This window comes from Pandoraea sp. SD6-2 (assembly GCF_000389825.1).
GTDB classification, from domain to species: Bacteria; Pseudomonadota; Gammaproteobacteria; order Burkholderiales; family Burkholderiaceae; genus Pandoraea; species Pandoraea communis.
Genome location: NZ_KB944457.1, coordinates 213,613 through 328,955, shown reverse-complemented (window position 1 = coordinate 328,955; position 115,343 = coordinate 213,613). Strand labels below are relative to the sequence as shown.

Sequence of the window (115,343 nt, the reverse complement as noted above, 5' to 3'; positions counted from 1 at the left end):
ACTCGTTGACCGCAGCCAACTGTTCCTGCGTGGTGTCGAGCGTATTCATACGCTGGCGGAACGTGGCAGCCCCAGGCAGGCCACGCGAATACCACGCGATATGCTTGCGCGCGGTCCGCACACCGGTGTACTCCCCATAAAACTCGTAATGGTCTTCGAGGTGTTCGTTCATGATCTGCTGGATCTCGTCGACGCGCGGCGGCAAAGCAATCTCGCCCGTCGTGAGAAACAACTCAATATCGCGGAACAACCACGGGCGTCCCTGCGCGGCGCGGCCGATCATGATGGCGTCCGCGCCGGTGACTTCGAGCACATGCTTCGCTTTCTGCGCCGTAGCGATATCGCCGTTGGCCACCACCGGAATACGTGCGGCGGCCTTTACGGCGGCGATGGTCTCGTACTCCGCGTCGCCGTGATACAGATCGGCGCGGGTGCGGCCGTGAACCGTCAGCATGCTGATGCCGCACGCTTCGGCAATACGGGCGACCGTGAGGGCATTCTTGTGTTCGCGGTCCCAGCCCGTGCGAATCTTGAGCGTGACCGGCACCACGTCGCCCACGGCGCCAACGACGGCGGACACGATTCGGGCGACGAGCGGTTCGTTTTGCAGGAGGGCCGATCCGGCGGCAACGTTGCAGACTTTCTTGGCCGGACAGCCCATGTTGATGTCGATGATCTGTGCGCCGCGTTCCACGTTATAGCGGGCGGCCTCGGCCATCATGGCCGGGTCGGCGCCGGCAATTTGCACCGAGATCGGGGCGACTTCGCCAGCGTGATTCGCCCGGCGCATCGTCTTCTCGCTCTTCCAGAGCTGTGCGTTCGACGCCACCATCTCCGAGACGGCATAACCCGCGCCGAGTCGTTTGCACAACTGGCGGAACGGCCGGTCCGTCACACCCGCCATGGGAGCGACAAACAGGTTATTGCGGAGTTCGTGGGGGCCAATACGCACGATGAAGGGAAAAGGCGGGAAAAAGTTTGTATTTTACTGCGAAAACCCGTTCCCGTCGCCTAAAAAATGTGCAAATCGTTCGGGAGGGTTTGCCGGGAAAGCCCGGTTCAGCCGCGCTGGCCGAACAGCATCTGGCGAGCGAAGGCGGTTTTGACCGGCGGGACGAGGTCGAGACCGGCCAGCGCCATGCCGCGCAGAACGGCGACAGGCGCGGCGTCGATGCCGAAGACGCGAGGCAGCAGATCGGTAATGCGGATCGTGAGGCCGCGGTCGGCGCGACGCCGGCGGGCGAAGGCGGTGAGCGCGGCGGGGCCCGGCACGCCATGGTGGTGGGGGGCACTGTGCGCGTTGCGCACCAGCGTGTCGGCCAGATCGAAGGCGTCGCGCAGGCCAAGGTTCAGGCCTTGTCCGGCGACCGGGTGGAGCGTTTGCGCGGCGTTGCCGATGGCGGCGATGCGGCCGTCGACGACGTGCCCGAGGGCGTTCAGGCCCAATGGGAAACCGGCGCGGGCGGTCACCGATGTGAACCGGCCCATGCGGTCGCCGAACGCCGTGTGCAGTTCCGTGAGGAACGACGCGTCGTCCATCTCCCGACGGCGTTTCGCCTCGGCGTGCGAGCAACACCACACCAGCGCGTAGCCGTTTTCCTGCGGTAGCAGTGCCAGCGGGCCGTCCGGGGTAAAGCGTTCCCATGCCCAGCCGATACGCGGCCGCTCGCAGGTGACGAAGCTGACGAGCGCCGTCTGACCGTAGTCGCGCGCGCGTGGGCGAGCCGTCTGGCTCTCGAACAGGCCACCCTCTGCGTTCACGGCAAGCGTGGCGTGCAACGTGTGCGCCTCGTCGTCGACCGAGGTGCCGAGGGTGATCGTGACCTGTTGGGAATCCTGACGCAGGGCGATTGCCCGATAGGGGCGGAAGTGATGCAGGCCCGGTGCGTCTTGCGAAGCGGGCGACGATGGGGCGGCGGGGGCGTGCTCGAAGCGGGCAGGAACGCGTGACATGGCAGCGTCCAGCGCGCGCATCAGCGCGCCGTATCGCACCACGTAACCCAGCGCGGGAACGCCGTGATCGAGATAGTCGATTTCCGTGCTGCCGAAGCGTTGTGCCTGCGAGACGTGGATATGCTGAATCGGTGTGCTGTCGAGCCCCAACCCGCTGTGCGGCCATGCGCCGGCGCGCGTGAGAATCTCGCGGCTACCGTGCGAGAGGGCGAGTGTGCGCGGGTCGTCGTAACCGGCCTGTGCGCTGCGCCCATCCACCAGCGCGATGCGCAATTGCGGCGCGCGTTGCGCAAGCATCAGCGCGAGCGCCGTGCCGACAGGGCCGGCACCAACGATCGCCACGTCGAACCGCCGGACCGGATGTTCGTCCGCCGTGGGCGAGGCGGGTGTCGGCGAGGCGGGGGGCTGGGCGTGCGTCATCAGCCGCGCATCAGGGCTTCGATCTCGTCGGCATCGACCGGCACGCCGCGCGTGAGCAGCGTGCAGCCGTCTGCGGTCACGACCGCATCGTCTTCGATACGAATGCCGATATTCCAGTAGCGCTCGTCGATGTCCGGCGCGGGCCGCACATAGATGCCGGGCTCGATGGTCGTCACCATGTTCGCGGCCAGCGTCCGCCACGGACGTTCGCCGTTCGCACCGTCCTCGCGGTACTCGCCGCAATCGTGCACGTCCATGCCGATCCAGTGCCCCGTGCGGTGCATGTAGAAGCGGCTGAACGACTTGTTGGCGATGACGTCGTCGAGGCTGCCGGCGATGTCGCGCTTGAGAAGGCCAGTGTCGAGCATGCCCTGTGCGAGCACGCGCACGGCAGCGTCGTGGGGCGCATCGAAGCGCACGCCGGCGCGTGTGGCGTCAATGGCGGCTTGTTGCGAGGCGAGCACGATATCGTACAGCTCGCGCTGTGCGGGGGTGAACTTGCCGTTCACCGGGAACGTGCGTGTGATGTCCGAGGCGTAGCCGTCCAGTTCGCAAGCCGCATCGATCAGACACAGATCGCCGTCGCGCAACTCCGTGTCGCCCGCGCGATAGTGCAGCACTGTGGCGTTGGCGCCGGTGGCGACAATCGAGCCGTAAGCCGGGAATTGCGAACCGTTGCGGCGGAATTCGTACAGCAGCTCGGCTTCGAGATGATATTCACGCAGCCCTGGGCGCGATGCCTTCATCGCACGCACATGGGCATCGGCCGAAATCTTGCCGGCGCGCGCCATGATGTCGATTTCGACGCGGTCTTTGACCAGACGCATCTCATCGAGAATCGCGCGGATATCGCGTGCGGCCGACGGGGCGGACACCCCCGTGCGGCTTTGCGCACGTACCGCGCTCAACCAGTGACGCACCTGACGATCCTGCTGGGCCGAAGCGCCGAGCGCATAGAAGAGCGCGGGAGCGTCGGCCAGCAGTTGCGGCAAACGCGTATCGATCTCGTCGATGGGGTAGGCAGCGTCGAAACCGAAGGTCTCGCGTGCGGCTTCCGGGCCGTAGCGATAGCCGTCCCAGATCTCGCGTTCTTCGTTCTTCGCGCGGCAGAACAGGATCGAGTGCCCCGTGCGGCTGTCGAGTACGACGACCGCTTCGGGCTCCGTGAAGCCCGACAGGTAATAGAAATAGCTGTCGTGACGGTAGGGGTAGTCGCTGTCGCGGTTGCGCGGCACTTCCGGCGCCGTCGGCAGAATGGCGACGCCGCCACCGGCCTTGCGCATCTGTTCGATGACTCGCTCGCGGCGGGCACGGTAAGGGGAATCAGACATCGCGGGCTCCATTTCGTCTATTCGTTCGAGTTCAGGCGTGTTCGGATGTATTCAGGCGATTCTACTGCCGGGGGCGAGGTCTTGCCGGGCGCGCACGTCGGCATCCAGGTCGGCGAGCTGTGCCGGGGTGCCAACGTTTTCCCAGATGCCATCGAAGCGCTCGCCGCTTGCCTGGGCGGCGGCAATCGAGCGCTGATACAGCGGCGTGAGCGCCATGCGCGTGCCGGGGGCGATGCCGTCGAACAGGCGCAGGTCGTACAGCGCAATATTGCCGAACGTCAGCGGGCTGGATGCGGCCGGCGCGGTCTCGGGCAGATACAGACGCCCTGTCGCGTCGAGCGCGAAGTCTCCTGCCGGATGAAACGGCGGGTTCGGCACCATCACCAGATGCATTCCAGGCGCGGACTGTGCGGCCATACGCGCAGCCTGCGGACGCAACGATGCGTAATCGAACGCCGTGAACACATCGCCCGAAATTGCCAGAAATATGTTGCCGGCCCCTTCGAGCAACGCACGCGCCTTCGCAATCCCGCCGGCGGTCTCGAGCGCCTCGGCCTCGGCCGAGTAAGCGAGCCGCACGCCGAACGCGCCGCCGTCGCCAAGCGCGGCTTCGATCTGCGCACCCAGCCAGGCGTGATTGATGACGATGTCCGCGAAGCCCGCGCGCGCGAGCGCTTCGATCTGCCACACGATGATCGGTTTGCCGCCAACGCTCAGCAGCGGCTTGGGCGTGACGTCGGTGAGCGGGCGCATGCGTTCGCCGCGTCCGGCAGCGAAGATCATCGCTTTCATTGCTGTCATGCGGCGCGCCTCAGAACGTGTAGCCGACGTCGACCTGCTGGCCGGTCAACTCGTCGAGCAGCTTGGCCAGCGGGCGCAACGGCGCGTAACGATCGGCAACCTTGCGCGCGTACTCGATGAAACGCGGGGTATCGGCCAGATAGCGCGGCTTGCCGTCCCGATAGTTGATGCGCGCAAAAATGCCGAGCACCTTCAGGTGGCGTTGCAGGCCCATCCATTCTGCCTGCCGGTAGAACTCGCCGAAGTCCGGGTCGACCGGCAGGCCGGCCTTGCGGGCGCGTTCCCAGTAATAGGCCAGCCAGTCGAGCTGGCGCTCTTCATCCCAACTGCGAAACGCGTCGCGCATGAGCGAAATGACGTCGTAGGTGAGCGGGCCGTAGACGGCATCCTGAAAGTCGAGAATGCCCGGCCCCGTGGTGCCCGGCAGGCCTGGCATCAGATTGCGGGGCATGTAGTCGCGGTGCACGAACACCTTGGGTTGCGCGAGGGCATTGTCGATGAGCAACTGATTGATGCGATCGAGCGTGGCCCGTTGATCCGCGCCCAATTCCACCTTCAGATGCCTGCCGACATACCAATCCGGGAACAGGTCGAGTTCACGCCGGAGCAGCGCCGTATCGTAGGGAGGCAACACATTCGGCCGCGAGCTTTTCTGCCAGACGATCAAGGCGTCGAGGGCGGCGCGCATGAGCGTGCGCGCGTTCTCCTCGTTGATCACGTCGAGATACGTCTCGCGTCCGAGATCCGTCAGCAGAAGGAAACCCTGCGCGAGATCCTCGGCCAGCACCTTCGGCGCTTGCAAGCCCGCTTCGTCGAGCAATTGGGCGACGTGAACGAACGGGCGGCAATCCTCCTGCGGCGGCGGCGCGTCCATCACGATCAGGCTCGGATGGGCCGGATCGTGACTGCCGATGCGAAAGTAACGCCGGAAGCTGGCGTCTGCCGACGCCGGTGCCCACTGTGTCATGTCGAGCGCAAACGGTTCGGCCACGCTGGCGAGCCAGTCGCTCAGGGCTTTCAGGCGGGGATCGGCGGCGTCGGAGAGCGAGTGGGAAGCGTTGGAAACACTCGCGGCGGCAATGGGGTGTGCGGTCATGATGGGGGCGGTAAACGTCTTGCCATATAATACCCGATCATGTTTTCCCGACGCCCTGATTCTCGACCTCGATCGACCGTCCCGAATGTCCCGGCCAAGCCGTGCAGACATCCGGGATTGGCTGCCCGCAAGCGGCGCCACGATTGTCACGCTGTTTGCGTACATGCCGGATAAACAAGTCCATACGAATGATGATTCTTCGCTGCGTCGCCTGATGCGTACGCGGCGTAAGCCGCTGGCACTCCTGCTCTCCCTTCCCGGAGTGTGGTGTTCGCTTGCCGGCGCACAGGAAGCCCCCCCGCCCGATATCGCCAGGAGCGACGGTCTCGTGCTGCGCACGGTGCCGGCACTTGTCGATAACCCGTTGGGTGCTGGTGAAGATGTGCCGATGTACGTGCGCGGCATGCACCTGACTGGCCGGACCAACGTGGATGCGACGGTCGATGACGACGCCGAGGCGCGCAAATACCGCCAGTTCGTGAAGGGCGACCGCCTGACGTACGACCAGGACTCGGATGAAGTCGTGGCGCGCGGCAATGCGCGTCTTTCTCAGGGCGGGAATCTGTTCGTGGGCCCCGAGGCCCATATGTATACCGGCGCGGGCGACGGCTACATGCTGACGCCGACTTACCGGCTGGTATCGGGTGGTGGCGGCAAGTCGGAGCGGGCGGACATCGAGGCGAACAACCTCGTGACGTTGCAGCGAGGCACCTATTCGGCTTGCGCATGTACGGACGAAGGCCAGACACCGGCCTGGTACATCAAGGCGTCCGAGTTCGAGTTCGATCAGGAGCAACAGGAAGGCACGGCGTATAACGGCATTCTGTTCTTTCAAGGCGTGCCGATTTTCGCCAGCCCGTACCTGTCGTTCCCGACGTCGAACGAACGCCGCTCAGGCTTCCTGGCGCCGACGTTCACGCAGTCGACCCGTACGGGCTTCGAGCTGTCCACGCCGTACTACTTCAACATCGCGCCGAATCGTGACCTGACGATCACGCCCCGCTTCATGACCAAGCGGGGTGTGATGCTCATTGGTGACCTCCGCTATCTTGAGCCGACTTACGCAGGGTTGTTCCACCTTGAGTATCTGCCGAAGGATCGCGTGACGGGCGACGCCCGTTACACGTTCACGTGGCAGCATAGTCAGTCGCTCGGCTACGGCGTGAACGGCTATGTCAACTTTTCGAAGGTATCGGACGACACCTATCCGGACGACTTCGGTGCTGGCACCAACTTCCAGACGGGGGTACAACGCGTCTACAACCGCGAAGCTGGGTTAACGTGGGGCTACGGCAACTGGTCGTTCCTCGCACGGGTGCTGAAATATCAGACGCTCGCACCAAGTGCGCCGCAGTACGAGTCGGTGCCGGAGCTGTCGGCGACATACAACAAGCTCGATTTCCACGGTTTCGATTTCACGATGCCGATCCGGTACAACCGGTTCCAGATCGCATCGTCGACGGGCCAGCCGAATGGCGAGCGGCTCTATGCGCAGCCGACGTTGAGCTACCCGATTCTGACGCCAGGCTACTTCGTCGTACCGAAGGTCATCTTCAATGCGGCTTCGTACAACGTCAATTACCCGAACGGATCGATGATGCAATCGTCGATTACGCGTACCGTACCGACGTTCAGCTTCGATACCGGGTTGACGTTCGAGCGCCCGGTGAACCTATTCGGTACGGCGATGCGGCAAACGTTGGAGCCCCGCCTGTTCTACGTGTATACGCCGTATCGCAATCAGAGTTCGATCCCGATCTTCGACGGTGCGGTTTCTGACTTCAACCTCGCCGAAATTTTCAGCGAGAACTCGTTCATCGGCGTCGATCGGATTCAGGATGCCAATCGCGTCACGATGGCGCTGACGTCGCGCCTGATTGATGCGGAGTCGGGCGTGGAGCGTGGCCGTGTCTGGTACGCGCAGCGTTACAACATTCAGCAATCTCTGGTGACGATGCCGGGCGGCAAGCCGGAAGACGCCGGCGTGTCCGACTTCCTGGTCGGTGGTTCGGCGCTGCTGTATAGCAACATCACGTTCACGTCGAACGTGCAGTACAGCCCGAATACGTCGCAGTTCAACCGGGGGGACGCGGGCATTACATGGCGTCCGGGCGAGCGCCGCGTATTCAACCTGTACTATCGTTACCTGCGCAATCCCGCGCCGGTCGTGGGACAAACCGCATTGTCGATCACGCCGATCAACCAGGTCGAACTTTCCGGTCAATGGCCGATCACACCGCGTCTCGGGGTTGTCGGGCGTTTGAACTACAGCATTACCGACAAGACGTTCATCGATGCCCTGGCGGGTTTCGAGTATGATGCCGACTGCTGGGCCTTCCGGGTGGGGCTCCAGCGGTACGCGACCAATGCCACTACGACGACCTCGCGCATCTTCGCTCAGTTGGAGTTGAAGGGCTTGACCAAGTCCGGCAACAGTGCCACAGAAGCCTTCAAGGTCGGGGTGCCGGGCTATCAGGCGCCGCCGACGAACCAGATTCCTTCTCGATTCAGCAACTATGAATGACATGTTTGTGAAGCGTGCCTCGCTGCTGGCGGGCCTGTGTCTCGCGGCAGGGGTGGCAGTGGCTCAGCCGGCGCCGGTCAGCGCCAAAGCCGCCGGTGCGCCTGCGTCGACCTCACGTGCGGTCGATTCCATCGTGGCCGTGGTCAACGACAGCGTGATCACGCGCAAGGAACTCGACACGCGGATCGAGGAGGCCAAGCACCAGCTCACGCTTGCCAAGCGTCCGATTCCGGACGCCGACATGCTGCAGCGTCAGGTGCTCGAGCAAATGATCATCACGCAGGTGCAGCTCCAGCGTGCCAAGGATGACGGCATCGTGGTGAAAGACGCCGATGTCGAGCAGGCACTGCAACGCATTGCCGCCGACAACCGTCTGAGCGTCGATCAGTACAAGGCGCGCCTGTTGCAGGCCGGTGTGCCCTGGGACGCGTTTCGCAAGGAAGTGCGCGAACAGATCATTCTGGCGCGTCTGCGCGATCGCGAAGTCGACAGTCAGGTGCAGGTCAGCGACTCGGAGATCAACACGTTCCTCGCGGCGCAGCGTGGCGCGGCGGCAACCCCGTCGGCACCCGAATACCGTTTGAGCGAAATCCTCGTGAAGCTGCCTGACGGCGCAACGCCCGATCAGGTCAGCGCCGCACAGAAAAAGGCCAACGAGGCCCTGGACAAGGCAAAGGCCGGGGGTGACTTCGCCGCGTTGGCAAAGCAGTATTCGGATGCCTCCGACGCCGCCAACGGTGGCGACATGGGCTTTCGCATTCCCGAACGTATTCCCGATCTGTACCTGAATCAGATTCAGACGCTGCAGCCGGGCACCGTGGTGCCGCAGGTGCTCCGCAGCAACAACGGCTTCCACGTCATCAAACTGGTCGAGACCCGCAAGCAGGGTGGCGATCAGGGCATGACCGTACCGCAGATCCACGCGCGTCACATCCTGATCCGGGTGGGCGACGGTGTGTCGGAAGCACAGGCACGTCAGAAGCTGCTCGACATCAAGGCGAAGGTCGAATCGGGCAAGGGCGATTTCGCCGACTTCGCGCGCCAGTTCTCGGTGGACGGCTCGGCGTCGCAGGGCGGCGATCTCGGCTGGATCTCGCCGGGCGAGACGGTGCCGGCGTTCGAGCGAGCCATGTCCGAACTCAAGGACGGTCAGATCAGCGACCCGGTGCGCTCGGAGTATGGTTATCACCTGATTCAGGTGCTGGGACACCGCGAGTCGCAAGTCTCGGGCGATCAGGAGCGCAATCTCGCGATGCAGGAACTGCGTGGCCGCAAGGCAGAGCAGCAGTACCGCGACTGGTTGCAGCAACTGCGCGACAGCGCTTACGTCGACTATCGTCTGAGCAGCGCGCAGCAGTAAGCACTGCATGAGACATTTCGCCAACCCCCTCCCTTTTCAGGCATGACTCCCGACCGGTCCTTCGTCCTCGCCATCACCACGGGTGAACCGGCAGGCGTCGGGCCGGAGTTGACGGTGCAGGCGCTCGTGAAGTGCCTGTCCACCGCGCAAGAGACTGCTGGCCCCGCCGTCGATACCCCGCTTTCCCGTTGCCAGTTCGCTGTGCTCGGCGATGCCTCGTTGCTCGCCGCGCGCGCACAGGCCGTAGGGTTGGGCGACGCGTGGCAGGGGCTGTTGGCAAGCACGCGAGTCCGCGTCGTGCACCATCCGCTTGCGGTTGCGGCGCAGCCGGGGCAACTCGACGCCGCCAACGGCCGCTACGTGCTGGCGTTGCTCGACGATGCCATCGACGGCGCCTTAGCGGGCACCTACGATGCCATCGTCACGGCCCCCCTGCAAAAAAGCACGATCAACGACTGCGGCGTGGCCTTCACCGGACACACCGAGTATCTCGCCGAGCGCACCGGCACGCCCCGTGTCGTCATGATGCTCGCTGGCGGCGGGTTGCGTGTGGCGCTGGCAACGACTCACCTGCCGCTCGCGCAGGTTCCCGGCGCCATTCGTCGCGACGATTTGTTGCAAACACTCGTCATCCTCAATCACGATCTGATGCGTCACTTCGGTCTGACGCGTCCGCGCATTCTCGTGACCGGGCTTAACCCGCACGCAGGTGAGTCGGGCTACCTTGGACGCGAGGAGATCGACGTCATTACCCCTGCGCTCGACGATGCCCGCGCTGCCGGCATCGATGCCCGTGGCCCGTATCCTGCCGACACGCTGTTCCAGCCGAGGCATCTGGAAGGGGCCGACGCGGTTCTTGCGATGTACCACGATCAAGGGTTGCCCGTGCTCAAGTACGCGAGCTTCGGCGCGGGGGTGAACATCACGCTTGGCCTGCCCATCATTCGCACGTCGGTCGATCACGGTACCGCGCTCGATCTCGCAGGCACGGGGCAAGCCGAGAGCGGTAGCTTGCTCGAAGCCTTGCGCACGGCGGCTATCATGGCGGCCAACGCCGCAACACACGCACCATCGACGGCCGGCACGACCGGCGGTCCGGACGCCGCACAACCGCGTTCATAAGGAATTTCACATGAGTAGCGCATCGAAGCGCACGGGCGTCCAACAGGGCCACGTGGCGCGCAAACGTTTTGGTCAGAATTTTCTCGTCGACATGGGCGTGATCGACGCGATCGTGAGTGCCATCTCCCCGCGCGCCGACGACTTGATGGTCGAGATCGGGCCGGGGCTGGGCGCCCTGACGACGCCGCTTACCGAGTGGCTGACACATCTGCACGTCGTCGAACTCGACCGCGATCTGGTTGGCCGTCTCTCGCGAAAGTTCGGTGAGCGCGTGAGCGTGCATGCGGGCGACGCGCTCGATTTCGATTTCGGATCGCTCGTCCCGGAAGACCGCCGTGACGAAGCCCCGCTGCGCATTGTCGGCAACTTGCCGTACAACATCTCGAGCCCGTTGCTCTTTCACCTGATGCGTTACGCAACGCTCGTGCGCGATCAGCACTTCATGCTCCAGAACGAAGTGGTCGAACGTATGGTGGCGCCCGCCGGGTCGAGCAACTACAGCCGGCTCTCCGTCATGCTTCAGTATCGCTACTGGATGGACAAGGTGCTCGACGTGCCGCCCGACGCCTTCAATCCGCCGCCGAAGGTCGATTCGGCCGTCGTGCGGATGATTCCGCGTGCGGTGGCCGATCTGCCGCAGGTCGATCTGGACGTGTTCGAAGCGGTCGTCGCGCAGGCATTCTCACAGCGCCGAAAGATGCTGCGCAACACGCTGCACAGCTATCGCGACCGGGTCGATTTCGACGCACTCGGGTTCGATCTCACCCGCCGCGCCGAGGATGTCCCGGTCGATGAGTACGTGAGCCTTTCGCGCGCGATCAGCGGCGCCGGTTCACAAGGCTGATCCCGGCGAATACAAGGACGACGGCGCACCCAAAGCGCCATCCGACCGATTCGCCGAGAATCAGCACGCCAAACGTCACGCCGAAGAGCGGGCTCAGGAACGAGAACGACGCGAGGCGGGCGGCGCTGTAGTGCGTGAGCATCCAGAACCAGATCAGATAGCTCGCAAAAGCCACGCCGACGGACTGATAGGCGAGGCTGACCCACGCCGTGGTCGTCATCGGGGCGATATGGACGTTCCCTGTCGCCAGCGCCAGCGCGCAAAGCATCACGGCCGAGACGGCGAGCTGATAGAGCAGCGTCTTCGACGGTGCTGCCGTCGCCAGGCGCGACGCCCGCACGACCACCGTCGTCAATCCCCAGAGCAACCCCGCCGCGATGCCGAGCAGGTCGCCGGGCCAGGTCGTCGCAAGGTCTGAGCCGCTGCCGTCGGAGAACGCCACCACGATGCCGCAGAAGGCGGCGGCCATGCCGAGCCATTGCATCGGCCGCAGACGCTCGCTTGGCACCGTCCAGTGCAAGCCGATGGCGGTGAAGCAAGGGGCCGAGTAGACGAAGACGGCCATGCGCGAGGCGGTCGTATGCGTCAGGCCGACGAAGATGCAAAGGAATTCCAGCGAAAAAAGTACACCGGCGAGAATGCCTGCGGGCAACGTGCCGTCGCCCGTCACCAGCTTCTGACGGCGCCACAGCATCCATCCGCCCACGAGCACTGTCGCAATCAGGGAGCGCAAGCCCGCTTGCAGCACGACGGGCACGACAGGCGCGGCCAGTTTGACGGCAACCTGCTGGCCACCCCATATCGCACACAAGACCAGCATGATGGCGAGCGCTGTGGCATCGATCGGGTGTGCCGTGGTTTTCATGGAATTGTTTAGGATAGCGATGTATTGTGCGTGCAGTACGCAATGCCGCCCATTGTCACCGATACCGCGGCTGCACGCCGCATTCTGGTGCGGGCAACATGGGTAATTCGATAGGTATTGTTTCGTCGTTCGGCACAATGTCTCCCCATTTTAAGGGTTTATTGCGCGTCGCCGTGCCGATACAATGCTCCGCGCGGACGATTGCGTCCGCCTCTGCTTGCCCTGTCGTCATTCATCGCCGCATCTCGTATGTACAAGAAAGGCTCTGCCGTCGAACTTCAGTTTTCCCCGTCGCGACTCAATGATCTGGCTGGCGATCCGTACTGGATCGACCTCAGCCGCGACGAAGCGCAAGCGTTGCTTGCTGCCCTGCAATCGCATTTGAGCCGTCCGACGAGCGACGCCTGTGGCACAGAATCGCCGCTGGTATTCACGTTGCAAGATCCGGCGGCCGCCCGACAGGCCGAGAGCCCCCGGGGCGATGACGTCGTGTCGGCGTCGAGCGATGAACGGGGCACGGCGTCACGGCAATGGGTTTGCGTGATCTGCGGCTGGATTTACGACGAAGCGCAGGGCTATCCCGAAGATGGCATCGCGCCGGGAACCCGCTGGGAAGATGTGCCGCAAGACTGGCGTTGCCCGCTGTGCGACGTCGGTAAGGAAGATTTCGCGATGGTGGAGTTCTGAGGTTTCGACAGCCTCGTGCCGGTTCGCTGGACCGAAAACGGCGCCACGCGGCGCCCTCTGCGGCGCCGCCGAGGCTTGCCGAAAATCACAGCACGTAGTTCGGGCTAGTGTCCAGATAGTCTTCCAGATGCAGCAGTACCTGCCCTTCGCGCAGCAGCAGCACGCCGTATTGCGGGTTCTCGTTCTTTCCCACGATGTTTAGCGATGGGGCTTGCAGTTGCAGCGCGACATGGTGGTTGGTGCTGCGCAGCGTGGAGTAGGGCATGCCTCGGAAGGTGCCGAAGATCGGGCGGTGGATGTGGCCGAAGAAGCAATGGGCGATACGCGACTCGAAGCCGTCGATGGCGGCCTCGAACGGACCGGTGTCGCGCAGGGAGATGTCGTCCATGCTCGTAATGCCGATCGGGAAGAACGGGTGGTGCATGAACAGCAGCACGGGCTTGTCCGCGTCCTTCAGCGCGGCCCTGAGCCACTGCGCGCGCTGCTCGCAAAACACGCCCCAGTGCACGCCCGGCTCGTTAGTGTCCAGGAAGAGGGCGGTGTGCCGCTCCAGCGGGACGGCGTATTGCACGAACCCGTTGGCATCGCGCGGGATGTGCGGGAAGTGGCGCACGAAGTTGGTGCGGCTGTCGTGGTTGCCGAGGATGGGGTAGACCGGCATGGGCAGCGCCGCGAGGCATTCGCGCAAATGCTCGTAGGCGTTGTCGTGCCCGTAGTGGGTCAGATCCCCGGTGATGAAGACGGCACGAGCATCGGCATGGTGGACGTTGATGTGCTCCACGGCCTGCTGCAGGCGCAGCTTGGGATCAAGCCCGTACAGCGCGCCGGCGTCCTTGACGAGGTGCGTGTCGGTCAGGTGGATGTATTTGTCGAAGCGGGTCATGTCAGCAGGTTCTCCGGGCGGGATCAGTCGAGGAGCTTTTGCACGTCGGCGGCCATGGCCTTGAGCGCGTCCGCAGGCGTGGCGGAGCGGTCGAACACCGTCTGCGTGTGGTTGTCGATCACATCGGTGATCTTCAGGCCGTTTTCGCCAGGGAAGGCATACCAGCCGGTCAACAAGGGAATCTGCCTGACGGCGGTGTACTGATTGGGGTTCTGGTCGTAGTAGCCCTTCAGGCGGGCCGGGTCGTTGATGGGCAGGGTGTTGGCGGGGAAGTAGCCGGTGTTCTTCGTCATGATGGTGGCGCCTTCGGGCCCGGTGGCGAATTTAATGAACTCCCACGCGGCTTTCTGGCGTTCGGGATCACGCGTGAACATCATGGCGACGTTGCCGCCTGCGGGTACGCGGCCGTTCTGGGCGGGCACAGGGAACAGGCCGGTCGCCAGCTTGAAGCGGTTGCCGATCAGCTTTTCGATCTGACTCAGGCGCGATGTGGACGTGACCAGCACTGCCAGGCGGCCCGAGACGAACATCTGCGAAGCCTCCTTGTAGCTGATGTTGTCCATGGTGCCGCCCTGCGCCATGCGCCCCATCAGCGCCATCGCGCGCTGACCGGTGGCATCGTCGAACGCCACCTTCTTTTCCGACGCGTCCAGTATCTTGCCGCCCATCGAGTACACCAGCGATTGCCACAGCCAGTTGCCGGAGATGCGCCAGTCGAAGTACAGGCCGCTGGTGCCGGCAGTGGCTTTGCGCGATGCGTCCGACACGCGCAGGATGTCGTCCCAGGTCTTGGGCAACTGCGCCGCGGTCGTCCCGGCTTTGCCCAGCAAGTCCATGTTGTAGTAGACGATGGGCGTGGACAGTGCGAACCCGATGCCGGCCTGCTTACCCTGGATCTGCCCGAGTGCCAGCAGGGAGGCGCTGTAGCCGCTTTGCTCCCAGTGCTTCTCCTGCCGGATGAAGGGCGTCAGATCGACGGCGATGCCGCGATCCACGAAGATGCGCTGCCGGTTCAATCCCTGGAACGAGACATCCGCCAACTGCTTGGTGACCGCGTGGCGCAGCGCCTGCTGGGCAGCCACTTCGTATTCAGGCGTGGGAGAGCGGAACTTGACCGTGTAGTCGGGGAACTTCTCGGAGAACTTCCGGGCGATGGCATGCTGCGTGTCGTTGAACAGCTCCGGGTACGGATAGTCCACGATCAGCTCGACCTTGGCGGCATGAGCCACGCTCAGCAGGGACAGCGCGCCGAGGATGGCGGCGGCGAATTTCAGTTTCATCATCAACTCCTTCAAGCTTTGACGCCCGCAAAAGTGACGCCTTCGATAAAGCGCTTTTGCGCGAACAGGAAAAACACAACCAGCGGAATCGTGATCATCACGGTGCCCGCCATCAGGGGGCCGTAGTCGCTGCCGGCATCCTCGTTGGCGAAGAACATGGCCCCCAGCGGCGGCGTGGCCAGGTCCTGGGTACTGATAACCAGCAGCGGCCAGAAATAGTCGTTCCAGTGCCACACGACCGAAAAGATGGAGAAGGCCACGACCGACGGCATGCACGCGGGCAGGACCACGCGCCACACCAGCTCGAACTCGCCCATGCCGTCGAGCCGCGCGGCGTGGATCAGGTCGTCGGGGACACCCTTGATGGCCTGACGGAACATGAAGATGCCGAAGGCTGATGCGACGAACGGAATGATCAGTGCCGCGCGGCTGTCCAGCAGCCCCAGGTGGTACAGGAAGACGTACAGCGGGATTGCCGTTGCCTGGAACGGCACCATCAACGACAGCATCACCAGCCCCCAGGCGAGGCGGCTGCCGCGAAAGCGCAGCTTGGCAAAGCAGTAGGCGGCGGGGAAAGCCAGCACGATTTGCGCGGCCAGTATGCCAAGGCACACCACCACGCCGTTGAACAGGTAGCGCAGCAGCGGCACGCGGGTGAGCGCGGCGCGGTAGTTCTCCCAGGCGGCCCAGTCATGCGGCAATAGCCGCAAGCCGGCATCGAAAATCTCGCTGGCGGGCTTGAGCGAGATGGATACCATCCACACGAAGGGCAGCAGGTACAGCAGGGCCAGCGTCATCAGCAAGGCATGACGCACGCAGCGGCCTGCCAGCGAGGGGGCGAGAGGGGAGCGCATCAGTAGTGGGTCCTTTTTTCCATGCCCCTGTGCTGCACCAGGGTGAGCAGGAAGATGCAGGCCACGAAGACCACCGTCATGGCGGAGGCGTAGCCCATCCTGAAAAAGCCGAAGCCTTCGGCATAGATGCTGTGCAGCAGCACATCGGTGGCCTTGTTGGGGCCGCCCTGTGTGAGCACGTGCACGGTGTCGAACACTTGCAGCGCGCGAATGGCGCACACCGTGACGACGAACAGCATCGTTGGACCGAGCAGCGGCAGCAGCAGCCGGAACAGGCGGTCCACCGGATTCGACATGCCGTCGAGCAAGGCGGCGTGGCGCAGCTCCGGCGGAATGGCCTTGAGGCCTGCAAGGAACATCACCATGGCCAGGCCCGACATCTGCCAGATGCCGATCGCCGCCAGCGTGGGCAGCGCCAGGTCGTAGTCCCGCAGCCAGTTGTACGGCCCGAGGCCCGCTAAGCCGAGCAATCGGTTGAGCAGGCCCAGCGTGGGGTGCAGCATGAACTGCCAGACCACGGCCATGCCGATCAGCGTGGAAGCCACGGGCAGGAACAGGGCGGTGCGGTAGAAGCCGCGCAGGCTGGTGTGGGCTTCGATCAGCAAGGCGCTGAGCAGGCCGATGGCGATGGCGCCGAGCGATACCCAGACGAGGTAGTAGACCGTGTTGCGGAACGCCTTGCGAAAGCCCGGGTCATCCCACAGCTCACGGTAGTTATGCAGGCCGATCCAGTCGAAGTGGCTGGCGCCGAACTGCCAGTCGGTCAGCGACATCACGGCCACGATGCCCATGGGGGCGAGCAGTAGCAAGGCGGTCAGCGCCAGACTGGGCAGCAGCATCAGGGAGGTTTGCAGGCGGGGCACTGACATGCTCATGCCTCCACGCGGCGGCCTTGCGCGTCGAAGAAAACGGCCTGCGACGGGGGAATATATAGCGTCGTCGCATCGCCCTCGCGCACGGGCTGCATCGCGTCAGCCACCACCGTGATTTCTTCCTCGCTTGCCGTGCGCGCGGCCACGACTTTCTCGCTGCCCGCGTACTCCACCGATTGCACGCGTACCTTCACGGGCCACGCCCCGCTGGCGGCGTGCCACAGGAACTGGTGCGGGCGCACGCCCACCTCCACGGCCGGAGCGGGCGTGGCTTGGGCGGTACCCTCCGGCAGCGATCTCAGCGACAAGATATTGATCCGTGGCGATCCGACGAAACGGGCCACCTCCTTGCTGACCGGGCGCTGGAACAGCGCCTCCGGGGTGTCGAGTTGCAGGATGCGTCCGTTCTTCATGACCGCTACGCGATCGGACATGGACATCGCCTCGTGCTGGTCGTGCGTGACGTACACGAAGGTCACCCCCAGTTGGCGGTGCAGCGCACGGATTTCGCCGCGCAGCGACTGGCGGAGGTTGGCATCGAGGTTGGACAGCGGTTCGTCGAACAGGAACAGCGAAGGACTGCGCACCATCGCGCGCGCCAGCGCGACGCGCTGGCGCTGACCGCCCGAGAGTTGTGCGGGCTTGCGCTCCCAGAGGTGGTCGATGCCCAGGGTCTGGGCCACTTTGCGTCCGCTTTGCTCCACCTGCGTATGTGTGCGGCGCACGGCGGGGCTAGCGTGCCGTACGAGCGGCAGCCGCTGCCAGAACGAGAGCTGACGCATCAACAGCGGCGTGCAGATGTTGGCGCCCACGGTCATGTGCGGATACAACGCGTACGACTGGAACACCATCGCGCAGTCGCGCTCGGATGGCGTTTGCGCCAGGATGCTCTGATGGTTGCGCCGGATGTCGCCACTGTCGGGCAGATCCAGCCCGGCCAGAAGCCGCAGCAGCGTGGACTTGCCGCACCCGGAAGCCCCCAGCAGCGTCAGGAATTCGCCATTGCGGATATGCAGATCCAGCCCGTCCAGAACCGTTGCGTCGCCGTAGCGTTTGGTGATGCCTTGGATGTCGATGTGTGGCATGGCGGTCAGCAGCCCAGCAGCCGGGCCAGTTGTGTGAAGGACTCGAAGCGCAGCGCCGCAGGTGACAACTCGTTCAGGTGCCGGTGATAGCCGCACAGGTGCGCGGCGAAGGGCACGCCCGCCGCGTGCGCGCATTGTGCGTCGATGCACGAATCGCCCACGAACAGTGTCTCGCCTGGTGAGGTCGAGAGTTGCGCCAGGCAGGCGTGCAGCGGTTGCGGGTGGGGCTTGGGGTGCGCTGTGTCTCCCAGACAGATCAGCGCGTCGACGGCGGCGTCCAGGCCGTGGTGCCGTAGCAGCCGCAGGGCGCTGGCGCGATCGCGATTGGTGCAGATGCCGATACGTGCGCCAGCCGCCTGCACTTGTGTCAGCAGCTCCGGCACGCCGGGGTACAGCGACGCGTCGAGCAAAAAGTCGTTCAGATAGCGGGCTAGCAGCTGCGCGTGTTCACGCGCCTGTTGCTCGGTGGAGATCGCCGCTTGTGCCATCGCCAGCGCGAACATGGGGGCGATGCCCGCGCTTAGTTCCTGCTTCAGCCGTCGCAGGTCGAGGGGTTGGCCGGGTAGGTGGGCATGCAGTGTGGCAACGAGGCTGGGCCAGCTGTCAATCAGCGTGCCATCCAGGTCGAAAATGGCGGCCTTGTAGGGGATTTCGAATTTCATGATCGAAAATGTACGAATAGATCATGAAATTTATGTGACAACGATCATTTTCGATCTTCATTTGATCGATCATGGTTTTTGAATCACAATAGCACCCACCGAGCGAGGGCCGAATGATCAAAGCTGAACGACACCAACGAATCCTGGCGCGCATGCAAGAGGCGGCATCTGTCACTGTGAAAGATCTGGCCAAGGCCTTTGCCACGTCGCCCATCACCATCCGACGCGACCTGATCGAGTTGGGCGAGCGCGGCCTGCTTGAGCGCACCCACGGCGGTGCGATTGCGACTCATGAGGTTTTCGCCGAAGGCTCGGCGCGCTACGAGATGTACAACTACGGTGAGCGCAACCATCAGCAGTCACAGGAAAAGGCCGCCATCGCCGAATGCGCCGCGCAGTTCGTCAGCGATGGCGACAACATTCTGATCAACGCCGGCACGACCGCACAGGCGTTGGCGCAGGCGCTGCGCGGGCACCAGGACCTGCACGTCATCACCAACGGTCTGACCGTGGCCAGCACTTTGGGCCAGGGCGTGCGGACCAGTGTGTATGTCCTGGCCGGGCGGCTGGACGAGCGTAAGCAGGCCACCATCGAGCACCCTGGCGTAGAGGGCTTTTCACACCTCCAGGTGCGCGAGGCGTTCCTTGGTGTGCATGCAATATCGACTGAAGGTATCTACATGCGCGATTCGGAGGACGCCAATATGAACCGCGCATTCATGGATGCCGCCCGACAGGTGACCGTGTTGGCCGACCACACAAAATTTCAGGCGTTCGCCAGCTTCCTGATTGGTGGCTGGACACGGGTTCATCGTCTAGTCACCGACGAACTGGCCGATCAGGAAGTCCTGCAAGCCATTCGTGAACAAGGGGTAGATGTGGTCGTCGTCGAGGGGCTCTAAATCCAACTGTTAATGCTGTTTTTGTATCAGTTCGATCTTGTAGCCATCCGGATCTTCCACGAAGGCGATGATCGTGGTGCCGCCCTTGACCGGCCCGGCTTCACGGCTGATTTTCCCGCCGGCCGCGCGAATCTTGTCGCAGGCTTGATAGGCGTCATCGACTTCGACGGCCAGATGGCCGAACGCGGTGCCGATTTCGTACTTTTCCACGCCCCAGTTGTAGGTCAGTTCGAGCACGGTGTTCTCCGACTCGGCGCCGTAGCCGACGAACGCCAGCGTGTACTTGTACTCAGGGTTCTCGCTCTGACGCAGCAGTTGCATGCCGAGCACGCGCGTGTAGAAATCGATCGAGCGCTGCAGGTCGCCGACGCGCAGCATGGTATGGAGCATTCGCATGGTGTGATTAACGTGTGGGGACAACGAGACCTCGATTGTACCCGCGTCCATGAAAATGAGCCGTGTTCATGTGGCGTTGAGAAATTCTGATAATCAGAATCGGTGTTCGCTCAGAATTCCGGCAGCCACTCGGGAGCGTGCGACTTGAGGGTATCGCGCGCCGCCTCGAATTCCGGAAAGATCGACGCCACGGCCTGCCAGAAACGAGGCCCGTGGTTCATTTCCTTCAAGTGCGCCAACTCGTGCGCGACGACGTAATCGATCACGCCGAGCGGGAAATGGATCAGGCGCCAGTTCAGGCGAATGCGCCCGTCGGCACTGCAACTGCCCCAGCGAGTCGATGCCGACGACAGCCCCAACGCCGAATAGCGCACACCAAGCCGCTCGCCGTAGACTTCCAGCCGTGTCGTGAAGAGCTTGCGCGCTTCCTGTTGCAGCCAGCCCTGCACGCGGTCGCGCATTTGTTCCGGCGCGGCCTGTGGCGGCAGTTCGAGCCACAGCGTGTGTGTATGAATGTCGTATTGCGCGGCGCCCGCTCGTTCGCCAAGCCGCACGGTCAGCGTGTGGCCGAGGTACGGCAGCGTGGCGCCGTCGATCCAGGTCACGCGTGGCACCACACGACGTGCAGCGCGCTCGCGAAACTCGGTGATCTTGTTGAAGATCCAGCGCTTCTTCTCGACGATGGCGGCTTCCACATCGGCAAGCGTGACCCAGCGCGGGGCGGTCACGGCGAGCCCCGATTCGTCGATCATGAACCCGATGGTCCGGCGCGAGGAGCGCTTGAAGCGGTAATAGATCGCATGGCCGTCGAGCACGATCACGCGTTCGCCGTTGGCGGGTGTCCGGCGCGGGCCGGTGGTGCTGCCCGGCGGGGCGGCTTGCAGCGTGTTCGTGTCTGCCACCGATGGGCTTAATGCCGCGGACGGGCCGGGGGCATCGGTGGCCACGCCATTGGCTTCGGCGGCGGGGTTGCCGAACAGATCGAGTTCCATCTGGGGAGCAGGTGTCTCATGCCGGGAGCGGATGTCGCGGGTAGCGGGTTGGACTTTCGACATGAGACGGTCTCGGCGTGCGGGTCAGGTCCGGGGTGAGGCGTCGGGCTTGTCGGCCGAGGGGGACGCGTTCGCTCTCGGCTTCGATGTGTAGGCGTCCGGGTCGATGCGCACCATTTCGCGTTCGATCCATTCGGCCACGTCGGCGTTGACGGCTTCGGGTGTGCGGCCCGCCGTTTCAATGACCGGCCCGATCGATACGATCACTTCGCCCGGGTACTTCTTGAACGAGTTGCGCGGCCAGACACGTCCGGCATTGTGCGCGATGGGCACGACGGGCGCGCCGGTCGTTGCTGCGAGCCGGGCGCCGCCCGACTTGTACTTGTTGCGCGAACCGGTCTTCGTACGCGTGCCTTCCGGGAACATGATGATCCACGAACCCTCCGCCAGACGCTCGCGGCCTTGTGCGACGACCGACTGAAAGGCGTCGGTGCCCTTGCTGCGGTTGATGTGAATCATGCTGAGCAGACCCAGCGCCCAGCCGAAGAACGGTACGTAGAGCAGCTCGCGCTTGAATACGTAGCACAGCGGGCGAGGCATGAGCGCGGGCAGTGCGACCGTCTCCCAGGCCGACTGATGTTTCGACAGGATGATCGCGGGGCGGTCGGGCAGGTTCTCCCAGCCAATGACCCGGTAACGCATCCCGCACAGCTTGTCGCCCACGCGAATCACGACTTTGCACCAGCCCGCCGCGAACCAGTAACGCTGCACGCGCGACAGGAACGGAAAGGACACGATGCACGCGATGGCGTACGGAATCGTCCAGACGATCAGGAAGATGAAGAAGAGAATCGAACGAAATTGCAGCATCGGGTTTTGGCCTGGGGTGGGGTGCCGGAGCGATTGTCCTACGCGTTTTGACGCGTGTCCTGGGTCATGTGGCGGGCGAGCGCCACTTATGCGCTCTTGGCGTTCTCTTCGGCGAGCAGGTCGTTCACGAAGGCTTGCAGGCTGTCGTGCACCCGTGTGCCTTCGGGCAGATTGCCGGCGGCGAGCGTTTTCTTGCCCTTGCCGGTGAGCACCAGATGCGGTTTCGCGCCCACTGCGGCGGCGGCCTGCAAATCGCGCAGCGAGTCGCCCACGGCCGGCACGCCGGTCAGATCCGTCTCGTAGCGCCGCGCGATTTCCTGGAACATGCCGGGCTTCGGCTTGCGGCAGTCGCAGGCGTCGGCGGCGGTGTGCGGACAGAAGAACACCGCGTCGATGCGCCCGCCAGCGGCAGCCGCCAGCTTCGACATCTTCGCGTGCATGGCGCCGAGCGTTGCCATGTCGAACAGCCCGCGCCCCACGCCCGACTGGTTCGTCGCCACTACGACCCGGTACCCCGCCTGATTCAGACGGCCGATCGCCTCGAGACTGCCGGGCAGCGGCACCCACTCGTCCTTTGACTTGATGAACTGGTCCGAGTCGGCGTTGATGACGCCGTCACGGTCGAGAATCACGAGCTTGCGGGCGGCGGGGCCGGGGGTACGATCTTTGCGCGAATCCATGGCGAACGGGCTTCCGGGACGTTAAGCCGCAGTTATGCGGCGAGCTTCGAGAGATCGGCCACGCGGTTCATCTGCACATGCAGGTGCCAGAGCAGCGCGAGGCGGTTGTTGCGCAGCGCCTCGTCGTCGGCCATCACCATTACGTCGTTGAAGAACGCGTCGACCGCATCGCGCAATTCGGCCAGCGCCGAGAGGGCCTGCGCGTACTCGCGTGCCGCGAACTTCTGTTCCACGACCGGGGCGACTTTCTCGAGCGCGGCGGCGAGCGACTTCTCGGCCGGTTCCATCAACAACGACGGCACGATCACGCCATCGGGCGGCGGCGCCGTCTTCTTGAGGATGTTACCGATGCGCTTGTTCGCGGCGGCGAGCGCTTCGGCCTGGGGCAGTGCCGAGAAGGCGCGCACGGCTTCCAGGCGCTCGATCAGATCGCTCAGATCCAGATGCATCGACGGCGACACCAGCACTGCCTCGATCTCGTTGGCGGCGTAGCCACGCTCGCGCAGATAGCCACGCAGACGATCGAGCACGAACTGATAGACCTCGCGCAGATACTCGGGGCCGGCCACGCCCGACGTGAACTGCTTGTAGGTCACGTCCAGCAGGTCGGACAGCATGACGGGCAGACGGCGCTCGATGAGCATACGCACGATGCCCAGCGCATGGCGGCGCAGCGCGAACGGGTCTTTCTCACCGGTCGGTTGCAGGCCGATACCCCAGATGCCGACGAGCGTTTCGAGCTTGTCGGCCAGCGCTACGACGATGCCGGTGTGGCTGGCGGGCAGGGCGTCGCCGGCGAAGCGCGGCTGATAGTGCTCAGAGCACGCACGGGCGACCTCGTCGGCTTCGCCGTCGTGACGCGCGTAGTACGTGCCCATGGTGCCCTGCAGTTCCGGGAACTCGCCCACCATGTCGGTCAGCAAATCGGCCTTGGCCAGCAGCGCGCCGCGTTCGGCCAGCGCCACGTCGGCACCGATCATCTGCGCAATGGCGCCGGCCAGCTTCACCAGACGCTGCGTACGCTCGAACTGCGAGCCCAGCTTGTTGTGATAGACGACGTTCGCGAGTAGCGGCACGCGATCGGCGAGCGGCTTCTTCTTGTCTTGCTCGAAGAAGAACTTCGCATCTGCGAGACGCGGGCGCACCACACGCTCGTTACCCGTGATGATCTGCTCGGGGTGGGCGGTCTCGATATTGGAGACGATCAGGAAGCGGTTCGTCAGGCGGCCGCCCTCGGCGAGCGGCTTGTCGGTCAGTGCGAAGTACTTCTGGTTCGTCTGCATCGTGAGAATCAGACATTCCTGCGGCACAGCCAGGAATTCCTTCTCGAAGTGGCAGGCGTAGACCGCGGGCCATTCGACAAGTGCGGTCACTTCATCGAGCAGCGCGTCGGGCATCACTACGTGGTCGTTGCCTGCGGCCGCAAGCAGTTGCGTGCGAATCGCGTCGCGGCGGCCCGTGAAGCTGGCCAGCACCTTGCCTTCGGTTGCCAGCACATCAGCGTAGGTGTCGGCACTGGCGATGGTGACTTCACCCTTCGACAGGAAGCGATGCCCCAGCGTCTTGTTGCCCGAGGACAGGCCGATGGCGGTGGCAGGCACGAGCGTGTCGCCGTGCAGGGCGAGGAGGCCATGCACCGGGCGCACGAACTGCACCGTCTCGCCATCCGGGCGCTGGTAGCTCATGACCTTCGGAATCGGCAGCTTGCCGAGCGTTTCGTCGAGCGCGGCCTGCAATGCGTCGGCCAGTCGGGCGCCCGCTGCGGTGTAGGTGTGGAAGAACGCTTCGGCCTTGCCGTCCATCGCGCGCTCGAGGCTGGCGACCGGCAGGTCGGCAAAGCCCATGGCGGCGAGTTTCTTCGCCAGCGGCGCGGTGGGGTTGCCGTTGGCGTCGAGGGCGACGGACACCGGCAGCACCTTGGCGCGGATGCTCGCGTCCGGGGCGCGCTCGAGCACGTTCGAAATCGTGACGGCCAGACGGCGCGGCGTGGCGTATGGCGTGACTGCGCTGGCGTCGGTGGTCAGGCCACGCGTGCGCAGGCCATTGGCAATGCCGTCGGCGAACGCGTCGCCCAGACGCGCCAGTGCCTTCGGCGGCAGTTCTTCGGTCAGCAGTTCGACCAGCAGGGTGCGTTGTGCGGTGCTCATCATGCGGCTTGCGTTTGGTTTTTGGCGGCGGGGGCGTTCAGCATCGGGAAGCCGAGCTTCTCGCGCGAAGCGTAGTAGGCCTGTGCGATCAGGCGCGACAGCGCACGGATACGGCCGATATACGCTGCACGTTCGGTCACCGAGATGGCGCCGCGCGCGTCGAGCAGGTTGAAGGTGTGCGCCGCCTTGAGAATCATCTCGTAGGCCGGCAACGCCAGTTCGGCTTCGATGAGGCGCTTGGCCTCGCTCTCGTAGTTGTCGAAGAAGCCGAACAACATCGGCTGGTTCGACTGCTCGAAGTTGTACGTCGACTGTTCGACTTCGTTCTGATGGAACACGTCGCCGTAGGTCAGGCGGCGCTTGACCGGGCCGTCAGCCGTCTGTTCTTCCCATTCCGTCCACACGAGGTCGTAGACGTTCTCGACCTGTTGCAGATACATGGCCAGACGTTCGATACCGTAGGTAATTTCGCCGAGCACCGGCTTGCAATCCAGACCGCCCACTTGCTGGAAGTAGGTGAACTGCGTCACTTCCATGCCGTTGAGCCACACTTCCCAGCCCAGACCCCAGGCGCCGAGTGTGGGGTTTTCCCAGTCGTCTTCCACGAAGCGCACGTCGTTTTCGGTCAGATCGAGACCAAGCGCGCGCAGTGAACCCAGGTACAGGTCGAGAATGTTCTCCGGTGCCGGCTTGAGCACCACCTGATACTGGTAGTAATGCTGCATGCGGTTCGGATTCTCACCGTAACGGCCATCCTTGGGACGGCGTGACGGCTGCACATAGGCGGCGCGCCACGGCTCCGGGCCGATCGCGCGCAGGAACGTGGCAGTGTGCGAGGTACCGGCGCCGACCTCCATGTCGTAAGGCTGGAGCAACGCACAGCCTTGCTTGTCCCAGTAATCCTGCAATGTCAGGATGACTTGTTGAAAGGTAAGCATGATGAATTCGCGCGGACGAACAGGAAAAAATGCGGATTTTGCGCAGTTCACTGGCCCGGCCGCGAGCGCGGCCAGCAAACTAAAACGTTGAATTTTAGCGGGTATTCGACCCGAATGGGGCGTCAGTGCCCATTGGGTGGTGCGACAGGGGGATTTTCACGTCCCCCTGCGTCATTTCGATAGCGCCGGCGCGGCTCAGCGCGAGCGGCGTGTCATTGCCAGACCGAGGCCCAGCGCGACGAGTGCGAGCACCAGTGCAGGGCCGTTGCCGAAGCGAATATACGGCGTGAGGCCGGTGTAAGGCTGGACCTTGCCCGTGAGCGCACCCGTCGTCATCACAGGCAGGCGCCCCTGCACATGACCTCGGGCATCGATGATCGCCGTCGTGCCGGTGTTCGTCGCACGCAGCATCGGCCGCCCCGTCTCCAGCGTGCGCATGCGCGCGATCTGCAAGTGCTGGTCGAGGGCGATGGTGTCGCCGAACCACGCAAGGTTCGTTGCGTTGGCGAGCACCGTGGCAGGCTCGGGCATGTTGCGCAGTGCCTGTGCGATTTCCTCGCCGAACAAGTCCTCGTAGCAGATGTCGAGCGCCACGCGCTGATCGCGAATCGGGAAGCCGCCCGGTGTGGCCGTGCCTCGCAGGAAGTCGCCAAGGGGAATGTGCATCATGTCGACGAACCAGCGAAAGCCCCAAGGGACGAATTCGCCGAAAGGTACGAGGTGATGCTTGTCGTAGCGATGCAGCGTCGCGTCGCGCGGCGTCACGCCGAACAGGCTGTTGGTCAGATCCGTCGGCCCCCGGTCGGTGAGGGTCGCGCCTACGGCACCGAGCACGACATGCGAGCCGGTGCGATCGGCAAACTCCCGGATCGGTCCGGCCACGTCGGGCGGAATGCCTTGGAGCAGCACGGGGAATGCCGTCTCCGGCGTGATGATGAGATCGGCCGGTGCGGCCACGATCATGTCCCGATACAGCGCCATGGCGTGGTCGATCCCGGCGCGCTCGAACTTCATGTCCTGCGCGATATTGCCTTGCAGTAGTCGCACGGTGAGTGGTTTGCCCGAGGGCGTCGTCCAGGCGTGGCGGGCGAGCGCGCCGCCCACGCCGAGCAGCGCCAGCGTGCAGACCACGGCGGCCAGACGCCGCATGGGCAGTATTGGCCGCCCCGGCACGGCGACGGGCAGCAACGCGCAGGCGAGCCATGCCGCCGCCAGCGCCGCGAGGCCGCCAATGCCGTAGACCCCGACGAGCGGCGCGAAGCCTGCCAGTGGCCCGTCGACATGGGCGTAGCCGGGAGACAGCCACGGGAAGCCGGTGAACACGGTGCCGCGCAACCATTCCGCGAGCGTCCAGGCCCCTGCGAACGCCAGCGCACGCCATGGGCCGGTAGCTGTGACCCAACGAGTGACGAACGTCGCCAACGCAGGGTAGAGCGCGAGGTAGATCGAGAACAGCACGACCGCCGCACCGGCCATGACGCCGGGCATGCCGCCGTAGGTGTGCATGCTGATGTAAAGCCACCAGATGCCCGATACGAACGACGCGACACCGAAGCAACCGCCGAGCCAGAAGGCATCGCGCCGCGAGGCGCTGCGCTCGACGAGCGCGAAGAGTCCCGCCATGGCGAGCAGTTGCAGCCACCAGACGTCGCGCGGTGCGAAGGCCAGCGTTTGCGCAATACCGGCCAGGCCGGCGAGCACACGGGCACGCCAGGCCGGCCACGTGCGCCGCTCGGGCGCGTGGACGGTCATTTCCTGCATGGATCGATGGATGGGTTACTCGGGCTGAACGGCAGGTGCCGGCTCCACGCGCCGCAACAGCAGCATGTGGACCTGACGGCCGTCGGCGCGCATGACTTCGAACACGAGATTGCCGATGCGCATACGCTCACCGCGGCGCGGCACACGGCCGAACTGGTGCGTGATCATACCGCCGATCGTGTCGTTCTCGTCATCGTGGAACTGCGTGCCGAAGGCTTCGTTGAACTGCTCGATCTCGGTCAGCGCACGAATGCGATACGTCCCGTCGGGCGCGGCGATGATGTTGTCTTCTTCTTCATCGAAGTCGTATTCGTCCTCGATGTCGCCGACGATTTGTTCGAGCACGTCTTCAATGGTGATGAGACCTGCCACGCCGCCGTATTCGTCCACGACGATGGCGATGTGATTGCGATTGACGCGGAAGTCGTGCAGCAGCACGTTCAGACGCTTCGACTCCGGAATGAACACGGCCGGGCGCAGCATGTCGCGCACGTCGAAATCGTGATTCGCGTAGTAACGCAGCAGATCCTTCGCGAGCAGAATGCCGATGATGTTGTCGCGATTTCCCTCGAAGACGGGATAGCGCGAGTGAGCCTGTTCCAGCACGAACGGGACGAAGGCTTCAGGCGTCTGTTCGATGTTGATGGCGTCCATTTGCGCGCGCGGCACCATGATGTCGCGTGCACACAGATCGGCCACCTGGAATACGCCCTCGATCATCGCCAGAGAGTCGGCGTCCATCAGGTTACGGGCGTGGGCGTCTTGCAGAATTTCAAGCAACTCTGCGCGCGACTCCGGCTCCGGGGAGATCAGATCGGTGAGGCGTTCGAGCAAAGAGCGAGGTTTATCAGGGTTTTTTCGACCAGGTCGACTGGGATAAGGGTCGTTCATGACGGCGCGTCCAAGTTGGGCGGACGCCGAGCTGTTACAGGAAGCTCAAGGATACACCAGATGTGCGGCATCTCCGCGACAGGGCCGCAGCGTTTCGTCATTCGGTGTTTGCTGCCGCGCGATGCTGCGGATTTCAGGCCATACCGGGCGTTCCCGCGCATTTCAGCGTGCACTGCAGCGGTGCAATATGGCTTCCAGCGCCGGGTCGGGCATACCGGCTTCGCGCAGCGCCTTGACCGTGCGGGTGACGTAATCCCGTGTCGTGCCGTAGCGTCCCTGCGCATGATCGAAGACCTTGCGGATGATGTCGTCGGGCAGGCGGCCCGCGTAGCTCTTCACGTCGCGTCGCATGACGAACGCGAGGGCGGGGGCGGTGCGGCCATCGGCGAGTACGCAGTTGAGCCATGCCGGACGATACGAGCCCATCGCCATCTCGCGATACCAGAGCGTTTCGAGTTCGGTTCGCGCCTTGGCGGCCGAGAGTCGCAGCGCCACGCCCGCACACGAACCGCCTCGATCGAGCGCGAGCACGAGCCCCGGTTGTTCCGGGGTGCCGCGATTGACGCGCGACCACAGATACAGCCCCCGATGGTAGCCGTACACGCGGGCGCGCTGGCTCTCCTCGACGGGCAGACCGGGGTTCCAGATGAGCGAGCCGTACGCGAAGATCCACAGATCCTGATGACCATCCCAGCCGGTTAGCGCCGCGTCGAGCGACGACGAGAGTTCGTCCGGCGTCAGGTGACGGCCCAATCCGATGTCTGGGGGGTACGTGGTGCATCCCGGCCCGCTCGACACGCTGGCCGGTGGCGTCTCGGAGTCGGTCGGGCGATCGGGCATGCGGTCCATACGATGTGGGGTCAGGCGCGGCGCGGCTTGGCCGGCATCCTGATGTTGGCTGAGGTGGCGGGGGCAGACTTTTCCGACGCATAGGGATCGGCGTAACCGAGACCGGTGAGGATCTCCGTCTCCAGACCTTCCATTTCCTGCGCTTCGTCGTCCGCTTCGTGGTCGTAACCTTGCGCGTGGAGCACACCGTGCACGATCAGGTGCGCGTAGTGCGCTTCGAGCGAAATACCTTGCTCGTTCGCCTCGCGCTCGACAACCGGGCAGCACAGCACGATGTCGCCGGTCACCGGATCGCTTTCGTCTTGCGCGTAGGCAAACGTGAGCACGTTGGTGGCGTAATCCTTGCCGCGATAGCCGCGATTGAGCGTCTGGCTTTCTTCGGCGCCGACGAAGCGCAGCGTCAGTTCGGCGTCGGCCAGCAGCGCAGCCTGCACCCAGCGGCGCACGGCGGTGCGCGAGAGCAGCGCCTTGTGCGCGGCGAACGCCGGGCCGGCCACGAACTGACTGGTCAACGTGAGCGCATGGCGTGGCGAACGTGGAGCCCGCTCGCTCATGCCTTGCCTCGCGGCCCGTGGCCGTCGCGCCGTTCGCGCTCTGTCGATTCCGGCAGATCCAGCCCGGCTTCGGCATGCTGCGTATGGGCGTCGTACGCTTCGACGATGCGTGCGACCAGCGGGTGACGTACCACGTCCACGCTGGTGAAGCGGGTCATGGCGATGCCGCGAACGTTTTTCAGGATCAGTTGCGCTTCCGTCAGGCCACTCTTCTGACCGCGCGGCAGGTCGACCTGCGTGGTGTCGCCGGTCACGACGGCCTTGCTGCCGAAACCGATACGCGTGAGGAACATCTTCATCTGTTCGGGCGTGGTGTTCTGCGCCTCGTCCAGAATGATGAACGCGTGATTGAGCGTTCGGCCGCGCATATACGCGAGCGGCGCGATTTCGATCATCTGCTTCTCGAAATACTTCTGCGTCTTGTCGAAGCCGAGCAGGTCGTAAAGCGCGTCGTAGAGCGGGCGCAGGTACGGATCGACCTTCTGTGCGAGATCGCCGGGCAGGAAGCCCAGACGCTCGCCCGCTTCCACGGCCGGACGCGTGAGCACGATGCGCTTGACGGCGTCGCGCTCGAGCGCGTCGACGGCGCACGCCACGGCCAGATAGGTCTTGCCGGTACCGGCCGGGCCGATGCCGAACGCGACGTCGTGCGAGAGGATCTGCTTGAGGTAATCGCGCTGCGCCGGGGTGCGGCCGTGCAGGTCGCTGCGGCGCGTGTGCAGCACGGGCGAGCCGTCTTCGGTCTCGCCAGCGGCAAACGGGTTGTCGTCGCCGTGACGCACGGTCGGCACGAGGCCCTGACGCGATTCCACCAGCCCCAACTGAATGTCGTCGACGGACAACGGTTCGGTGGCGCGGTTGTAGAAGCTCTCGAGAGCCTGGGTGGCGATCACGGCGCTCTTGCCGCGAACGGAGAAGCGATGGCCGCGCCGGGAAATCGAGACGTCGAGCGCCTGTTCGATCTGGCGCAGGTTCTCGTCTAACGGGCCGCAAAGGTTGGCCAAACGGCGATTGTCGTCGCGCGGGGCGGTGAATTCTTGGGCGGGTGCTTTCAAGATCCGGTCGGGTGCCTGTTCAGGTCGTTCGATGGAGTCGCCGGGGGCAGGCTCGGGGATGCGGTGTGTGCGCCAGGGACTGCCGGGTCCGTTCATATTCGCAAATTTCGTTCAGTGCGTGGTGACCAGTTCGCCACGCAACGAATGCGGGTAGGCGAACGTGATCACGACATCGGTCATCTGGCCGATCAGGCTGGCGCGTTGCGCCTCGGGCACGGGGAAGTTCACCACGCGGTTGTTCTCCGTGCGGCCTTGCAACTCGTTAGGGTCCTTGCGCGAGACGCCTTCGACGAGAATGCGCTGACGCGAGCCGACCATGCTCTGGCTGATGCGCGCGGCGTTTTCCTCGATCACGGCCTGCAAGTGTTGCAGACGGCGCAGCTTGACTTCGCGCGGCGTGTCGTCCGGCAGGTTGGCGGCCGGTGTGCCAGGGCGGGGGCTGTAGATGAACGAGAAGCTCGTGTCGTAACCGATCTCGTGAATCATCGCCATCAGCTTGTCGAAATCCTCTTGCGTCTCGCCGGGGAAGCCGACGATGAAGTCCGACGACATCGACATGTCGGGGCGAACCTGACGCAGACGGCGGATGATCGACTTGTATTCCAGTACGGTATAGCCCCGCTTCATCGCGGAGAGCACGCGGTCGGCGCCGTGCTGCACGGGCAGGTGCAAGTGGCTCACCAGCTTGGGCACCTTGGCGTAGGTATCGATCAGGCGCTGCGTGAATTCCTTCGGGTGGCTGGTCGTGTAGCGGATACGCTCGATGCCCGGCACTTCGGCCACATATTCGATGAGCAACGCGAAGTCGGCGATTTCGCCGTCGGCCATCAGGCCGCGATAGGCGTTCACGTTCTGGCCCAGCAGCGTGATTTCACGCACGCCTTGCTCGGCCAGACCGGCGATCTCGGTCAGCACGTCTTCAAACGGGCGCGACACTTCGTCGCCACGTGTGTAGGGCACGACACAGTAGCTGCAATATTTCGAGCAGCCTTCCATGATCGAGACGAACGCGGTCGCGCCCTCGACCTTGGCCGGCGGCAGGTGGTCGAACTTCTCGATTTCCGGGAACGAGATGTCGACCTGCGAGCGGCCGGTGTTGCGGCGCGCTTCGAGCATCTGGGGCAGACGGTGCAGCGTTTGCGGGCCGAACACCACGTCCACATACGGGGCGCGCTGCACGATGGCGGCGCCCTCCTGACTGGCGACGCAGCCGCCCACGCCGATCACCAGATCCGGCTTGATTTCCTTGAGCGCGCGCATGCGGCCCAGATCCGAGAACACCTTTTCCTGCGCCTTTTCGCGCACGGAGCAAGTGTTGAACAGGATGACGTCGGCGTCTTCGGGGGAATCGGTCTTTTCGAGACCTTCGGCGGCGCCGAGCACGTCCGCCATCTTGTCGGAGTCGTACTCGTTCATCTGACAGCCGAACGTCTTGATGTAAATCTTCTTTGCCATTGAGTGTGCGCCGTTCGCAGTGGTTAACCTGGGGGCGTCCGTATTGGATGTTTCAGGGGTTCAGTCTTGCCGGGCCGCGAGAAAAATGCGGTGCTCCAAACGCAAAAGCCGGCGTGGCCGGCCTGTCCGGACCTCCTTGGCGGGGCCGGTGTGTGGTGCACGCATTATACCGCGTGCACCGTGGGGGAGAGCGGCGAGACTAGTGGTTGTCCTTCATCGCGGCAGCGACTGCGCGGATGTTGTGCTGGAACAACTGGAGGTAGGTCGTGGCTTCCGGGTTCTGCGACAGGGCGTCGGAGTAGAGTTTGCCGTCGACCTTCACCTTGGCGTCTTTGGCGATACGCTGGACCAGACGCGGATTGGAGATGTTCTCCATGAAGACCGCCTTGATGCCCGTGCGGCGGATCACGCGGATCAGGTTCGCCACATCCTTGGCGCTGGCTTCGCTTTCCGTCGACACCCCCTCCGGGGCGAGGAACTTGATGCCGAAACGCTGGCCGAGATAGCCGAAGGCGTCATGTGAGGTCAGCACCACGCGGCGCGCGGGTGGAATCGGCGCGAGTTGCTTGTTCGCCCAGGTGATGAGGTCGTCGAGCGCGCCCTGATAGTTTTTGGCACGTTCCGCATAGTAGGTGCTGCCCGCCGGATCGGCTTGCGACAGGGCGGTCGCGATATTGACGGCCATCGCCTTCACGCGCTCGGGGTCCTGGAACATGTGCGGATCGGTCACGGTCTTGCCTTCGTCGACCATGGTGCGGGGCTTGAGGCCCTTCGTGACGGTGACGAGCGTGCCGGGATAATGGCTCGACTTCATCAGGCGGGGCAGCCAGCCCTCGAAGCCCAGGCCATTCACGAAGAAGAGTTTGGTGCCGGAGATCTTGGCGACGTCGGCCGGGGTCGGCTCATAGACGTGCGTGTCCTGATCGGGGCCGACGAGTGTGGTGACGTCGACCCGGTCGCCGCCGACCACCTTCACGATGTCGGCCAGAATGCTGAAGCTAGCGCCCACGGGCAGGCGCGTGTCCTGCGCGCGTGCCGGACCGGCAAGCGCCAGCATCAGGGCGAACACTGTGGCGAGAAGCCCTGCACCAAGCCACGATTTGCCACCCGACGTGTTGCTGCCCCACTTACCCAATCCGAACATGTTTTCCTCTCTTAAAGCGCCGGAGCCTTCGCCGCATTGGCGTGGCCCGCCGTGGCAAGCAGTGCGCCCAGATAGGCGATGCCTGCCGTCAAAACGATGGCTGGTCCCGAGGGACAGGCCAGGTAATACGAAATCAGCAGCCCGATCACGCTCGATGCGCTCGCGACCAGCCAGGCCACGAGCAGCATGCCCGGCAGCGTGCGGGCGACGAGCCGGGCGGTGGCCGCCGGCAGCATCATTAGTCCTACGGCCATGAGCGTGCCCATCGCCTGAAAGCCGGCTACGAGGTTCATTACCGTCAGCACGGTGAAGCCGAGGTGATAGCGCATCACGCTCTTGCCTTGCCCGCCGAGGAAGGTCGGATCGGCGCTATCGAGTACAAGACCGCGATAATGCCACCCGAACCAGAGGAGCGTCACGGTCGCGATCGCGGCGACGAGGATGAGTGACGGATCGTCCACCGCGAGCACCGAACCGAAGAGCAAATGCATCAGATCGACACTGTTGCCCCATTTGGAGACGATCACCACGCCACCGGCCAGCGCCAGTAGATAGAAGCCGGCAAACGACGCGCCTTCGTCGAGCCGCGTGCGGCGGCTCGACAGCCCGGCGAGCAGTGCTACGAGCAGGCCGGCTACCATGCCGCCGCCCGCCATCCAGGGCAGCGACAGCCCGCCGACCAAGTACCCGACGGCCGCCCCCGGCAGTACCGCATGCGAGAGCGAATCGCCCATCAGGCTCATGCGGCGCAGCAGCAGGAACACGCCCACCGGCGTGCACCCGATCGACAGCGCGAGGCTGCCCACGAGGGCGTGCCGCATGAAGTCGAACTCCGAGAATGGGCCGACGAGCCAATCCAGCATCGTGCTCATCGAAGGCCGCCTCGCGGGGTAACGGCTGCACCCGGTGCCGGTGCGCCACCGTAGGCGGGGAGGCTGGAGGATGCCGATGCCGTGCCCGCCACGCGGGCGGTGTAGCCCCCGGCGCCCCACAGGCCCGTCTGCGTACCGCCGCCGGCGATGTCGGCAGACGGCAGTCCGCCATGCAGACACTGCGCCGGCGTGCCCGAGGCCACCAGGCGGCCGGCCATCACGGCGACATGCGAGAAGCGTTCGAGCACAAGCGGCAAGTCGTGAAGCACCGTGACCACGGTGCGCCCCTCGTTGCGCCATTGGTCCAGCAACGCGAGTAACAGTTCCGCCGACGGGACATCGATTCCCGTGAGCGGTTCATCCAGCAAAACAATGGGCGCGTCTTCCACGATCAGCCGCGCAAAGCGGGCGCGCTGCCATTGGCCGCCCGACAAGACTTCGAGAGGCTGAGCGCGTTTGTCTGCAAGGCCGACGCGGGCGAGGGCGTCGTGAGCCCAGTCGAATTCGCCGCGTCCGAGGCGGCGTGCGTCTCCCGTGCGCCGCCACGTGCCGGTCAACACATATTCCTCGACGCACATGGGGAACCGGTGATCGGTTTCGGGCCGTTGCGAAAGATAGGCCACCGGCCCGTCGCAAACGATCTTGCCCTTCGACGCCTTCTGCAAGCCCGCGAGCGCACGCAGCAGGGTGGTCTTGCCGCCGCCGTTGGGGCCAACGACCGCGGAGAGTACGCCGGGGGCGAACGTGGCGCTGACATCCTCCAGTGCCGTGTTCGGCCCGAAGTGAACCGAGAGGTCATGGCAGCCGATCATGACGCGACTCCTCGCAACGCCCAGAAAACGAGCGCCCAGAGCGGCACGAGCACGAACAGTGTCAGTGCCGTTCGTTCCCAGCCAGCGAGACGGTAGAGCCAAACGGAAAAACGGATCATGGGTGAGACGGGCGATGCCCAGACACAGATTGCAACTGTGTAATAAATGCAACAAGGTTGCATTATTGCATGAATTGACCCATGGCGCCGCTGGCATCGAGCGAGCGCGCCGGGCGGGGCAGAGCGTGTGTGAAACTTGCCGGGACACAACGCGTTACATATCAAGGCAACACATTTTGGCGAACCGGCGTAACATGGGTTCACGCCTGATCGACTGGCACGCTGTTCGCTTCATTCCAGAGATCGGCAATATGCAAGGCATCGATGAGACGGTGGCATGGTGCAGCGCGGTGACCCGAGTCAGCGTATCTGGAGAGGGGACCGGGAGGCGCCACCGGCAGCCGTCTCTGCCGAGGAGGTTCGCCCGTTCAGATAACCGGCCGTCTTCGACTTTCCGCCCGCGACACCCCGCGCCGACGCGTGATGATCGCACGACCTTCGCGACTTCGCGCAGTCGCGTCGCCTCGACAGGAAAGCACGCCGTCACGCGCCCACGTCTTCGCATTCGTCGACGTCGTCGGGCAGCCCACTTTTTTTCCGCAAACATTGATTGAACGTTGGGTAAAATCGCTGCCTGATAGGTAGGATTCCTTAATTAATTTTCGGCGTCTCGAAGCCCCTCGGAATGCAGACAAACCCGAGTGCGCAATGCGTGCGAGAGGGCAGGGAAAGCCGCTCGAATTCTGGTGTATTTTGATCTGCGTGCGCAGTGCGTAGATGAGGCGAAAACCCTTGTGGAATGCGGGTTGTCGGCAATGCTTAGCGATGCGGAAAATATCTAGCGACAGTTTTTTTGTTTGTGCATATGATGAGTTAACGGTTGCAATTTTCAGTGACAAGTTTAAAGTCAACCTAAACCGATTTTGAGTCGTTCATGTAAGGGAGGGGACAGTGCGAAAGGTTTCGCGAAAGTCGCTCCGGCATGCAGTGAGCCAGGTCGAAACCATTGCGCAGTCATCCGGGTCTTAGGCAACAGAGCGGACATCGTTTTGCGATGTTTTCCGATGAAGCGGGGGTGAGGCATATGGATATTTTCAGCCACTACACGACACGTTTCGAAGCACGCAAGGAAGAGGAATACAGCATCCAGGAGTATCTGGAGATCTGTAAGAAGGACTCGACAGCGTATGCGACGGCAGCCGAGCGTATGCTGAGCGCCATCGGTGAGCCCGAGCTTATCGACACGCACCACGACCCGCGGCTCTCGCGGTTGTTCTCGAACAAGATCATCAAGATCTATCCTGCCTTCCGTGAGTTCTACGGCATGGAAGACACGATCGAGCAAATCGTCTCGTTCTTCAAACACGCCGCGCAAGGGCTCGAAGAGCGCAAACAGATCCTGTACCTGCTTGGGCCCCCGGGCGGCGGCAAGTCGTCGCTGGCCGAGAAACTGAAGGCATTGATGGAGGACGTGCCCATCTATTGCCTGAAGGGATCGCCAGTGCACGAGTCGCCTCTGGGCCTGTTCTCGCCCGAGGAAGACGGCAAGATTCTGGAAGAGGACTTCGGCATTCCGCTGCGGTATCTGAATACGATTCCGTCGCCGTGGGCCACCAAGCGTCTGAACGAATTCAACGGCGACATCACCAAGTTCCGCGTGGTGAAGGTGCGTCCGTCGGTGCTGCAACAGATCGCGATTGCGAAGACCGAGCCGGGGGACGAGAACAATCAGGACATCTCGTCGCTCGTCGGCAAGGTCGACATCCGCAAGCTCGAGGAGTATCCGCAGGACGACCCGGACGCCTACTCGTATTCCGGCGGTCTGTGCCTGGCCAACCGTGGCCTGCTCGAATTCGTCGAAATGTTCAAGGCGCCGATCAAGGTGCTCCACCCGTTGCTGACCGCCACCCAGGAGGGCAATTACAAGGGCACGGAAGGGTTTGGTGCGATTCCGTTCGACGGTATCGTGCTCGCTCACTCGAACGAGGCCGAATGGCAGAGCTTCAAGGGCAACCGTAATAACGAGGCTTTCCTCGATCGTATCTACATCGTGAAGGTGCCGTACTGCCTGCGCGTGACCGACGAGGTGAAGATCTACGAGAAGCTCGTGAAGAACAGCTCGCTCGCCAACGCGCCGCGCGCGCCGAACGTGCTCAAGATGCTCGCCCAGTTCGCGGTGCTCACGCGTTTGAAAGAGCCCGAGAACTCCAACATCTTCTCCAAGGTTCGTGTCTACGACGGTGAAAACCTCAAGGATATCGACCCGAAGGCCAAGTCGTATCAGGAATATCGCGACTACGCCGGTGTCGATGAGGGGATGACGGGCATGTCCACGCGCTTCGCCTTCAAGGTGCTGTCGAAAGTCTTCAATTTCGACAATACCGAAGTGGCGGCCAACCCGGTGCACATGCTGTACGTGCTCGAGCAACAGATCGAGCGCGAGCAGTACCCCGGCGAAGTCGAAAAGCGCTATCTCGCCTATATCAAGGAGTATCTGACCGCGCCGTTTGTCGAATTCATCGGCAAGGAGATTCAGACCGCCTATCTCGAGTCGTACTCGGAGTACGGCCAGAACATCTTCGACCGCTACGTGAATTTCGCAGATCTCTGGATTCAGGATCAGGAGTATCGCGATCCGAATACCGGTGAGATTCTCGATCGTAACGCGCTCAACGACGAACTGGAGAAGGTCGAGAAGCCGGCCGGGATCACCAATCCGAAGGACTTCCGCAACGAGATCGTCAACTTCGTCCTGCGCGCACGCGCGAACAACGCGGGCAAGAATCCGCTCTGGACGAGTTACGAGAAGCTGCGGGCGGTCATCGAGAAGCGCATGTTCTCGACCACCGAGGATTTGCTGCCGGTGATCTCGTTCAACGCGAAATCGTCCAAAGAGGATCAGGAAAAGCACGCCAACTTTGTCAACCGAATGGTGGAAAAAGGCTATACCCCGAAGCAGGTTCGCCTGCTCGTGGAATGGTATCTGCGCGTGCGCAAATCCTCGTAAATCATCGGGGCCACTATGTCAGCAATCATCGACAGACGGCAAAACGGCAAGAACAAAAGCGCCATCAACCAGCAGCGTTTCATCAAACGCTACCGCGATCAGATCCGTCGCGCGGTGGCGAAGGCGGTGGGCGGGCGCAAGATTACCGATATCGATGGCAGCGGACAGGTCTCGATCCCGGTCAAGGACATTTCGGAACCGTTGTTCCACCACGGGCCCGGCGGGCGGCGGGAGATGGTGCATCCCGGCAATCGCGAGTTCGTGGTGGGCGACAACTTCGAGCGTCCGCAGTCGGGGGCGGGGGGCGGCGGAGGCCGCGCCAGCGACTCGGGAGAGGGTGAGGACGACTTCGTTTTCAACCTCTCGCGCGAGGAGTTCCTGAAATTCTTCTTCGAGGATATGGCCCTGCCGGATCTCGCCAAGCGGCGTCTCGCGCAGATTCCGGAGTTCCGCAAGGTCCGTGCAGGCTATTCGATCGACGGCACGCCGTCGAACCTGAACGTCATTCGTACGATGCGCAGCTCGCTTGGGCGCCGCATCGCACTCACGGCACCCTATCGCAAGCAGTTGCGCGAGCTGGAAGCCGAATACGCGGACATCGTCTCGCGCGAAGGCGATACGTCGCCGCGCGCGTTGGCGCTGGCGCACGAGATCACGCATCTGCGTACCCGTGTCGAAGCGATTCCGTACATCGAGAAGCTCGATCTGCGCTACTCGAACCGGGTCATGCAGCCGCGTCCGCAGGCGCAGGCCGTCATGTTCTGCCTGATGGACGTTTCCGGTTCGATGGATCAGAGCCGCAAGGATCTCGCCAAGCGCTTCTTCATGCTGCTCTATCTGTTCCTGCGGCATAACTATGAGCGCATCGATCTGGTGCTGATCCGTCACCACACCACGGCGAAAGAGGTCAACGAGGACGACTTCTTCTACGCGCGCGAATCGGGTGGCACGGTGGTCTCGAGCGCACTCAAGCTGATGGCGGAAATCATCGCGGATCGTTACTCGCCGAGCGACTGGAATATCTACGGGGCGCAGGTGTCCGACGGCGATAACTGGGACGGGGATTCGCCGATCTGCCGCGACATCCTGAATCAGACGATCATGCCGGCCGTGCAGTACTTCGCGTATGTGGAGGTAGCCAGCGCCGAGCCACAGAACTTGTGGAACGAATACCTGTCGGTCAAGCAGCAGCATCCGAATTTCGCGATGCAACGCATCATGGAAGCCGCCGAGATCTATCCGGTGCTGCACGACCTGTTCAAGAAGAAGGCGGCCTGAAAACGGTCCCGCGTCGATACCCCAACGAGGGCAACGAGGACGCATCATGGCGTATATATCCACCGGATCGGAATGGACGTTTGAACTGATTCAACGTTATGAGCACGAGATCGCGCGCATCGCGGCCGACTTCAAGCTCGACACGTATCCGAATCAGATCGAGATCATCACCGCCGAGCAGATGCTTGACGCCTACGCAACCGTGGGGCTGCCCATTGGCTACCACCACTGGTCGTATGGCAAGCACTTTCTGTCGTCCGAGCGCGGTTACAAGCGGGGACAGATGGGCCTCGCGTATGAGATCGTCATCAATTCGAACCCCTGCATCGCGTATCTGATGGAGGAGAACAGCATGACCATGCAGGCGCTGACCATCGCGCACGCCAGCTACGGTCATAACTCGTTCTTCAAGGGCAATTACCTCTTCCGCACGTGGACCAGCGCCGACGCCATCGTCGACTACCTGCTGTTCGCGCGCAATTACATTACCGAATGCGAACAGCGGTACGGTGAGCAGTCGGTCGAGTTGCTGCTCGACTCTTGCCACGCACTGATGAACTACGGTGTGGACCGGTACAAGCGGCCGAAGCGGCTGTCGCTTGCGCAAGAGCAGGCGCGTCAGAAAGAGCGGGAGAACTACCTGCAATTGCAGATCAACGATCTGTGGCGCACGTTGCCGCACCGCGCCTTGCACGATGACGACGAGGACGACGGGCTCGACCCCGGTGAGTCGGAAGACCCGCGTTTCCCCGGCGAGCCGCAGGAGAACCTGCTGTACTTCTTCGAGAAGAACGCGCCCAAGCTAGCCCCTTGGCAGCGCGAGATCGTGCGCATCGTGCGCAAGCTCGCGCAGTACTTCTATCCGCAGCGTCAGACCAAGGTGATGAACGAGGGCTGGGCGACGTTCTGGCACTACACGATCTTGCAGCAGCTCTACAAGGAGAAGCTCGTCAACGACTCGTTCATGATGGAGTTCCTGCACGCACACACGAACGTGGTGTATCAGCCGTCGTTCGACAGTCCGTATTACAGCGGTCTGAACCCGTATGCGCTGGGCTTTGCGATGTTCCAGGATATTCGCCGCATGTGCGAGACGCCGACCGACGAAGACCGCGAGTGGGCCCCCGACATCGCGGGCACCGACTGGCTCACGACGCTCGACTTCGCCATGCGCAACTTCAAGGACGAGAGCTTCATCCAGCAATTCCTCTCGCCGAAGGTGATTCGCGATCTGAAGTTGTTCTCCGTGCTCGATGACGACCGCGACAGCCGTCTGCGCGTGACCGCCATCCACAACGACACCGGCTATCGCGAAATCCGCGAGATGCTCGCGCAACAGTACAACCTTAGTCAGCTAGAGCCGAACATTCAGGTCTCGCATGTGGATCTGCACGGCGATCGCTCGCTCACACTGCGGCACGTGCAAAGCGATCGCAAGCCGCTGGACGAGGGCTTCGAGGAGGTGCTCAAGCACGTAGCGCGGCTGTGGGGTTTCACGGTGCGGCTGGAGACGGTGTTCGAAGATGGGCGCAGCGAGATGACGCATGAGACCAAGGTCGAGAAGCGGCGGCGCTATGCGTTGAGCGCGTGATGAAGATTCCGTTCGTCGCGCTCGATCACGTGGTGCTGCGCACCAATGACATCGCCCGGCTTCAGCATTTCTACATGGATATTCTCGGCTGCACGCTGGAGAGGGTGCAGGCCGATCTCGGGCTGGTGCAGTTGCGCGCGGGCGATGCGCTGATCGATCTGGTCGACGTCGCGGGCGAGATCGGCCGCCATGGCGGTGTTGCGCCCAGTCCGGAAGGACACAATCTCGATCACTTCTGTCTGCGCGTCGAGCCGTTTGACGATGAGGCCATTCGACAGGGGCTGGCCTCGCATGGCGTAACGCTGGGCGAGGTGGTGCAACGCTACGGTGCCCACGGCGAGGGGCCGTCGTGCTATCTCGTCGACCCGGACGGCAATACTGTCGAACTCAAAGGCCCACCGTCGCGCCCGAACCGCTGAGCGCCCGCACCTGCCTGCCTCCCCTCGCCGCGCTGCGTCAGCGCGTGCTCAGGCCGCCATCTGTCCTAGCACGCTTTGATCCCGCCCCTTATGCTTGGCCTGATAAAGCGCCTTGTCCGCGCGCTCGAGCATCGCGCTGATGACGAGCGGTTCTCCCGGCAACCATGACGCAATGCCTACGCTGATCGTGATCGCTTCGCCTTCCTCGCGCGCGGTCTGCGGTAGCAGTTCCGTGCTGGCGTGTTTGACCGATTCGCGAATTCGGTCGGCTACGCGAAGCGCGGCGTGTTCGTCGATCTCCGGCAGCACCACGGCAAATTCCTCTCCGCCCAGACGAACGGCAAAATCGCTCGGCAGACGGATGCAATGCTGAATCGTGTTGGCGATGCGCTGGAGCACGGCGTCGCCGAAAGGATGTCCGTAGCGGTCGTTCACCTGCTTGAAGAAATCAATGTCGATGAGCAGCACCGACAGCGGAATCGCCTGCTGCTGAACGCGCTCGACGACGAGGCGAATGCGGTTGTCGAAGTAACGCCGGTTGTAGATATGGGTAAGCGGGTCGATGAAGACTTTCTCGACCAGATCGGTGTTCGTGAGTGCGAGCGACTGATACTGCCGGGTGATTTCCCAGACGAGCGCGAGTGTTGCGACACCCGGCGACGCCAACGCAAGAAGGCGTGCGGCGTACCACTGGTAAGAGGCTTCGCTGGGGGCAGTCAGGCAGAGCAGCAATTGGCACAGCGAGATGGTGACGACCACCCACACGAGCAAGAACAGCTTGTGCGTCAGCCGGGTGACTGCCGCAACTCGCCACCACAGCGCGACGTAGGCGACGAAAAGCGCGCCGAGAGCGAGGGTCTCGATGCTCATGCCGCCGGCCAGATGCGGCGTAACGAGCGTGTGTCCGGCACCGACCAGCGCAAGCGATACCGTCACCCAGACGATGAGCACGACGGCACCGTAGCGCGCCGCTTCCGAATAGCCGGGACGTGTGTGCGGATCGGTACGCGTGAGCGAGTAACTGCGCACGCTCAGCATCACGTACACGGCGAAGCTGGTTTCGGCGACGAGCCAGAGCCAGAAGGGGGCGCGCGTGACGTGAGAGGTGATGCCGGCAAGCTGATTCGCAAGCAACACGCCTTCGGTGAACATGAAGAGTCCGCGCAGCAGGAATGCGCATCCGAATTGCGCGAAGTACCGTTTGCCGTTGTAGAGATACTGCACGCCGAGCAGGCAGGCCGTCGACAGATTGAGAATGCCGCCGGCCGAGACGAGGAAGAACGTCAGTAACGGATTCACCGCGCCTTCGAGCGCGCGCGCGAGAAATCCCGCGAGGGTGAGCGCGGCGCACGCCACCAAGATCGTGGTCGCGGCAACGCGATTGCCCTGTTCGGTACGGCTGATGGTACTTTTCATAGTTGTTATTCGCCGATCAACGACCTCGTGCGTGCCTCGCGCACGATTGCCTTTTACCGTTCAACTATCGCCCCCGCGACTGGCCGCAAGGTCATCGCCTTACGTTACCGTCCCGGTTCCCCGATTTCGCGCTAAATAGTTGAAAACTAAGATAAACGTTGGAGAATACACGAGTTTCCCTGGGTTGGCATCCGTTTCGAAGGGAGGGCGTCGATTTCCCGTTCGACCCGCCGGGAAGCGCGAATCAGAGACGATTTTTGCACTGTTTTCCGGCGCGCGAAAGCACCTTGTTACCTCGCGGGGCAATAATGTCTGCGGCACGTCGATCTGCTGTGCGAAATATCGAGATGACGAAATTCGGGACGTGACCCCCAAGACACCCGCGGCGCCTGTGATGACGGGGGATTGCCGAGTGTGCAATTAATTCGTTATCCGATTTATATGAGGAATATGTGATGTAATTTTCCTGAAAATACGTGGGATTTATCGCGATAAAGCGGCTGGCGGGTTGGCATCGACGCACTATCTGTACTAGAATTAAAAAAGCCAATCGCTGTGATTGGTCCATAGAAACAGCAGAAAAAGCGTCGCCGGTGTTCCTCATTGCGCCAGCGGCCGGTTCCATCACTCAATGAGTTTGTGCGGTAAAACACTCGCGCGTTTTCAATAAGCGTGCACCGAGAGGCCCAGGCGCCCAGAGCGTCGAAAGCTCGTCTCTCATGTCGCATTTCGCGACGCCTGGTTCGTCACCGTTGTCTTCCACAGACCTTCGGAGCGAACACTTCACAATTTGCAAGGCAGCTAACAGTTGTCATGCTTGTTTGACCGCGTTGTCACGCGGGGCGACTGCTATTGCCTCGCGACAGCGCTGCCAACCCATTCAAAGGGAGCATGAACGTGGCGAAGCAGTATCGCATTCTCTATTTGGCCGGCTTCGGGCTGCTCGGCGTGGCCGCAGCCGTTACCGGCCTGGTGTATTGGCTGGGCGTCGACACGCTTGTCAAATACCGGGGCGACTTGGTGTATTACACCCAACAGCATCTCAAGCTCGTGGCGATATCGATGGCGATGGCCATTGCTGTCGGCGTGCCCGCTGGCGCGCTGATCTCGCGGCCGAAGTTCGCGAAGCATGCCGAGCGCGCTGTACAGATTTTCAATATCGGCAACACACTGCCGTCGCTTGCCGTGCTGGCATTGTCGATGGCCGTGCTCGGCATCGGCGACCGGCCCGCCATTCTGGCGCTGTGGCTTGCGTCGCTGCTGCCGATCGTGCGCAATGCCTACGAAGGCTTGCGGCAAGTGCCGCCCGCGTTGCGGGAATCGGCACGCGGCATGGGCATGACGCCCGCGCAGGTGCTGTTCCGTGTGGATCTGCCCAATGCCATGCCGGTCATCGTCGGTGGCATTCGCACTTCCCTCGCGATCAACGTCGGCACTGCGCCGCTCGCGTTCCTGATCGGCGCTGACAGTCTGGGACAACTGATCTTCCCCGGCATTTATCTGAACGACCCGACGAAGCTGCTTCTCGGCGCTGCCGGGACTGCGCTGCTCGCACTCGTACTCGACGGCATCGTTGCCTTCACGAGCGGGCTCTGGTTCGCACGTCACGGCGCCCCGGCGCGCTAAGACCAAGGAGACCCCAAGCATGCAAGTTTCATTTCCTCATACGCTCGCCGGTGTCATGCCGCGCTGGATGCGGCTGCTGGGCGCGGCTTGTCTCGCACTCGCCGCGCTCGGTGTGATGGCCACGAGCGCCACCGCAAATGCCGCAACGCTCACCGTCGGCGGCAAGAACTTCACCGAGCAGTTGATTCTCTCCGAGATGACCGCTCAGTACCTGCGCAGCAAAGGGTATGACGTCGAACTCAAGAACGGCCTGGGCAGCGTGGTCATGCGCCAGGGACTGGAGAGCAAGCAGCTCGACATCGCCTGGGAATACACCGGCACGTCGCTGATCGTCTACAACAAGATCACCGAGAAGCTCGATTCGCAGCAGGCCTATGAACGCGTGAAAGCACTCGATGGCAAGATCGGCATCGTCTGGCTCAATCCGTCGGCGCTCAATAACACCTATGCCTTCGCCATGCCGGGCAAGATCGCCCGCGAAGAGGGGGTGGAAACGGTTTCGCAACTCATCGACAGATTCCGCGCGAATCCGAAGATGTTGTTTGCCTTCGACATGGAGTTCGTCGGCCGCGCCGATGGTCTCGAGCCGATGGAGCAACTCTATGGCTTCCATCTCGAGCGGCCCAACATCAAGCAGATGGACCCGGGCCTCGTCTATACGGCGCTTAAAAACGAGCAGATCGACGCCGGTCTCGTCTACACGAGCGATGGCCGCAACAAGGGTTTCGATCTGAAGGTGCTGGCCGACGACAAGGGCTTCTTCCCGGCATACGCAGCCACACCCGTGGTGCGCAAGGAAGTGCTCGATGCCAACCCCGGGCTTGCCGACGAACTGAACGCGCTGTCCGCGAAGATCAACAGCGAGAACATGAGCAACATGAACGCGAAGGTCGACATCGACCATCGGGCGGTGTCGCGTGTGGCGAGAGACTTCCTCAAGCAGGAAGGGCTGGTGCAGTGATGGCAATGCTGTCGTTGCGCCCGATGTTACTGAATGAGGAGTCCCATGATTGAATTCTTGACGCATAACTGGCACCGCCTCCTGACCCTGACGGGGCAGCATGCGTGGCTGGTGGCCGCATCGGTCGGGGCCGCCATCGTGGTTGGCGTGCCGCTGGGCGTGCTCGTCACGCGCTTTCGCTGGTTGTCGGGTGCCGTGCTTGGCCTGGCGACCGTTGTTCTCACCATCCCGTCGATCGCGCTGTTCGGTCTGATGATCCCGGTCCTGTCGGTCTACGGCATGGGCATCGGGCCGGCACCGGCCGTTGCGGCCGTCTTCCTGTACTCGCTGCTGCCGATCATGCGCAACACCAGTCTCGCGTTGCGCCAGATCGATCCGAGCATTCGCGAAGCGGGTATCGGCATTGGCATGACGTTCTGGCAGCGCCTGCGCCTGGTGGAACTGCCGCTGGCCGTGCCGGTGGTACTGGGCGGCGTGCGTACCGCCGTCGTCATGAATATTGGCGTGATGGCCATTGGCGCCATCGTCGGGGCCGGCGGTCTCGGGGTGTTGATCACCCAGGGGATCAGCCAGAGCGATACCCGGCAGCTCGTCGTGGGTGCGGTGCTGGTGAGTTTGCTCGCCATCGTGGCCGACACCCTGTTGCACCGCCTGCAGCGCGTGCTGACACCGAAAGGAATCCGAACCGTATGATCACACTCGACAATCTCACCAAAAGCTTCGTCCAGAAGGACGGCACCCCCGTGACCGCAGTCAACTCGGTCAGCCTTGAAGTGCCGCCGGGCGAAATCTGCGTCTTTCTCGGCCCGTCGGGCTGCGGCAAGACGACCACACTCAAGATGATCAACCGGCTGATCAAGCCGACGTCCGGGCGCATTCTGCTCAATGGCGAAGACACCGGCAACATCAACGAAATCGAACTGCGCCGCCACATCGGTTACGTGATCCAGCAGATCGGTCTGTTCCCGAACATGACCATCGAAGAGAACATTACCGTCGTGCCGCGCTTGCTCGGCTGGGACAAGAAGCGTTGCCGCGAGCGCGCAACGGAACTGATGAGTATGGTGGCGCTCGATCCGAAGCGCTATCTGTCGCGGTATCCGCGCGAGCTGTCAGGCGGACAACAGCAGCGTATCGGCGTGATCCGCGCACTGGCAGCCGATCCGCCCGTGCTGCTCATGGACGAGCCGTTCGGCGCCGTTGATCCGATCAACCGCGAGTCGATTCAGAACGAGTTTTTCCAGATGCAGCGTCAACTGGGCAAGACCGTCATCATGGTCAGCCACGATATCGACGAAGCGATCAAGCTGGCCGACCGCATCGCGATCTTCCGTCAGGGACGTCTGGTGCAGTATGCGCAACCCGATGCGCTGCTGGCACGTCCGGTCGACGAGTTCGTGGCGAGCTTCGTGGGACATGACCGAATTCTGAAGCGTCTGTTGCTGGTGCGCGCAGAGGATGCGGCGACGCCGCAGCCGACCGTCAAGCCGCAGACCACGCTGGCCGAGGCCTACGGCATGATGGACGAACTCGATACGCGTTCGCTGGTGGTCGTTGACGAGAACGCACGCGCACTGGGTTACATTGCGCGCCGCGATACGCGTCACGCGCAGGGGACGTGTGGCGAGCGGGTGCGCGACTTCAAGGCGTCGGCCGTTGCGGCCGACAACTTGCGAGTGCTGCTCTCACGCATGTACGAACACAATCTGGCGTCGCTGCCCGTGCTGGGCGATGACAACCAGTATCTCGGCGAGGTGACGCAGGATTCCATCGCCGACTATCTGAGTTCGGGCAAGTCGCGCGGTAATGGCGGCGGCACCATCATCGCACCGCCGTTGCCTGGCGCATCGAGCGTGGTCGCCAGCGTTCCGTTCGGGGCGGCGGCGTAAGCCGGCTGGCGTCTTGTGGCGGTCGCGCATCGCGTCGTCGATCGGACGGGCGTCGTTGACGTTCGTCCGGCAAGTCGGAGAGTGACGGCCTGGCGCGGCCGTCATTCTTGCGTTCACACGCCCGGTGGGCGGTTGGGGTAATCGGTAGCAAGGAGTTGCGCAATGACGTGGGAAGCAATGATGGCGTGGTTCGAGAATGCACCCTGGGCGCGGATGGCCGGGGCGTTGGCGCTACTGGCCGGTGTGGCGCTGCTGGTGCAGGCGGTGGCGCAGGTCCTGATCGTTCGCGTGGTGCGCATCGTCGTGCAGCGCACGGCCAATCGCTGGGACGACGCGTTGCTTTCGCATCGCGTGTTTCATCGCGCCGCGCGCATCTTGCCGTATCTCGTGATTCAGTTCGGTATCACGTGGGTGCCGGATCTTGCGCCGAAGGCTGTGATGGTGATCGGCAACCTTGCGCTCGCTACGACGCTGCTCCACGCGACGCTCGCCATTGCCGGCATTCTGGACGCGGCGCAAACGGTCTATGCGCTCTCCGAGCATGCACGTACGCGTTCGATCAAAGGATACGTTCAGTTAGGCAAGATCGCGTTGTATGTGGTGGCGGCGATCGCCATCGTGGCGACCATCGTCGACCGCTCGCCGTGGCTGCTGCTCTCGGGGCTTGGGGCAATGTCGGCGGTGCTGTTGCTGGTGTTCAAGGACACGATCATGTCGTTCGTTGCCAGTGTGCAACTGACGTCGAACGACATGCTTCGCGTGGGCGACTGGATCGAGATGCCGCAAGTCGGCGCCGATGGCGACGTGGTGGATATCGCGCTGCACACGGTGAAGGTGCAGAACTGGGACAAGACGATCACGACCATTCCGACGTGGCGGCTGATTTCCGAGAGCTTCCGCAACTGGCGTGGCATGCAGCAATCGGGCGGGCGCCGTATCAAGCGCACGCTGTTCGTCGACGCGGGCAGCGTCGGCTTCCTCGACGATGCAGAGATTGAGCGCCTGTCGAAGCTGCATCTGCTCGGGGCGTATCTGATGGACAAGCAGCGTTCGTTGGCGGATGCGAATGCGGCGCTGGGTACGGCGGCGGGGGTGCCGGCCAACACGCGACGTCTGACGAACATCGGCACCTTCCGGGCGTATGCGCTGGCCTACCTGAAGACGCATCCGAACATTCACGATGGCATGACGTGCATGGTGCGCTCGCTCCAGCCGTCGGCAACGGGAATTCCGATCGAGCTGTACTGCTTCACGAACACCACGGTGTGGGCCGAGTACGAACGCGTGCAGGGTGATGTCTTCGATCATCTGCTCGTGATCTTGCCGGAGTTCGGTTTGCGCATGTACCAGAACCCGGCCGGTGCGGATCTTTTGCGCTGGCAAGGGCCGCGGGTGGCCTGATCCTCCCGCAGGAGCCCTTGCCGATTCAAGGCAACGATCGAACGCGATGACGCGCGGAAGTTACACCGCCGATTCGTCGAGCGTCGGATAGTCGATGTAGCCGCGGGCGTCGCCGCCGTACAGCGTATCGCGGTCCAGTTCGTTGAACGGGCCGCCGCGCTTGAGGCGTTCCACCAGATCCGGGTTGGCGATGAACGGTTTGCCGAACGCGATCAGGTCGGCCAGATTTTCCTTGCGCGCCTTTAGCGCGAGCGCGAGATCGTAGCCGTTATTGGCCATGAACGTGCCCTTGAAGATGCGATGCAGCTTCTGCAGATCGAAGCCGTTCTCGACTTCACGCGGACCACCCGTCGCGCCTTCGACCACGTGCAGGTACACCAGACCGAAGCGGTTGAGTTGCTCGACCGCGTACGTGAACACCGGCTCCGGGTTACGGTCGCCGCAATCGTTGGCCGGGCTGATCGGCGAGAGACGAATCCCCACGCGCTCGGCGCCCCATACGTCGACGACCGCCTGCGTGACTTCCAGTGTCAGACGCACGCGATTCTCGATGCTGCCGCCGTACTGGTCAGTGCGATGGTTCGTCTTGTCGCGCATGAACTGGTCGAGCAGATAGCCATTTGCCGCGTGGATTTCCACGCCGTCGAAACCGGCGCGTTTCGCACACTGCGCTGCATGACGGTATTGCTCGACGATGCCTGGGATCTCGGACGTCTCAAGCGCGCGCGGCGTTGGATGCGGTTCGAAACCGTGCTCGGTGAACGCCTTGCCCGCCGGCTGAATCGCCGACGGCGCGACCGGCAGTGCCCCGCCAGGTTGCAGTGACGGGTGCGAAATACGACCGACGTGCCAGAGTTGGCAGAAAATCTTGCCGCCCTTGGCGTGCAACGCATCAGTCACCTGCTTCCAGCCGGCAATCTGCGCTTCGGTATAAATGCCCGGCGTGAACGCGTAGCCTTTGCCCTGCTGGGAAATGTTGGTGGCTTCACTGATGATGAGGCCGGCCGAGGCGCGCTGGGCGTAATACTCGGCAACCATCGGGCCCGGGACGTCACCAGCACCGGCGCGACTGCGCGTGAGCGGTGCCATGACAATGCGGTTACTCAGTTCGAGGGGGCCAAGCGCGTACGGCGAAAAGAGATCGGTGTCCAGCGTGGCCAAGGGAGTCTGTTGCGAGTCCATCATTGCTGAAGTCCTGTGAAAGTGGGGGGATGCTGTGCTGCACAAAACTGGCACAGGTTACGACTTTTTCTCTGGTCGTGCAGACGACCTCAACGCCGGAACGGCCAGGCACATTTGTCGCCGGATGCGCTCTGTTTCAGGCCCCGGCCGCCACGGGGCGCTTCGGTGCGTGCGGTGCAATACGCAGCACCATGAGCGCGCCGAGAATGCACACGCCGCCCGAGAGCATCGAGGCCATCGTGTAGTTACCCAGCGTGGCGCGCAGCGAACCGGCGACAAGTGTCGCCGTCGCCGCACCGAGTTGGTGGCCGGCGACGATCCAGCCGAATACGATCGGGGCCATCGCTTTGCCGAAAACATCGGTCGTCAGACGCACCGTCGGCGGTACCGTGGCGATCCAGTCCAGACCGTAGAACAAGGCGAAGAGCGGAATGCCGAAGAAGTCGAATCCGAACGCATACGGCAGATAAATCAGCGACACGCCGCGCAATCCGTAGTACCAGAACAGCAGCACACGGCTGTTGTAACGATCCGAGAGCCAGCCCGACGCCGTAGTGCCCACGAGGTCGAGCACGCCCATGGCCGCCAGAATGCCCGCACCCTTGACCTCGGAGAGGCCGTAATCGCCACACATCGCGATGAAGTGCGTGCCGATATAGCCGTTGGTGCTCGCGCCGCAAATGAAGAAGCTGAAGAACAGCAGCCAGAAGTCGCGCTTGCCCGCCGCCATGCGCAGTGCCGACAGCGCAGTCTTGAGCGGATTGCCTTGGGCGAGCGGCGTGTCGGCGGCGTCTTCCGGCGCGCCGACCGGGCGCAGGCCGACCGACCCCGGACGCTCTGGCACGAGGAATGCCACGAGCGGCAGCACCAGCGCAGCGACCAGCCCCACGATCAACACCACCGGACGCCAGCCGTAGCTCTCGGTGATCGCGGCCATGATCGGCAGAAACACCATCTGGCCGGTGGCGGAGCTGGCGGTGAGAATACCCATCGCCAGACCGCGATGCGTGTGGAACCAGCGGTTCGATACCGTTGCCGCCAGCGTCACGGCCGCCACGCCCGTTCCGCCGCCCACCATGACGCCCCAGATCAGCACCATCTGCCAGGGGGCCGTCATCAGCGATGAAAGCGCCGTGCCCGACGCGAGCAACAGCAGGGCCACCATCACCGTCGGACGGATGCCGAAGCGCTGCATGGCAGCCGCAGCAAACGGGCCGGTCAGACCGTAGAGCGCCAGGTTGACGGAAATCGCCAGCGAGATCGTGGCGCGGCTCCAGCCGAAGTCGTGCTCGAGCGGCACCATCATGACGCTCGGCGTCGCGCGAATGCCCGCCGAGGCGAGCAGGACCAGGAAAATTACGCCGACAACGATCCAACCGTAGTGGAAGCGTCCGTCAATGCGCCTTGCAAGTGCAGCCTTCATGGCGGAAATCCTTGCTGGGGTTCGGTGTTGTCTGCCGAACCGGGAACGTTTGCGAGAACCGGGATGTCTACGTTCATCGGCCGTCATGTGACAGACCGGTAACATGAGGTTGCCATGTTATGAACCGATCGGTAACATGTCAAGTATTCCTTTGTGGCGGCGGGGCTTTGTCCCGCGTCGCAAATTTCTGCTTTTGGGGAGCGCCAGGCAATGGCCAAATCGACAACGACCGTACCGCCCGTAAGGCCTGACATGTCGGACCCGGCGAACGCGGGCGTGGCAACGGCAGCCAAAGGCGATGGCAAGGTTGCGCCGTCGAGGCGTCGCAGTGCGGCGTCGCGCGCGGGCAAGGCCGCGCGGCATGTCACACCGGCGCCCGTCGCGCAGCAGTGTTTGCTCAATGCGGCCGTGGAATTGTTTCACGCGGAAGGCGTGCGTGCCGTCGGGGTGGATGCCGTTGTCAAGCGCGCCGGTGTGAACAAGATGTGCCTCTATCGTCAGTTCGCATCGAAGGACGAATTGATTCTGGCGTACCTCGATCACATGCAGACGATGAGTCTGGCGCGTATCGACGAGAGCATCGCGAAACGGGCGGGAGAGCCGCGCGCACAGATGTTGCAAATCTTCGTGGATCTTTCCGAGCGGGCGAGCAAACCGGGCTATCGCGGCTGCCCGTTCGTCAATGTGGCGGCTGAATTCCCCGACCCGGCGCATGCGGCGCGCAAGTTGGTGGTGGACTACAAGGCGGAAGTGGTGCGGCGCTTCACGGCACTCGCCACGGCCGCCGGCTTGCAGAAACCGGCGCCGCTGGTCGACGCGTTATCGCTCATTCTCGAAGGGGCTTACGCGGCGAGCCAGACCTTCGGCGTCGGCTCGCCGCCGCTGCGCATCCTGCCGGCCGTGGCGCGCCGGATCATCGAGGCGGGGATGGCGGGCGAGTTGGACGCGGCCTGACGCCGGCCCGCATCGCGCGCCTTCAGGCGCGCTGACAACTCGCCGCGCTGGCTCGTCAGGCGGCGAGCCGCTTGAGCGCCACCGCTGCCGAACCGCGCCCGCCCGCAAGCTCGTTATCCGAGGTCATGCGAAACGCGGCGACCGCCTGGTCGAGCGCGCGCGCCTGGTCTTCCATCGACGCGGCGGCGGCTGCCGCCTGCTCCACGAGTGCAGCGTTCTGCTGTGTGACTTCGTCCATTTGCGTGACCGCACGGCCGACCTGCTCGATGCCGTGGCTTTGCTCGGTAGAGGCCGCCGAAATCTCGCCCATGATGTCGGTGACACGCCGCACGGCCTGCACCACGTCTTGCATTGTCTGACCGGCCTGCGTCACGAGGGTCGAGCCGTCCTGCACCCGTGCGTTCGACGATTCGATCAGGTCCTTGATCTCCTTGGCCGCTGCCGCGCTGCGCTGGGCGAGTGTGCGCACTTCACCCGCAACGACCGCGAAGCCGCGTCCCTGCTCACCCGCGCGGGCGGCTTCCACGGCGGCGTTGAGCGCGAGGATGTTCGTCTGGAACGCGATGCCGTCGATCACGCCGATGATGTCGACCACCTTGCCCGAGCTGTGCGAGATGCCTTCCATCGTCGTCACCACCTGATCGACGACTTGCCCGCCGCGCACGGCGATGGCAGAGGCGTTCTCCGCCAGTTGGCTCGCCTGACGCGCGTTGTCGGCGTTCTGCCGGACGGTGGACGTGAGCTGTTCCATCGATGAGGCTGTCTCTTCGAGCGCTGCCGCCTGCTGTTCGGTACGTGCCGACAGATCGGTATTCCCTTCGGCAATTTCGCGTGCTGCGAGCGTGATGGCGCTCGTGCCGCCGCGAATGCGTCCGATCATCTGCTGAAGATTGGCCTGCATGCGCTGCATCGCGAAGAGCAGGCTGGCGCCGTCGCCCTGACGCAGACGCACTTGCGTGAGCAGGTCGCCGTCGGCAATGCGCGTCGCGATATCGGCCGCGTATTCGGGCTCGCCGCCGAGGCTGTGCTGGACGTTACGAATGATGAGCAGCATGACGCCAGACACGGCCAGACCGATCACGGCGAGCATCGCACCCCAGCGAAGCAGGGCACCGACGAAGGCGGCATTGATGTCGTCGACGTAGACGCCGGTCGTCAGATACCAGTCCCAAGGCGAATAGGTGCCGACACGGCTGATCTTCTCGACGGGTTTGTCCGAGCCGGGTTTGGGCCAGAGATAGGTGACGAATGGGTCGTCAGTCCGCGCAGCCGCGACGATCTCCGAGAACATGAGCTTGCCCGACGGATCGCGGAACTGGCTCATGTCCTTGCCTTCGAGCTTGGGATTGACGCCGTTGAGTACGATCACGCGCTGCGAGTTCAAGATACCGAAATAGTTGTCGCCGTCGTAGCGGATCGCACCGATCTGCTCGCGCGCAAGCTTTTGCGCCTCGGCGACACTGATCTCACCGCGCTGGGCGCGTTCGCCGTAGTACTTGGCGAGACTCAGGCCGGCATCGACCACGTGCGTAAGGCCCTCGCGCCGCTCGGCCAGCATCGTGTCGCGCTGCGCCCAGGCCCCCCAGACCGCCATGGCTAGCAGACTGACCCACATCAATGCAACGGCAGACCACAACTTTGCTTTCAAACTCAACTGCTGGATCACTTCGTCTTCCCCACTGATTCCGCGCTGGTGTCACTCCGGCGGCGGCCGCGCGTGACGCGTCACCACGCCCGCGCGGTCCGATTGTCGATCGATTGTCAATGCTCCCGATGAGAACACGGACCCAACATGTGCTAACGGCAGTCTGGGAAAGGACTTGAGCGGTGCGGGGGGGCAGAGGAAGGGCGAAAGCGGCTCAGCCGTGAATGACCACCAGCAAGCCGCGTGCCACGGCTTTTCCGACGTTGCGGATGGCATGGGCGCGGTCGGCGGGATAGCGGGCAGTCTCGCCCGGCCTGGCGCGTCGCGCGAAGTGCTCGACTTCGACGTCGACCTGACCGTCGAACACGGTGAAGTGCTCGCGCGTGCCCGGATCGTGTGGCTCCGACACGAGCGCTGCGCCGGGTTGCAGCGTCAGCTCGTACCACTCGAATTTGCCGGCCAGCTCCATCGGGCCGAGGATCTTCAACTGATAGGCGTGCTCCGCCCCCGCCAGCGTGGGAATTTCATGCTTGCCGATCACGCGCACCGGCTCGGGGTCGCCGGTGGGGGCGCCGAGCAATTGATCGAGCCGCACGCCCAGTGCGTTGGCCAGCCGCCACGCCACCGCGATGGTCGGGTTGGCCTTGTCGCGCTCGATCTGCGAGAGCATCGACTTCGAAACGCCGGAAGCGCGGGAGAGCGTCTCGAGCGTCATGCCACGCTCTTTGCGTAGTTGCTGAATCATGTCGCCAACGGGCGGCGGGGCGACCGGGGACATCGTGGACGCCGCGGGAGTGCTTGCCATATGAATTCCGGGATATTAGAATTTTCCAATATATTGAAACTTGTTCAATATAAAGTATAGTTTCCGATAAGGTGAATGGCTGCATGGTAGCAGAGCAAACGGCCCGTTCACGCAAGACTTTCGATACCCGGGCGGCATTCACCGATGCCGCCGGCCAACCGCACAAAGGAGATGCCCACGATGACTGCACACACTCCGGAGGCCCGCGAGGGTTTCTATCGCCAACTGACCGAACGACTGGAAGATACGCGCCGCCAGGGCCTTTTCAAGCAGGAACGCGTGCTCATGTCGCGGCAGGGGCCGGAGGTCATGTGCGACGACGGGCAAACGCGCATCAACCTGTGCGCCAACAACTATCTGGGGCTGTCGGGCAGCGAAACGCTCGTCAAGGCGGGGCAGAAGGCGCTGGAAGACTTCGGTTTCGGCCTGTCGTCGGTGCGCTTCATCTGCGGCACGCAAGGCCCGCACAAGGATCTTGAAGCGCGCATCGCCGCGTATCTCGGCACGGAAGACGCCATCCTGTACGCCGCCGCGTTCGATGCCAATGGGGGTCTGTTCGAACCGCTGTTCGACGAGCAGGACGCCATCATCTCCGATGCGCTCAACCACGCCTCGATCATCGACGGCGTGCGTCTTTGCAAGGCGCAGCGCCTGCGCTATGCCCACAACGATATGGAAGACCTCGAGCGCCAGTTGCAGGCGGCCGCCGGGGCGCGTCATCGCATCATCGTCACCGACGGTGTGTTCTCGATGGACGGCACGATTGCCCAGCTCGATCGCATCGTGGCGCTGGCCGAGCAGTACGGTGCGCTCATCATGATCGACGAGTGTCACGCGACCGGTTTTATGGGCCCGACGGGGCGAGGCACGCACGAGCATCATGGCGTGCTCGGCAAGATCGACATCATTACCGGCACGCTGGGCAAGGCGCTCGGCGGCGCGATGGGCGGCTTCACGGCGGGCCGCCGCGAGGTGATCGAGACGCTGCGTCAGCGCTCGCGCCCGTATCTCTTTTCGAACAGCCTCGCGCCGGCCATCGTCGGCACGTCGCTCGCGGTGTTCGACGAACTCGAACATTCGTCGGCGCGCCGCGAGCAATTGCACGAGAACACCGCGTTCTTCCGCAAGGAAGTGGCGGCGCTGGGTTTCACCATCAAGCCGGGCACTCATCCGATCGTGCCCGTCATGCTTTTCGACGCCACGCTTGCCCAGCGCTTTGCGCAGCGACTCTATGAGTTGGGCGTGATCGCCACTGGCTTCTTCTACCCCGTGGTGCCGCAGGGGCAGGCGCGCGTGCGCGTGCAGCTCTCGGCAGCGCATACCCGCGAACATCTGACGCGTGCGCTGGCGGCGTTCGCGCAGGCCGGCAACGAACTCGGCATTCTCAAGCAAGGTTGAACATGGAACGCATCCTCATCATCGGCGCCAACGGGCAGATCGGCAGCGAACTCGTCGAGGCGCTGGCGGCACAGTATGGCAACGAGAATGTTGTCGCCACGGACATCGCACCGGGGCCGTCGCGCCACCCGGTGCACTACGAGACGCTCGACGTGCTCGATGCGCCGCGTCTGGCCGCGCTCGTCGAGCGCTTCGGCATCACGCAGATCTTCCATCTGGCGGCGCTGCTCTCGGCAACCGGCGAGACCCGCCCGCTCCAGGCCTGGACGCTCAACATGAACGGCCTGCTCAATGTGCTCGAGTTGGCGCGTGAGCGCCAAGGGTTGCGGGTGTTCTGGCCGTCGTCGATCGCTGCGTTCGGCCCGCATACGCCGGCCGTCGAAACACCGCAGCTCGCGATCATGGACCCCACCACGATGTACGGCATCAGCAAGCAGGCCGGCGAGCGGCTGTGCGAGTACTACTTCACGAAGTTCGGCGTGGATGTGCGAAGCCTGCGCTATCCGGGCGTCATCAGCTACAAGACGCCCCCAGGCGGCGGCACGACCGATTACGCCATCGAGATATTTCAGGCGGCGCGTCGCGGCGAGACCTACACGTGTTTCCTGAAGGAAGACGCGACGCTACCGATGATCCACATGCCCGATGCCGTGCGTGCCACGCTCGAGTTGATGAACGTGGACGCCTCGCGGCTGCGCGTGCGTTCGTCGTACAACGTGGCTGGGGTGAGTTTCGATCCGGCGACGCTGGCGGCGGCGATTGCGCGCCGCGTGCCGGGCTTCACGGTGAAGTACGCACCGGACTTCCGCCAGGCGATTGCCGAGACGTGGCCGCATACGCTCGACGACACTCACGCGCGCTACGACTGGGGCTGGAAACCGGCCTTCGGCCTGGACGCGATGGTCGACGACATGCTGGCCAACGTGCCGCTGGACTGGCACGCACCGGTCTTGGGAAACGCCGCCTGACGAGGGTTGCCGTACCGCCTACTTCGGGTGATGCACCGCGTAGTAGGCGAGTGCGGCGAGCACCGCACAGGTCACGGCGAAGGCGCGACGGCGCCAGCGGTGGACCGGCGTGAAGGTGATGACTCGGCCGCGGCCTTCTTCTTTGGAATGGTAGTAGCTCATGTTGCACCTTCTCGGGTCTGATACACGGTCTTTGCCGCAAAACGAACCTGCCCGAGCGTCCATCGATGCGCCCCCCGGCACAGGACAGGCAGGTTCCGGATCGATTATGCGACCGCACAAAAACGACCGCGAATCAGTATCTTTACCGATAGGTGTGGTCTTTTTGATACGGTCACGCCAACGCGTCGCGCGTTTCGACGATGCCTTCGGCACCGGGGTGACACCCGCGTTTTCCCGTCCGCCCCAATCCCCGTGGCCCCCCCGGCATTGCTCCGGACAAGTGTCTAGATTCACGAGAATCTTGCGTTGCGAAGGGTGTGCTGAATCCACATTTCCCCGCTTGCGTACTGCCCCGCGCGCTGAAACAATGCCGGAAAACGGTGACCACGCCGATGGTCACCTCCGAGTCGTCGTTCATCACGCCTGGGGAGGGTCGTGCCATGACGCCGAATACGCGCCGCACCATCGCTTGCGGCCAATGCGGAACCGCCATCGCGCGCGCCGCGTTCGTTCTTGTTGCCGCCGGGTTCGTTGCGGCCAACGTCCATGCGCAGGAGGCCATGCTGCGCGCCAACAATCAGGTATGGATCGGTGCCGGTGCCCAGCAGTTGCACTACTGGGAGAACATCGCGCCCGGCAAGAGCGATTCCGAACGTGGCACGACAGCGGCATTCGCGCTGGGTGCATCGACCCAGCGGCAGTTGTTCGGGGTCTCCAATCTCTACTTCAGCGCAGCGGTGCGAGTGGCGCACGGCAACGTCGACTACGGCGGTTATCTGCAAGACTTTGCGGGGCGCGTCATCCGGCCCGATTACCAGATGAAGACGCGCTCGACGGCAACGGACGTCGCGCTCAAGGCCGGTAAAGCCTTTCCGTTTCATCTCGGCACCTGGAATGCGCAGGTGGTGCCCTACGTCAGCTACAGCTACCGCGACTGGATTCGCGACAGCAGCCGCGATCCGTATGGTTTTTACGAGCGCTATCGCCATCACGTGGTTGGCGGCGGCCTCATGGGGCAGCTCGAATTGACGCAGAAACTGGTAGCAACGGCCGACATTCGTGCGGGGGCCATGGTGGGGGCATCGATGACGCTGGCGGGCTCGCAGAACACCTTCAGCCTTGGCAACAAGCCGGTCGTCGTGGCGGGTTTCGGACTCGACTACGCGGTCGCGCGCAACTTCCATGTGAACGCGACGTACGAGTGGTCGCGCTTCCAGTACGGCCGTTCGAGCGTCACGCAGGTGCAGCCGGGCGTGAACGCCTACGAACCCGATTCGAAGACGATCAACCAGACGTGGATGATTGGCGCGGGCTACGCGTTCTGATAAAAGACAACGCCGCGCGGTCGGACGACCCGCGCGGCGTTATTTTTCCGGTAGTCATACCCCGGAGAACTGCGATCAGGTCGCGCCTTCCACGTCCTCCAGACTGAACGTTTCGGTGTGATCGTTATACGAGAAGATCTCGGCATAACGGCCCCAGTTGATGGCGGTATCGAGCGTTTCCTGCGCGAGATCGTCCGACATCGAATCTTCCAGCTCCTGTTCGAAACGCACGCGCGGCGCGCGCTGCCCGCGGCGTTCTTGCAACACCGAACGGATCTTTGCGGCGAGCGGCACGTGACGCAGCAGATGCTCGGCGAACAGCACTTTGCGTTCCTGCGTGCTCACATCCACGAAACGCTTGCCGGCGGCGGTCAGCAGAATGTCGCCTTCCTTGAGTTCCGCGAAGCCCAACTGGTCGAGAATTTCGGCCACCGGGAAGAGGTCGTCCACTTCGAGCAGCAGCGTCTGGGCGATTTCCGGCAAATCGGCGCGGCCGTTGTAGGGCGGGCCGGCGAGCGCTTCGAGCAGACCGGCCATCAGGTTGGTCGACACTTCGTGCAGCGGGCTCGACAATTCCAGCGGTATCTTCTGCGTGGTGTGCGCGTTACGGCGCGACGTCATCAATGCATAGATATCGTCGACCATCTTCCGGAAGGCCGGATCGAGCCGGTTGCGGCGGTGCGGGAACGGCACCTTGATCTCGGCGACCACCCGGCCCGGATTCGACGACAGCACCAGAATCCGGTCGCACATGAACACGGCCTCTTCGATGTTGTGCGTGACGATCAGGATCGACTTGATCGGCAACTGACGCTGACTCCACAGATCGAGCAGGTCGGTACGCAACGTCTCGGCGGTCAGCACATCGAGCGCGGAGAACGGCTCGTCCATGAGCAGCAGCGTCGGGTTGACCACGAGCGCACGAGCGAAACCCACGCGCTGGCGCATGCCACCCGAGAGTTCGCGCGGATAGGCATTTTCGAAGCCGTCCAGACCGATCAGGTCGATGGCCGCGAGCGCGCGGCGGCGGCGCTCCTTCGGCTCGACACCGAGCGCTTCGAGACCGGCTTCCACGTTTTGCAGCACCGTCAGCCACGGGAACAGGGCGAAGGTCTGGAACACCATCGCCACGCCTTCGGGCGGGCCTTCGAGCGGCTGACCAAGGTAGCGGATGTCGCCCGAGCTGGGCTGAATCAGGCCGGCGATGATGCGCAGCAGGGTCGACTTGCCCGAGCCGGAACGGCCGAGCATGCCGACGATTTCGCCTTCATGCAGTTGTAGATTCACGCCATCGAGCACTTGGCGCTCGTCGCCGCCCTTGCGGAAGCCGCGGCTGACGTTGGCGAGCGAGAAGATCTCTTTTCCGGCAATCGGTTGGTGGGTATCGTTCGGCATCACGGTCCCTTCAATTCAGGCGAAGCTTGTTTTCAGCGATGGCGTACATGGGGCGCCACAGCAAACGGTTGAACAATACGACGAACAGCGCCATCACGGCGATGCCCAGCAAAATACGCGGATAGTCGCCGGCGGCCGTGGTTTCGGCGATGTAAGCGCCCAGACCGTGCGCGGCGAGTTTATCGTCACCCCACTGCACGTATTCCGAAACGATGGAGGCGTTCCATGCGCCGCCCGAGGCTGTGATCGCACCCGTCACGTAATAAGGGAAGATGCCCGGCAGCATGATCTGACGCCACCACTGCCAGCCGCGAATGCGGAAGTTGGTGGCGGCTTCCTTGAAGTCGTTCGGGAAGGTGGTCGCCCCGGCGATGACGTTGAACAGGATGTACCACTGCGTACCCAGCACGATCAGGGGCGAGAGCCAGATGTCCGGGTTGGCATGGAAGTGAACGATGGCCACCACGAAGATCGGGAACAGCAGGTTCGCCGGGAACGCGGCGAGGAACTGCGCCAGCGGCTGGATGCGCTCGGCGAGCTTCGGGCGCAGCCCGATCAGCACACCCAGCGGCACCCACACCACGGAGGCGATGGCGATGAGTACGATCACGCGCACCAGCGTGATGAGACCAAGGCCGAACACGCGCAGGATTTCCGGGAAACCGACTTCGGCCAGCACGAACGCGCAGATCTTCCACGCTGCGGTCAGTCCCATCGCTACCAGCAGCGCGGCCCATAGCCAGTCGATCACGCGCGAGAGCGAGGTTCTCGATTCGGAATGGATCGCGACGGGCAGCGAGAACGGCATGCGCATGCGCGCAATCGTGCGCAGCAGCTTGCCGAAGGGGCGCAGCAGGAACTGAATTGCGCGGGTGCGTTGAATGACGTTGAGCACCCACGACTCGGGGGCGGCCTGCGAGACCGTGTCTTCCAGACGGAATTTGTCGGACCACGCGACCATCGGCCTGAACAGGAACTGGTCGTAAATGACGATGACGACGACCATCGCCAGAATCACCCAGCCCACCGCATGCAGATCGCGCTGCAAGATGGCCGTGGCGAGATACGCGCCAATGCCCGGCAGTGTGACGGTCTTGTCGCCCACGGTGATCGCCTCGGACGCCACCACGAAGAACCAGCCGCCCGACATGCTCATCATCATGTTCCAGATGAGGCCAGGCATCGAGTAGGGCACGTCGAGCTTCCAGAAGCGCTGCCACGGCGAGAGGCGCAGGTTCACGGCGACTTCCGCCAGGTCGCGCGGCTGGGTGCGCATCGACTGGTAGAACGAGAATGTCATGTTCCACGCCTGGCTCGTGAAGATCGCAAAGATGGCGGCGCATTCGGCACCGAGCACGCGTCCTGGGAACAGGGCGAGGAAGAAGGTGACGGTAAATGAGATGTAGCCCAGCACCGGCACCGACTGGAGGATGTCGAGCATCGGGACGAGCAGCTTCTCGGCGCGGCGGCTCTTGGCGGCGAGCGTGCCGTAGACGAGCGTGAACAGGAGCGAAGCGACCATCGCCGCGAGCATGCGTAGCGTGGTGCGCAGGGCATATTCGGGCAGGTTGGCCGGGTCTAGCGAGATGACTTCGGTCTGCAAGTCGGCTAGCGGTGCCCAAGTCTGGCGAATGCCCGACGAGCTGACCATCAGGAAACCGATGATGAGCGGGAAGGCAATGAAATCCCAGCGATTGGGCAGCAGGCGTCGCGCAGTGGCGGGGATGAACGGACGGGCTACGCGCGTCATCAAGACCTCGTGTGGATGAGGGTTCGGACGGACAACAGGACTGAAGCGCCGGTATGCGGCACGGCAGCGACGCGGCGCGTGTGCAGGGACGGCAGCGGATGCTACCAGATTGACCCGCAAAATGATGTTAAAGCGCGTGCCGTGGGCTGGCAAATTCGGGCATCGATGTCCGAATGTGGTTTTTATGCTGCAATGCGGGATGGCTTGTTTTGACAGGCGATACCCAGGAGGCCGCCGTAGCGATCCGGGAGTGAAGAACCGGTATCCGGAGGACGATCTCGCGGTGCTGCGAGGGCGAAAATGTCACATTGAAGATGTGAACTTTATTCGCATTGCGCAGACCAATTCCCGCGGCTTGCTTCGTGCCGCGCGGTCGTGTAGTGTGCACCGCTCGATCGGGCCACGGCGCCTGTCGCCGGGGGGCAGCAAGTTGCCTCGGCTTTCGTGTAGCTTGCCGGCCCGTCCCCTCCCATTCCCAGACAAAGCAAGGATGCGCCGCATGACGACGCCATTAGATGCGCGTTGCGAGCGTGCACGACAACTGAGTGCCGCCGGCCGGCTCGACGAGGCGATCGCCGAGTTGCGCCTAGTACTGAAACAATCTCCCGAATTTCTCCCCGCTCTCGAAGGACTGGCCTACGTCTCGCTGCGTATGAACGCCTTCGAATCGGCTGCCGACGCGTTCGATCGTTTGATCGCCCTTGTGCCGCAGCCCGGCGCGCAGGCGTGCTTCGATGCTGCCATGGCCAGCCTCCAGGCGGGTCGCCAGATGCGTGCCGAGGCGTTGTTCGAAGCGACGGTGCAGCAGTCGCCGGACGTCATCGGCACGATGCACACCATCGGCCTGACCTGGGCGCAGGCGGGCGACAGCGCTCGCGCGCTGGTCTGGTTCGAGCGCACTGCGGCCAAGGCCCCGGCGCTGTGGCAGGCCCATTTCAACCGTGGACGCGCCCTTGGCGCACTGGGTCGCTACGACGAAGAGATCGACGCATACCGTCTTGCCAACGCTATTGCCCCTCAGCAGCCCGATCCGCTGGTGAACCTTGGTGTGGCGCTGCGCGAGCGTCATGCGTTCACCGATGCGTTGCAGTGCTTTCGCGAGGCGGTAAAACGCTCACCCGAGCATGCCGGCGCGCGCACCAACCGTGCGCAGACCAATTTGCTGATGGGTGACTTCGAGCACGGCTGGCATGACTACGAATGGCGCTGGCAGGACGGCGGCCAGCGACGCCGTTTCAGCGACCGGCTCTGGGACGGCCGCGCGCCGCTTGCGGGCAAGACGGTGTTCGTCTACAGCGAACCGGGCTTCGGCGACACGCTGCAGTTTGTGCGGTTCGTGCCGCGTCTCGTCGAGATGGGGGCCAACGTCGTGTTGTCGGTACAGGCGCCGCTCGTCACGCTGCTCGGCGGCTTTGCGCGCCGGGTGACGGTGCTTGGCGAGCACATGCCGGTGCCGTCGTTCGACTGGCAACTGCCGTTGCTCAGCCTGCCGCATCTGCTGAAAGTGGGGGGCAACGTCGCGGTCCATTCGCCGTATCTGCGCTCGAGCGCCGGACGGGAAATGATCTGGCGATCGATGCTCGGTGCCAAGCCGGAGGGGACGTTGCGCGTCGGGTTTGCGTGGCGCACGCGTCCGTTCCCGCCGCACCGCGACGTCGCGCTCGCGCATTGGGCGCCGGTCTTCGGCACGAACGCGCAGTTTTACTCGTTACAGGTCGACGCGACCGACGACGAGCGCGCGGAACTTGCCCGCTACTCCAACGTGCGTGACATTGGGGCGAAGCTGAGCGACTTTGCCGAGACGGCGGCCGTCATTGCGCAGATGGATCTCGTGATTTCGGTCGACACGGCCGTGCTCCACGTCGCCGGTGCGCTGGGCAAACCTGTCTGGGGACTGGTCAACTTCACGCCCGACTGGCGCTGGCAATTGGCGCGCCGGGACAGCGATTGGTATCCGTCGCTCACGCTCTTCCGTCAGCCGCAACGCGGCGATTGGGATGGGGTGATGGCGCAGGTCGGTGCCGATCTTGCCGCCGCCGTACGGGGCGAGTCGGCGGCGGCGCCGGCGCTGCAAGTGGGACAGTCAGCGGCGTAGTCAGGCCGCCCGAGGACGACGCCGTTCGGTTCGGAACGGCGTCGGTCAGGCGTCAACGCCCATTACCCGGCATCGGCTTGGGTGTCGTCGTCACGCAAGCGCGTGTAGATGTTCCAGCTTGCGATGAACAGCGCCGCGATCAGCGGCCCGATCACGAAGCCGGTCAGGCCGAAGAGCGACATGCCGCCGAGGGTCGAGATCAGCACGACCCAGTCGGGCAGTTTCGTATCCTTGCCGACCAGAATCGGGCGCAACACGTTGTCCACCAGACTCACGATGGTGCCGCAGAAGACAAACAGCACCACTCCCCTCCAGATTTCCCCCGAGAGCAGCAGCCAAACCCCGACGGGCACCCACACGACCGCCGCGCCTACGGCGGGCAGCAGTGAGAGGAATGCCATCACCACGGCTGCGAGCACGTAGCCCTGAATGCCGAGTACCGCGAAGATGAAGCCGCCGAGTGCGCCTTGTGCTACGGCAACGGCGATGTTGCCCTTGACCGTCGCGCGCACGACGGTGGTGAACTGCCGGATCAGCAAGCTCTTGTGGCGCTCGTCGAGCGGCAGGGCACGGCGTACCGTCGCGCCGATCGCGGTGCCGTCGCGCAGCAGGAAGAACAGCAGATAGAGCATCACGCCGAAGCTCACGAGCAGTTGGGCCGTGTTCTGGCCGATGCTCACGAGATACACCGCCACCAGGCGGCCGATCTGCGCCGCGCCGTCGCCGAGTTTCTGCTGGATCGCGTTGACATCCTGCACGCCGGCGAGGTCCATCACACGATGCACGCTCGCGGGCAGGCGGTCGAGCAATTGTTGGAAGGCGATGGTGAGTTGCGGCAGATCGGCGCGAAAGCGAACGAGTGCCGTGCTGATCTCCTGCGTCAGCATGCCCACGACGAGAGTGAGCGGCAGAATCACGATCAGCAGAATCAGCGCGAGCGTGGCGAGGGAGGCCAGGTTCGGGCGGCCGCGCATGCGGATCAGAAGGCGGCGTTGCACCGGCTGAAACAGCACGGCAAGAATCGTCCCCCAGAAGACAGCGCCGAACAGCGGGAACAGAATCCACCCGAACACGATCGTCACGACGAACAGCATGAGGTGGAAGAACTTGCGCTGGTCGCTATGACTTGACATGAGGTTTCCTCGCGGGTGGCGGCGGCACAGATGGCACGCCAGTCGTTCTTATATCAGAAGCGGACGTCGCGCCGATTTCCTGGAGGATTTGCGCCACGAGCGGATGACCCTCGCCGCGTCGAGAGCGAATGGCGTGAATGTCTTCGTGAACATCGTCTGGGCGGCCCAGCCAGCGCAGGCCGCGCAGTAGCGAGACGTCGCCCGCGCCGGCTTCGCTCAGGGGAAAGACGCCCATGCCTCGCGTGGCGAACACCGCCATGAGCGCGCTGTCTTCGAATTCACCGACGATATGCGGGCGAACGCCCTGTGCCTCGAACCATTGATCGAGCCGGGCGCGCAACGCCGAGTGGCCCGTTGGCAGCAACACGGGCAGGTCGGCCAGGCATTGGGGAAACGCGTCGCGCGAGGCATGACGCACGAGCGATGCCGGGCCGTACCAATCGACTGGCGATTCGACCAGACGCTCGCTCGTGAGCCGCAAGGTGGGGTTGTACGGCGCGGGTTGGCTTGCCAGCACCAGATCCAGCTTGTGCAGCGCGAGTTCGGCGAGCAACTGCTCGTGCTCGCCTTCGTGGCACACGAGCCGAAGGGAGGGGGTGCCGAGTATGGGGGCGAGGATCGCGTGGGCCGCCAGCTTGGATATCCCGTCGGCCAGCCCGACCGCCAGCCGCGCGACCCGGCCGCTGGCGGCTTCACGAACTTCGTCGGGGATCGACTGACCGAGACGGAAGATCTCTTCCGCGCGCCGGAAGGCTGCCTGGCCGGGCTCCGTCATGGTGACGCCGCGCCCGGCCGGCTTGAGCAACTGGTGGCCCAGCGACTTCTCAAGCTCGCGCACCTGCGCACTGATCGTCTGTACGGCCATGTCAAGGCGTTCCGCCGCACGGGCGAACCCGCCTTCCTTGACGACGACCCAGAAATAGTAAAGATGGCGGTAGTTCAACATATCGATATGAACTTCGGAAAAACCGAATTGTAATGAAGTATATAACTGGTTTTTGCGAAGCATGAGTTCGGAGATGATGCTGTCCTGAGCCCGCAGCCCACGTTGCATGCGGGAAAACGAAAGGGGGCGCGGCCGCTGGGCGGCAAGTGCCCCGATAACCCTACGGAATCTCTGGCGCACATATGGACTATCTACTTGCTTTGGCGGCTGACCCTGCGGTATGGGCGGCGCTTGTCACGCTGGTGGTCATGGAAGTCGTGCTTGGCATCGACAACCTGATCTTCATTTCCATCCTGACCAACAAACTGCCGTTGTCGATGCGTGCCCGCGCACAGCGAATGGGCATTGGCCTGGCGCTGGTCATGCGTCTGGCGTTGCTCGGCACGGTGGCGTGGATCGCGAAGCTGACGACACCGCTCTTCGATCTGTTTGGTCACGGTTTTTCGTGGCGCGACCTGATCCTGATCGCAGGGGGTCTGTTCCTCGTGTGGAAAGCGACGAAGGAGATGCATCACCATGTGGCGTCGGCAACGGACGAGCCTGCGCACGGTGAAGACGCATCGACCGCGGGTGCGGTAGCGACGATCACCGCTCGTGCGGCCGTGGTACAGATCCTGATGCTCGATATCGTGTTCTCGATCGACAGCATCGTGACGGCCGTGGGCATGACCGAGCACATCCCGATCATGTTCGTTGCGGTGATTGCGGCGGTGACGGCGATGTTGTTCATGGCGGGGCCGCTCTCGCGATTCATCGAGGCGAACCCGACGGTCGTGATGCTGGCGCTGGGCTTCTTGCTCGTGATCGGTATGACGCTGATCGCGGAAGGCTTTGGGTCGCATATCCCGAAGGGTTACATCTACGCGGCCATGGCATTCTCGGCGTTCGTCGAGGGGCTGAACATGATGACGCGTCGTGCGAAGGCGCGTCGTGAGGCGCAGAAGGTTCGTGTGTTGCACTAAGCGGTGCGGTTGGCGAGCAGAGCGAGGCGGTGCCGGTGACGATCGGTGCCGCCACTACGGTCAGCCACGCAAGAAGAAGTCGCCATTCGAGAGGTTCAATTTCGATTGACGTCGACCGAGGTGAGTGAAGCGAGAAAAGCCAGTCGGTTGACTGGCTTTTCTTTAGGAGCAGCGCTTTTTTATGACTATCGGGAGGCAATTACGGCTTCGGCCGCTTCGATAAACCCTTGGCCGCCCGGGCCGGAAGTAATCCAGTTAGGCGGCACGGGAATGTGCGGCAGATATTCCTTCACGGTGCTCATGCCGACCGTATGTTTGAAGAATGCGAACATGGGGGCGTCGTTTGTCGAGTCGCCGGTGTACAGCACGGCGTCGCGGTCTTTTTCGATGTCGACACCGTAGGCTTCGGCCATGGCACGACGTGTCATCGACAGCTTGTCGTATCCGCCGAACCAGCCGAGAACCCAGAGATTATTGATCGTGGCGTCTGCGCCGGCGCGTTGCAGTTCGCGCACGATTTGCTCACCGGCTGAAGCATCCGCCGTGCCCATCGGGCGTACGCTGAAAGAAGATCCCGCCGTTCTCGCCGATCACACCGTCGACCGGCCACATGCGCGCCATTCGATCACACAAACCGGCGGGCGCGGCGGTGACAGGAATGACACGTATGCCTGCTTTCTGCAACCTCTCCAGCGCGCGATACGTATCGGCCGCGAGCCTGCCTCGATAGGTCAGCGTTTCGTCCATGTCGGTGAGGACGAACCGGACATCCTTGAACTCGCTCGGGGTGGCATCTGACAGGTGACGCATAACGTTCACGATCAGGGCGAGAGAAGGAGAGCCATTATGCAATCAATGACGAAATGACGCCGAGTGCGCGGGTGATAACGCGGAGGGGAGGGGGCACAGCGCTGATTCGGACCAAGCCCGGAGCGGAGAGTGTCAAGCAGTGCTGACGACAAACAAAAAAACGGCTTCCATCGCTGGAAGCCGTTCTTAAATTTGGTGGCGAATCAGGGACTCGAACCCCGGACCTGCGGATTATGATTCCGTCGCTCTAACCAACTGAGCTAATTCGCCGTAGAGGAAAGATTATAGGTAGGCCCCTATGGGCTGTCAACATTTTTTTGCGGGGCAATCAAAATAGCGCGAGACCGTCGTTGGGTGCGCCCCCGGAGCCGGCTGTGGAAATGACAACGCCGGAACCCGAAGGTCCCGGCGTTGACGATCCATCTCAACCTGACGGACAGGTCACCCCATCAATCGTTGGCGTAGATGTCGACGTCTTTGGTCTCCTTGATGAAGAGCATACCGATGACGAAGGTCACCAGCGCAATCACGATCGGGTACCAGAGGCCGGAGTAGATGTCGCCCTTGGCGGCCACGATGGCGAAGGCCGTGGCCGGAAGGAAGCCGCCGAACCAGCCGTTACCGATGTGATACGGCAGCGACATCGAGGTGTAGCGAATACGCGTCGGGAACATTTCCACCAGCATTGCGGCAATCGGACCGTACACCATCGTCACGAAGATCACGAGAATCGCCAGCAGGATCACGACCATCGGTTTGTTCATCTGCGCCGGGTCAGCCTTCGGCGGATAACCGTCAGCCTTGAGCGTGGCCGACATATCCGTCTCGAACGCCTTGGTCTTGTCCTTCGCGTCCGCCGCCTTGCCGTCCACCGACTGGATCACCTTGTCGCCGATCTTCACCGTCGTCATCGTGCCCGCCGGAGCGGCTTCGTTCTGATAGTTCAAACCAGCGCGCGACAGGTAGCTCTTCGCGATATCGCACGAACTGGTGAACTTCGACGTGCCCACCGGGTTGAACTGGAACGAGCACTCGTTCGGATCGGCGATGACCGTGATCGGCGAGCGGGCGGTTGCGGCTTCGAGCGCCGGGTTGGCGTAGTGCGTAAGCGCCTTGAAGATCGGGAAATACAGCAGCGCTGCAAGCAGGCAGCCGGCCATGATGATCGGCTTGCGGCCGATCTTGTCCGACAGCGCGCCGAAGAACACGAAGAACGGACTGCCGATCAACAGACCCAACGCCACCATGATGTTCGCGGTGTTGCCGTCGACCTTGAGCACCTGCGTCATGAAGAACAGCGAGTAGAACTGGCCCGTGTACCACACGACCGCCTGACCCGCCGTCAGACCGACCAGCGCCAGAATCACGATCTTCAGGTTCTTCCATTCGCCGAACGATTCCCGCAGCGGTGCCTTCGATCCCCTGCCCTCTGCCTTCATGCGCTGGAACGCCGGCGATTCGTTCAGTTGCAGACGAATCCACAGCGAGACGAGCAGCAGCACGATCGACAACACGAACGGAACACGCCAGCCCCACTCGCCGAACGCTTCTTCGCCTATCGCCATGCGGGTGCCGAGAATCACGAGCAGCGAGAGGAACAGACCCAGTGTGGCCGTCGTCTGAATCCACGATGTGTAGAAGCCGCGACGACCGTGCGGGGCGTGCTCGGCCACATACGTGGCAGCACCACCGTACTCGCCGCCGAGGGCGAGGCCCTGCAGCAAACGCATCGAAATGAAGATGACCGGTGCGGCAATCCCCCACGACGCATAGCCCGGTAACAGGCCGACGACCAGCGTGGACAGACCCATCAATGTGATGGTGACGAGGAACGTGTACTTACGGCCAACCAGGTCACCGATGCGGCCGAACACAATGGCGCCGAACGGACGCACCGCGAAGCCCGCCGCAAACGACAGCAGCGTGAAGATGAATGCCGCAGTCGGATTGATGCCCGAGAAAAAGTGCCTGCTGATGAATGCGGCCAACGAACCGGCCAGATAAAAGTCGTACCACTCGAACACTGTGCCCAGCGACGACGCGAAGATGACCTTGCGTTCTTCTTTGGTCATCGGCGCATGCGTAGCGGCTGTCGTTGCAGTAGCCATGCGGTTGTCTCCTGTAATGTAAGCACGCCCCTGGATCGTGCCCGGGCCGTTGCAACTGATTATTGGAGTGCAACCTTACCGCCGTCTGACGCCAAACTGACTCGAACCTTACGCCGCTAGGGACTTACCCTCGACTTTGGCGGAAAATCGACCGCATTTCGCGTGTTTTCGTCACGCATGCGGGTTTTCGATAGGCGCGTCTGCGAGGGGCAATGTCACCCGAATGAGGGTGCCGGTTGCTTCGGGATGCTGCGCGTCGACATGGTCGAGCACGCTCACGTCGCCACGATGGATCTGCACGATCTCCCGCACGATGGCCAGCCCCAGGCCGCTGCCGTCGCTGTCGCTGCCGAGAATGCGATAGAAGCGCTCGAACACACGCGGACGCTCCGATGCCGGAATGCCCGGCCCCGTGTCTTCGACTTCAAGATGAACGAAGCCGTCTGACGCCTCATGCCTCAGGCGAACCGTCACCTTGCCGCCAGCCGGTGTGTAACGGATCGCATTGTCGATCAGGTTGTTGAGCAACTCGCGCAGCATCACCGGCTGACCCGACAGATGCACGGGAAACGGCGGCTCCTCGAAGCCGAGGTCGATCCGTTTGGCGAAGGCCGCCTGGAACCAGTCCTGCATGGCGCTACGGGCGAGCACGCTGAGGTCGACCGGCGTGAAGGCGGCGGCGTCGTTCGCGCTGTTCTCCGCACGGGCCAGCGCCAGCAACTGATTCACCAGACGCGCCGCCTGCTCCGAACTCACCGCGATCTGGGAGAGCGAGCGGCGTAATTCGTCAGGCGATGTCTGGCGCAAGGCGAGTTCTGCCTGCATGCGCAGCCCGGCCAGCGGTGTCTTGAGCTGGTGGGCGGCGTCAGCGATAAAGCGCTGCTGGAGTTTCATGTTCTGTTCGAGCCGTGCGAGCAGATCGTTGAGCGAACCGACGAGCGGCGCGATCTCCGGCGGTGCCTGGCGTGCTTCGAGTGGTGACAGATCGTCGGGGCGACGGGCGCGGATATGTTCCTGCAACGCATGCAGCGGTGCGAGACCGCGCGACAGACCAAACCAGACGAGCACGATAGCCAATGGCAGGATCACGAACTGCGGCAGGATCACGCCCTTGATGATTTCGTTCGCCAGTTGACTGCGTTTGTCGAGCGTCTCCGCAACCTGTACGAGTGCCATGCTGCCCGGCGGCTCCATGCGGGGCAGATCGACGTAAGTGAATGCGACACGAATGTCGTTGCCGCCGACACTCTCGTCGCGAAACTGCACAACTCCCGGCTGCGGACGGTCGTCTTCATGCGGCAAGGGCAGTTCCGCTGTGCCGGCCACGAGTTCTCCCTTCGCGCCGAGTACCTGAAAGTAGACGTTGTCGGTGGTGTCGGCGCGCAGCAGATCGCGCGCCGGCATGGGCAGTGTCAGTGTGACTTGTCCGCGATCCGAATGGACTTGCTGCGCGAGGACGTAGGTGTTGGTCTCGAGCGCCCTGTCGAATGGGCCATTGGCAATCGATTTCGCGACGAGATACGTGACGGCAATGCTCATCGGCCAGAGCAGCAGCAGCGGTGCGAGCATCCAGTCGAGGATCTCGCCGAAGAGCGAGCGTGGCGGGGGCTCGGCCTCATGCTCGAGCGGCGCGCCGAAGCCCGGACGCACGAATGGGTCGGCGTACGGATCGAACGGATCGGTGGCGTCGGCGGGCGAGGCGGGCGCGGTGTAGCCGCGTCTTGCGGACGTGCCATGCGCCGTAGGCGGCGGGGAAGACGAGGCGTCCGGGTCCGCAGGGTTGGCGCGACGATGGTGGCGAAAGCTCAGACGCATCGGACGGGAAGACTAAAGAGGCTGGAACGGCTGACGCCGTATTCGGCGCACTAGGCCGCGTTCGCTGGCGTGGTGGCGGCCGGCTTCTCCAGACAATACCCCAACCCGCGGATCGTGGCGATGCGTACGCCGCTGGGCTCGATCTTCTTGCGCAGCCGGTGCATGTACACCTCGATGGCGTTGTTGCTCACCTCTTCCCCCCAGCCGCACAAATGGTCGACGAGCTGCTCCTTGGAGACGAGGCGGCCTGTGCGCAGCAGCAGGACTTCGAGCAATTCGAGTTCGCGGGCAGACAGGTCGAGCATCTGCTCATTAATATAGGCGGTGCGCCCGACTTGATCGAAACTGAGCGGGCCGTGACGGATGACCGTAGAGCCGCCGCCAGCACCACGCCGGGTCAATGCGCGCACGCGTGCTTCGAGTTCGGCCAGTGCGAAAGGCTTGGCCATGTAATCGTCTGCGCCGAGATCGAGACCCTTGACGCGGGCGTCGACGCTGTCGGACGCGGTCAGAATCAATACGGGCAAATGGGAATTACGGGCGCGCAGCCGGCGCAGGACTTCGTGACCGGGCAGACGAGGCAGGCCGAGGTCGAGAATCAGCAGGTCGAATGTCTGGGCAGACAGTGCAGAGTCGGCTTCAAGCCCTGTCTTGACGTGATCGACGGCGTAGCCCCCCTGGCGCAGCGAGCGGGTCAGGGCGTCAGCCAGAATGCTGTCATCCTCTGCGATGAGAATTCGCATGGGCGTGATAGCCTTGTATAGGCACCGGCGCCTGACGGCGGCGGTGTGTCTCCAGTGATGTTGCGGCGCGTGGTTCGCGGCTTTTTTTGTCGTTTCGGCGCTTTCGGACAACAGGCACTTGCAAAGAGCACTGTTTTTTTATACAGTACCAGCATTCACGCCTCACTCGAGCCGTCTCGCTCATCATATCAAAGGACGATTCATGGAAGAAAGCAAGAAAGGGTCTGCCAATCTGTCGGCCGAGAAAGGCAAGGCGCTTGCCGCCGCCCTCGCGCAGATCGAAAAGCAATTCGGCAAGGGCTCGATCATGCGTCTGGGCGACGGCGAGGTCGAAGCAGATATCCAGGTCGTCTCGACGGGCTCGCTGGGTCTGGACATCGCGCTTGGCGTGGGTGGCCTGCCGCGCGGTCGCGTAATCGAAATTTACGGCCCGGAATCGTCGGGCAAGACCACGCTCACGCTGCAAGTCGTGGCGGAAATGCAGAAAATCGGCGGCACCTGCGCGTTCATCGACGCAGAGCACGCCCTCGATGTCGGATACGCCAACAAGCTGGGCGTCTCGGTGCCCGAACTGCTGATCTCGCAGCCGGACACAGGCGAACAGGCACTGGAAATCGCCGACGCTCTGGTGCGTTCGGGCTCGATCGACCTCATCATCATCGACTCGGTCGCGGCGCTGGTGCCGAAGGCCGAAATCGAAGGTGAGATGGGCGACTCGCTGCCGGGTCTGCAAGCCCGTTTGATGTCTCAGGCCCTGCGTAAGCTGACCGGTACCATCAAGCGTACGAACTGCACGGTGGTCTTCATCAACCAGATTCGTATGAAGATCGGTGTGATGTTCGGCAACCCGGAAACCACGACGGGCGGTAACGCGCTGAAGTTCTACTCGTCGGTGCGTCTGGACATTCGCCGCATCGGCTCGATCAAGAAGGGGGATGAGGTTGTCGGTAACGAGACCCGCGTCAAGGTCGTCAAGAATAAGGTCGCGCCGCCGTTCCGCGAAGCCATCTTCGACATCCTTTATGGTCAGGGGATCTCGCGCGAAGGCGAAATCATCGATCTGGGCGTGAATGCCAAGATCGTGGAGAAGGCTGGCGCCTGGTATAGCTACAACGGTGAAAAGATCGGCCAGGGCAAGGACAACGCACGCGAATTCCTGCGTGAAAATCCGGATATCGCTCACGAGATCGAAAACAAGGTGCGTGCATCGCTCGGCGTGACGGCGATCAACGAGACCGGCGAGATCGAAGAAGCAGGCGAGGCCTGATAACCCCGTTTCGGAACGGCAACGCGAAGCCACATGGCATCGCGTTGCCGTTTTTGCTTTCTAGCCCTTGCCTTGATTGCGCCACGATGACGTCATGATCAATCGCCGTCCTCCCCGAGACTCGAACGCACCGCCGCCCCCACCGGGCGACGAGGCTGTTTCGGTCAAGCGATCGCGCAAACCCGTGCTGAGCCTCAAGGCACGCGCGCTGTCCTATCTGGCGCGCCGCGAATATAGCCGGACGGAATTGCGTCGCAAGCTCGTGCCCTTTGCCGATGCCGAGGATCCCGAAGCGCTCGATCGTGTGCTCGACACGCTCGAGCAAGAGCGCTGGCTGTCCAACGAACGATTTGCGGAAAGCGTGGTGAACCGGCGCGCATCGCGCCTGGGTACGACTCGTATCGTCAACGAACTCAAGCAGCACCAGGTCGACGCCGAGACGGTCGCGGCGCTCACTGAGCAGTTGCGCGGTACGGAACTGGCGCGCGCCCGCGTCGTATGGCAGAAGAAGTTCGGCGAGGTCGCCACCACGCCTGAAGCGCGGGCTAAACAGATGCGCTTTCTCGCCTCACGGGGTTTTTCACGTACCGTTATCAGCAAAATTGTGCGTGGTGCCGATGAATTTTCGGACGACTTTTGACGCGCGTTCCATCGCTTTCCTGATAAATGCGTGGTCATTCATCGACGAAGTGCCAACGACAGCCAGCGGTTGGTAACCCGCATGAATGTTGGTGTGACGTAACAATGAATCTCGCGTGACACGTCGTGCCACAGTTATCGCGATATGGCGTTGCACCATGCGTTTGATCATCCCGCGATTTTGATAACCCGACCAATTGGTCGGGTAATTGCCCCTTATGCGACGGGCTTCTGCTGCGCTGCGGCAGAGGGCGCCGTGGCCTATGCTAGAATCAAGGTCTTTCTGCGTTCATGCATTGCACACTCTCGCATGCCGCTCTCTGAGCCCGCCCCTCGTACTCTGCGTCACCGTCGCACGATCGCTGTCGAAGCGTATTCGCGCGAGGATGGCCTATGGGACATCGAAGCCCGTCTGACCGATCATAAGGATCGGGATTTCGCATTGGCGACCGGGCTTCGCAAGGAAGGCACGCCGATTCACGAGCTTTGGCTGCGTTTGACGATCGATGAGAATTTCGAGGTGCATGACGCGGAGGCCGTCTCCGACTGGGTGCCGTATCCGGGGATTTGCGATCAGATCGGCTCTGAATATCGTCAATTGATCGGACTTAACCTGCGGCGCGGCTTCCGGCACGCGGTCCGCGAGCGCCTTGGCGGCGCGTCGGGCTGCACCCATCTGACAGAACTTTGCAGTGTCCTGCCGACGGCAGCGATTCAGGCCTTTGCCGGGGTGGTCATTGACACGCCCGATACGGCGCTCAAGACCGCCAACGATGCCGGTAATTCGGCACCTCCTTTCCAACTCGGACATTGTCACGCCTTGCGGTTTGATGGCGAGGCAGTGCGCCGGTTTTACCCGCGCTGGTTCAACGGCCGCGCAAACGATCGAGCGAACGAGCCCACGACGCCCGTCACAAAAGAAGCGGTGCGCGATGGCGCTTCGACTCGCGAGCTCGAACCCAAACTTCCAACTCAGCAAGAAGGGAATCACGCATGAAGATTCATGAGTATCAAGGCAAGGAAATCCTCCGAAAATTCGGAGTCGCGGTGCCCCGCGGCATTCCGGCGTTTTCCGTGGACGAGGCCGTGAAGGCAGCCGAGGAACTCGGCGGTCCGGTTTGGGTGGTCAAGGCCCAGATTCACGCAGGCGGTCGCGGTAAGGGCGGCGGCGTGAAGGTTGCCAAGTCGATCGAGCAAGTGCGCGAATACGCCAGCCAGATCCTCGGCATGCAACTGGTCACGCACCAGACCGGCCCGGAAGGTCAGAAGGTCAATCGCCTGCTGATCGAAGAAGGCGCCGACATCAAGAACGAACTGTACGTCAGCCTCGTGGTCGACCGTGTCTCGCAGAAGATTGTGATGATGGGTTCGAGCGAAGGCGGCATGGACATTGAAGAAGTTGCCGAAACGCACCCGGAACTGATTCACAAGGTCATCATTGAGCCGTCCGTGGGTCTGACCGACGCACAAGCCGACGATCTGGCCAAGAAGATCGGCGTCCCCGATGCTTCGATTCCGCAAGCCCGCACGATCCTGCAAGGTCTGTACAAGGCCTTCTGGGAAACCGACGCATCGCTGGCCGAAATCAACCCGCTGAACGTGAGCAGCAACGGCACGGTCACCGCCCTGGACGCCAAGTTCAACTTCGATTCGAACGCCCTGTTCCGTCATCCGGAAATCGTCGCCTACCGCGATCTGGACGAAGAAGATCCGGCTGAAGTCGAAGCCTCGAAGTTCGATCTGGCCTACATCTCGCTCGACGGCAACATCGGTTGTCTGGTGAACGGTGCCGGTCTGGCCATGGCCACGATGGACACCATCAAGCTGTTCGGCGGCGAGCCGGCGAACTTCTTGGACGTGGGCGGTGGCGCCACGACCGAGAAGGTCACCGAAGCGTTCAAGATCATGCTGAAGAACCCGAACCTGACCGCCATTCTGGTCAACATCTTCGGCGGCATCATGCGTTGCGATGTGATCGCCGAAGGCGTGATCGCAGCGTCGAAGGCCGTCTCGCTGAAGGTGCCGCTGGTCGTGCGCATGAAGGGCACGAACGAGGACCTGGGCAAGAAGATGCTCGCCGAATCCGGCCTGCCGATCATCTCTGCGGACAGCATGGAAGAAGCTGCCCAGAAGGTTGTCGCGGCTGCCGCAGGCAAGTAACCAGAACAGTCGAAGCCGCAGCGGCGTGCCGCCCCGAGGGGCTGTGCGAATGCTGCCCGGCAACCGGATGAAGGAAATCAAGCAATGTCGATTCTGATCAACAAAGATACTAAGGTCATCACCCAGGGTATCACTGGCAAAACCGGCCAGTTCCATACTCGCATGTGCCGCGAATACGCGAACGGCAAGAACGCGTTCGTCGCTGGCGTGAACCCGAAGAAGGCTGGCGAAGACTTCGAGGGCATTCCCATTTTCGGTTCGGTCAAGGACGCCAAGGCGCAGACCGGCGCAACCGTGTCGGTGATCTACGTGCCGCCCGCAGGCGCTGCTGCCGCCATCTGGGAAGCCGTTGAAGCCGATCTGGATCTGGCGATCTGTATCACGGAAGGTATCCCCGTTCGTGACATGATCGAAGTGAAGGACCGTATGCGTCGCGAAGGTCGCAAGACCCTGCTGCTCGGCCCGAACTGCCCGGGCGTGATCACGCCGGACGAACTGAAGATCGGCATCATGCCGGGTCACATCCACAAGAAGGGTCGCATCGGCGTGGTGTCGCGCTCGGGTACCCTGACGTACGAAGCCGTGGGCCAGCTGACCGCCCTGGGTCTGGGCCAGTCGACCGCTGTCGGTATCGGTGGCGACCCGATCAACGGTCTGAAGCACATCGACGTCATGCAGATGTTCAACGACGATCCGGATACGGACGCCGTGATCATGATCGGTGAAATCGGTGGCCCGGACGAAGCGACGGCCGCCGAGTGGATCAAGGGCAACATGAAGAAGCCGGTCGTTGGCTTCATCGCAGGCGTGACTGCGCCCCCGGGCAAGCGCATGGGCCACGCCGGCGCGCTGATCTCGGGCGGTGCCGATACGGCCGAAGCCAAGCTGGAAATCATGGACGCCTGCGGTATCAAGGTGACCCGTAATCCGTCGGAAATGGGCCGCCTGCTCAAGGCTGCGCTGTAATTCCCGCCGGATGACCGCGTGACGGCCGCCCGAACCGGCGGCTGTGCAATCGGTCAGTAAAGAGGGAGCCCAGAGCATCGGGCTCCCTCTTTTGTCATTGCTTCTCTCAAATCATTCGTTTCATTCGTTCCCGAGGAAATTCCCGCCATGCTTGCGTTTTTTGCCGAGCTGAACTGGGCCGCGGTCCTGCAGATCATCATGATCGACATCCTGCTGGGTGGCGACAATGCCGTGGTGATTGCGCTCGCCTGCCGCAACCTGCCGGCCAAACAACGTTTGCAGGGGGTGATGTGGGGGACGGTGGGCGCAATCATGCTGCGCGTGATCCTGATCGCGTTCGCCGTGACACTGCTCGCGGTGCCGTATCTCAAGGCGCTGGGCGGGCTGCTACTGCTCTGGATCGGTATCAAGCTGCTGGTGCCCGATCAGGACGCCCACGACAGCGTGAAACCGGCCGACAAGCTCTGGACCGCCGTCAAGACCATCATCGTGGCCGATCTGGTGATGAGCGTCGATAACGTGATCGCGATTGCCGGCGCGGCAGAGGGCGCCGCCGATCACCATCAATTGCCGCTCGTGATCTTCGGCCTGCTCGTGAGCATCCCACTGATCGTCTGGGGTTCGCAACTGGTGCTCAAGGCACTCGACCGCTTTCCGTTCATCGTCATCGCCGGTGCCGCACTGCTGGGTTGGATTGCCGGCGGTCTGATCGCCTCCGATCCGGGCGTCGGACACCTGCTGCATCTGCCGGGGGCCGCAGCCGAATACACGCATTACGTGGCGTCCGGCATTGGTGCTGCGCTGGTCGTGGTGGTCGGACTCGTACTCAAGCGACGTAGCGAGGCACGTCAATTGCGTGCAACCTCTTCGAAATAATCGAGTCCATTGGGCACAGACCGTTGCTCTCGATTGACGGCGGATTGTCCGGGAGAGTCGCTCCCCGATCGGACGAATCGTCCTGGCTCAGGCTAGGATGATTCTCCCTACCCGTACGGCTCCGCCCGATTTTGATCTGCGGCAGGGCGCTTGCCGTTGGGGCTGTGGCATACTCCGCCCACTTCCCCCCGATGTCCCTTTTGTTTTCATTGCTTTCGCAGGGAGTTACACAATGCGTCGTTTCGGCCACCGGACCACCGGTATCGCCAAGTCTCGGGGTTTCACCCTGATCGAGCTGATGATCGTGCTGGCGATCATCGGCGTGTTGGTCACGGCAGGGGTTCCGTATCTGCAGAACTATCTGGTGCGCGCACGCGTGGTCGAAGGGTTGGGGGTTGCGGCCTCGGCCAAGGCACTCGTGAGCGAGAACGCCATGCATGGTGCGCCGTTCAATAGCGGCTGGCAGGCACCGAGCGCGACCGATAACGTGAACTCGGTGAGCATCGACGCCGTGAGCGGTAACGTGACGATCGCTTACACGCAACGCGCGGGCGACGGTGCCATCGTGCTGGTGCCCACGAGCGCGGGTGCCGACGGTGCGCCCAAGGCACTGACGGCGGGCAAGGCGCCCGAAGGTCAGATCGTATGGACGTGTTACGCACAAGGCCGTGAGGGCGCGCCGAACGGTGCGACGTTGCCGGCCAAAATGGCACCGCCGGAGTGCCGCGGCACTGCGTCCAAGGGGGCCTGAATCCGATTCGCAGGCGGTCGTGGCGCGTCACCCATGGTTATGCGCCAGACCGTCTGAGGCGACGGATTCTTTGACGGCGTATTCGCGCGCGTCAGGCATGAAATGGCCGCCCCCGGGGCGGCCATTTTTCGTTATGCTTGCGCATCTTCCAACCGGTGCATTGCACGGCGGCGATCTTGTTTCCTCCTTTGCTTCTCTCGATGATCGGGCTCACGGTAGCCCTGATCTGGGCCTTGCCCTATAACCTCGTCAAGCACTCATACCCGATTTCCACGTTCTATTCGGAAGCGTTGACGTTTTCGCTCTTCGGCGTACTCGGTTTGCTCGCAATGATTGCCGCGTGGCAACGCGACGCTCGGGTGCTACGCATGCCGCGCGTCACCTGGACGCCGCTTGCGTTCGTGGCGGTCATTCTTGTGCAACGTGCCACGATGCCGACCGAGCTGCCGCAACTCATGATGACGGCGTTGCTCTACGGCGTGGCCATGATCGTGGCGGTAAGTGCAGGCTTCTGGCTCGCGCAACTTGGCTGGCGCAACGTACTGATGCGATGGAGTGCCGTGGCGCTCACGCTCGGCGGGCTGTATGCGGTGGGTGCACAGGTTCTGCAGGCCTTCCATCTGGAAGGCAACGTGCCCTGGCTGGTGGCCAAGTACTCCGTGACGGTCGCCCGGCGACTGTTCGGCAATATGTACCAGCCGAATCACCTGGCGACGTATTTGTCGCTCGCCAACGCGGGCGCCTTCTATCTCTGGTATCAACGCAAACTGCCCGCCTGGTTCTGGCTGGCTGCGTGCGCCGCGTTCGATATCGGCATCTGTCTGACCGGGTCGCGCACGCCGTGGCTGCAACTGGCGCTGCTGTCGGCATCGGGCTTGTGGCTCGTGTGGATGGAGCGTGCCGAGCCCACGCGCAACATGCGCCGCTCGATGCGATGGTTCGTGCCGGCCGCGATCCTGCCCTTGCTCGCGCTGATGACGATGTTCGTCGGCTGGGCAAATGTGGCCTGGGGATTGCAACTTGACGGCAGTGCGGTGGCCCGCATGCAGCAGGCGGGGCAAGTGACGGGGCGCCTGAACCTGTGGGAGTACGGTCTGGCGATCTTCCGCGAGCACTGGTGGTCGGGGGCGGGGTGGTCGAATTACATCGACGCGCAGTTCGCGCTGGTCGATAAGCTCGGTCCGGTCGAGATGGCCGACAACGCCCACAACGTGTTGCTCGACTTGCTCGCGAAGACCGGCATCATCGGCACGCTGGCGATCCTGGTACCGCTGGCGTTCTGGTTCGTGCGCGCCGTGCGCGGCATCAAAACGCCACCGATCGCGCTTGCGTTCGTTCTGCTCGGCATGCTTGCCGTGCACGCGATGCTGGAGTATCCGCAGCACTATGCGTTCTTCCTGCTGCCCGCCATGTTCCTGCTCGGTTTTTGCGAGACGAAGCAGATCGACAGCGTGTCGCCGACCGCGACCGGTGCCGTCAACGGCGTGATTCTGCTATTTGCGTGCGTAGCGATTCCCTGGCTTTATCACGACTATCAGCGCGTCGAGGTGGCGTATCGCGCCGGCAAGATCGACACGTATCGCACCGATCCCGCGCTTTTCTTCGCGCCGTATGGTGACTACGCAGTCACAGGGGCCTTGTTCCTGAGCCGCGATCAGCTCGACGAAAAGCTGGCCGCGCATCGCGAAGCATTGGCGCTGGGTGCCGGACCGACGATGATCAAGCGTTACATCGTGCTGCTCGCCCTCGCAGGACGCGACGACGAAGCGCTGGAAGATATTCGCCGTCTGAAGAACTACAATTCGGCGATTTTCGAAGGTCAATACGCCTCACTGGTCCGCATGTTGCGGGCTCAGGGCGATGATTTGGCGCCTTTCGTCAAACGGGTGATCGAGGCGTGGGGCCGTCCGAAGGGGGATGCGGACGACGACGCGATGGTGTCTCCGCAAGGGAAGTCGCGCCAGGTGTCGTAGTCACATCGATGACGCGCCGGCTTCGGCCGTAAAGAGAAACGCCCGCGACATTCGCGGGCGTTTTGCTTTCCGGTATTTCCCATCATTTTCCATCGAAGGCTCAGGCTTCGGGGGCGTCGCTCTCCTGATCGGTCTCTTCACTGCGGGCCCAGAAGAAGCGATCGGGGAAATGGCGCCCCATGCCCGGACGGAACGCATTCTCCAGCACCTGCTGCAAATACTCCTGTGCTTCGCGTACCGCCTCGGGCACGGCAAGGCCGTTGGCGAGCATTGCGGTGACGGCGGCCGCCAGCGTGTCGATGGCGCCGGCCACGTTATGGGGCGGACGATCCCAGGCGTCTTCGCGCACGACGCCGCCGTCGGCATAGAGCGTGTGCGTGAATTGCGGCGCGTTGCTGTCGCTCACCAGCACGAACTCGCAGCCGTTCTCCAGCAGGATGGAGACCGCTTCATCGAGCGAAAGATTCTCGTTTTCCGTGACGGTCTGCGCCAGGGCAATGGCGCTGGCCGGGCTCACGACAAGCACACTGGCCTGCGGCACGAGGAGGTTGGCTGTGGCTTCACGCAATTCGTCGGCCGAGAGCAGATGCTCCCCTGCCAATCCGAAATCGGGCGCCACAACGAGGGGTGTCTCGTCGTAATCGGCCACGATTTCGGCGATGGCCGCGACGTTTTCTGCGTTGACGGCGCTTCCGACCTTGAAGGCGGCGACGGGCATGTCTTCGAGCAGCATGCGCGCCTGGTCGGCGATCCAGTCCGGATCGATCGGTTGCACTTCATCGCAAGTGCGTGAGTCCTGGGAGGAGTAACCGGTGAGCACCGACACGCCATAACCGCCCATGCTGGCGAAGGTGAGCAGGTCGGCCTGCACGCCGGTTGCCGAAGTGGGATCGGAGAGTCCGAAGGTCAGGAGAATAGGAGGGGATTCAGTGTGCATGGAGGCAGGATAGACGGCGATCTGGTCAGGCTTTGGGTTCGTTGGTACCATCACGCCTTAAATGCCCGTTTCGGAGCGCTGAAAAGCGCCGTGGGCACCCCCTGTCCGGACAATGCACCGGCCAAGGTTCCCACAACACCGCACGGCATCTCTGCCGGCGGGGCCCGAAGCGGTTGACAAGCCATTGTAACGGAACGCTCGTCGCTGAAGAAAGAATGGAATACAAGAGCTGGATGTGCCTCATTTGCGGTTGGATTTACGACGAAGAGGCAGGTTTGCCCGACGAGGGTATTGCGCCCGGTACCCGCTGGGAAGACGTGCCCATCAACTGGACCTGCCCCGAGTGCGGAGCGCGCAAGGAAGACTTCGAGATGGTGCAGATCTGAGGCTGGGCGGCTCGGCCGCCTGTTTCTCCTAGATCCCCGCGCGTTTGCCGCGTTCTCCGATGTCTCCGAGTCCCTTTAAGCCGTCTGTACGGCACTGTGCTCGACGATTCGCCCGGCCATCGGCCGGGCCGGTGGCGCGGCGGACTTCCCGCCCGAATTCACGAAGACCGGCCGCATGGCCAGGAGATGGCCCATGGTGACGCCGCAAACGCCTTCCGACACCACCATCAACGCCCCCGGCGCGTCCGCGCGTGAGGCGCGTGACACGACCCCCTTGTGGCGTTTGCCCGAGGTGGCGCAAGCGCTGACCGAAGCGTCCGACGCCTGGTCGAGCGGCCCGGCCGCTGCGCTCGGGCCGTTGCGACGAGCCAACCGTCTGCTCCAGTCGAGCGGCCACGCCGATTGGTCGCTGCACGGCGAGCGCCTTGTGCAGGCGATTGCCGAGGCGGCGTATGGGCAACCGGGCAGTCAGGACGCGCAGCGCAACGCGCTGCGCCAGTTCGAGCGCGACATCTGGCAGGCGGGGGCCGCTCCGGCTGCCGCGCCCGCATCGACAGACACCGCTGCCGCTTCCGAAAGCTGGTCCGGTGCGCCATCGCTGGGCGAGCTTCGGATGGCCGGATGGGCGATTGCGCACCCGCGCCTGCACGGACTGCCCGCCGGTACGGCGCCGTTGCGCGCCGACGTCGAGCGAGTCCTGTTGCGTCTGTTGCGTCCCGATGCAGATGCGACCGACACCACGGCGGCGCTGGCGCAACTGGCCGATCTCGCCGCCGATCTCCACCGAGCCGGCGCGACGGCACCGCTCGATTACTGGCGTCTGGCCGCGGCGTGGCTGCGGTTCGCGCGTGCCCCGCTGAGTCTGGCCGACAAACGCCAGATCGGGCGGATGAATCTGGCGCTGCGCAAGCAACTGACTCGTCCCAGTGGGCCGGGGGACGCGACGCCAGCGTCTGCAACGGCCGGCGGGGGCGGGAAGGGAGCCAACGAGGTGGTGCCCGGACACGATCTGCTCGAAGCGCTTGCGACGTGGCATGCGCAGGCGCCAGATAGCTGGCTGGGCACGCTGCTGGCCGACTTCGGCGTGCTGCGCCGCTCCGGCCGTCTGCCCGAGCCCTTGGCCGACGCCGTACAAGCGGCGCAGAAGCAGGGCGCGGGCAGCAGTTCGCGCGACTGGTTGCGCATTGGTCCGTTGGCGGTACGGCAGGACGTTTGCCAGACGTTCCTCAGCCTCGCCGATGAGGCGCTTCCGAATTTGAACGATCCGGCAGTGGCCGCGAAGGTCGCGGAATACTCCGCAGCGATCGGACTGGCGCCTGTCGCGCGGCTCGCGGCGGCGGTGGCCGCGACGGGCGAGCGACTCGCGGTCTCGCCGCCTGCGGAGCCGGGCGGTCCGGCGGCACTGGCGATGACCGTCAAGGCGTTGCGCGGCATGCTTCATCAGTTCGCGGCCGACACGTATCCGGAATCGCGCCCGGACCTGATTGCCGACATGGCAATGTGGCGGGAGCGTGCGCTGGATGCCAGTGTATTCGGGCAGCGGCTCGTCACCGCGCGCGACGTTCCGTGATAAAGTCGGCGCAAAGGTCGCCTTTGGCGGCCGATCGCCGTACCACGATGCGGAAAATGTTCGTCCGCTGACCGGCCGCAGGCAGGTGCTGCGAGCCCGCGCGGGAGCCATGCCCCCGCTGCGGAGTGCGACACCGAGCGGCAGACCGTCAAACAGGTTCCGATAAACTTGGCCCTATGCCGAACGACCGTATCAATCTCACGAATCAATTCCTCATTGCCATGCCGGGCATGGCCGATCCGACGTTTTCCGGCGCCGTCGTGTACCTGTGCGAGCACAGCGAAAAAGGTGCAATCGGGCTGGTCATCAATCGTCCGACCGACATCGATCTGCAATCGCTCTTCGAGCGTCTCGATCTGAAGCTGGAAATCGATCCCCTTGCGCATCAGCCGGTGTTCTTCGGCGGACCGGTGCAGACCGAGCGCGGCTTCGTGCTGCACGAGTCGACCGGCACAACGTACAGCTCATCGCTCTCGGTGCCGGGCGGCCTCGAGATGACGACGTCGAAAGACGTGCTCGAAGCCGTGGCCAACGGACAGGGGCCGAGCCGCTTTCTGCTGACGCTCGGGCACTCGGGGTGGGGGGCGGGGCAACTGGAAGACGAGATCGGCCGCAATGGCTGGCTGACCGTCGCCGCCGACCCGGGCATCGTGTTCGACGTGCCGCCTGCCGAACGCTTCGACGCAGCGCTTGCGCTACTCGGCGTCACGTCGTCGATGCTCTCTGCCGACGCAGGTCACGCATGACGGCTGGCAGTGCCACGGTACTCGCCTTCGATTACGGCGAGCGCCGGATCGGTGTGGCGATCGGCAATCTCATGCTGCGCGAGGCCCGCGCGCTCACCGTTCTTGCCAATCTCAATCGCGAAGTCCGGTTCGCCGAGACCGGCAAGCTCATTGCCGAATGGCAGCCTGAACTTATCGTCGTCGGACTGCCGTGCCATCCCGACGGCACGCCGCACGCGATGACCCAGCAAGCCAAACGTTTCGGAAATCAACTCAACGGGCGATTCGACGTGCCGGTCGTGTGGGTCGACGAACGCTACTCGTCGGTCGCCGCTGCGGCGGCGCTGGCCGAGGCAGGCGTCAAGGTCTCTCAAAAGACATCGCTCGACGCCGAAGCCGCTCGCATCATCCTCCAGCAGTACTTCGACGAGCATGTACCTGCCTGAGCGCCTGACCGGCATCACGCCTGACAGTCTTCTGCGTGCCGTCGCCGCACAACGCCGCATCGGCACGGAGTCGTCCCTGCATGGCTAATGGAATTCTCGGGCGACGCGGCCACCCCCAACTCAACCGTCACGGTGAATTGAAGCATTTGCTGACGGTGGAGGGGCTGCCGCGCGCCGTGCTGACACACATTCTCGACACCGCCACGCAGTTCGTCGGCGTGAACGACGCCGACGTGAAGAAGGTGCCATTGCTCAGCGGCAAGTCGGTCTTCAATCTCTTCTTCGAGAATTCGACACGTACGCGAACGACGTTTGAGATCGCGGCAGCGCGCCTGTCGGCCGATGTGCTGAATCTGAATATCAACGCGTCGTCGACGAGCAAGGGCGAGACCTTGCTCGATACCATCGGCAACCTGTCGGCGATGCATGCGGACCTGTTCGTCGTGCGTCACGCGCAGTCGGGCGCGCCCTACCTGATTGCCGAGCATTGCGCGCCGCGTGTGCATGTCATCAACGCAGGCGACGGGCGTCACGCACACCCCACGCAAGGCTTGCTCGACATGTACGCGATTCGCCATCACAAGGGCGAATTTCAGAACCTGACGGTCGCGATCGTAGGCGACATTCTGCATTCGCGCGTGGCGCGTTCCGACATTCACGCGCTCACGACGTTAGGCGTGCCGGAAGTCCGCGCCATCGGCCCGCGCACCCTCTTGCCCGAGGGGCTCGAGCAACTCGGCGTGCGCGTGTTTCACGACATGGACGAAGGGCTTCGCGATGTGGACGTCGTCATCATGTTGCGTTTGCAGAACGAGCGGATGAGCGGTGCCTTGCTGCCGTCTGCCGCCGAGTACTTCAAGTATTACGGCCTGACCCCGGAGCGTCTCGCATTGGCCAAGCCCGATGCCATCGTCATGCATCCCGGCCCGATGAACCGTGGTGTGGAGATCGACTCGGCGGTCGCAGACGGCCCGCAGTCGGTCATTCTTGAACAAGTGTCGTTCGGCATCGCCGTGCGCATGGCGGTGATGAGCATCGTCGCCGCGAACCACGGGTAAGCGCGCCATGAGATTGCATCTGAAGGGCGGTCGCGTTATCGATCCCGCTACCCGAACCGACCATATTCAGGACGTTTTCGTCGCCGGCGGAAACATCGCCGCGCTCGGCGCGGCGCCTGCCGGCTTCACTGCGGAGCGCACGATCGACGTGACGGGTCTGGTGGTTATGCCCGGGCTTGTCGATCTGTGCGCACGCCGCGTGAGCGCGGCCAGTGAAGCGGCAGCGGCGCTCGCAGGCGGCGTGACACGCATGGTTTGCCCGCCGGATACCGACCCTGTGCTGGATGAGCCGGCGCTTGTCGAGATGCTGCAATTGCGCGAGCGCGCCACACCGCTTGCGCAGGTACACCCTCTGGGCGCGCTGACGGTTGGCCTCGCCGGGCGTGAACTCACGGAAATGGCGCAATTGACGCAGGCGGGCTGCATCGGGCTCTCGCAGGCGAATGCGCCGATGGCCGATAACCGGACGTTGCTGCGTGCGCTGGAATACGCGGGGACATTCGGGCTGACGGCATGGTTACGTGCCCAGGATGCCTCATTGGCCGCCGGTGGCGTGGCTGCCAGCGGGGCCGTCGCATCGCGTCTGGGGCTGGCGGGTATTCCGGTGGCTGCCGAGACGATCGCGCTTCACACCCTTCTCGAACTCGTGCGCGTCACAGGCACGCGGGTGCATCTATGCCGATTGTCGTCTGCTGCAGGGTTGGCGCTCGTGCGTGCGGCGAAGGCCGAAGGCTTGCCGATCACGTGTGACGTTGCCGCCCACCATCTCCATCTGACGGACATGGATATCGGTTATTTTGATGCCCAGTACCGGCTCGATCCGCCGCTGCGCGGGCAACGCGACCGCGAAGCCATTCGGGAAGCGGCGCGCGACGGTACGATTGATGCCGTCTGCTCCGACCATACGCCGCTCGCTGCCGACGCCCGTCTGGTACCGTTTGCGCAAGCCGCGCCGGGCGCGAGCGGTCTGGAACTGCTCTTGTCGCTGGTGCTGAAGTGGGCCGACGAGACTCGCGTGCCGTTGATCGATGCGCTCGCACGCGTAACGTACGCACCGGGGCAGCGTCTTGCTGCTGTTGCACCGGGCGCGGGCCGTCTTGCACCGGGGCAACCGGCCGATGTTTGTGTGTTTGCGCCGTCGGCGCACTGGACGGTTGCCGCGCAGAATTTGCGCAGCGCTGGCCACAACACCCCGTTCCTGGGATACGAATTGCCGGGTCGCGTACGTTTCACGCTGGTCGGTGGCCGCGTGGCATACGAAACCCTCGCCGTTTAGGATGCGATTGCCGTGCTCTTCATCAAAAAACTTCGTCTCGGCCTGCACCTGTCGCGCGGCCTGCTGACCGCGCTGATCTTCTTCCCGTTTCTGTCCGAGGCGGCCAAACACCGCCGCATTCGTGCCTGGTCGCAGAAGCTGTTGAAGCTGTGCGGCATGCGTCTCGAGGTCGAACAACATGCGCCGTTGCCCGACAGCGGTGTCATGCTGCTGTGCAATCACGTGTCGTGGATCGACATCTTCGCGATCAACGCATGGCAACCGGTGCGCTTCGTCGCGAAGGCCGAGATTCGCCATTGGCCGTTGGTCGGTTGGCTGTGTGTGCAGACGCGCACGATCTTCCTGCAACGCGAGCGCCGTGCCGACGCACGCCGCATCATGCATTACCTGTCGGATTGCCTGCGCGACGGCGACATCATCACGGTCTTCCCCGAGGGCACAACCACGGATGGGCGTAGCCTGTTGCCGTTCCACGCCAACCTGCTGCAAGCGCCGGTGAGCACCGGGAAGCCTGTGCAGCCGCTGTGCCTGTTCTACACCGATGCCGAGAGCGGACGCCATACGATGGCACCGGCGTACATTGGCGAGATGAGTCTGATCGAGTCCATCGACATGATTCTGCGCGCGCCTCCCATGACGGTACGGCTGTCGATCGACGAGCCGCAGTATCCGCAGGAAGGGCAGCATCGGCGCGAGTTTGCGCTTGGTGCGCAGAAGGCGGTTGGCGATGCCCTACAGCGTTTCTTGCCGGAGGCCGTGCTGCCGCAAAGCGGTTCGGTGGGTTCGCGCGACTCGATGTTGAGCGACGAAGAGGGCGACGCCGCGCAGGCGGTTCAGGTCTGACACGAGAGACGAAGACGAGGGACGAAGAAAAAACGGCGCCTGCATGGCGCCGTTTTCGTTGGATCTGGAGACGCGGACGCCTTCGCCGTCAATTGCCTTTGCGCTTTGCCGCTTTGTCCACTTTATCGGCCTTGTCGAGCTTGTGGGCGCTCTTGCCGAGCTTCTCGGCTTTCGCGGCCTTGAAGGCATCTTCGGCCTTATCGGCCTTCTTCATCTTGGCGCGCTTCTTGCCGTCCACCAGGGTGAACGGGTCGCGGATCTGTGGGCAATTGATCTGAATCAGATCGCGCTCGGCAGGGGAACTGGCGAGTTTCACCGCCGTCAATTTTCCTCCCCAGACACAGCCCGTATCGAGTCCCAGCACGTTCTCACGCATTACCAGACCGAGTGCCGACCAGTGACCGAACACCACCGTGACGTCGGCCGTGCGACGCCCCGGCGCGTCGAACCAGGGCTTCAGTTCGGTCGTGGCCGCATCGGCGCCTTCTTTGATCTTGAAGTCGATGCGGCCGTCGGCGGTGCAGAAGCGCATGCGGGTCAGGGCGTTGATCGTGAGGCGCTGGCGGTCCTCGTCGCTCAGCCCTTCTTGCCACTGGTCGGGCTGATTGCCGAACATGCGTGAGAGGAATGTCTTCCAGTTCGGGCCGCGCAGTTGCGCCTCCACGTCGCGGGCGAGCGTGATGACCTGTGTGGCGTCCCATTGCGGCAGCACGCCGGCATGCACCATCAGATGGCCATGCGCGAGGTGTGCAAGCGGCAAATGGCGAACCCAGTCGATGAGGGCATCGCGATCGGGGGCGTTGAGGATGTCGTCGATGGTATCGCTGCCGTGAGCCTGACGCACTCCGGCCGCCACGGCCAGCAGATGGAGGTCGTGGTTGCCGAGGATCGCTGTCGCGCGCGCGCCCAGCGCGATGACCTGACGCAGCGTGTCGAGCGAGCGCGGGCCACGATTGATGAGATCGCCGGCAAGCCAGAGATCCGCGTCCTGAGGCAGGCGTGCGAGCAGTTGTTCAAACGACGTTTGGCAACCTTGCAGGTCGCCGATGGCATAGATGTTACGCATCGCGTAGGTGGCGCTGTCTTGTCTTGTTGTCCCTGTCAGGGGGGAGTCCGCGTGCCGCAGCGACACACCTTCGTGTGCATTGCCCCCCCCGTGGTCTTTCATTTCTTGTAGATCAGCCAGCGTGGCGCTTTGAAGCGAACGATGCGCAGGTACAGCCAGACATACGTCACCATGAAGGCGATGCAGCACAGCGCTAGCACCAGACTATGTCGCCAGAAAACCGTTGCCGGAATCACTGCCAGCAAGCATAGCAGCCAAAGGTACGGCGAGGTCAAGGAGTTGCGTTGCGTGAGCGCACTTGCCGTTCGTGCGCCCGCAGCCCAGCGCATCAACCGTTTGTAGACGAGCATGTGCAGATGCACGCCGTCGGGGATGCCGGGCGAGATGCCGCGCACGAAGCGCTTGCGGTAGATCGAGAAGCAGACTTCGAAGGCGGGGTAAATCACCATAAGGGCGGGATACCACGGCGAGACCTGCGGGTTGCGCATGACCAGCAATACGGCGATTTCGGCCAGCATGAAGCCGAGGAAATAGGCGCCGCCATCCCCCAGGAAAATCAGGCCACCGGGGAAGTTGAAGATGAAGAACCCGAGAATGGCGCCCACCATGATCATCGACGTGGTTAGCACGACGGGGTCCTGCACCTGAAATCCGACATAGCCGAGCGAGGCGAACATGATCATCGCCACCATGGCCGCGAGCCCGTTGAAGCCGTCGATGATGTTGACCGCGTTGGCCATGCCGGCAACGCACAGCACGGTCAGCGGTACCGATACCGCGGCGAGCATCAGCGCACGGTCGGCTATGCCGATGTCGATGCGGGTGATGTGGATATCGAGTACGAACCACGCCAGCAGGGCGGCAATCATCGTGCAGACAAGACGGACCGTTGGCGTCACCTTCTTGGTCAGGTCCTCGATGAAGCCGGAGAGGAACGCGGGCAGGCCGCACGCGATGAGCAGCAGAATGTCGTGCGACACCCTGGGGTAGGAGACACCCAGCGCCGCGGCTGCCACGAGCAGGCCCGCGAGGATGCCGACGCCGCCGATACGCGGCACCGGACGCACATGAAACTTCTGCACCCCGGCGACATCGCTATCGCCGGAGAAGCGGGAGTGAACGTGCGCGTAGCGCACGATCAACAGCGTCGCGATAAACGACACGACGAGGGCGATAGCAAGACTCAGCATGATGCGGGAAGGGATCCGAGAATCCGAAAATACTCTGCAATGACGACGTGCTCGTCGAATTCGCGCGCTACTTTAGCACGTCCGGCATCGCCCATTAGAACGAGTGCGTTCGCGGGCATTCGTGCCATGTCGCGCACGCAGGCGGTCAGTGCAGCGGCGTCGCGCGCGGGCACCAGGCGGCCCGTCACTCCATCGTCAATCACGTCGCGACATCCCGGCACGTTGCTGGCGATGAGCGGGCGGCCCATTGCGCTGGCTTCGAGTAGTGTGCGTGAGAGCCCTTCCCGGTACGAGGGCAGCACCACGCAATGGGCATTGGCGATGACCGGCCGGACATCGTTCGTCGTGCCGAGATACTCGATGATGCCCTCGCGCTGCCACGCATCGACCTCGCTGTGCGTGATGGCGGTGGGATTCTCGACGTCGGTCGCGCCCAGCATCTGAAAAGTCACATGGGGCATCTCTGCATGAAGGGCGCGAGCGGTCTGCACATACTCCAGCACACCTTTGTCGCGCAGCAGACGGGCAATGAGCAGGAAACGCATCGGCTTTGGGGCAACGTCCCCGGGCAAATCCGAAGGCGGCCACGGTGCTTTGGCGAAATGGGCAAGGTCGACGCCTTCACCGGGCAGTAGACGGGTCTTCCCAATGGCGACAAGGCCGCCTTCGACAAACGCCTTATGGTCCTCGATATTGAGAAACCAGTTCTCGAGCGTATGACGAAATGCCACCCGGTAGAGGTGTCGTGCCAACCGGGTCGTCAGCGATTCACGAATGAAGACGTATCCGAGCCCCGTGGTCATCGACACCGAGGGAATACGCGCGAGGCGTGCGGCGATAGACCCGTAGATGTTGGGTTTGATCGTGTAGTGAAAGATCACGGCCGGGCGCACTTGCCGGTACAGGCGATACAGCCGCCACATCAGACCGAGGTCCTGGAGCGGGTTCTGTCCCTTGGCCGCCATCGGCATACGATGCACCGTGCAACCCATTTCTGCCAGCGGCGCAGCGAAGGCGTCATCCGGGGCTGCGACGTGTACCGGATGGCCAGCCGCAAGCAAGGCCGCAATGGGGCCGCGCCGGAAATTATAGATCGACCAGAACGTGTTGGAGCAGAGCAGTACGGGAGAGGTCATTGACAGTGCCGGGGGCGGAATCAGGAACCCACGCGCCGTGCGTCGCGCAGTCGGGCATAGGTCTCGAGCCATCGCGTCACCACGGCGTCGAGAGAGTAATGGGCGAGGATGCGCTCGCGATTGGCCGCGCCGGCCGCCTGGCGCACGCTCGCGTCGGCGTGCAGGTGGTGAATCAGGGCGTCGCCCAGCGCCTGCGCATCGCCCACGTGCACCAGCGTATTGGCCGGGCTGCTGCCAACCAGTTCGCGCACGCCCCCGCAATCGGTCGATACCACGGGCAAGCCGCTGGCCATCGCCTCGCCGATCACCAGCGGTAATCCTTCCCAGGCAGACGACATCGCGTACACATCTGCGGCACACATCCATTGCGCAATGTCGTCGCGACGCCCGAGCAAGGTGACGGCACCGGCAAGCCCGCGAGTATCGATGAGTGCCTGCACCGAGGTGCGCAACGGTCCGTCACCCGCGATGAACAGGCGTGCTTCGGGCAATTCACGCAGCACATGCGAGAACGCGTCGATCAGCGTCGGATAGTCCTTCGCTTCGACCATCCGGCCGGCGGCGAAGACGATCGGCGCGGCGTCGGATGACGTTGCCCGAACGGCGGCGCGCCACTGCGAACGCGCTTGCGCGTCGGGACGGTAGCGTGCCGTATCGATGCCGTTGGGCATGCTCGCGATACGTGCGGCAGGGGCGGCGCGCTGTGCGACGAATGCCGCCACGGCGTCCTCGCTGACGTTGGTCGTCAGGTCGGTCCACCGGTCGGTCAGCCGGTAGGCCAGCATTCGCAGACGCCCCCCTTCATTACGGCTGTGGGCGCTAGTCACAAGCACCGGCATTCGCACAAACCAGCGCGCCACGCGTGCGAGCAGATTGGCATGCACCATGTGGGCGTGCACCACATCCGGTTGCCACGCTCGCAGGTGCGAGACGAGCCGCCGCAGCGCACATGCGAGCGACCACGGCGTCTTGTTCGCTTTCAGTTCGATGCGCGTGAGTCGTGGCGATTCCGGCAAGTCGATCGCGCACGTCCCGGTCAGCGAGATCAGATCGACGTCGTGACCGCGCGCGAGAAACCCCCGGGCGAGATCCGCGACCTGGGTCTCGGCGCCGCCCAGTTGCATACCGGTGACGAACAAGGCAATTCTCATCGTGCGCTCTCTGGCGTTGACTTCCCCTCGGTCCAAAGGGCTTCCCAACGTGCTGCGATGGCATCGGGCCGGAAGGCCTGCGCATGCGCGTAGCCGGCCAGCCCGAGTCTGCTTCGCAGCGAAGCATCGCCGATCAGGCGGGACAGCGCGCCCGCCAGTGCATCGAGGTCGCCGTCGTCCACGACGAGGCTGTCGACCTCGTCGTTCAGCAACGCGCGCGGGCCGGCGTCGGCAGCGTAAGCCACGATAGGTACCGCATACGCCTTCGCTTCGATGAGCACCAGTCCGAAGCTTTCGCGTCGTGACGGAAGGCAGTAGATCGCCGCTCGCGCGTAGTACTGCGCGATGTCGGTCACGGCGGGAAGCACCTCGACACTGTTGGCGACGCCCGCGTCGCGTGCTTGCGCGCGCAGGGCATCGCGCAACGCCCCGTCGCCCACGATGCGCACGCGCCAACCGGGGGCGTCGTGCGCAATGCGTGCCCAGGCGTCGATCAGCCGGTCGAAGCCTTTCTCCGGAATAAGACGTCCGACGGCCAGAATGCAGCAATCGTCGAGGTGCTCCGGCGCCATGCCGGGGATCGCAATGCCGAGCGGATTGGGCAGCGCGACGAACTGCGCACGGGCGGTCGGATGCTGCCTCTGCCAGGCGCTGCGATCGGCCTCGGTGAGGACAACGACGGCGTCGTATCTGCGTGCTGCCAGCGCGCGTGCCCACCGGCGTGCGCGCCGGCCGAGGTCGCTGGCATACGTGCTGTGCTCCCAGGCCACGCGATGCAACGGCAGGCCGAGCGTGGCGGGCACCGTGTAGAGCGCGAGCATCGGGTCGACGTCGATCATCACATCGATGGCATGCTCTCGCACGTAACGCCGCACCTGCTGCACGATGGACAAATAGTGACGTTTGAAGGCCACGCGCTCGGCGAACATCGCGTGATGCGCCACGCCCGGCGCCAATGGGAAGACGGGGGTGTGGCCCCAAAGCGAGAGCACATGCACGCGATGCCCGCGTGCCGCGAGCGCATTCGCCAGTGTGGCCGCCGCGCGCTCGGCGCCGGCAAAGGCCGCGAGCGTGCCGGTGAACAGACAGACCGTGCGCGGGCCGGTGGAATGCGGAGTATGAGCCGGTGTCATCGTGTCAGTCCCGTCGCAGCAGCCAGACGCCAACCACCAGCGCGGCCGCATAGCCCGCGCCGAAGCCGAGTGCCCCGGCGAGGGCGCCGAATTGCGGTGCGAGCCCGCGTACGACAACGAAAGCCACCGCGGCGGCACACAGCCATTTCGCGATGACCCAACGTCCGGCACCGCGACGAATCAGCGTCAGATTGAGGGCAGCGTCGGCGAACACGAGAATCCCCATGAGTGCCGATACGCGCAGAATCTGCGCGGACTCGGCAAACCCTGCACCGTAAATCAGATGCACGATCCAGGGGGCCAGCAGCGCAATCGGAATCGCCAGGCTCGCCCCCGCGGCCACCATCAGCCATACGGCGCGCACGGTGTTGCGCCTCGCGGTGGCATTGTCGGCCGTCTGGAAAATCAGTTGCGGCGCCAGCGAATTCGCGATGATCGGCGCGACAAGCACGAAGTTCTCCGTGATCTGCATGGCGGCGGCGTAGGCGCCCAGCGCCGAGAGCGGAATGAGCGGTTTGAGCACGAGCTGGTCGATGCGCTTGAAGAGAATCATGAGCATCAGCCCGCCCCAGAACGTCATGCCGCTGGCGAGCAGATCGAGCAAAAGTTGGCGTTGCCAGATCACCGGCGTCTTAGGCGAATGCTTCAGGTAATAGCGCACGAGCAACGCGGCGGCCACGATAGCCTCAATGGCGTAGACGACGGCGAACGCGGCAACCGGCGCATGCATCAGGAATAGCACGGCCACGAGCGCGAGCTTGACGCCCAGCCCGCAGAGGTTGGCGCTCACGCTCGGACGGTTGAAGGTGCGCGCCTGAAGCCATGCGATCACGATGCCGAAGGGTTCGCGGAACCAAAGCGCCACGCCGAGCCAGAGGGCGACGGCCACCAGGTCGGACTCCGCGAAGCCGATGAGGTAAACGGCGAGAATCGTGTAGGCGACGGCGGCGGCGGCCAGACGCAGTACGAAGGCGTGTGCGATGACCGTGCGTTGGTCGGCCTCGGGCTTGCCGACCAGACGCGGCACCACGACCTCGCTGCCGCACAGCAGCGTGAGGGACGCAGCGAGGAACACGAGCGATTGCGCGTATTGAAACAGGCCGAACTGTGCGGCGCCGAGACTGCGGGCCAGAAGGCCGGAGACTGCGATGCCGCCGGCGATCTGCGCGCCGCGCTCGGTCAGCATCCAGAGGATGTTGCGAATGATGGTGCGATAGGGCATGTGGCGCTCGCGCGGCTCACTCGTTCTCAAGATAAGCAAAACCGGCCTTGCGAGGCCGGTGCGGGTGGACTTCACGCGCTTGTCATGTCGTGCAGCTACCGAGGCAGGCCATGACTGACAGGGTTTCGGGACGCGCCGCAGTGCAGCGAAGTCCCGTATAATTTTAACGTAATGCAGCCGTTCCCGGCCGGGCTTCCTGCCGGGATTTGGCGTTTGTGGCGCGGCCGGCGTGTTCCTCGCGGCCAAGGCGTTCGCAACATCCGGCTCGTAGTGGGGGCGGGCAGGCAACAAGCCGGGCCCCCCGCAATGGATGCTCATTTCTCCCCTCGTTTCCGAGAGACGCTTTCCCATGACGCAAACCACGCAAGTTTCGCCTGCGATTTTCAAGGCATATGACATTCGCGGCATCGTTGGCAAGACCCTGGATGCCAACGTTGCGAACCTGATCGGCCGCGCGTTCGGCACCGCCCTGCGTCGCGAAGGCGGCAATGCCGTCGTCGTCGGCCGCGATGGCCGGTTGTCCGGCCCCGAGCTTGTCGGCGCACTCTCCGACGGCCTGCGTGCCGCAGGCGTGGATGTGGTCGATATCGGCGTCGTCGTCACGCCGATGGTGTACTTCGCGACGAACATCACGCTGCACGGCCGGGTTGTCGATTCCGGCATCATGGTCACGGGCAGCCACAATCCGCCCGATTACAACGGTTTCAAGATGGTGCTGCGCGGCCGCGCGATTTATGGCGATGCCATCCAGGGCCTGGCGAAGCTGATCGAACAGCAGGACTTCGAAACGGGTCAGGGCACGTACACGGCCGACGAGATCGGCGAGTCGTACCGCGCGCGCATCGCCAACGACGTGCATCTGGCGCGTCCGATGAAAATCGCGGTGGACTGCGGCAATGGCGTGGCGGGGGCTTATGCACCGGCGCTGTTCCAGTCGCTGGGTTGCGATGTCGTCGAACTGTTCTGCGAGGTGGACGGCACGTTCCCGAACCACCACCCGGACCCTGCGCACCCCGAAAATCTTCAGGACCTGATCAAGACGCTGCAGACGACCGACGCGGAAATCGGTCTGGCGTTCGACGGCGACGGCGATCGTCTCGGCGTGGTCACCAAGGACGGTCAGATCATCTATCCGGATCGTCAGTTGATGCTCTTCGCCGCCGAAGTGCTGAGCCGCAACCCGGGCGAGAAAATCATTTACGACGTGAAATGCACGCGTAACCTCGCGGACTGGGTACGCGAACACGGCGGCGAGCCGCTCATGTGGAAGACGGGCCACTCGCTGGTCAAGGCCAAACTCAAGGAAACGGGCGCACCGCTCGCGGGCGAGATGAGCGGCCACGTGTTCTTCAAGGATCGGTGGTACGGTTTCGACGACGGCCTGTACACGGGCGCGCGTCTGCTCGAAATCCTGTCGAAGGCCGCTGACCCGAGCGCAGTGCTCAACGCGTTGCCCAATTCGATTTCGACGCCCGAGCTGCAGATTCCGCTGGCCGAGGGCGAGAACTTCGCGCTGATCGACAAGCTGCGCGAGACCGCCAGGTTTGACGGGGCGAAGGACATCATCAAGATCGACGGCCTGCGTGTCGAATATCCGGATGGTTTCGGACTGGCCCGTTCGTCGAACACTACGCCGGTGGTCGTGCTGCGTTTCGAGGCCGATAGCGAAGCGGCCATCAAGCGCATTCAGGACGACTTCCGCCGCGCCATTCTGGCTGCCAAGCCCGACGCGAAGCTGCCGTTCTGACGCGAGTTCCGGGGGTGCCGCCGGCGGATGCGGCCCCTCCGGCACAAGCCGCACGAAGGCGAGCGCGGGACGCTGCAAGGACGCTGTGACCGGAACACGGGGGCTAAAGATGCCCATCGAGGATGTCCGGCGCGCCGGGTCGGGGTAAAATCGCGGTTTTGCTCACGAGGCCCGGCCGAACCGCCGGAGCGTTCGGTTGCAGGTTCTGATCGTCAAAGTCTCGTCGCTCGGCGACGTTGTCCACAACATGCCCGTGGTGCAGGACATCCTGCGCCAGTATCCCGACGCCCAGATCGACTGGGTGGTGGAAGAGGGCTTCGTCGACCTCGTCAAACTCGTGCGCGGTGTGCGCCGCGTCATTCCCTTCGCCCTGCGCCGCTGGCGCAAGAAGCCGCTCGCGGCGCGCACCTGGCAGGAAATCGGCACGTTCCGCCGCACCCTGCGCGAAACCCCCTACGACTACGTGATCGACACGCAAGGCCTGGTCAAGACCGGCTGGATTGCGCGCACGGCGCGAGGCGAGGTATGGGGACTGGGCAACCGGACCGAGGGGGCCAGCTACGAGTGGCCCGTGCGTTATCTGTACCGTCACATGGTGCGCATCGAGCCGCACACGCACGTGGTGACGCGTTCACGGCTGCTGGTGGCCGGGGCGATGGGCTTCAATGTGCCGGACGAGATCGACTTCGGCATTGCCACCGAGCGGGCAGACCACAGCCAGTGCCCGGATCGTCCGTATGCGGTGTTCGTGCATGCGACCTCGCGCGACGACAAGACCTGGCCTGAAGACGACTGGGTGGCGCTGGGCCGGGATCTGGCCTCGCAGGGTTTCGCGATCGTGTTGCCGTGGGGCAGCGCTGCCGAGCATGAAGTCTCGCTCAGACTGGCCGCGGCGTTGGGGAAAGACGCCTGGGTGCCGCCGAAGATGAACCTGTCGCAGGTTGTCGGCCTGATCGACCGCGGCGCGATCACGGTGGGCGTGGACACGGGGTTGGTACATATTGCCGCAGCGCTGAACCGTCCCACCATCGAGCTATACAATTTCAGCACCGCGTGGCGCACCGGCGGATTCTGGTCGCCGCGCATCATCAATCTTGGCGACGCGCAACACAGGCCAACGCTCGCGCAAGTGCGCGATGCCGTGCGTCAACTCGCGCCGTCGCCGGCACCTGTGGTGAGTGGCGACGCCGCGTCCGGAGAGGATAGAAGCGTATGAGCCAAACAAACGCAAGCAACCAGATCGTCACCGTCGAATCCGGCAACTGGCAGGGCGGGCAACTGTCGATACCGCGCGAGACGCTCGTGGCCGATGTCGAGGCGGGCAAGGTGCTCTACTTCCCGCACCTGGCTTTTACTATCGAGGCCGGGGAGCAACGCTTGCTCGATCCGGCGATTGCCGACCCCAAACGCAAGAACATCAGCCTCGATCCCAAGACCGACGTGCTTGTCGGTGTCGCGGCCGACGACGCCACGCAGCGCGCCGTTCACGCCTTGGTCAAGCGCTACTACGCGCAGGCATGCAGCCTGATCGACGGCTTGCTGCCCGAGTATCGCGGCAAGCTGCGCGCGGCGCCTACGAGCTTGCGTCTGCATCAGGTCGAAACGCGCCAGACGTCGTGGCGCAAGGACGATGCCCGCCTGCACGTCGATGCTTTCCCGTCGCGTCCGAACTACGGCGAGCGCATCCTGCGCGTGTTCACCAACATCAACCCGGCAGGCCAGCCGCGTGTCTGGCGCGTGGGCGAACCGTTCGAAGACGTGGCCAAACGCTTCCTGCCGAAAGTGCCGGCGCAATGGCCGGGGTCCGCATGGTTGCAGAACGCCGTGGGTATCACCAAGCGTCCGCGCAGCGGCTACGACCACGTCATGCTGCACCTGCATGACGGAATGAAAGCCGACATGGGCTACCAGCGCGACGCCGATCAGCAGACCATACCGTTCCCGCCGGGCAGCGTTTGGGTCTGCTTCTCCGACCAAACGTCGCACGCGGTGATGTCGGGGCAGTTCATGATGGAGCAGACGTTCTTTCTGCCCGCCGAAGCGATGGTGCACCCCGAGTGCTCGCCGCTGGCGGTACTGCAACGCCTCACGCATCGCGCGCTCATCTGAATGTTGCTGCGTCTCGTCTATCGCGCACTCTGGTGGATCGTTGCCCCGTTGGCGGTGATTCGCCTGTGGTGGCGCGGCCGGTTTGAACCCGGCTATCGCCGTCACATCGGGGAACGCTTCGGGTTTTACGATTCACCGCCATACACCGGCCGCCCGCTGATCTGGGTGCACGCCGTCTCGGTTGGGGAGACACGTGCCGCGCAGCCGCTGATCGACGCGCTGCTCGAACGCTATCCGTCTCACGGCATTCTGCTCACGCACATGACGCCTACCGGGCGCGCCACGGGCGACAACCTGTTCGGCGATCGTGTGCTGCGTTGTTATCTGCCTTACGACATGGTCGGGCCGATCCGGCGGTTTCTGATGCAATGGCGACCGAGCGTCGGCGTGGTGATGGAGACGGAAGTCTGGCCGAACCTGATCTTCACCTGCCGTGAAAGCGGCGTGCCGCTGGTGCTGACCAATGCGCGAATGTCGGCGCGTTCGTTCCGGCGTGCCGCTCGCTTTGGCGATGCCGCCAAGCCCGTCTTCGGCGGTTTCAGCCGTGTGTTCGCGCAGAGCGATGCCGATGCCGAACGGCTTCGCATGCTGGGGGCGAACGATGTCGATGTGATGGGCAATCTCAAGTTCGACATGACGCCGCCGCCCGCACTGCTCGCGCTGGGCGCACGGTGGCGCGAGCGCTTCGGCGACCGAAAGGTCTGGCTGGCGGCGAGCACGCGCGACGGCGAGGAAGCGCTGGTGCTTCAGGCTCGCGCGATGCTCGCGGCTGCTTCGGACGTCGGACGTCGCTCGCTGCTGGTGCTCGTGCCGCGTCATCCGCAGCGCTTCGACGAAGTCGCGGCGATGCTGTCGAGGGTGCGCCTGAATTACGTTCGACGTAGTGCCTGGCCCGACGACAACGCGCCGCTGCCTGCCGACGTCGACGTCGTGCTCGGCGATTCGATGGGCGAGATGGCGGCGTATTTCTCTGCGGCCGATGTCGCGTTCATCGGCGGGAGCCTGTTGCCGCTGGGCGGTCAGAATCTGATCGAGGCCTGCGCGGCAGGCACGCCAGTCGTCTTCGGTCCGTACATGTTCAACTTCACGCAGGCCAGCGAAAACGCGCTGACGGCGGGGGCGGCGCTGCGCGTCAGCGATGCCGGCGAACTCGCCACGGCCTTGACCGATCTGCTGCTCAACGACGACCGTCGTCTTGCGATGCGCACCGCCGCGACGCTGTTCGCCAAGCAGCACCAGGGCGCGACGGCGCGCACCGTGACTGCGCTGGGCCAGTGGTTGGACGTGAGCTTCACCGCCCCGCAGGACTGATTCGGCGACCGCGCTGGACGTTGTCGCGCACGTCGAAAAAACAAAATGCCTCGCATGCCGGACTGGCGATGCGAGGCATTTTGCTATGCGCTTTCGCGCCGCTGCCATACGCGGCACGACGCGACGCGCTGGGCGATCAGCGTCGCATGGGCGGTGCCGTGATTCCCGGTCGCACGCCACGCGCGGGCAATCCGGCCCCGGCGCCGACGGGCGTGGCTTCGCGAGCACCCGCCATGGCCGCGGAAGCTTCCGGATTCTCCGTGAGCAACGCGTTAAGCAACTGCAAGTCCGTGTCGACGAGTGTGGCGGCGCTGGCTTTGAGCTGAAGGCTCGAGAGCAGCGTGCTATAGCGCGCCTTGGCGAGGTCGCGCCGGGTGGTGAAGAGCTTATCTTCGGCGTTGAGCACATCGGCGTTGATGCGAATGCCAACCTGATAGCCGAGCTTGTTCGACGCCACCGAGGATTGCGCCGATTGTTCGGCTGCTTCAAGTGCCTTCACCTGTGCCAGTCCGCTCGATACGCCAAGATAGGATTGGCGCGCGTTGAAGACAGCCAGGCGTCGCGCGTCATCCAGATCTGTCATGGCCTTGTCTTCCAGCGCAAGCGTCTGGCGCATCTTGCTCTGCACCGCGCCGCCAGAGAAGATCGGAATACTGATCTGAATGCCGATCTGTCCGGCGGAACTCGGTCCCGCGCCTTGGCTCGACGGGCTCGACATGGACGACGTGAGCAGACTGTTGGCGTTGCCGACATTCGAGTGCGCTCCGGCGGCGACCAGATCGACCGACGGCATATAACCCGACTTGGCCTTGGACGTTTCGCGGCGAGCGGTCTCGAGTGTGAGCGTTTGCAATTGCACGGCGTAGTTGGCCTGCTCCGCCTGCGCGACCCAGTCCGCCACGTTGTTGGGCTGGGGCGAGGGCAGCGTCGCGCCTGCGCGCAGCGTGGCGAGCGAGCCGACCGGATGCCCGACGATCCGCGCGAAGGCGGCACGGCGTACATCCAGCGTGTTCTGCGCCGCGATCTCCTGCGCGGTGGCCTGATCGAAGCTGGCTTGCGCTTCGTTGGTGTCGACGATCGTGGCGTTGCCGACCTCGAAATTCCGCTTGGCGGACGCGAGCTGTTCGGCGATGGCCTGCTTGTGCGTGCCGGCTAGCGCCAGGTCGTCTTGCGCGGCGAGCACGTCGAAATATGCGGTCGCCACGCGCAGGATCAGATCCTGCTCCGCTTGCGCAAACGAAGCCTCCGCACTCGCGACCGTCAGCTTGCCCTGCTGATACGACTGCCAGCTATCCCAGTGGAAGAGAGGCTGCGTGAGCGCGAGGCCGTAGCCGCTGCTGACGAACGTGTTCGAGACATTCCCCGAGCCGTAGTGCGTATTGACGGAGCCCCAGCGCGCGGTGACTTGCGGCAGGAGGGCGGCGCGGGCCTGCGGCAATGCCTCGATGTTGGCGAGGTAGGCCGAGCGGGCGCTGGCGATCAGCGCGTCGCGGTTTTGGGCTTCGCTGTAGAGCTGGAGAAGGTCGGTCGCGCAGGCGGGTGCGGTGTGAACCATGAGGGCCGCGAGCGTCGTCGCCATGACGAGGGCGCTTGCGGAGACAGTGCGCCGCGCAGGCGCACGCTTGGCCGCGCGCTCACGCGCGGCAAGCCTTGAGGGGCGCACGGCCCTGGCTCAGTAAGTCGGCATCGACGGATCGACCTGGCGAGCCCAGGCATCGATTCCGCCGTCCAGATTGAACATCTGGGAGAAACCTTGTTGTTCCAGAAACATTGCGGCACGCGCGCTGCGCATGCCGTGATGGCAGATGCACACGATGGGCGTATCGGCGTCGAGTTCCGTCAGACGGGCGGGCACATCGCCGAGCGGCACATTCTTGCTTTGGGCGATGTGGCAGGTCTGCACTTCCCAATCCTCACGCACGTCGAGGAGCGTGGGTTGACTGCGGTCCCGGTCCGCGAGCCACTGGGCCAATTGCGCCGGTGTAATGTTTTGCATGATGTTCGTGTGGTCGTATGGGTGGCGTCCGGCCCTCGTTGATTCCCGCAGGCATTCGCCCCACAAAAGGGGTGCGGGACCGGTCCGCTCGCGGCATTCCGGGGCGTGCCATCCGCGACCGGACGGCACGTCACCCGGCAGCCGGGCTCAGAACTTGAAGCTCGACGGATGCGGCGCGACCAGATAGGCCACTTGCGTCTCGAACATGTTTTCGGTGCGGTACTCGGTCTCGGAGATGCGTGTGATCAGCTTCGCTTCCATGACCGGGCTGCCACCGATGAAGGCTGCCAGACGGCCACCGACCTTCAGTTGGTCGAGGAACGCTTGCGGCAGTTCGGCCAGGGCACCCGAGATGGCGATCACGTCGTACGGTGCGGCGGCGCTCCAGCCTTGCGCGCCGTCGGCGTTGATTACTTCCACGTTGGTCACGCCGTTGGCGCGCAGCGTCTGCTGGGCAGTTTGCGCGAGATTGGCGTCGAACTCGATGGTCGTTACGTGATGGGCGTTGTAGGCGAGCAGGGCCGCCATGTAGCCCGAGCCCGTGCCGATTTCGAGCACGTTTTCGTTCTTCTTCGGCGCGAGCGCTTGCAGGATGCGCGCTTCGACGCGCGGGAACATCATGTGCTGGCTCTTGTCGGGAATGGCCGCGCCCGGCAGCGGCAGTTCAACGTCGGTGAAGGCGAGGGCGCGCTGGGCCGTCGGCACGAATTCCTCGCGCTTGACGAGCTTGAGCAGATTGAGCACCTCTTGATCGAGCACGTCCCAGGGACGGATTTGCTGCTCGATCATGTTAAAGCGGGCCTGTTCGTAATTCATTTCGGTTACCGTGGGTAGTAGGCAAACACAACCCGGCATTTTACCAGTTCCGGGCGGCAGTCATTATGACGCGTGAACTTTTGCCGCATCGGCGGCGCAAGGGCGGTAGGTACAGCGGCTGAGCAGCGGTTATGCCGCAGCCTTGGGCGCGACCGGCTGGGCGACCCGTGCCAGGTAGGCGCCGCACATTGTCGCTATCTGATCGGCGATCTGTCCCGCCAGCGTTTCGCAGCAGGCGCCTGGGGGCGCGCGGTTCTCCAGAATCGCCTTGATGGGGCCGCTCATCGAGTTCAGGAACACGAAGGCGACCGTCTCGGGATCGTCGAAATGCGCTTCGCGTGCGGTTTTCAGCATGGCAACGGTGGCGGCGTGCATGCGCGTGGCCGCGCCGGCAAACACTTCCCGCCCGTCCAGATCTTCCGAGAGCCGGTACAACGCCTGTGCTTCCTCGATGTCCGTCATCTTGGCGCCGACGTACGCCTTGGCGAGCGAGCGCGCCATCACGTCGAGCGGCTGCCCGTGAGAGGCGACGCATGTGGCCTCCACCGACTCGACGATCCGGTCGATGTGCCGCCCAAGCACCGCGTAGAGCAAGACCTGTTTGTTCTGGAAGTACTGATACAGGGTGCCGACGGACACCCCCGCACGCTCGGCAACGCGAGTCGTGGTCAGTTGGCGCCCGCCGTCGAGCAGCAAAACCTGAAGCGCGGCTTCGAAAATCGCATCGATCGTAACCCGTGAGCGCGCCTGCTGCGGCGATTTACGGGGTGTTGCGCGGCCTTGGCTGTCCGGTTTCATATGCGAATGGAAAAGCTGAAGGATTCTTCATAAACTCGATGCTAACAAATTTGCGTGCGGTCTGGCGCAGCACAACAGAGATTTCGACGGGAGCAGTGATGAAACGGGACGCAATCGAGAGCGCGGTACGCGAGGACGCCGAACGTCATCTGGGAAGCGTGGCATTGGTGACGGGTGCGACGCGGGGCATTGGGCACGAAGTGGCGCGCGCGCTGGCCGAGGCCGGCATGACGGTACTCGTAGGGGCACGAGAGGAAGCCAAGGGAGAGGAAGTCGTTGCACCGCTGCGCAAGGCGGGGTTTCAGGCGGAGACGTTGGTGATCGATCTGCTCAGGCCGGAGACGCTGCACGCGGCGGCTTATCGCATCGGCCGCTATCACGGGCGGCTCGACGTGCTGGTGAACAATGCGGGCGTGACCGATCCGCGCGACGATACCCCGGAGAAAGCCTCCATCGAAGCGGTCGAGCGTGTCTTCGCCACCAACTTTTTCGGGACATTGCGCGTGACCCAGGCCATGTTGCCGTGGCTGGCGCGCTCGGCGCGGGCGCGTATCGTCAATGTGTCGAGCGGCCTCGGTTCGCTAGCGCACAACAACGATCCGGCGTGGGAGCACTCGGCGTTCCGGCAGATCGGATTCAATGCGTCGAAGGCGGCATTGAACATGTTGACGGTGCAGCTCTCGCAAACGTTGCGCGAGACGTCGATTACGGTGAACTCGGTCGATCCGGGCGCCCCCGGCGACCTCGCACTCGATGCGAGCGGCAAACGGGCACGGCAGGGGCTGGCTGAGGGGGCGCGCAGCGTGCTGATGCTGGCGCTCGGCGAGCGCGGGCCGGTCACCGGCGGGTTCTTCGACGTCGGAGGCAGTTTGCCCTGGTAGGCCGGGGGCCGGCGGCCGAGACGTCCGCTTCGTCACTCGCGGTAGAATGCGCGGCCCGAACCGGTGTCGCCCTGTGAGGCTGACGCCGTGCCCCCTGCATTCCCCCGATCCACTCATGAACTGCCGATCCCACTGCGCGGCGTGTTGCATCGCGCCTTCCATCTCGACGCCCATTCCCGGCATGCCGAACGGCAAGCCGGCGAACACCCGTTGCGTGCAGTTGGACGACGACGGCCGCTGCCGGATCTTCGGCAGCGCGCAGCGTCCGGCGGTCTGCGGCTCGTTGCAGCCGTCGGCCGAGATGTGCGGCGAGGATCGCGCGCAGGCGATCGCGTGGTTGTCGCAACTCGAAGCGATGACGGCGCCGATAGTGGCGTGAGCGGGCACGCCGAGGTGCAATGAGGCGTCTTGAAGCGTAGAAGCGAGTCACAAGCGAATGCTATAGTCGCGCGTATCGGGCGCCCCGCGCCCTGTAGCGGAATGTGACATGCCGGGTAGCACTCAGTCAGATCAATCAATTCGTGAGCAGTGCGAGACACCTGTCGCACGGCAAACGCCAGAGGTTTCACGCCGTCGTTGGCTGGCGTTGACGGGGGCGGCTGCCCTCGCTGCGGGGCTGGCGGCTTGCGCGGGATTGCCGTTCGGCAACGACTACACCTTCTCGGAAAGTCAATTGCAGCGCGCGCTTGAGCGTAAGTTTCCGTTCGACCGCCGTGTGTTGGCCGTGCTCGACGTAAACCTTACGCATCCCCGGCTGACCTTGTTGCCGGAGAGCAATCGTCTGGCGGTATCTGTCGACGCCGCGGTAACGCATCCGCTGGGCGGCGCGCCGCTTACCGGTACGCTCGCCATCGACAGCGCGCTTGCGTACGATCCCGCCACGATGTCGGTCGTATTGCGTGATCCGGAAGTCGAGACCTTCACGATCGATGGGTTGCCCGAGCGCTGGTCACGGCAACTGAACGCCGCAGGTGCCTTGATTGCGACGCAGTTGCTGCAAGGCACGCCTATCTACACGTTCAAACCCGAGCAGCTCAACATCGGCGGCGTGGCGCGTCAGCCGGGCACGATCACCGTGCTTTCGCACGGGGTGAACGTCAAATTCGATTCTCGCTGACGGCGCGCCTGTCTTCCTAACCTTCTATTCAAGACCTCTCAGGAACTCATTGCATGGACTTGTTGCTGGCGTTCAAAGCCGTCATTCTCGGTGTAGTCGAAGGTCTGACCGAATTTCTGCCGATCTCGTCGACCGGTCACCTGATTCTGGCCGGCAGTCTGCTCGACTTCAACGACGACAAGGGTAAGGTCTTCGAGATTGTGATTCAGTTCGGCGCAATTCTCGCCGTATGCTGGGAGTTTCGCGTCAAGATCGCGCAGGTGGTGGCAGGCCTCGGTAGCGATGTGAAGGCACGTCGCTTTGCGGTGAACGTGATCGTTGCGTGTCTGCCGGCCATCGTGCTCGGTCTGTTGCTCGGCAAGCACATCAAGGCGGCATTGTTCAATCCGACTGTTGTGGCCACGGCGTTCATCGTGGGCGGCGTGATCATTCTGCTGGTGGAACGGCACAACCGTCGCAATGCCGACGCGGGCAAGCTGCCGCGCGTGAATTCGATCGACGACCTCTCGTTTGCCGACGCCCTGAAAGTCGGCTGCGCACAGTGCCTGGCGCTCGTGCCGGGCACGTCGCGTTCGGGGGCGACGATTATCGGCGGGATGGTGTTCGGGCTCGAGCGCAAGGTGGCCACCGAGTTTTCGTTCTTCCTCGCGATCCCGATTTTGTTCGGCGCCACCCTTTACGAACTCTACAAGGCGCGCTCGACGCTGTCGGTCGACGATGTCAGCCTGTTCGGCATCGGCTTCATCGCGGCGTTCATCAGCGCCTTCATTTGTGTGCGTTGGCTGCTGCGCTACATCGCGTCGCACGATTTTACGGCGTTCGCGTGGTATCGCATCGTGTTCGGGCTGGTGGTGCTGGCCACCGGTTACAGCGGGCTGGTTGTCTGGGCTGACTGAGCCGACGCACGCGACACGGGCAGCAGAACGAAGAACGAGGAAGGGGCACCGCGTGGTGCCCCTTCTTCATTTCCGCAATGTCCGCGATGGGCTTCAGCCACGCTTGCGGAACACGAGATCCCACACGCCGTGGCCAAGGCGCAGGCCGCGATTCTCGAACTTCGTCACGGGACGATAGTCCGGACGGGGTGCGTAATCGGCCGCCGTATTTTCAAGCGTGGCTTCGCCGCCGAGCACTTCGAGCATCTGCTCGGCATATTCCTGCCAGTCCGTCGCACAGTGCAGATAGCCGCCCGGCTTCAGACGCGAGGCAAGCAGTGCCACGAACGGCGGTTGCAGCAGGCGGCGCTTGTGGTGGCGCTTCTTGTGCCAGGGATCGGGGAAGAAGACATGCACGCCGTCGAGCGAGCCTTCCGGCAGCATGTGTTGAACAACTTCCACGGCATCGTGCTGAATGATGCGCACGTTCGACAGAGGTGTCTCGCCGATGAGCTTGAGCAACGCGCCCACGCCCGGCTCGTGCACTTCGACACCGAGAAAATCGTCCGCCGGGCGCACCTTCGCGATGTGCGCGGTGCCATCGCCCATGCCGAAGCCGATTTCGAGGATGCGCGGTGCATCGGCGCGCCCGAAGGCGGCGGGCCAGTCGAGCGGCTCGGGCACATACGGCAGCACGAACTTCGGGCCGAGCGTATCGAAAGCACGCTTCTGCGCTTCCGAGCTGCGTCCGGCGCGGCGCACGAAGCTGCGAATGCGGCGCGGGTGCGCTACGCCGTCCGGTCCGACGAACGTCTCGTCTTCGCCCGTGGCATGGGATTGCGGCGCGCCGATGTCGGCGTCGTCGTCGTGGGCCGGTTGCGCGTCGTCAGCCGGCGGTTGTCCGTGGTTCGTCATGGAAACAGAAAGCCGTCTGGGACGACGGCTTGTCGAGGTGTGCTGCGGCGGGCGGCATATCCGGCATTACGGCCTGATGTCAGCGCCCAACACGATGATTTTTCAAAGGATTTTCCCGCGCCGTGGCGTCGGGAACGGGCTCGATTATCCACCGGAACCCCCTCCACTGGCAAGTTGGCGTCCCGCTTATGCCGGCCGGACGACCTGAGTGTCCTCCGGCGCCACGGGCCGGCCGTCGCGAGTGGTCGGCTGCAAATCGGCCAGCGGCTTGCCGGTTCGCGTGTCGATCAGCGTCGAGTGACGCTCGCGCCGCTCGAAGCGGTATTTCTCTCCCCACTGCCGCAGTGCCACGATCAGCGTGAAGAGTTCGCGGCCCTGAGGCGTCAGCACATATTCCTGGTACGACGTGCCGTCCGAGGCGGGCTGCACCGAGAGGATGCCCGCCTCGACCAGCGTGCGCAGACGCGTCGTCAGCATGCTGCGCGCCACGCCGAGGCTGCGTAGGAAGTCGCCGAAACGGCGCACGCCATCGAAGGCGTCGCGCACGATGAGCAGGCTCCACCGGTCGCCGATGACGTCGACCGTGCGCGCGACGGGACAGGTATCCAGCGACGGGGCGGGCACTTCGGATCGGGTTTGCGTCATGTTGAAGGCGTTTTGCAGGAGCGAAAATTGAGTTTTATTTTAAGACTGGTTTGGTTATGATCCAACAAGTCTCAATTTGAAACTAGTTTTGGGGACTTCATGTCATCGTGTCCATCGACGAATGTCGCGTCTGCGCCATCGAACGTGTCCCGAGCCGCGCACCGAATGCCGCGAGCGCTTGTGGCGATTTTCGCGTGTGCAGCGGGGCTGAGCGTCGCCAACGTCTACTACGCACAGCCCTTGCTCGATGCGCTGGCGGACGACTTCGGGATCTCGCGCGGCGCGGCGGGTGGTGTGGTGAGCGCGACGCAGGCGGGGTGTGCGCTGGCATTGCTGTGCCTCGTGCCGTTGGGCGACCAGTGTGAGCGCAGACGCCTCATGCTTGCGCAACTCGCGCTGCTGACGTTGAGTCTGCTGGCCGTGTCGGCGGCAGCGTCTGCCGTGGCGCTGCTGCTTGGCATGACGCTCGTCGGCATGCTGGGCACCGCGATGACACAGGGCCTCATCGCCTACGCGTCGAGTGCTGCGGGTGAGCATGAGCGCGGATGTGTCGTCGGTGCCACGCAGGGAGGCGTGGTCGTCGGTCTGCTCCTGGCGCGAGTCATGGCGGGCGGCATTGCCGACGTCGCCGGATGGCGCGGCGTGTATCTGGCGTCGGCGGCGGCAATGGTGGTGCTTGGCGCAGTGCTTTGGCGCGCGTTGCCGCGTCAGCCGACATCGGGTACGCGGCAGCGCTACGTCGTGCTGCTGGCGTCGATGTTCCGTCTGTTGCGCGAAGAGCGCACGTTGCAGATTCGCGGCATGATCGCGTTGCTGATGTTCATGGCGTTCAGCATTTTCTGGAGCGCTTTGGTGTTGCCGCTGTCCGCTGCGCCGTTCCACTTCTCGCATACGAGCATCGGCGCTTTCGGGCTCGTTGGCGCGGCGGGGGCGCTGGCCGCAGCGCGCGCGGGCTATTGGGCAGACCGTGGGTGGGCGCAGCGCACGACCGGCGTCGCTCTCGCGCTGTTGGTGTTTTCGTGGCTGCCGCTGGCGGGCTTGCAGGCGTCGCTGGGCTGGCTCATCGTGGGCGTCTTGCTGCTCGATCTCGCCGGACAGGCGATTCACGTCACGAATCAGAGCCTGATCTTTGCGGCGCGCACCGATGCCCCGAGCCGTCTCGTGGGGGCGTACATGCTGTTCTACGCGACGGGCAGTGGCCTGGGGGCGGTCGCTGCGACGGCAACTTACGCGGCTTTTGGCTGGATGGGCGTGTGTGTACTCGGCGCGAGTGTGAGCCTGACGGCGCTCGCGTTCTGGGCGGCGACGTTGCGCGCGATGCCGGTTACCGCCGCCGGCCGGCGTTAGCGAGCCTTCGCGCGTGACGGCTTGGTGACGGTGGCGGCGCGGGCAGCGGGCTTGTTGCCGAGCACGCCGGTCGTCTCCATGTCTTCGAGCCACGAGAGGGCATCTGCATGGCGCAGGAAATGCCGTAGATAGTCGGGCGAGACGTCGTGCATGAGTGAGAGCGCGCGGTGCACCAGATGGCTGGAGTTGAGCGGCCCTGCGTTTTCCGGCACCTGCGCGAGCGACTGACGGAGATTGCCGTTGGTGCTGAGCTTCGACCACGTCTCGCGAAAGTACTCGAGAACATCGAGGTCTTCGAAGGCGTCGTCGGTGGAAATGACCGTCGGTGTGACGGGCACGGTCATCGGCGAGGGTGACACGGCGGGGCGTTGTTGCGGCGCCGACGACACGCTGCCTGGTTGAGCGGCCTCGCGCGCCGGTGGCGTCTGACTTGCCGGCGTTGCCGCTCGGCCTCTGGCAGGTGCCTTTGCCGGTGCGGGACGCTCTCCCGTGCCCACTCGTTGCGCGATGTCGGCCGTGAGTACGGCGAGCGGCGACGATGCAGGCTGCGAGGTCTGACGGCTTTCATCGGAGGGCGCCACCGGCGCGTCGCCAAGCGATTGTACGAGTTCGTCGACGAGCGTCTTCAACCGCTCATCGAGCACACGTCGCACATCCCCCGTGTAGGCACGGCTGCGCAGCGCCAGGGCTTCGATGCGATGAAACCGTGCCGGATCGCGTTTATCGACGCCTTGCATCCGCCACGCGGCGAGTTGCGCCGGCAATGCGTCCGATGCCTCAGGCGCGGGCGTTGCCGGCGTCGCAATCGTTTCGTCGCACTCGACGCGCATCGCCTCACGCATGGGGCTTGCCCACACTGCTGGCGCTGCTGCGCGGCATCGGCGCGATTTCCACGCGCCGGTTCTTCGCGCGGCCGGTTTCGTCGGCGTTCGACGTGACGGGTTGCTCGGCACCGAACGCTGCCGAGAAAATCGATGACGGCGGCACGCCTGCGGCAATCAATTCGCGGGTGACGGTGAGTGCCCGCTGGGCCGACAACTCCCAGTTATCGGCGAATCGCCGGTTCGTCTCACGCACCTGCTGATCGTCGGTGAAGCCGCTGACCATGAGGATTTCGTCGCTTGCGCGCAGATAGGCGCTCAGCGGGGCGGCCAGACTGCGCAGCACTTCACGCCCCTGTGGCTGCAACTGGTCCGAGTTCAGCGCGAAGAGCACGTTGCCGCTGATGCCGATGCGGCCGTTCACGAGCGTGACGCGGCCGCCGGCGAGCGGCCCGGCAAGCGCGTGCTCGAGTGTCTGGCGGCGTTGCGTTTCGGCACGCCGCTCCTTCACTTCGCGTTCGAGCTTGGCGGACAGTTCGATCTGCACGCCGATCACGCCCAGCATGATGAGGACGAACGCGCCGAGCATCACCGACATCAGATCGCCGAAGACGGCCCACGTCGGCGCTGCGGCACCGACATCGCCGCTGTCTGCGATATCCGCGTCGAAATCTTCCCTCATGCTGCCACGCTACCCGGTTGTGCCCGCGTCTGCGCCATATCCTGAAGGTTCTCGAGAATCTGTTTCTGCGACATCACACTCAGTTCCACCACCTCACGCGCCTGTGCGACGTAGTAGCCAAGCTGTTCGTCGCTGCGCGCCATCGACTTGTCGAGCGCGGCTTCGATGCGTTGCAGATGCTCGAGCAATTGCGTGTTCGATTCACCGAACGATTGCACGGCTGCCCCGAAGGCGTCGCCAAGGCTGGCGATTTCCACGGCGCTGCCGGTGACCTGTGCCGATGCGGCGGCGAGCTTCTCGGTCTGAGCGGTGATGGCGTCGCCCAGGTTCGTGCCGGCGCGCTCGAGCAATTGCGCGGACGTCGTGACCAGTTCATCGACGGCGGCGCGTTGCTCGTTACCGGCGTGCGTGACGGTGTCGAGCAGCGTGCCCAGCGTGTCAAGCAGGCGCGAGCGTTCGTCGAGCATGGCGTTGTCGCGCACCATGCTGTCCGAGAGCTTCTGACGCAGTTCGCCGATGATCTCGGCGGCGGCTTTCGGCGCTTCGGACGCGGTTTGCACCAGACGCGAGATCTCGGCAATGGTGTCGCTGGCATTGGCGCGCGTCTGTTCGGACATATCGAGCGCGGTGCGGGCGAGCGTGTCGCAGATGGCCTGTTGCTGGCTGGCGGTTTGTGCGCCGACCTTCTGCCATTCCGAGCGCAGCGTGGCGAGCGTGCCTTCGAGCGTTTCGGTCCACGCGGACAGGCGCTGCGTTTCGCGCTCGGCGGTGGCGTCGTGATGCGCGGTGTTGGCCGCGTTCAATGCTTGAAGCAGCGACGCGCTGTGCTGCGTCAATGCCCCGGTCGTTGCGGCGACGAGTTGCTGGTTGCCGTCGGCCAACCGCTCGCTCGTGCGTGCGTGTTCTGCGATGGCGTCGCGCCATGTTTGTGCGACGTTTTCCGACGTCGAGTCCATTTGTGCCGAGACACTTTGCAGCAGTTGCGAAGCGCGCGCCTCGAAGGTTTCGGCAAAGCGCACGAGTGCGCCGCCCAGATCGCGTGCGAGCGCATCGTTTGCGGACTGCTGCGCCGTGAGCGCTTGTTTCCATTCCCCGGACACGACTGCGGCCGTCTCCGATACGCTGTGCATCGCGCCTTCGGTGCGCTGGCTTACGCCATCGATCAAGTGTGCCGAGCGTTGCTCGAAGGTCTCGGTGAAGCGGGTGAGCGCGGCGGCGAGTTCGGTGTTCAGCGCGGCGTTGGCCTGCTGTTGCAGCGCGATCGATTGATCCCACACCTGCGCAACCCGCTCATGTGCCCCGGTGACATTTCCGCTGGCGGCGTCGAGCTTGGTGGCGACATCGGCAAGCAACGTTTGGGAGCGGGCTTCGAACGTTTGTGCGAAGCGTTCCAGCGCGATGCCGAGATCCTGTGTGAGGGCGTCGTGCGAGCGCTGTTGTTGAGACAGGGCTTGCTCCCACGCCTGAGCCACGGTCGTCTGCGCAGTCGCAATGCTGCCCGTGGCGTTATCGAGGCGCGTAGTGACGTCGGCGAGCAGGCCGGCTGAACGTGTCTCGAAGGTCTGGGCAAATTGCGCGAGCGTCGCGCCAAGATCCTTGGCGAGCGAGTCGTTGGTGCGCTGTTGCGCGGCGAGCGACGTCTCCCAGGTGTGGGCGACCCCGGCATGGGCGCTGCTGACTTGTCCGGTGACGGCTTCGAGGCGTGTGGCGACATCGTCGACCAGGCGCGCGGCGCGCGTGTCGAACGTCTGTGTGAACTCCCCCAGGGCGGTGCGCAGACCGGTCGCGAGCGATTCGTTGGTGCGCAATTGAGCGTCGAGCGAATCTTTCCAGACATTCGCCACGCGTTCGGTGGTGGCTTCGAAGCGATCGGACAGGCCGTCCATTCGATCCTGCATCGCGCCGGCGACGGTCTGATGCCACGATGCTGTTTCACGCGCGAGACTCGCCATCGTCGCTTCGACTTCCGGCCGGATGGCGGCGCCGGCGGCACTCGCCGTAGTGGCCACACTGTCCTTCAGATATTGCTGCATGGCGCTGGTGAGTTGCGCGTAGGACGCATCGGTCTTCGCGTGAAGCGCGTCCTGATTGGCGGCGAGTCGTTCGCCAAGCGCCTGACTCTGGCGCTCCATCGCGGCCATCATGTCTTGCAGCCGGTCGACGAGGGCGGGCATGACCGTCGCCTGTTGCGTAAGGAGTTGCAACGTGGTTTCGCGTTGATGCTGTTGCGAGAAGCCGCGCAACGTCGTGACGATATGGGCGTCGAGCGATTGCACGACTTGCGCGCGTTGCTTACGGGCGAGCGCGGCCAGCAGGCCTAGCATGGCCGAGGTAGCGACACCGGCCACCGACGTGCCGAATGCGAAGCCGAGGCCCTTTACCGGAGACGCCAGCGAGGCACGAATTGCTTCGAGATCGGTGGCGCCTTCGAGCGCGAGGCCGGTGCCGCGCAGCGTGGCTGCCATGCCGAGGAAGGTGCCGAGCATACCCAGCAGCACGAGCAGTCCGACGAGGTACGGCGTGAGGGCCGGGCCGGGCAGGCCGACGCGCTCGCCTTCGACGCGCAGGCGCACGGCGGTGCGCAGCCCGGCAGGGAGCGTATCGAGCCACGAGGGCAGCGACGCGGGCGCTGCGTTCAGGCCGGAGACGGCATTGGCGAGGGCGTCGGTCGCTTGATGGAAGCGTTTGAGTTCGAGGGCGCCGATGAGATAGACGGCGGCGATCAGCAGGGCGACGGCCAGCGCGAGGGTATTGGTGCCTGCATAGCCGATGGCGATCCAGCCGACGACGGCAAGACCAGCGGCAAAGGCAACGAGATCAACGAGGTAACGGGTCATGTTGTCCGGGTTCACTAACGTTTTCGCCGGGGTGAATCGAAGTGAGGGCGGCGATCAGCCCTTCGATCGGTTCAAGGCGTATATCCAGTTCCGCAAGCAGAATGCTTTGCATGTCCCGGTGGAAGGTGTCGAGCCACGTGCCGGCGGGCGCGAGCGGCGGTGCGCCGGGCACGCGCGGGGCGGCCATCGCCGCCTGCTCCGTGTCGCGCAGCCGCACGAAGTGCGCTTCGAGCAGATTCGGCACGCTGGCGAGCAGTGTGCGCTCACGTGCGCCCATGACGCGCTCCATGACGGTGTCGACGCTGGCGAGCCGCGCGGTGTCCGGTGATTGCGCGGCCAACTGTCCGCGCAGACGGGTGCGCAGGGCGCTGATTGCCGTGTCCATCGTCTGTTGCGACGTCGCATAGCGTTGCCGATAGGCCGGAAACTCCGCAAAGGACGCTGCCCGTTGACGCTCGGCGGCGCTCAATGCCCGGATCTGCCCGCCGGGCGCGGCGGCGAGACCGCAATCGCGGGCAATCGCTGCGGCGAGGTCTGCGCGTACGCGTGCCAGTTCGCTTGCCGGGCCGTGCGCAGCCGCGCGCACGCCGGGCATTGCGGCGGGCGGAGGGGCTTTGAGGGCCGACGACAGGGCGATGGCGTCGGTCCAGCCAACCCACTGACTCATGCGGTCCGACAGCGACGGCGCAGCTTCGGGCGGCGTGAACGTGCTGATACGGGCCAGAGAGCGGATGAGGGTGGGGGCGCTGATAACGGGACGCCGGGGCACTTGCACCATTCCACTGAGGGGTCAAAAACCCAGCAGTTTACACTGCGCGCGCCTCCCCTTTGCCGCTCGACACTCGGGCGGGGGACTTGACGGGCGTGACGAGGCCGGTTCGGCGACTCGTCATGGCCGGATGGCGGCTGTCTGGTGCTGTCTGGCCGCCGTGCGACGGCATTGCCACTGCCGTTACCCCTGGCGCATGCGCCGACTGTGATTTATCTCAGTTTTCGCGATCCACTGCGGGGTATATCGTTGACCCAACTCGCGACAAACGCGAAACAACGAAGCAAACACTGGAGGTGTGAAATGGGCTGGGGACTTCTTTGTGACGGATTGGTGACGGTGGGTACGTGGGCAAGCCGGGCTGCGCCGGTGGCCAAGTTTCTCTCCGACATGGCTGATCTCTTGATGTAACGCGCGATAGGCGAAATCGAATCGAATAACGAGTGGAGGTGTGAAATGGGCTGGGGACTTCTTTGCGACGGATTGGTGACGGTAGGTACGTGGGCAAGCCGGGCTGCACCGGTGGCCAAGTTTTTCTCCGATATGGCCGATCTCCTGATGTAAAGCGCGGCAAGCGAAATCGAATCGAATAACGAGTGGAGGTGTGAAATGGGCTGGGGACTTCTTTGCGACGGATTGGTGACGGTAGGTACGTGGGCAAGCCGGGCTGCACCGGTGGCCAA

At 63.6% G+C, this 115,343-nt stretch carries 103 protein-coding genes, 1 tRNA gene and 1 pseudogene (1 of these 105 running past the window's edge); 45 read left to right on the top strand and 60 right to left on the bottom strand.

Features of this window, described 5'->3' with window-relative positions:
* From dusB to C266_RS24690, 5 genes are all read right to left on the bottom strand, one after another.
* A protein-coding gene (dusB, locus tag C266_RS24710; protein ID WP_081636400.1) for a tRNA dihydrouridine synthase DusB crosses the window boundary here: on the bottom strand, positions 1-952 show its 5' portion. 77 nt of this gene lie to the left of the window's left edge; the window shows 952 of its 1,029 coding nt (coding positions 1-952); its start codon is at positions 950-952; the stop codon falls past the left edge of the window.
* A 107-nt stretch (positions 953-1,059) separates the two neighbouring features.
* Positions 1,060-2,373 carry a UbiH/UbiF/VisC/COQ6 family ubiquinone biosynthesis hydroxylase gene (locus C266_RS24705; protein WP_010803995.1) on the bottom strand — a complete coding sequence of 438 codons (1,314 nt, stop codon included), beginning with the start codon at positions 2,371-2,373 and terminating at the stop codon, positions 1,060-1,062.
* Positions 2,373-3,704, bottom strand: a complete 1,332-nt coding sequence (locus C266_RS24700) for an aminopeptidase P N-terminal domain-containing protein (RefSeq protein WP_144265923.1) — start codon at positions 3,702-3,704, stop codon at positions 2,373-2,375. Before C266_RS24700 ends, C266_RS24705 begins: the two co-directional genes overlap by 1 nt.
* Before the next feature lie 51 nt (positions 3,705-3,755).
* Positions 3,756-4,496 (bottom strand): N-acetylmuramate alpha-1-phosphate uridylyltransferase MurU, encoded by a 741-nt coding sequence (murU, locus tag C266_RS24695; protein WP_036664337.1) that lies wholly within the window; start codon positions 4,494-4,496, stop codon positions 3,756-3,758.
* A gap of 19 nt (positions 4,497-4,515) precedes the next feature.
* Positions 4,516-5,601, bottom strand: coding sequence for an aminoglycoside phosphotransferase family protein (locus C266_RS24690; RefSeq protein WP_010803998.1), 1,086 nt, complete (start codon positions 5,599-5,601; stop codon positions 4,516-4,518).
* A gap of 214 nt (positions 5,602-5,815) precedes the next feature.
* Between C266_RS24690 and C266_RS24685 the strand changes: the two genes are divergently transcribed.
* From C266_RS24685 to rsmA, 4 genes are read left to right on the top strand one after another with little or no spacing between them, the layout of a single operon-like run.
* Positions 5,816-8,125, top strand: coding sequence for an LPS-assembly protein LptD (locus C266_RS24685; protein WP_168162954.1), 2,310 nt, complete (start codon positions 5,816-5,818; stop codon positions 8,123-8,125).
* Positions 8,118-9,485, top strand: coding sequence for a peptidylprolyl isomerase (locus C266_RS24680; protein ID WP_010804000.1), 1,368 nt, complete (start codon positions 8,118-8,120; stop codon positions 9,483-9,485). Before C266_RS24685 ends, C266_RS24680 begins: the two co-directional genes overlap by 8 nt.
* Positions 9,486-9,527: 42 nt before the next feature.
* Positions 9,528-10,607 carry a 4-hydroxythreonine-4-phosphate dehydrogenase PdxA gene (gene pdxA, locus C266_RS24675; protein WP_010804001.1) on the top strand — a complete coding sequence of 360 codons (1,080 nt, stop codon included), beginning with the start codon at positions 9,528-9,530 and terminating at the stop codon, positions 10,605-10,607.
* A gap of 10 nt (positions 10,608-10,617) precedes the next feature.
* Entirely contained in the window at positions 10,618-11,451 is an 834-nt protein-coding gene (gene rsmA, locus C266_RS24670) for a 16S rRNA (adenine(1518)-N(6)/adenine(1519)-N(6))-dimethyltransferase RsmA (RefSeq protein WP_010804002.1), read from the top strand.
* Here the strand turns inward: rsmA and C266_RS24665 are convergent.
* Complete coding sequence (locus tag C266_RS24665; RefSeq protein ID WP_010804003.1) at positions 11,426-12,316, bottom strand: DMT family transporter; 891 nt, start codon at positions 12,314-12,316, stop codon at positions 11,426-11,428. The genes rsmA and C266_RS24665 overlap by 26 nt on opposite strands.
* Before the next feature lie 249 nt (positions 12,317-12,565).
* Here C266_RS24665 and C266_RS28310 point away from each other — a divergent pair, with 249 nt between their 5' ends.
* Positions 12,566-13,003, top strand: coding sequence for a rubredoxin (locus C266_RS28310; RefSeq protein ID WP_010804004.1), 438 nt, complete (start codon positions 12,566-12,568; stop codon positions 13,001-13,003).
* Between the two features lie 85 nt (positions 13,004-13,088).
* Here C266_RS28310 and C266_RS24655 read toward each other — a convergent pair whose 3' ends face one another.
* From C266_RS24655 to C266_RS24630, 6 genes are read right to left on the bottom strand one after another with little or no spacing between them, the layout of a single operon-like run.
* Positions 13,089-13,886 (bottom strand): phosphodiesterase, encoded by a 798-nt coding sequence (locus C266_RS24655; protein WP_010804005.1) that lies wholly within the window; start codon positions 13,884-13,886, stop codon positions 13,089-13,091.
* Positions 13,887-13,909: 23 nt separating this feature from the next.
* Entirely contained in the window at positions 13,910-15,169 is a 1,260-nt protein-coding gene (locus C266_RS24650) for an ABC transporter substrate-binding protein (protein ID WP_036664516.1), read from the bottom strand.
* A gap of 8 nt (positions 15,170-15,177) precedes the next feature.
* The gene (locus tag C266_RS24645; protein WP_010804007.1) at positions 15,178-16,020 is read right to left on the bottom strand and encodes a carbohydrate ABC transporter permease; all 843 of its coding nucleotides are present in this window, start codon (positions 16,018-16,020) and stop codon (positions 15,178-15,180) included.
* Complete coding sequence (locus C266_RS24640; protein WP_036664335.1) at positions 16,020-16,889, bottom strand: carbohydrate ABC transporter permease; 870 nt, start codon at positions 16,887-16,889, stop codon at positions 16,020-16,022. The genes C266_RS24645 and C266_RS24640 overlap by 1 nt, the downstream gene beginning before the upstream one ends.
* A 2-nt stretch (positions 16,890-16,891) precedes the next feature.
* Positions 16,892-17,977, bottom strand: coding sequence for an ABC transporter ATP-binding protein (locus C266_RS24635; RefSeq protein ID WP_010804009.1), 1,086 nt, complete (start codon positions 17,975-17,977; stop codon positions 16,892-16,894).
* 5 nt (positions 17,978-17,982) lie between these two features.
* A complete protein-coding gene (locus C266_RS24630) occupies positions 17,983-18,639 on the bottom strand; it encodes an HAD family hydrolase (protein ID WP_010804010.1) in 657 nt (218 codons plus the stop codon).
* Between the two features lie 113 nt (positions 18,640-18,752).
* Between C266_RS24630 and C266_RS24625 the strand changes: the two genes are divergently transcribed.
* The gene (locus C266_RS24625) at positions 18,753-19,541 is read left to right on the top strand and encodes a DeoR/GlpR family DNA-binding transcription regulator (RefSeq protein ID WP_036664333.1); all 789 of its coding nucleotides are present in this window, start codon (positions 18,753-18,755) and stop codon (positions 19,539-19,541) included.
* Positions 19,542-19,550: 9 nt separating this feature from the next.
* Here C266_RS24625 and gloA read toward each other — a convergent pair whose 3' ends face one another.
* From gloA to C266_RS24550, 15 genes are all read right to left on the bottom strand, one after another.
* A complete protein-coding gene (gloA, locus tag C266_RS24620; RefSeq protein ID WP_010804012.1) occupies positions 19,551-19,937 on the bottom strand; it encodes a lactoylglutathione lyase in 387 nt (128 codons plus the stop codon).
* 110 nt (positions 19,938-20,047) lie between these two features.
* Positions 20,048-20,929, bottom strand: a complete 882-nt coding sequence (locus C266_RS24615) for a M48 family metallopeptidase (protein WP_010804013.1) — start codon at positions 20,927-20,929, stop codon at positions 20,048-20,050.
* An 84-nt stretch (positions 20,930-21,013) separates the two neighbouring features.
* Positions 21,014-21,799, bottom strand: coding sequence for a 1-acyl-sn-glycerol-3-phosphate acyltransferase (locus C266_RS24610; RefSeq protein WP_010804014.1), 786 nt, complete (start codon positions 21,797-21,799; stop codon positions 21,014-21,016).
* A gap of 86 nt (positions 21,800-21,885) precedes the next feature.
* The gene (gene gmhB, locus C266_RS24605) at positions 21,886-22,479 is read right to left on the bottom strand and encodes a D-glycero-beta-D-manno-heptose 1,7-bisphosphate 7-phosphatase (RefSeq protein WP_010804015.1); all 594 of its coding nucleotides are present in this window, start codon (positions 22,477-22,479) and stop codon (positions 21,886-21,888) included.
* Between the two features lie 32 nt (positions 22,480-22,511).
* Positions 22,512-24,629 (bottom strand): glycine--tRNA ligase subunit beta, encoded by a 2,118-nt coding sequence (gene glyS / locus C266_RS24600; RefSeq protein ID WP_036664331.1) that lies wholly within the window; start codon positions 24,627-24,629, stop codon positions 22,512-22,514.
* Entirely contained in the window at positions 24,626-25,564 is a 939-nt protein-coding gene (gene glyQ / locus C266_RS24595; protein ID WP_010804017.1) for a glycine--tRNA ligase subunit alpha, read from the bottom strand. The genes glyS and glyQ overlap by 4 nt, the downstream gene beginning before the upstream one ends.
* 195 nt (positions 25,565-25,759) lie before the next feature.
* The gene (gene lnt, locus C266_RS24590; protein WP_051126565.1) at positions 25,760-27,316 is read right to left on the bottom strand and encodes an apolipoprotein N-acyltransferase; all 1,557 of its coding nucleotides are present in this window, start codon (positions 27,314-27,316) and stop codon (positions 25,760-25,762) included.
* Between the two features lie 24 nt (positions 27,317-27,340).
* The gene (locus C266_RS24585; protein ID WP_036664329.1) at positions 27,341-28,216 is read right to left on the bottom strand and encodes an HlyC/CorC family transporter; all 876 of its coding nucleotides are present in this window, start codon (positions 28,214-28,216) and stop codon (positions 27,341-27,343) included.
* 162 nt (positions 28,217-28,378) lie between these two features.
* Entirely contained in the window at positions 28,379-29,056 is a 678-nt protein-coding gene (locus C266_RS24580; protein WP_370855832.1) for a gamma-glutamylcyclotransferase, read from the bottom strand.
* 20 nt (positions 29,057-29,076) lie between these two features.
* Complete coding sequence (gene ybeY / locus C266_RS24575) at positions 29,077-29,619, bottom strand: rRNA maturation RNase YbeY (RefSeq protein WP_010804021.1); 543 nt, start codon at positions 29,617-29,619, stop codon at positions 29,077-29,079.
* The gene (locus C266_RS24570; RefSeq protein WP_144265921.1) at positions 29,616-30,674 is read right to left on the bottom strand and encodes a PhoH family protein; all 1,059 of its coding nucleotides are present in this window, start codon (positions 30,672-30,674) and stop codon (positions 29,616-29,618) included. The genes ybeY and C266_RS24570 overlap by 4 nt, the downstream gene beginning before the upstream one ends.
* 111 nt (positions 30,675-30,785) lie before the next feature.
* Positions 30,786-32,129 (bottom strand): tRNA (N6-isopentenyl adenosine(37)-C2)-methylthiotransferase MiaB, encoded by a 1,344-nt coding sequence (gene miaB / locus C266_RS24565; protein ID WP_010804023.1) that lies wholly within the window; start codon positions 32,127-32,129, stop codon positions 30,786-30,788.
* Between the two features lie 199 nt (positions 32,130-32,328).
* On the bottom strand, positions 32,329-33,273 hold the full coding sequence (locus C266_RS24560; protein WP_010804024.1) for a metal ABC transporter substrate-binding protein: 945 nt from the start codon (positions 33,271-33,273) through the stop codon (positions 32,329-32,331).
* Positions 33,274-33,284: 11 nt separating this feature from the next.
* Positions 33,285-34,145: a metal ABC transporter permease gene (locus tag C266_RS24555; RefSeq protein ID WP_010804025.1), complete on the bottom strand. Its 861-nt coding sequence runs from the start codon at positions 34,143-34,145 to the stop codon at positions 33,285-33,287.
* Positions 34,142-34,957 (bottom strand): metal ABC transporter ATP-binding protein, encoded by an 816-nt coding sequence (locus C266_RS24550; protein ID WP_010804026.1) that lies wholly within the window; start codon positions 34,955-34,957, stop codon positions 34,142-34,144. Before C266_RS24550 ends, C266_RS24555 begins: the two co-directional genes overlap by 4 nt.
* 1,143 nt (positions 34,958-36,100) lie before the next feature.
* Here C266_RS24550 and C266_RS24545 point away from each other — a divergent pair.
* Genes C266_RS24545 through C266_RS24530 form a run of 4 tightly spaced genes read left to right on the top strand, consistent with a single transcriptional unit; the run spans position 36,101 to position 41,311 of the window.
* Positions 36,101-38,023: a PrkA family serine protein kinase gene (locus C266_RS24545; RefSeq protein WP_010804027.1), complete on the top strand. Its 1,923-nt coding sequence runs from the start codon at positions 36,101-36,103 to the stop codon at positions 38,021-38,023.
* Positions 38,024-38,038: 15 nt separating this feature from the next.
* Positions 38,039-39,301, top strand: coding sequence for a YeaH/YhbH family protein (locus C266_RS24540; protein ID WP_010804028.1), 1,263 nt, complete (start codon positions 38,039-38,041; stop codon positions 39,299-39,301).
* Between the two features lie 46 nt (positions 39,302-39,347).
* A complete protein-coding gene (locus C266_RS24535) occupies positions 39,348-40,892 on the top strand; it encodes a SpoVR family protein (RefSeq protein WP_010804029.1) in 1,545 nt (514 codons plus the stop codon).
* Positions 40,892-41,311 carry a VOC family protein gene (locus C266_RS24530; RefSeq protein ID WP_010804030.1) on the top strand — a complete coding sequence of 140 codons (420 nt, stop codon included), beginning with the start codon at positions 40,892-40,894 and terminating at the stop codon, positions 41,309-41,311. Before C266_RS24535 ends, C266_RS24530 begins: the two co-directional genes overlap by 1 nt.
* Positions 41,312-41,359: 48 nt before the next feature.
* Here C266_RS24530 and C266_RS24525 read toward each other — a convergent pair whose 3' ends face one another.
* Positions 41,360-42,727 carry a diguanylate cyclase gene (locus C266_RS24525; protein WP_010804031.1) on the bottom strand — a complete coding sequence of 456 codons (1,368 nt, stop codon included), beginning with the start codon at positions 42,725-42,727 and terminating at the stop codon, positions 41,360-41,362.
* An 891-nt stretch (positions 42,728-43,618) separates the two neighbouring features.
* Here C266_RS24525 and C266_RS24520 point away from each other — a divergent pair.
* The 5 genes from C266_RS24520 to C266_RS24500 all read left to right on the top strand — a co-directional run bounded on the left by C266_RS24520 (position 43,619) and on the right by C266_RS24500 (position 48,604).
* A complete protein-coding gene (locus tag C266_RS24520) occupies positions 43,619-44,353 on the top strand; it encodes an ABC transporter permease (RefSeq protein ID WP_010804032.1) in 735 nt (244 codons plus the stop codon).
* A 19-nt stretch (positions 44,354-44,372) separates the two neighbouring features.
* The gene (locus C266_RS24515) at positions 44,373-45,314 is read left to right on the top strand and encodes a glycine betaine ABC transporter substrate-binding protein (protein WP_010804033.1); all 942 of its coding nucleotides are present in this window, start codon (positions 44,373-44,375) and stop codon (positions 45,312-45,314) included.
* A gap of 45 nt (positions 45,315-45,359) precedes the next feature.
* Complete coding sequence (locus C266_RS24510; RefSeq protein WP_010804034.1) at positions 45,360-46,007, top strand: ABC transporter permease; 648 nt, start codon at positions 45,360-45,362, stop codon at positions 46,005-46,007.
* Complete coding sequence (locus tag C266_RS24505; protein ID WP_010804035.1) at positions 46,004-47,203, top strand: betaine/proline/choline family ABC transporter ATP-binding protein; 1,200 nt, start codon at positions 46,004-46,006, stop codon at positions 47,201-47,203. Before C266_RS24510 ends, C266_RS24505 begins: the two co-directional genes overlap by 4 nt.
* A gap of 162 nt (positions 47,204-47,365) precedes the next feature.
* Positions 47,366-48,604, top strand: a complete 1,239-nt coding sequence (locus C266_RS24500) for a mechanosensitive ion channel family protein (protein ID WP_010804036.1) — start codon at positions 47,366-47,368, stop codon at positions 48,602-48,604.
* A gap of 60 nt (positions 48,605-48,664) precedes the next feature.
* Here the strand turns inward: C266_RS24500 and C266_RS24495 are convergent, their stop codons facing one another.
* Positions 48,665-49,789 carry an alkene reductase gene (locus C266_RS24495; protein WP_010804037.1) on the bottom strand — a complete coding sequence of 375 codons (1,125 nt, stop codon included), beginning with the start codon at positions 49,787-49,789 and terminating at the stop codon, positions 48,665-48,667.
* Positions 49,790-49,922: 133 nt separating this feature from the next.
* A complete protein-coding gene (locus C266_RS24490) occupies positions 49,923-51,209 on the bottom strand; it encodes an MFS transporter (protein WP_010804038.1) in 1,287 nt (428 codons plus the stop codon).
* Between the two features lie 252 nt (positions 51,210-51,461).
* Between C266_RS24490 and C266_RS24485 the strand changes: the two genes are divergently transcribed.
* Entirely contained in the window at positions 51,462-52,163 is a 702-nt protein-coding gene (locus C266_RS24485; protein WP_010804039.1) for a TetR/AcrR family transcriptional regulator, read from the top strand.
* A gap of 55 nt (positions 52,164-52,218) precedes the next feature.
* Here the strand turns inward: C266_RS24485 and C266_RS24480 are convergent, their stop codons facing one another.
* Positions 52,219-53,826 (bottom strand): methyl-accepting chemotaxis protein, encoded by a 1,608-nt coding sequence (locus C266_RS24480; protein ID WP_081636413.1) that lies wholly within the window; start codon positions 53,824-53,826, stop codon positions 52,219-52,221.
* Between the two features lie 196 nt (positions 53,827-54,022).
* Positions 54,023-54,613: a helix-turn-helix domain-containing protein gene (locus C266_RS24475; RefSeq protein ID WP_010804041.1), complete on the bottom strand. Its 591-nt coding sequence runs from the start codon at positions 54,611-54,613 to the stop codon at positions 54,023-54,025.
* 180 nt (positions 54,614-54,793) lie between these two features.
* Between C266_RS24475 and kbl the strand changes: the two genes are divergently transcribed.
* Both kbl and C266_RS24465 read left to right on the top strand, forming a co-directional pair.
* On the top strand, positions 54,794-56,011 hold the full coding sequence (gene kbl / locus C266_RS24470) for a glycine C-acetyltransferase (RefSeq protein WP_010804042.1): 1,218 nt from the start codon (positions 54,794-54,796) through the stop codon (positions 56,009-56,011).
* Positions 56,012-56,013: 2 nt separating this feature from the next.
* Positions 56,014-56,979 carry an NAD-dependent epimerase/dehydratase family protein gene (locus C266_RS24465; protein ID WP_010804043.1) on the top strand — a complete coding sequence of 322 codons (966 nt, stop codon included), beginning with the start codon at positions 56,014-56,016 and terminating at the stop codon, positions 56,977-56,979.
* 18 nt (positions 56,980-56,997) lie between these two features.
* Here C266_RS24465 and C266_RS27845 read toward each other — a convergent pair whose 3' ends face one another.
* Positions 56,998-57,141: a hypothetical protein gene (locus tag C266_RS27845; protein WP_168162953.1), complete on the bottom strand. Its 144-nt coding sequence runs from the start codon at positions 57,139-57,141 to the stop codon at positions 56,998-57,000.
* Positions 57,142-57,581: 440 nt separating this feature from the next.
* On the opposite strand from C266_RS27845, the gene C266_RS24460 reads away from it, so the two are divergent.
* Entirely contained in the window at positions 57,582-58,466 is an 885-nt protein-coding gene (locus C266_RS24460) for a hypothetical protein (RefSeq protein WP_144265920.1), read from the top strand.
* A gap of 75 nt (positions 58,467-58,541) precedes the next feature.
* Here C266_RS24460 and C266_RS24455 read toward each other — a convergent pair whose 3' ends face one another.
* Positions 58,542-59,861 (bottom strand): AAA-associated domain-containing protein, encoded by a 1,320-nt coding sequence (locus C266_RS24455; protein ID WP_010804045.1) that lies wholly within the window; start codon positions 59,859-59,861, stop codon positions 58,542-58,544.
* A gap of 10 nt (positions 59,862-59,871) precedes the next feature.
* Positions 59,872-61,611, bottom strand: a complete 1,740-nt coding sequence (locus tag C266_RS24450) for an ABC transporter permease subunit (protein ID WP_010804046.1) — start codon at positions 61,609-61,611, stop codon at positions 59,872-59,874.
* A gap of 499 nt (positions 61,612-62,110) precedes the next feature.
* Here C266_RS24450 and C266_RS24445 point away from each other — a divergent pair, with 499 nt between their 5' ends.
* Positions 62,111-63,706, top strand: coding sequence for a tetratricopeptide repeat protein (locus tag C266_RS24445; RefSeq protein WP_010804047.1), 1,596 nt, complete (start codon positions 62,111-62,113; stop codon positions 63,704-63,706).
* 62 nt (positions 63,707-63,768) lie between these two features.
* Here the strand turns inward: C266_RS24445 and C266_RS24440 are convergent, their stop codons facing one another.
* Together C266_RS24440 and C266_RS24435 are read right to left on the bottom strand one after the other, a co-directional pair.
* Entirely contained in the window at positions 63,769-64,839 is a 1,071-nt protein-coding gene (locus C266_RS24440; RefSeq protein WP_010804048.1) for an AI-2E family transporter, read from the bottom strand.
* Positions 64,826-65,785 (bottom strand): LysR family transcriptional regulator, encoded by a 960-nt coding sequence (locus tag C266_RS24435; RefSeq protein WP_036664482.1) that lies wholly within the window; start codon positions 65,783-65,785, stop codon positions 64,826-64,828. The genes C266_RS24440 and C266_RS24435 overlap by 14 nt, the downstream gene beginning before the upstream one ends.
* 182 nt (positions 65,786-65,967) lie before the next feature.
* Here C266_RS24435 and C266_RS24430 point away from each other — a divergent pair, with 182 nt between their 5' ends.
* Entirely contained in the window at positions 65,968-66,747 is a 780-nt protein-coding gene (locus C266_RS24430) for a TerC family protein (protein WP_010804050.1), read from the top strand.
* Between the two features lie 185 nt (positions 66,748-66,932).
* Here the strand turns inward: C266_RS24430 and C266_RS28195 are convergent, their stop codons facing one another.
* The 6 genes from C266_RS28195 to C266_RS24405 all read right to left on the bottom strand — a co-directional run bounded on the left by C266_RS28195 (position 66,933) and on the right by C266_RS24405 (position 72,223).
* Positions 66,933-67,262, bottom strand: coding sequence for a hypothetical protein (locus C266_RS28195; protein WP_246189856.1), 330 nt, complete (start codon positions 67,260-67,262; stop codon positions 66,933-66,935).
* A gap of 7 nt (positions 67,263-67,269) precedes the next feature.
* Positions 67,270-67,557 (bottom strand): hypothetical protein, encoded by a 288-nt coding sequence (locus C266_RS28190; RefSeq protein WP_246189857.1) that lies wholly within the window; start codon positions 67,555-67,557, stop codon positions 67,270-67,272.
* Positions 67,558-67,750: 193 nt separating this feature from the next.
* Positions 67,751-67,827: transfer RNA gene (locus C266_RS24420), tRNA-Met, on the bottom strand.
* Between the two features lie 179 nt (positions 67,828-68,006).
* Positions 68,007-69,665, bottom strand: coding sequence for an MFS transporter (locus C266_RS24415; protein ID WP_010804051.1), 1,659 nt, complete (start codon positions 69,663-69,665; stop codon positions 68,007-68,009).
* 171 nt (positions 69,666-69,836) lie between these two features.
* Positions 69,837-71,480 carry a sensor histidine kinase gene (locus C266_RS24410; RefSeq protein WP_010804052.1) on the bottom strand — a complete coding sequence of 548 codons (1,644 nt, stop codon included), beginning with the start codon at positions 71,478-71,480 and terminating at the stop codon, positions 69,837-69,839.
* 50 nt (positions 71,481-71,530) lie between these two features.
* A complete protein-coding gene (locus tag C266_RS24405) occupies positions 71,531-72,223 on the bottom strand; it encodes a response regulator transcription factor (RefSeq protein ID WP_010804053.1) in 693 nt (230 codons plus the stop codon).
* Between the two features lie 202 nt (positions 72,224-72,425).
* On the opposite strand from C266_RS24405, the gene recA reads away from it, so the two are divergent.
* From recA to C266_RS24365, 8 genes are all read left to right on the top strand, one after another.
* Positions 72,426-73,490, top strand: a complete 1,065-nt coding sequence (gene recA / locus C266_RS24400) for a recombinase RecA (RefSeq protein WP_010804054.1) — start codon at positions 72,426-72,428, stop codon at positions 73,488-73,490.
* Positions 73,491-73,584: 94 nt separating this feature from the next.
* A complete protein-coding gene (gene recX, locus C266_RS24395; RefSeq protein WP_010804055.1) occupies positions 73,585-74,130 on the top strand; it encodes a recombination regulator RecX in 546 nt (181 codons plus the stop codon).
* 309 nt (positions 74,131-74,439) lie between these two features.
* Positions 74,440-75,126 (top strand): DUF2889 domain-containing protein, encoded by a 687-nt coding sequence (locus C266_RS24390; protein ID WP_010804056.1) that lies wholly within the window; start codon positions 74,440-74,442, stop codon positions 75,124-75,126.
* The gene (gene sucC, locus C266_RS24385; RefSeq protein WP_010804057.1) at positions 75,123-76,289 is read left to right on the top strand and encodes an ADP-forming succinate--CoA ligase subunit beta; all 1,167 of its coding nucleotides are present in this window, start codon (positions 75,123-75,125) and stop codon (positions 76,287-76,289) included. The genes C266_RS24390 and sucC overlap by 4 nt, the downstream gene beginning before the upstream one ends.
* A gap of 84 nt (positions 76,290-76,373) precedes the next feature.
* The gene (gene sucD / locus C266_RS24380; RefSeq protein ID WP_010804058.1) at positions 76,374-77,255 is read left to right on the top strand and encodes a succinate--CoA ligase subunit alpha; all 882 of its coding nucleotides are present in this window, start codon (positions 76,374-76,376) and stop codon (positions 77,253-77,255) included.
* Between the two features lie 147 nt (positions 77,256-77,402).
* Positions 77,403-78,131: a TerC family protein gene (locus C266_RS24375; protein ID WP_010804059.1), complete on the top strand. Its 729-nt coding sequence runs from the start codon at positions 77,403-77,405 to the stop codon at positions 78,129-78,131.
* 232 nt (positions 78,132-78,363) lie between these two features.
* The gene (locus tag C266_RS24370) at positions 78,364-78,882 is read left to right on the top strand and encodes a pilin (RefSeq protein ID WP_010804060.1); all 519 of its coding nucleotides are present in this window, start codon (positions 78,364-78,366) and stop codon (positions 78,880-78,882) included.
* 176 nt (positions 78,883-79,058) lie between these two features.
* The gene (locus C266_RS24365; protein WP_144265919.1) at positions 79,059-80,855 is read left to right on the top strand and encodes an O-antigen ligase family protein; all 1,797 of its coding nucleotides are present in this window, start codon (positions 79,059-79,061) and stop codon (positions 80,853-80,855) included.
* A 100-nt stretch (positions 80,856-80,955) separates the two neighbouring features.
* Here C266_RS24365 and C266_RS24360 read toward each other — a convergent pair whose 3' ends face one another.
* Positions 80,956-81,792 carry a hydroxymethylpyrimidine/phosphomethylpyrimidine kinase gene (locus C266_RS24360; RefSeq protein WP_036664477.1) on the bottom strand — a complete coding sequence of 279 codons (837 nt, stop codon included), beginning with the start codon at positions 81,790-81,792 and terminating at the stop codon, positions 80,956-80,958.
* Positions 81,793-82,007: 215 nt separating this feature from the next.
* On the opposite strand from C266_RS24360, the gene C266_RS24355 reads away from it, so the two are divergent.
* The 7 genes and pseudogenes from C266_RS24355 to C266_RS24325 all read left to right on the top strand — a co-directional run bounded on the left by C266_RS24355 (position 82,008) and on the right by C266_RS24325 (position 88,096).
* On the top strand, positions 82,008-82,178 hold the full coding sequence (locus C266_RS24355; protein WP_006400971.1) for a rubredoxin: 171 nt from the start codon (positions 82,008-82,010) through the stop codon (positions 82,176-82,178).
* Positions 82,179-82,371: 193 nt separating this feature from the next.
* A complete protein-coding gene (locus tag C266_RS24350; protein WP_010804063.1) occupies positions 82,372-83,748 on the top strand; it encodes a hypothetical protein in 1,377 nt (458 codons plus the stop codon).
* 176 nt (positions 83,749-83,924) lie between these two features.
* Entirely contained in the window at positions 83,925-84,494 is a 570-nt protein-coding gene (locus C266_RS24345) for a YqgE/AlgH family protein (protein WP_010804064.1), read from the top strand.
* Complete coding sequence (ruvX, locus tag C266_RS24340; RefSeq protein WP_010804065.1) at positions 84,491-84,919, top strand: Holliday junction resolvase RuvX; 429 nt, start codon at positions 84,491-84,493, stop codon at positions 84,917-84,919. The genes C266_RS24345 and ruvX overlap by 4 nt, the downstream gene beginning before the upstream one ends.
* 104 nt (positions 84,920-85,023) lie before the next feature.
* Positions 85,024-85,977, top strand: a pseudogene (locus tag C266_RS24335) (aspartate carbamoyltransferase catalytic subunit); the annotation flags it as partial.
* Between the two features lie 7 nt (positions 85,978-85,984).
* A complete protein-coding gene (locus tag C266_RS24330) occupies positions 85,985-87,253 on the top strand; it encodes a dihydroorotase (RefSeq protein ID WP_010804067.1) in 1,269 nt (422 codons plus the stop codon).
* 12 nt (positions 87,254-87,265) lie between these two features.
* Positions 87,266-88,096, top strand: a complete 831-nt coding sequence (locus C266_RS24325; protein WP_010804068.1) for a 1-acyl-sn-glycerol-3-phosphate acyltransferase — start codon at positions 87,266-87,268, stop codon at positions 88,094-88,096.
* An 88-nt stretch (positions 88,097-88,184) separates the two neighbouring features.
* Here C266_RS24325 and C266_RS24320 read toward each other — a convergent pair whose 3' ends face one another.
* The 6 genes from C266_RS24320 to C266_RS24295 form a co-directional block, all read right to left on the bottom strand.
* Entirely contained in the window at positions 88,185-89,162 is a 978-nt protein-coding gene (locus tag C266_RS24320; protein WP_010804069.1) for a symmetrical bis(5'-nucleosyl)-tetraphosphatase, read from the bottom strand.
* Positions 89,163-89,260: 98 nt separating this feature from the next.
* The gene (locus C266_RS24315; protein ID WP_010804070.1) at positions 89,261-90,352 is read right to left on the bottom strand and encodes a glycosyltransferase; all 1,092 of its coding nucleotides are present in this window, start codon (positions 90,350-90,352) and stop codon (positions 89,261-89,263) included.
* Complete coding sequence (locus C266_RS24310; protein WP_010804071.1) at positions 90,346-91,488, bottom strand: glycosyltransferase family 4 protein; 1,143 nt, start codon at positions 91,486-91,488, stop codon at positions 90,346-90,348. The genes C266_RS24315 and C266_RS24310 overlap by 7 nt, the downstream gene beginning before the upstream one ends.
* Positions 91,489-91,508: 20 nt before the next feature.
* Positions 91,509-92,639 carry a glycosyltransferase gene (locus C266_RS24305; protein ID WP_010804072.1) on the bottom strand — a complete coding sequence of 377 codons (1,131 nt, stop codon included), beginning with the start codon at positions 92,637-92,639 and terminating at the stop codon, positions 91,509-91,511.
* A complete protein-coding gene (locus tag C266_RS24300) occupies positions 92,636-93,772 on the bottom strand; it encodes a glycosyltransferase family 4 protein (protein ID WP_010804073.1) in 1,137 nt (378 codons plus the stop codon). Before C266_RS24300 ends, C266_RS24305 begins: the two co-directional genes overlap by 4 nt.
* Positions 93,773-93,776: 4 nt before the next feature.
* Complete coding sequence (locus C266_RS24295; RefSeq protein WP_010804074.1) at positions 93,777-94,994, bottom strand: oligosaccharide flippase family protein; 1,218 nt, start codon at positions 94,992-94,994, stop codon at positions 93,777-93,779.
* A 349-nt stretch (positions 94,995-95,343) separates the two neighbouring features.
* Between C266_RS24295 and C266_RS24290 the strand changes: the two genes are divergently transcribed.
* From C266_RS24290 to waaA, 4 genes are all read left to right on the top strand, one after another.
* On the top strand, positions 95,344-96,741 hold the full coding sequence (locus tag C266_RS24290; RefSeq protein WP_010804075.1) for a phosphomannomutase/phosphoglucomutase: 1,398 nt from the start codon (positions 95,344-95,346) through the stop codon (positions 96,739-96,741).
* A 247-nt stretch (positions 96,742-96,988) separates the two neighbouring features.
* Positions 96,989-97,957 carry a lipopolysaccharide heptosyltransferase I gene (gene waaC / locus C266_RS24285; protein WP_246831228.1) on the top strand — a complete coding sequence of 323 codons (969 nt, stop codon included), beginning with the start codon at positions 96,989-96,991 and terminating at the stop codon, positions 97,955-97,957.
* Entirely contained in the window at positions 97,954-98,850 is an 897-nt protein-coding gene (locus C266_RS24280) for a Kdo hydroxylase family protein (RefSeq protein WP_010804077.1), read from the top strand. Before waaC ends, C266_RS24280 begins: the two co-directional genes overlap by 4 nt.
* Before the next feature lie 3 nt (positions 98,851-98,853).
* Positions 98,854-100,161, top strand: a complete 1,308-nt coding sequence (waaA, locus tag C266_RS24275) for a lipid IV(A) 3-deoxy-D-manno-octulosonic acid transferase (protein ID WP_081636411.1) — start codon at positions 98,854-98,856, stop codon at positions 100,159-100,161.
* 136 nt (positions 100,162-100,297) lie between these two features.
* On the opposite strand, the gene C266_RS24270 is transcribed toward waaA, so the two are convergent.
* The 4 genes from C266_RS24270 to C266_RS24255 form a co-directional block, all read right to left on the bottom strand.
* Entirely contained in the window at positions 100,298-101,740 is a 1,443-nt protein-coding gene (locus C266_RS24270) for a TolC family outer membrane protein (RefSeq protein ID WP_010804079.1), read from the bottom strand.
* Between the two features lie 93 nt (positions 101,741-101,833).
* Positions 101,834-102,157 (bottom strand): rhodanese-like domain-containing protein, encoded by a 324-nt coding sequence (locus C266_RS24265; RefSeq protein ID WP_010804080.1) that lies wholly within the window; start codon positions 102,155-102,157, stop codon positions 101,834-101,836.
* Between the two features lie 147 nt (positions 102,158-102,304).
* Complete coding sequence (locus C266_RS24260) at positions 102,305-102,973, bottom strand: protein-L-isoaspartate O-methyltransferase (RefSeq protein WP_010804081.1); 669 nt, start codon at positions 102,971-102,973, stop codon at positions 102,305-102,307.
* A gap of 129 nt (positions 102,974-103,102) precedes the next feature.
* Positions 103,103-103,771 (bottom strand): TetR/AcrR family transcriptional regulator, encoded by a 669-nt coding sequence (locus C266_RS24255; RefSeq protein WP_010804082.1) that lies wholly within the window; start codon positions 103,769-103,771, stop codon positions 103,103-103,105.
* A 98-nt stretch (positions 103,772-103,869) separates the two neighbouring features.
* Here C266_RS24255 and C266_RS24250 point away from each other — a divergent pair, with 98 nt between their 5' ends.
* The 4 genes from C266_RS24250 to C266_RS24235 all read left to right on the top strand — a co-directional run bounded on the left by C266_RS24250 (position 103,870) and on the right by C266_RS24235 (position 106,665).
* A complete protein-coding gene (locus tag C266_RS24250; RefSeq protein WP_010804083.1) occupies positions 103,870-104,652 on the top strand; it encodes an SDR family NAD(P)-dependent oxidoreductase in 783 nt (260 codons plus the stop codon).
* Between the two features lie 115 nt (positions 104,653-104,767).
* Positions 104,768-105,031, top strand: coding sequence for a YkgJ family cysteine cluster protein (locus tag C266_RS24245; RefSeq protein WP_036664316.1), 264 nt, complete (start codon positions 104,768-104,770; stop codon positions 105,029-105,031).
* Between the two features lie 108 nt (positions 105,032-105,139).
* Positions 105,140-105,769 (top strand): DUF1439 domain-containing protein, encoded by a 630-nt coding sequence (locus tag C266_RS24240; RefSeq protein ID WP_081636395.1) that lies wholly within the window; start codon positions 105,140-105,142, stop codon positions 105,767-105,769.
* Between the two features lie 53 nt (positions 105,770-105,822).
* On the top strand, positions 105,823-106,665 hold the full coding sequence (locus tag C266_RS24235) for an undecaprenyl-diphosphate phosphatase (RefSeq protein WP_010804086.1): 843 nt from the start codon (positions 105,823-105,825) through the stop codon (positions 106,663-106,665).
* 93 nt (positions 106,666-106,758) lie between these two features.
* Here the strand turns inward: C266_RS24235 and trmB are convergent, their stop codons facing one another.
* Both trmB and C266_RS24225 read right to left on the bottom strand, forming a co-directional pair.
* The gene (trmB, locus tag C266_RS24230; protein ID WP_010804087.1) at positions 106,759-107,559 is read right to left on the bottom strand and encodes a tRNA (guanosine(46)-N7)-methyltransferase TrmB; all 801 of its coding nucleotides are present in this window, start codon (positions 107,557-107,559) and stop codon (positions 106,759-106,761) included.
* Positions 107,560-107,745: 186 nt separating this feature from the next.
* Complete coding sequence (locus C266_RS24225) at positions 107,746-108,204, bottom strand: helix-turn-helix domain-containing protein (protein WP_010804088.1); 459 nt, start codon at positions 108,202-108,204, stop codon at positions 107,746-107,748.
* Positions 108,205-108,303: 99 nt separating this feature from the next.
* On the opposite strand from C266_RS24225, the gene C266_RS24220 reads away from it, so the two are divergent.
* Positions 108,304-109,551 (top strand): MFS transporter, encoded by a 1,248-nt coding sequence (locus C266_RS24220; RefSeq protein WP_144265917.1) that lies wholly within the window; start codon positions 108,304-108,306, stop codon positions 109,549-109,551.
* On the opposite strand, the gene C266_RS24215 is transcribed toward C266_RS24220, so the two are convergent.
* From C266_RS24215 to C266_RS24200, 4 genes are read right to left on the bottom strand one after another with little or no spacing between them, the layout of a single operon-like run.
* The gene (locus C266_RS24215; RefSeq protein WP_010804090.1) at positions 109,548-110,393 is read right to left on the bottom strand and encodes a DUF2894 domain-containing protein; all 846 of its coding nucleotides are present in this window, start codon (positions 110,391-110,393) and stop codon (positions 109,548-109,550) included. The genes C266_RS24220 and C266_RS24215 overlap by 4 nt on opposite strands.
* A complete protein-coding gene (locus C266_RS24210; protein ID WP_010804091.1) occupies positions 110,386-111,054 on the bottom strand; it encodes an OmpA family protein in 669 nt (222 codons plus the stop codon). Before C266_RS24210 ends, C266_RS24215 begins: the two co-directional genes overlap by 8 nt.
* Positions 111,051-113,891, bottom strand: a complete 2,841-nt coding sequence (locus tag C266_RS24205) for a DUF802 domain-containing protein (RefSeq protein WP_010804092.1) — start codon at positions 113,889-113,891, stop codon at positions 111,051-111,053. Before C266_RS24205 ends, C266_RS24210 begins: the two co-directional genes overlap by 4 nt.
* Complete coding sequence (locus tag C266_RS24200) at positions 113,872-114,669, bottom strand: DUF3348 domain-containing protein (protein WP_010804093.1); 798 nt, start codon at positions 114,667-114,669, stop codon at positions 113,872-113,874. The genes C266_RS24205 and C266_RS24200 overlap by 20 nt, the downstream gene beginning before the upstream one ends.
* Between the last annotated feature and the right edge of the window lie 674 nt (positions 114,670-115,343).

Bases quoted from the DNA above. Each gene is read 5' to 3' on its own strand.
- C266_RS24705 (WP_010803995.1), bottom strand. From the start codon at position 2,373: ATGACGCACGCCCAGCCCCCCGCCTCGCCGACACCCGCCTCGCCCACG.
- C266_RS24700 (WP_144265923.1), bottom strand. From the start codon at position 3,704: ATGTCTGATTCCCCTTACCGTGCCCGCCGCGAGCGAGTCATCGAACAG.
- murU (WP_036664337.1), bottom strand. From the start codon at position 4,496: ATGAAAGCGATGATCTTCGCTGCCGGACGCGGCGAACGCATGCGCCCG.
- C266_RS24690 (WP_010803998.1), bottom strand. From the start codon at position 5,601: ATGACCGCACACCCCATTGCCGCCGCGAGTGTTTCCAACGCTTCCCAC.
- C266_RS24685 (WP_168162954.1), top strand. From the start codon at position 5,816: ATGCGTACGCGGCGTAAGCCGCTGGCACTCCTGCTCTCCCTTCCCGGA.
- C266_RS24680 (WP_010804000.1), top strand. From the start codon at position 8,118: ATGAATGACATGTTTGTGAAGCGTGCCTCGCTGCTGGCGGGCCTGTGT.
- pdxA (WP_010804001.1), top strand. From the start codon at position 9,528: ATGACTCCCGACCGGTCCTTCGTCCTCGCCATCACCACGGGTGAACCG.
- rsmA (WP_010804002.1), top strand. From the start codon at position 10,618: ATGAGTAGCGCATCGAAGCGCACGGGCGTCCAACAGGGCCACGTGGCG.
- C266_RS24665 (WP_010804003.1), bottom strand. From the start codon at position 12,316: ATGAAAACCACGGCACACCCGATCGATGCCACAGCGCTCGCCATCATG.
- C266_RS28310 (WP_010804004.1), top strand. From the start codon at position 12,566: ATGTACAAGAAAGGCTCTGCCGTCGAACTTCAGTTTTCCCCGTCGCGA.
- C266_RS24655 (WP_010804005.1), bottom strand. From the start codon at position 13,886: ATGACCCGCTTCGACAAATACATCCACCTGACCGACACGCACCTCGTC.
- C266_RS24650 (WP_036664516.1), bottom strand. From the start codon at position 15,169: ATGATGAAACTGAAATTCGCCGCCGCCATCCTCGGCGCGCTGTCCCTG.
- C266_RS24645 (WP_010804007.1), bottom strand. From the start codon at position 16,020: ATGCGCTCCCCTCTCGCCCCCTCGCTGGCAGGCCGCTGCGTGCGTCAT.
- C266_RS24640 (WP_036664335.1), bottom strand. From the start codon at position 16,889: ATGTCAGTGCCCCGCCTGCAAACCTCCCTGATGCTGCTGCCCAGTCTG.
- C266_RS24635 (WP_010804009.1), bottom strand. From the start codon at position 17,977: ATGCCACACATCGACATCCAAGGCATCACCAAACGCTACGGCGACGCA.
- C266_RS24630 (WP_010804010.1), bottom strand. From the start codon at position 18,639: ATGAAATTCGAAATCCCCTACAAGGCCGCCATTTTCGACCTGGATGGC.
- C266_RS24625 (WP_036664333.1), top strand. From the start codon at position 18,753: ATGATCAAAGCTGAACGACACCAACGAATCCTGGCGCGCATGCAAGAG.
- gloA (WP_010804012.1), bottom strand. From the start codon at position 19,937: ATGCGAATGCTCCATACCATGCTGCGCGTCGGCGACCTGCAGCGCTCG.
- C266_RS24615 (WP_010804013.1), bottom strand. From the start codon at position 20,929: ATGGAACTCGATCTGTTCGGCAACCCCGCCGCCGAAGCCAATGGCGTG.
- C266_RS24610 (WP_010804014.1), bottom strand. From the start codon at position 21,799: ATGCTGCAATTTCGTTCGATTCTCTTCTTCATCTTCCTGATCGTCTGG.
- gmhB (WP_010804015.1), bottom strand. From the start codon at position 22,479: ATGGATTCGCGCAAAGATCGTACCCCCGGCCCCGCCGCCCGCAAGCTC.
- glyS (WP_036664331.1), bottom strand. From the start codon at position 24,629: ATGATGAGCACCGCACAACGCACCCTGCTGGTCGAACTGCTGACCGAA.
- glyQ (WP_010804017.1), bottom strand. From the start codon at position 25,564: ATGCTTACCTTTCAACAAGTCATCCTGACATTGCAGGATTACTGGGAC.
- lnt (WP_051126565.1), bottom strand. From the start codon at position 27,316: ATGACCGTCCACGCGCCCGAGCGGCGCACGTGGCCGGCCTGGCGTGCC.
- C266_RS24585 (WP_036664329.1), bottom strand. From the start codon at position 28,216: ATGAACGACCCTTATCCCAGTCGACCTGGTCGAAAAAACCCTGATAAA.
- C266_RS24580 (WP_370855832.1), bottom strand. From the start codon at position 29,056: ATGCCCGATCGCCCGACCGACTCCGAGACGCCACCGGCCAGCGTGTCG.
- ybeY (WP_010804021.1), bottom strand. From the start codon at position 29,619: ATGAGCGAGCGGGCTCCACGTTCGCCACGCCATGCGCTCACGTTGACC.
- miaB (WP_010804023.1), bottom strand. From the start codon at position 32,129: ATGGCAAAGAAGATTTACATCAAGACGTTCGGCTGTCAGATGAACGAG.
- C266_RS24560 (WP_010804024.1), bottom strand. From the start codon at position 33,273: ATGTTCGGATTGGGTAAGTGGGGCAGCAACACGTCGGGTGGCAAATCG.
- C266_RS24555 (WP_010804025.1), bottom strand. From the start codon at position 34,145: ATGAGCACGATGCTGGATTGGCTCGTCGGCCCATTCTCGGAGTTCGAC.
- C266_RS24550 (WP_010804026.1), bottom strand. From the start codon at position 34,957: ATGATCGGCTGCCATGACCTCTCGGTTCACTTCGGGCCGAACACGGCA.
- C266_RS24545 (WP_010804027.1), top strand. From the start codon at position 36,101: ATGGATATTTTCAGCCACTACACGACACGTTTCGAAGCACGCAAGGAA.
- C266_RS24540 (WP_010804028.1), top strand. From the start codon at position 38,039: ATGTCAGCAATCATCGACAGACGGCAAAACGGCAAGAACAAAAGCGCC.
- C266_RS24535 (WP_010804029.1), top strand. From the start codon at position 39,348: ATGGCGTATATATCCACCGGATCGGAATGGACGTTTGAACTGATTCAA.
- C266_RS24530 (WP_010804030.1), top strand. From the start codon at position 40,892: ATGAAGATTCCGTTCGTCGCGCTCGATCACGTGGTGCTGCGCACCAAT.
- C266_RS24525 (WP_010804031.1), bottom strand. From the start codon at position 42,727: ATGAAAAGTACCATCAGCCGTACCGAACAGGGCAATCGCGTTGCCGCG.
- C266_RS24520 (WP_010804032.1), top strand. From the start codon at position 43,619: ATGAACGTGGCGAAGCAGTATCGCATTCTCTATTTGGCCGGCTTCGGG.
- C266_RS24515 (WP_010804033.1), top strand. From the start codon at position 44,373: ATGCAAGTTTCATTTCCTCATACGCTCGCCGGTGTCATGCCGCGCTGG.
- C266_RS24510 (WP_010804034.1), top strand. From the start codon at position 45,360: ATGATTGAATTCTTGACGCATAACTGGCACCGCCTCCTGACCCTGACG.
- C266_RS24505 (WP_010804035.1), top strand. From the start codon at position 46,004: ATGATCACACTCGACAATCTCACCAAAAGCTTCGTCCAGAAGGACGGC.
- C266_RS24500 (WP_010804036.1), top strand. From the start codon at position 47,366: ATGACGTGGGAAGCAATGATGGCGTGGTTCGAGAATGCACCCTGGGCG.
- C266_RS24495 (WP_010804037.1), bottom strand. From the start codon at position 49,789: ATGATGGACTCGCAACAGACTCCCTTGGCCACGCTGGACACCGATCTC.
- C266_RS24490 (WP_010804038.1), bottom strand. From the start codon at position 51,209: ATGAAGGCTGCACTTGCAAGGCGCATTGACGGACGCTTCCACTACGGT.
- C266_RS24485 (WP_010804039.1), top strand. From the start codon at position 51,462: ATGTCGGACCCGGCGAACGCGGGCGTGGCAACGGCAGCCAAAGGCGAT.
- C266_RS24475 (WP_010804041.1), bottom strand. From the start codon at position 54,613: ATGGCAAGCACTCCCGCGGCGTCCACGATGTCCCCGGTCGCCCCGCCG.
- kbl (WP_010804042.1), top strand. From the start codon at position 54,794: ATGACTGCACACACTCCGGAGGCCCGCGAGGGTTTCTATCGCCAACTG.
- C266_RS24465 (WP_010804043.1), top strand. From the start codon at position 56,014: ATGGAACGCATCCTCATCATCGGCGCCAACGGGCAGATCGGCAGCGAA.
- C266_RS27845 (WP_168162953.1), bottom strand. From the start codon at position 57,141: ATGAGCTACTACCATTCCAAAGAAGAAGGCCGCGGCCGAGTCATCACC.
- C266_RS24460 (WP_144265920.1), top strand. From the start codon at position 57,582: ATGACGCCGAATACGCGCCGCACCATCGCTTGCGGCCAATGCGGAACC.
- C266_RS24455 (WP_010804045.1), bottom strand. From the start codon at position 59,861: ATGCCGAACGATACCCACCAACCGATTGCCGGAAAAGAGATCTTCTCG.
- C266_RS24450 (WP_010804046.1), bottom strand. From the start codon at position 61,611: ATGACGCGCGTAGCCCGTCCGTTCATCCCCGCCACTGCGCGACGCCTG.
- C266_RS24445 (WP_010804047.1), top strand. From the start codon at position 62,111: ATGACGACGCCATTAGATGCGCGTTGCGAGCGTGCACGACAACTGAGT.
- C266_RS24440 (WP_010804048.1), bottom strand. From the start codon at position 64,839: ATGTCAAGTCATAGCGACCAGCGCAAGTTCTTCCACCTCATGCTGTTC.
- C266_RS24435 (WP_036664482.1), bottom strand. From the start codon at position 65,785: ATGTTGAACTACCGCCATCTTTACTATTTCTGGGTCGTCGTCAAGGAA.
- C266_RS24430 (WP_010804050.1), top strand. From the start codon at position 65,968: ATGGACTATCTACTTGCTTTGGCGGCTGACCCTGCGGTATGGGCGGCG.
- C266_RS28190 (WP_246189857.1), bottom strand. From the start codon at position 67,557: ATGCGTCACCTGTCAGATGCCACCCCGAGCGAGTTCAAGGATGTCCGG.
- C266_RS24415 (WP_010804051.1), bottom strand. From the start codon at position 69,665: ATGGCTACTGCAACGACAGCCGCTACGCATGCGCCGATGACCAAAGAA.
- C266_RS24410 (WP_010804052.1), bottom strand. From the start codon at position 71,480: ATGCGTCTGAGCTTTCGCCACCATCGTCGCGCCAACCCTGCGGACCCG.
- C266_RS24405 (WP_010804053.1), bottom strand. From the start codon at position 72,223: ATGCGAATTCTCATCGCAGAGGATGACAGCATTCTGGCTGACGCCCTG.
- recA (WP_010804054.1), top strand. From the start codon at position 72,426: ATGGAAGAAAGCAAGAAAGGGTCTGCCAATCTGTCGGCCGAGAAAGGC.
- recX (WP_010804055.1), top strand. From the start codon at position 73,585: ATGATCAATCGCCGTCCTCCCCGAGACTCGAACGCACCGCCGCCCCCA.
- C266_RS24390 (WP_010804056.1), top strand. From the start codon at position 74,440: ATGCCGCTCTCTGAGCCCGCCCCTCGTACTCTGCGTCACCGTCGCACG.
- sucC (WP_010804057.1), top strand. From the start codon at position 75,123: ATGAAGATTCATGAGTATCAAGGCAAGGAAATCCTCCGAAAATTCGGA.
- sucD (WP_010804058.1), top strand. From the start codon at position 76,374: ATGTCGATTCTGATCAACAAAGATACTAAGGTCATCACCCAGGGTATC.
- C266_RS24375 (WP_010804059.1), top strand. From the start codon at position 77,403: ATGCTTGCGTTTTTTGCCGAGCTGAACTGGGCCGCGGTCCTGCAGATC.
- C266_RS24370 (WP_010804060.1), top strand. From the start codon at position 78,364: ATGCGTCGTTTCGGCCACCGGACCACCGGTATCGCCAAGTCTCGGGGT.
- C266_RS24360 (WP_036664477.1), bottom strand. From the start codon at position 81,792: ATGCACACTGAATCCCCTCCTATTCTCCTGACCTTCGGACTCTCCGAT.
- C266_RS24355 (WP_006400971.1), top strand. From the start codon at position 82,008: ATGGAATACAAGAGCTGGATGTGCCTCATTTGCGGTTGGATTTACGAC.
- C266_RS24350 (WP_010804063.1), top strand. From the start codon at position 82,372: ATGGTGACGCCGCAAACGCCTTCCGACACCACCATCAACGCCCCCGGC.
- C266_RS24345 (WP_010804064.1), top strand. From the start codon at position 83,925: ATGCCGAACGACCGTATCAATCTCACGAATCAATTCCTCATTGCCATG.
- ruvX (WP_010804065.1), top strand. From the start codon at position 84,491: ATGACGGCTGGCAGTGCCACGGTACTCGCCTTCGATTACGGCGAGCGC.
- C266_RS24330 (WP_010804067.1), top strand. From the start codon at position 85,985: ATGAGATTGCATCTGAAGGGCGGTCGCGTTATCGATCCCGCTACCCGA.
- C266_RS24320 (WP_010804069.1), bottom strand. From the start codon at position 89,162: ATGCGTAACATCTATGCCATCGGCGACCTGCAAGGTTGCCAAACGTCG.
- C266_RS24315 (WP_010804070.1), bottom strand. From the start codon at position 90,352: ATGCTGAGTCTTGCTATCGCCCTCGTCGTGTCGTTTATCGCGACGCTG.
- C266_RS24310 (WP_010804071.1), bottom strand. From the start codon at position 91,488: ATGACCTCTCCCGTACTGCTCTGCTCCAACACGTTCTGGTCGATCTAT.
- C266_RS24305 (WP_010804072.1), bottom strand. From the start codon at position 92,639: ATGAGAATTGCCTTGTTCGTCACCGGTATGCAACTGGGCGGCGCCGAG.
- C266_RS24300 (WP_010804073.1), bottom strand. From the start codon at position 93,772: ATGACACCGGCTCATACTCCGCATTCCACCGGCCCGCGCACGGTCTGT.
- C266_RS24295 (WP_010804074.1), bottom strand. From the start codon at position 94,994: ATGCCCTATCGCACCATCATTCGCAACATCCTCTGGATGCTGACCGAG.
- C266_RS24290 (WP_010804075.1), top strand. From the start codon at position 95,344: ATGACGCAAACCACGCAAGTTTCGCCTGCGATTTTCAAGGCATATGAC.
- waaC (WP_246831228.1), top strand. From the start codon at position 96,989: ATGCCCGTGGTGCAGGACATCCTGCGCCAGTATCCCGACGCCCAGATC.
- C266_RS24280 (WP_010804077.1), top strand. From the start codon at position 97,954: ATGAGCCAAACAAACGCAAGCAACCAGATCGTCACCGTCGAATCCGGC.
- C266_RS24270 (WP_010804079.1), bottom strand. From the start codon at position 101,740: ATGGCGACGACGCTCGCGGCCCTCATGGTTCACACCGCACCCGCCTGC.
- C266_RS24265 (WP_010804080.1), bottom strand. From the start codon at position 102,157: ATGCAAAACATTACACCGGCGCAATTGGCCCAGTGGCTCGCGGACCGG.
- C266_RS24260 (WP_010804081.1), bottom strand. From the start codon at position 102,973: ATGAATTACGAACAGGCCCGCTTTAACATGATCGAGCAGCAAATCCGT.
- C266_RS24255 (WP_010804082.1), bottom strand. From the start codon at position 103,771: ATGAAACCGGACAGCCAAGGCCGCGCAACACCCCGTAAATCGCCGCAG.
- C266_RS24250 (WP_010804083.1), top strand. From the start codon at position 103,870: ATGAAACGGGACGCAATCGAGAGCGCGGTACGCGAGGACGCCGAACGT.
- C266_RS24245 (WP_036664316.1), top strand. From the start codon at position 104,768: ATGAACTGCCGATCCCACTGCGCGGCGTGTTGCATCGCGCCTTCCATC.
- C266_RS24240 (WP_081636395.1), top strand. From the start codon at position 105,140: ATGCCGGGTAGCACTCAGTCAGATCAATCAATTCGTGAGCAGTGCGAG.
- C266_RS24235 (WP_010804086.1), top strand. From the start codon at position 105,823: ATGGACTTGTTGCTGGCGTTCAAAGCCGTCATTCTCGGTGTAGTCGAA.
- trmB (WP_010804087.1), bottom strand. From the start codon at position 107,559: ATGACGAACCACGGACAACCGCCGGCTGACGACGCGCAACCGGCCCAC.
- C266_RS24225 (WP_010804088.1), bottom strand. From the start codon at position 108,204: ATGACGCAAACCCGATCCGAAGTGCCCGCCCCGTCGCTGGATACCTGT.
- C266_RS24220 (WP_144265917.1), top strand. From the start codon at position 108,304: ATGTCATCGTGTCCATCGACGAATGTCGCGTCTGCGCCATCGAACGTG.
- C266_RS24215 (WP_010804090.1), bottom strand. From the start codon at position 110,393: ATGCGTGAGGCGATGCGCGTCGAGTGCGACGAAACGATTGCGACGCCG.
- C266_RS24210 (WP_010804091.1), bottom strand. From the start codon at position 111,054: ATGAGGGAAGATTTCGACGCGGATATCGCAGACAGCGGCGATGTCGGT.
- C266_RS24205 (WP_010804092.1), bottom strand. From the start codon at position 113,891: ATGACCCGTTACCTCGTTGATCTCGTTGCCTTTGCCGCTGGTCTTGCC.
- C266_RS24200 (WP_010804093.1), bottom strand. From the start codon at position 114,669: ATGGTGCAAGTGCCCCGGCGTCCCGTTATCAGCGCCCCCACCCTCATC.